This is a genomic window from Mesorhizobium sp. B1-1-5 (assembly GCF_006443065.1).
Taxonomy (GTDB): domain Bacteria; phylum Pseudomonadota; class Alphaproteobacteria; order Rhizobiales; family Rhizobiaceae; genus Mesorhizobium.
This window is the reverse complement of record NZ_VFWS01000002.1, coordinates 57,672-145,059: the sequence shown is the minus strand read 5'-3', so window position 1 is coordinate 145,059 and position 87,388 is coordinate 57,672. Positions and strand designations below refer to the sequence as shown.

The 87,388-nt window shown below is 61.9% G+C and carries 75 protein-coding genes and 6 pseudogenes (1 of these 81 running past the window's edge); 46 read left to right on the top strand and 35 right to left on the bottom strand.

Going from position 1 to position 87,388, the window contains the following annotated elements:
* The 7 genes and pseudogenes from FJ980_RS01750 to FJ980_RS01720 form a co-directional block, all read left to right on the top strand.
* Positions 1-1,336 (top strand): ABC transporter substrate-binding protein (locus tag FJ980_RS01750; RefSeq protein ID WP_140541226.1); only part of this gene is annotated, 1,336 nt, incomplete at its 5' end.
* Positions 1,337-1,414: 78 nt separating this feature from the next.
* Complete coding sequence (locus tag FJ980_RS01745; RefSeq protein WP_140541225.1) at positions 1,415-2,374, top strand: ABC transporter permease; 960 nt, start codon at positions 1,415-1,417, stop codon at positions 2,372-2,374.
* Positions 2,374-3,261 carry an ABC transporter permease gene (locus tag FJ980_RS01740; RefSeq protein WP_246676276.1) on the top strand — a complete coding sequence of 296 codons (888 nt, stop codon included), beginning with the start codon at positions 2,374-2,376 and terminating at the stop codon, positions 3,259-3,261. Before FJ980_RS01745 ends, FJ980_RS01740 begins: the two co-directional genes overlap by 1 nt.
* Positions 3,262-3,271: 10 nt before the next feature.
* Entirely contained in the window at positions 3,272-4,189 is a 918-nt protein-coding gene (locus FJ980_RS01735; RefSeq protein ID WP_140541224.1) for a dihydrodipicolinate synthase family protein, read from the top strand.
* Positions 4,189-5,199 carry an ABC transporter ATP-binding protein gene (locus FJ980_RS01730; protein WP_140541243.1) on the top strand — a complete coding sequence of 337 codons (1,011 nt, stop codon included), beginning with the start codon at positions 4,189-4,191 and terminating at the stop codon, positions 5,197-5,199. The genes FJ980_RS01735 and FJ980_RS01730 overlap by 1 nt, the downstream gene beginning before the upstream one ends.
* Positions 5,196-6,167, top strand: a complete 972-nt coding sequence (locus FJ980_RS01725; protein ID WP_140541223.1) for an ABC transporter ATP-binding protein — start codon at positions 5,196-5,198, stop codon at positions 6,165-6,167. Before FJ980_RS01730 ends, FJ980_RS01725 begins: the two co-directional genes overlap by 4 nt.
* A 216-nt stretch (positions 6,168-6,383) precedes the next feature.
* A pseudogene (locus FJ980_RS01720) lies at positions 6,384-6,545 on the top strand (transposase); the annotation flags it as partial.
* A 413-nt stretch (positions 6,546-6,958) separates the two neighbouring features.
* Here the strand turns inward: FJ980_RS01720 and FJ980_RS01715 are convergent.
* Positions 6,959-7,999 carry an EscU/YscU/HrcU family type III secretion system export apparatus switch protein gene (locus FJ980_RS01715; RefSeq protein WP_140541222.1) on the bottom strand — a complete coding sequence of 347 codons (1,041 nt, stop codon included), beginning with the start codon at positions 7,997-7,999 and terminating at the stop codon, positions 6,959-6,961.
* Between the two features lie 85 nt (positions 8,000-8,084).
* Between FJ980_RS01715 and FJ980_RS01710 the strand changes: the two genes are divergently transcribed.
* A complete protein-coding gene (locus tag FJ980_RS01710) occupies positions 8,085-8,888 on the top strand; it encodes a tetratricopeptide repeat protein (RefSeq protein WP_140541221.1) in 804 nt (267 codons plus the stop codon).
* 185 nt (positions 8,889-9,073) lie between these two features.
* Here the strand turns inward: FJ980_RS01710 and FJ980_RS01705 are convergent, their stop codons facing one another.
* The 6 genes from FJ980_RS01705 to FJ980_RS01675 all read right to left on the bottom strand — a co-directional run bounded on the left by FJ980_RS01705 (position 9,074) and on the right by FJ980_RS01675 (position 15,177).
* Positions 9,074-9,526, bottom strand: a complete 453-nt coding sequence (locus tag FJ980_RS01705) for a hypothetical protein (RefSeq protein WP_140541220.1) — start codon at positions 9,524-9,526, stop codon at positions 9,074-9,076.
* 12 nt (positions 9,527-9,538) lie between these two features.
* Positions 9,539-10,894, bottom strand: coding sequence for a type II and III secretion system protein family protein (locus FJ980_RS01700; RefSeq protein WP_140541219.1), 1,356 nt, complete (start codon positions 10,892-10,894; stop codon positions 9,539-9,541).
* Positions 10,895-10,942: 48 nt separating this feature from the next.
* Positions 10,943-13,105 (bottom strand): type III secretion system export apparatus subunit SctV, encoded by a 2,163-nt coding sequence (sctV, locus tag FJ980_RS01695; protein ID WP_140541218.1) that lies wholly within the window; start codon positions 13,103-13,105, stop codon positions 10,943-10,945.
* A gap of 325 nt (positions 13,106-13,430) precedes the next feature.
* Complete coding sequence (locus tag FJ980_RS01685) at positions 13,431-13,871, bottom strand: hypothetical protein (RefSeq protein ID WP_246676275.1); 441 nt, start codon at positions 13,869-13,871, stop codon at positions 13,431-13,433.
* Complete coding sequence (locus FJ980_RS01680; protein WP_140541217.1) at positions 13,868-14,884, bottom strand: EscD/YscD/HrpQ family type III secretion system periplasmic domain-containing protein; 1,017 nt, start codon at positions 14,882-14,884, stop codon at positions 13,868-13,870. Before FJ980_RS01680 ends, FJ980_RS01685 begins: the two co-directional genes overlap by 4 nt.
* A gap of 107 nt (positions 14,885-14,991) precedes the next feature.
* Positions 14,992-15,177 carry a hypothetical protein gene (locus FJ980_RS01675; RefSeq protein ID WP_140541216.1) on the bottom strand — a complete coding sequence of 62 codons (186 nt, stop codon included), beginning with the start codon at positions 15,175-15,177 and terminating at the stop codon, positions 14,992-14,994.
* A gap of 221 nt (positions 15,178-15,398) precedes the next feature.
* On the opposite strand from FJ980_RS01675, the gene FJ980_RS01670 reads away from it, so the two are divergent.
* Entirely contained in the window at positions 15,399-16,247 is an 849-nt protein-coding gene (locus tag FJ980_RS01670) for a MurR/RpiR family transcriptional regulator (RefSeq protein WP_246676274.1), read from the top strand.
* Between the two features lie 76 nt (positions 16,248-16,323).
* Complete coding sequence (locus FJ980_RS01665; protein WP_140541215.1) at positions 16,324-25,947, top strand: LysM peptidoglycan-binding domain-containing protein; 9,624 nt, start codon at positions 16,324-16,326, stop codon at positions 25,945-25,947.
* 13 nt (positions 25,948-25,960) lie between these two features.
* Here FJ980_RS01665 and FJ980_RS01660 read toward each other — a convergent pair whose 3' ends face one another.
* Both FJ980_RS01660 and FJ980_RS01655 read right to left on the bottom strand, forming a co-directional pair.
* A complete protein-coding gene (locus FJ980_RS01660; RefSeq protein WP_140541214.1) occupies positions 25,961-26,887 on the bottom strand; it encodes a LysR family transcriptional regulator in 927 nt (308 codons plus the stop codon).
* 3 nt (positions 26,888-26,890) lie between these two features.
* A complete protein-coding gene (locus FJ980_RS01655) occupies positions 26,891-27,739 on the bottom strand; it encodes a L,D-transpeptidase (RefSeq protein WP_348640642.1) in 849 nt (282 codons plus the stop codon).
* A 167-nt stretch (positions 27,740-27,906) separates the two neighbouring features.
* On the opposite strand from FJ980_RS01655, the gene FJ980_RS01650 reads away from it, so the two are divergent.
* The 12 genes from FJ980_RS01650 (at position 27,907) to FJ980_RS01595 (ending at position 36,912) form a co-directional block, all read left to right on the top strand.
* Positions 27,907-28,494 carry a type III secretion protein gene (locus tag FJ980_RS01650; protein WP_246676273.1) on the top strand — a complete coding sequence of 196 codons (588 nt, stop codon included), beginning with the start codon at positions 27,907-27,909 and terminating at the stop codon, positions 28,492-28,494.
* Between the two features lie 11 nt (positions 28,495-28,505).
* Positions 28,506-29,126 (top strand): hypothetical protein, encoded by a 621-nt coding sequence (locus FJ980_RS01645; RefSeq protein ID WP_140541213.1) that lies wholly within the window; start codon positions 28,506-28,508, stop codon positions 29,124-29,126.
* Between the two features lie 79 nt (positions 29,127-29,205).
* Positions 29,206-29,973 carry a type III secretion inner membrane ring lipoprotein SctJ gene (sctJ, locus tag FJ980_RS01640; protein WP_246676272.1) on the top strand — a complete coding sequence of 256 codons (768 nt, stop codon included), beginning with the start codon at positions 29,206-29,208 and terminating at the stop codon, positions 29,971-29,973.
* On the top strand, positions 29,970-30,587 hold the full coding sequence (locus FJ980_RS01635) for a SctK family type III secretion system sorting platform protein (protein WP_140541212.1): 618 nt from the start codon (positions 29,970-29,972) through the stop codon (positions 30,585-30,587). Before sctJ ends, FJ980_RS01635 begins: the two co-directional genes overlap by 4 nt.
* 4 nt (positions 30,588-30,591) lie before the next feature.
* Positions 30,592-31,212 (top strand): type III secretion system stator protein SctL, encoded by a 621-nt coding sequence (sctL, locus tag FJ980_RS01630; RefSeq protein WP_140541211.1) that lies wholly within the window; start codon positions 30,592-30,594, stop codon positions 31,210-31,212.
* The gene (locus FJ980_RS01625) at positions 31,209-32,567 is read left to right on the top strand and encodes a FliI/YscN family ATPase (protein WP_140541210.1); all 1,359 of its coding nucleotides are present in this window, start codon (positions 31,209-31,211) and stop codon (positions 32,565-32,567) included. The genes sctL and FJ980_RS01625 overlap by 4 nt, the downstream gene beginning before the upstream one ends.
* A 1-nt stretch (position 32,568) precedes the next feature.
* Entirely contained in the window at positions 32,569-33,042 is a 474-nt protein-coding gene (locus tag FJ980_RS01620; RefSeq protein WP_140541209.1) for a hypothetical protein, read from the top strand.
* A 26-nt stretch (positions 33,043-33,068) separates the two neighbouring features.
* Positions 33,069-34,169 (top strand): type III secretion system cytoplasmic ring protein SctQ, encoded by a 1,101-nt coding sequence (gene sctQ, locus FJ980_RS01615; protein ID WP_181181075.1) that lies wholly within the window; start codon positions 33,069-33,071, stop codon positions 34,167-34,169.
* Positions 34,162-34,815: a type III secretion system export apparatus subunit SctR gene (gene sctR, locus FJ980_RS01610; RefSeq protein ID WP_140541207.1), complete on the top strand. Its 654-nt coding sequence runs from the start codon at positions 34,162-34,164 to the stop codon at positions 34,813-34,815. Before sctQ ends, sctR begins: the two co-directional genes overlap by 8 nt.
* Before the next feature lie 18 nt (positions 34,816-34,833).
* Positions 34,834-35,103 carry a flagellar biosynthetic protein FliQ gene (locus tag FJ980_RS01605; RefSeq protein WP_140541206.1) on the top strand — a complete coding sequence of 90 codons (270 nt, stop codon included), beginning with the start codon at positions 34,834-34,836 and terminating at the stop codon, positions 35,101-35,103.
* 9 nt (positions 35,104-35,112) lie between these two features.
* A complete protein-coding gene (gene sctT / locus FJ980_RS01600) occupies positions 35,113-35,928 on the top strand; it encodes a type III secretion system export apparatus subunit SctT (protein ID WP_140541205.1) in 816 nt (271 codons plus the stop codon).
* Between the two features lie 114 nt (positions 35,929-36,042).
* A complete protein-coding gene (locus FJ980_RS01595) occupies positions 36,043-36,912 on the top strand; it encodes a DUF1445 domain-containing protein (protein ID WP_246676271.1) in 870 nt (289 codons plus the stop codon).
* 344 nt (positions 36,913-37,256) lie between these two features.
* Here FJ980_RS01595 and FJ980_RS01590 read toward each other — a convergent pair whose 3' ends face one another.
* Positions 37,257-37,511 carry a hypothetical protein gene (locus FJ980_RS01590; RefSeq protein WP_140541204.1) on the bottom strand — a complete coding sequence of 85 codons (255 nt, stop codon included), beginning with the start codon at positions 37,509-37,511 and terminating at the stop codon, positions 37,257-37,259.
* A 37-nt stretch (positions 37,512-37,548) separates the two neighbouring features.
* A complete protein-coding gene (locus tag FJ980_RS01585; RefSeq protein ID WP_140541203.1) occupies positions 37,549-37,851 on the bottom strand; it encodes a hypothetical protein in 303 nt (100 codons plus the stop codon).
* 495 nt (positions 37,852-38,346) lie between these two features.
* Here FJ980_RS01585 and FJ980_RS01580 point away from each other — a divergent pair, with 495 nt between their 5' ends.
* Entirely contained in the window at positions 38,347-40,782 is a 2,436-nt protein-coding gene (locus tag FJ980_RS01580) for an EAL domain-containing protein (protein WP_140541202.1), read from the top strand.
* 622 nt (positions 40,783-41,404) lie between these two features.
* On the opposite strand, the gene FJ980_RS35235 is transcribed toward FJ980_RS01580, so the two are convergent.
* From FJ980_RS35235 to FJ980_RS01560, 3 genes are all read right to left on the bottom strand, one after another.
* Positions 41,405-41,734, bottom strand: a complete 330-nt coding sequence (locus FJ980_RS35235) for a hypothetical protein (protein ID WP_246676270.1) — start codon at positions 41,732-41,734, stop codon at positions 41,405-41,407.
* Between the two features lie 333 nt (positions 41,735-42,067).
* Positions 42,068-43,066, bottom strand: coding sequence for a membrane dipeptidase (locus FJ980_RS01565; protein ID WP_210241682.1), 999 nt, complete (start codon positions 43,064-43,066; stop codon positions 42,068-42,070).
* The gene (locus FJ980_RS01560; protein ID WP_140541201.1) at positions 43,063-44,511 is read right to left on the bottom strand and encodes an aldehyde dehydrogenase family protein; all 1,449 of its coding nucleotides are present in this window, start codon (positions 44,509-44,511) and stop codon (positions 43,063-43,065) included. The genes FJ980_RS01565 and FJ980_RS01560 overlap by 4 nt, the downstream gene beginning before the upstream one ends.
* A 100-nt stretch (positions 44,512-44,611) precedes the next feature.
* On the opposite strand from FJ980_RS01560, the gene FJ980_RS01555 reads away from it, so the two are divergent.
* The 5 genes from FJ980_RS01555 to FJ980_RS01535 are packed head-to-tail and all read left to right on the top strand — an operon-like array spanning position 44,612 to position 49,883.
* A complete protein-coding gene (locus FJ980_RS01555; RefSeq protein WP_140541200.1) occupies positions 44,612-45,520 on the top strand; it encodes a LysR family transcriptional regulator in 909 nt (302 codons plus the stop codon).
* Positions 45,521-45,535: 15 nt separating this feature from the next.
* A complete protein-coding gene (locus tag FJ980_RS01550; RefSeq protein WP_140541199.1) occupies positions 45,536-46,540 on the top strand; it encodes an Ldh family oxidoreductase in 1,005 nt (334 codons plus the stop codon).
* On the top strand, positions 46,537-48,186 hold the full coding sequence (locus FJ980_RS01545; protein ID WP_140541198.1) for a hypothetical protein: 1,650 nt from the start codon (positions 46,537-46,539) through the stop codon (positions 48,184-48,186). Before FJ980_RS01550 ends, FJ980_RS01545 begins: the two co-directional genes overlap by 4 nt.
* A complete protein-coding gene (locus FJ980_RS01540; RefSeq protein ID WP_181181074.1) occupies positions 48,183-48,761 on the top strand; it encodes a DUF3726 domain-containing protein in 579 nt (192 codons plus the stop codon). Before FJ980_RS01545 ends, FJ980_RS01540 begins: the two co-directional genes overlap by 4 nt.
* A 15-nt stretch (positions 48,762-48,776) precedes the next feature.
* Positions 48,777-49,883: an SAM-dependent methyltransferase gene (locus FJ980_RS01535; protein ID WP_140541196.1), complete on the top strand. Its 1,107-nt coding sequence runs from the start codon at positions 48,777-48,779 to the stop codon at positions 49,881-49,883.
* 608 nt (positions 49,884-50,491) lie between these two features.
* Here FJ980_RS01535 and FJ980_RS01530 read toward each other — a convergent pair.
* Positions 50,492-50,890 (bottom strand): VOC family protein, encoded by a 399-nt coding sequence (locus FJ980_RS01530; RefSeq protein ID WP_140541195.1) that lies wholly within the window; start codon positions 50,888-50,890, stop codon positions 50,492-50,494.
* A 96-nt stretch (positions 50,891-50,986) separates the two neighbouring features.
* Here FJ980_RS01530 and FJ980_RS01525 point away from each other — a divergent pair.
* The 4 genes and pseudogenes from FJ980_RS01525 to FJ980_RS01510 all read left to right on the top strand — a co-directional run.
* A pseudogene (locus tag FJ980_RS01525) lies at positions 50,987-51,205 on the top strand (HTH domain-containing protein); the annotation flags it as partial.
* A 130-nt stretch (positions 51,206-51,335) separates the two neighbouring features.
* A complete protein-coding gene (locus FJ980_RS01520; RefSeq protein WP_140541193.1) occupies positions 51,336-52,037 on the top strand; it encodes a Crp/Fnr family transcriptional regulator in 702 nt (233 codons plus the stop codon).
* 84 nt (positions 52,038-52,121) lie between these two features.
* Entirely contained in the window at positions 52,122-52,367 is a 246-nt protein-coding gene (locus tag FJ980_RS01515) for a hypothetical protein (RefSeq protein WP_140541192.1), read from the top strand.
* Positions 52,368-52,374: 7 nt separating this feature from the next.
* The gene (locus tag FJ980_RS01510) at positions 52,375-52,602 is read left to right on the top strand and encodes a hypothetical protein (RefSeq protein ID WP_140541191.1); all 228 of its coding nucleotides are present in this window, start codon (positions 52,375-52,377) and stop codon (positions 52,600-52,602) included.
* A gap of 1,199 nt (positions 52,603-53,801) precedes the next feature.
* Here FJ980_RS01510 and FJ980_RS01490 read toward each other — a convergent pair.
* The 16 genes and pseudogenes from FJ980_RS01490 to FJ980_RS35230 form a co-directional block, all read right to left on the bottom strand.
* Positions 53,802-54,629, bottom strand: a pseudogene (locus tag FJ980_RS01490) (IS66 family transposase); the annotation flags it as partial.
* Positions 54,630-54,652: 23 nt separating this feature from the next.
* Positions 54,653-54,826: pseudogene (locus FJ980_RS01485) on the bottom strand (transposase domain-containing protein); the annotation flags it as partial.
* Between the two features lie 77 nt (positions 54,827-54,903).
* Positions 54,904-55,719: an IclR family transcriptional regulator gene (locus FJ980_RS01480; RefSeq protein WP_246676269.1), complete on the bottom strand. Its 816-nt coding sequence runs from the start codon at positions 55,717-55,719 to the stop codon at positions 54,904-54,906.
* A gap of 63 nt (positions 55,720-55,782) precedes the next feature.
* Entirely contained in the window at positions 55,783-56,982 is a 1,200-nt protein-coding gene (locus tag FJ980_RS01475) for an aminotransferase class V-fold PLP-dependent enzyme (RefSeq protein WP_140541189.1), read from the bottom strand.
* 25 nt (positions 56,983-57,007) lie between these two features.
* Entirely contained in the window at positions 57,008-57,499 is a 492-nt protein-coding gene (locus FJ980_RS01470) for a RidA family protein (RefSeq protein WP_140541188.1), read from the bottom strand.
* A gap of 15 nt (positions 57,500-57,514) precedes the next feature.
* A complete protein-coding gene (locus FJ980_RS01465) occupies positions 57,515-58,510 on the bottom strand; it encodes an oligopeptide/dipeptide ABC transporter ATP-binding protein (protein ID WP_140541187.1) in 996 nt (331 codons plus the stop codon).
* On the bottom strand, positions 58,507-59,514 hold the full coding sequence (locus tag FJ980_RS01460; protein WP_210243725.1) for an ABC transporter ATP-binding protein: 1,008 nt from the start codon (positions 59,512-59,514) through the stop codon (positions 58,507-58,509). The genes FJ980_RS01465 and FJ980_RS01460 overlap by 4 nt, the downstream gene beginning before the upstream one ends.
* 8 nt (positions 59,515-59,522) lie before the next feature.
* Positions 59,523-60,740, bottom strand: coding sequence for an amidohydrolase/deacetylase family metallohydrolase (locus tag FJ980_RS01455; RefSeq protein WP_140541186.1), 1,218 nt, complete (start codon positions 60,738-60,740; stop codon positions 59,523-59,525).
* Positions 60,740-61,603, bottom strand: a complete 864-nt coding sequence (locus tag FJ980_RS01450) for an ABC transporter permease (RefSeq protein WP_140541185.1) — start codon at positions 61,601-61,603, stop codon at positions 60,740-60,742. The genes FJ980_RS01455 and FJ980_RS01450 overlap by 1 nt, the downstream gene beginning before the upstream one ends.
* A complete protein-coding gene (locus FJ980_RS01445; RefSeq protein ID WP_181181073.1) occupies positions 61,603-62,544 on the bottom strand; it encodes an ABC transporter permease in 942 nt (313 codons plus the stop codon). Before FJ980_RS01445 ends, FJ980_RS01450 begins: the two co-directional genes overlap by 1 nt.
* 111 nt (positions 62,545-62,655) lie before the next feature.
* Entirely contained in the window at positions 62,656-64,101 is a 1,446-nt protein-coding gene (locus FJ980_RS01440) for an ABC transporter substrate-binding protein (protein ID WP_348640643.1), read from the bottom strand.
* An 843-nt stretch (positions 64,102-64,944) separates the two neighbouring features.
* Positions 64,945-65,121 (bottom strand): hypothetical protein, encoded by a 177-nt coding sequence (locus tag FJ980_RS01435; RefSeq protein WP_181181072.1) that lies wholly within the window; start codon positions 65,119-65,121, stop codon positions 64,945-64,947.
* 269 nt (positions 65,122-65,390) lie between these two features.
* Entirely contained in the window at positions 65,391-65,576 is a 186-nt protein-coding gene (locus FJ980_RS01430) for a hypothetical protein (protein ID WP_181181071.1), read from the bottom strand.
* Between the two features lie 217 nt (positions 65,577-65,793).
* The gene (locus tag FJ980_RS01425) at positions 65,794-67,326 is read right to left on the bottom strand and encodes an IS66 family transposase (protein ID WP_140541181.1); all 1,533 of its coding nucleotides are present in this window, start codon (positions 67,324-67,326) and stop codon (positions 65,794-65,796) included.
* A gap of 69 nt (positions 67,327-67,395) precedes the next feature.
* Complete coding sequence (tnpB, locus tag FJ980_RS01420) at positions 67,396-67,752, bottom strand: IS66 family insertion sequence element accessory protein TnpB (RefSeq protein WP_140541180.1); 357 nt, start codon at positions 67,750-67,752, stop codon at positions 67,396-67,398.
* Positions 67,753-67,984: 232 nt separating this feature from the next.
* Positions 67,985-68,089: pseudogene (locus FJ980_RS35230) on the bottom strand (transposase); the annotation flags it as partial.
* A 1,017-nt stretch (positions 68,090-69,106) separates the two neighbouring features.
* On the opposite strand from FJ980_RS35230, the gene FJ980_RS01405 reads away from it, so the two are divergent.
* The 12 genes and pseudogenes from FJ980_RS01405 to FJ980_RS01350 form a co-directional block, all read left to right on the top strand.
* Positions 69,107-69,538 carry a hypothetical protein gene (locus FJ980_RS01405; protein ID WP_140541179.1) on the top strand — a complete coding sequence of 144 codons (432 nt, stop codon included), beginning with the start codon at positions 69,107-69,109 and terminating at the stop codon, positions 69,536-69,538.
* Positions 69,535-70,755, top strand: coding sequence for a divalent metal cation transporter (locus FJ980_RS01400; protein ID WP_140541178.1), 1,221 nt, complete (start codon positions 69,535-69,537; stop codon positions 70,753-70,755). Before FJ980_RS01405 ends, FJ980_RS01400 begins: the two co-directional genes overlap by 4 nt.
* A complete protein-coding gene (locus FJ980_RS01395; RefSeq protein ID WP_246676268.1) occupies positions 70,752-71,114 on the top strand; it encodes a hypothetical protein in 363 nt (120 codons plus the stop codon). Before FJ980_RS01400 ends, FJ980_RS01395 begins: the two co-directional genes overlap by 4 nt.
* Before the next feature lie 2 nt (positions 71,115-71,116).
* Positions 71,117-71,548, top strand: a complete 432-nt coding sequence (locus tag FJ980_RS01390) for a hypothetical protein (RefSeq protein ID WP_246676267.1) — start codon at positions 71,117-71,119, stop codon at positions 71,546-71,548.
* A 123-nt stretch (positions 71,549-71,671) separates the two neighbouring features.
* Positions 71,672-71,917 (top strand): hypothetical protein, encoded by a 246-nt coding sequence (locus FJ980_RS01385; protein ID WP_095768612.1) that lies wholly within the window; start codon positions 71,672-71,674, stop codon positions 71,915-71,917.
* Between the two features lie 272 nt (positions 71,918-72,189).
* A complete protein-coding gene (locus tag FJ980_RS01380) occupies positions 72,190-72,642 on the top strand; it encodes a c-type cytochrome (RefSeq protein ID WP_140541177.1) in 453 nt (150 codons plus the stop codon).
* A gap of 68 nt (positions 72,643-72,710) precedes the next feature.
* Positions 72,711-73,811 carry a c-type cytochrome gene (locus FJ980_RS01375; protein WP_246676266.1) on the top strand — a complete coding sequence of 367 codons (1,101 nt, stop codon included), beginning with the start codon at positions 72,711-72,713 and terminating at the stop codon, positions 73,809-73,811.
* Between the two features lie 159 nt (positions 73,812-73,970).
* A complete protein-coding gene (gene coxB / locus FJ980_RS01370; RefSeq protein ID WP_181181070.1) occupies positions 73,971-75,044 on the top strand; it encodes a cytochrome c oxidase subunit II in 1,074 nt (357 codons plus the stop codon).
* Complete coding sequence (ctaD, locus tag FJ980_RS01365; protein ID WP_140541174.1) at positions 75,041-76,954, top strand: cytochrome c oxidase subunit I; 1,914 nt, start codon at positions 75,041-75,043, stop codon at positions 76,952-76,954. Before coxB ends, ctaD begins: the two co-directional genes overlap by 4 nt.
* A complete protein-coding gene (locus FJ980_RS01360; RefSeq protein ID WP_140541173.1) occupies positions 76,955-77,551 on the top strand; it encodes a cytochrome c oxidase subunit 3 in 597 nt (198 codons plus the stop codon).
* Positions 77,551-78,495 carry a cytochrome c oxidase assembly protein gene (locus FJ980_RS01355; protein WP_140541172.1) on the top strand — a complete coding sequence of 315 codons (945 nt, stop codon included), beginning with the start codon at positions 77,551-77,553 and terminating at the stop codon, positions 78,493-78,495. The genes FJ980_RS01360 and FJ980_RS01355 overlap by 1 nt, the downstream gene beginning before the upstream one ends.
* A gap of 33 nt (positions 78,496-78,528) precedes the next feature.
* Positions 78,529-78,830, top strand: a pseudogene (locus FJ980_RS01350) (isochorismatase family cysteine hydrolase); the annotation flags it as partial.
* Between the two features lie 2 nt (positions 78,831-78,832).
* Here the strand turns inward: FJ980_RS01350 and FJ980_RS01345 are convergent.
* Positions 78,833-81,133, bottom strand: a complete 2,301-nt coding sequence (locus tag FJ980_RS01345) for an FdhF/YdeP family oxidoreductase (protein WP_140541171.1) — start codon at positions 81,131-81,133, stop codon at positions 78,833-78,835.
* Between the two features lie 229 nt (positions 81,134-81,362).
* Here FJ980_RS01345 and FJ980_RS35225 point away from each other — a divergent pair, with 229 nt between their 5' ends.
* Positions 81,363-81,554: a hypothetical protein gene (locus tag FJ980_RS35225; protein ID WP_246676265.1), complete on the top strand. Its 192-nt coding sequence runs from the start codon at positions 81,363-81,365 to the stop codon at positions 81,552-81,554.
* Between the two features lie 656 nt (positions 81,555-82,210).
* On the opposite strand, the gene FJ980_RS01335 is transcribed toward FJ980_RS35225, so the two are convergent.
* From FJ980_RS01335 to FJ980_RS01325, 3 genes are all read right to left on the bottom strand, one after another.
* A complete protein-coding gene (locus tag FJ980_RS01335) occupies positions 82,211-83,239 on the bottom strand; it encodes a hypothetical protein (RefSeq protein WP_140541169.1) in 1,029 nt (342 codons plus the stop codon).
* A gap of 36 nt (positions 83,240-83,275) precedes the next feature.
* Positions 83,276-83,932, bottom strand: a complete 657-nt coding sequence (locus FJ980_RS01330; RefSeq protein WP_140541168.1) for a hypothetical protein — start codon at positions 83,930-83,932, stop codon at positions 83,276-83,278.
* 2,075 nt (positions 83,933-86,007) lie between these two features.
* The gene (locus FJ980_RS01325; RefSeq protein ID WP_140541167.1) at positions 86,008-87,138 is read right to left on the bottom strand and encodes an FAD-binding oxidoreductase; all 1,131 of its coding nucleotides are present in this window, start codon (positions 87,136-87,138) and stop codon (positions 86,008-86,010) included.
* A 118-nt stretch (positions 87,139-87,256) separates the two neighbouring features.
* Between FJ980_RS01325 and FJ980_RS01320 the strand changes: the two genes are divergently transcribed.
* Positions 87,257-87,388: the beginning of a LysR family transcriptional regulator gene (locus FJ980_RS01320; protein WP_140541166.1), read on the top strand. It continues 774 nt past the right edge of the window; 132 of the gene's 906 nt are visible here — the first part of the coding sequence; its start codon is at positions 87,257-87,259; the stop codon falls past the right edge of the window.

Here is an 87,388-nt window from a genome sequence, read left to right as displayed (position 1 = left end):
CCTTGTGGCGGGCCGGGAGACCCACCTGATCACTGAATGTCCCAGGCCCAAGGAGAGCTGGCACGACGGCAAGCCGTTCACGTCGAAGGACGTGAAATTCACCATCGACCTTGCCAAGAACAAAGCTTCCGGCAGCCTGTTCGCGGCACGCCTGGGCGATATCGCTTCGGTCGAGGCGCCCGATGACAGCACCGTAATCGTCAAGCTGTCGAAGCCGAACGCCTCCTTCCTGTCCATTCTTTCGCAGGTGCTGATCCTGCCGGAACATGCTCTTGCCGGAATGCCGCCGGAGTCGCTGGCAACCAGCACCTGGTGGTCGACCAACCCGGTCGGCACAGGTCCGTTCAAGTTCAAGAAATACGTCACCGACCAATATGTCGAACTGGCCGCGGATGACGATTATCGTGGCGGCAAGCCGAAAGTCGACGTGCTGATTAACCGCTACTTCGAGAGCCCGGCCGCGGCGGTCGCGGCGCTGCGTGCTGGTGAGATCCAATTCACCTATGTCGAGCCTGACGACGCGGCGTCGTTCAAGACCGATTCCAACTTCAAGGTGATCGAAGGCGGCTCCTACGTGGTCAACTATATCGGTCTCAACCAGCAGGTCGACCTGTTCAAGGATCTCAAGGTTCGTCAGGCGATCATGTACGCCATCGACCGTAACGCGATCATAGAGAGCCTCTATGGCGGCGCAGCCAAACCGGCCAACTGCGGCTTTGTGGCGCCGCAACTGGTCCCCGAAGGGCTGGAAACCTACGCCTACGATCCGGCCAAGGCCAAGTCGCTGCTAGCAGAGGTGGGCTGGGACAAGATCAACGGCGACAAGCCCATCACGTTGCTGACCTATTACGGCTCTCCGCAGGCTGCCAATGTCATGGCAGCCATCCAGTCCATGCTGTCACAGGTCGGCATTAACGTCGTGCCGCGTGTCGTCGATACGCCGACCTACAATGGCATCGTCTACAAGGGAGGTACGCCGGACTGGAACGCATTTCCCATGGTCTATGCCGGCCTGCAGAATGGCCCGAACCCGGCTGGCATCAATCCGGGCCTGAACAAGTCGCAGATTCCGCCCGCCGGCTTCAACACCATGCGGATCAAGTTCGACGACCTGAGCGCGGCTTTAGACAAGGCGCTCGGTGAAACCGATGCATCGAAGCTCGATGCCGCTTGGCAGGACGTTTGCAAGGTGATGAACAAGGACCTTCCGTGGGCAACGCTGTGGGAGGCCAATCGCTACGGCGTTGCCTCCAATAAGCTGAAGGATTTCGTCTGGACGCCTGCGCCCGCCGGCGGTCCTTACGCCGCTCATCCCGAGGCCTGGGACATTCAGTGAGCAGGTGGGTCTCCCGGCCCGCCACAAGGGCCGGTTTCCTCTGCGATCCCGCCCACACCATTCACTTGCGGAAAGCCGATGCTGAGCTTCATAGCCCGCCGCTGCGCCACAGGACTGTTGATGCTGGTTGCCTTGAGCCTCCTCATCTTCATCTTGTTGCGCCTGTCGCCTGGCGATCCGATCGACGCATATATCAATCCTTCCGTGCCGATGTCGGCTTCCGATCTCGAGACCCTACGCGACCGCCTCGGTCTCGATCGGCCGCTGCCGCTTCAGTATTTCGGCTGGGTGCGTGCGGCTCTGTCGGGGGATTTCGGCTATTCGATCCAGCGCAGCGGCGTGCGGGTGTTGCCGCTGGTGATGGAGCGCATCGGACCCACGGCTCTCCTGATGGGCGCGGGGCTGGCGATCGCCATTGTCGTCGGTATTACGACCGGTATCTACAGCGCCGTGCGCCGCAACGCCTGGCCCGACATTGCGATGTCCGTGCTGTCGTTCATCGGAATATCGAGTCCGGCCTTCCTGACCGCGCTGCTTGGCCTCTATTTTTTCTCGGTTCTGCTGCGCTGGGCACCGTCAGGCGGCATGCAGACTGCGGGCGCGCCATTCTCGATCTCCGATGTGCTTGCCCATCTAATTCTGCCGGCATGCCTGCTGTCGATCGGCCACGCGGCGCTGATTATGCGTTATATGCGCGCTTCGCTGCTCGAAGTGCTCAACCAGGATTATGTCCGAACCGCCCGGGCCAAAGGCGTGCGAGAGTTCTGGGTGATCATCAAGCACGCCACTCGCAACGCGCTCTTGCCGGTCATCACGCTGATCGGGTCGACCGTTGGCATCGCGATCGGCGGCGCGATCTTCCTGGAGAGCGTCTTCAACTGGCCAGGCATGGGCTTGCTGTTGGTCAACGCCGTCGGCACGCGTGACTATCCCGTCATCATGGGTGCCACGCTGGTGATCGGTGTCTGCGTCATTCTTGTCAACATTCTCACCGATGTTGTCTACGCCTTTGTCGACCCGCGCATCCAGGTGGGGTGATGACGATTGCCGAGATCGAACCACCCATGCAGCGCACCAAAGGTCCATTGCGCCGCGCACTCGGCCGTTTCATCGAGAACCGCGCCGCGCGGGCCGGTCTGGTCATCGTGATCCCCGTGCTGATAGCGGTCATGACCTACCACTGGTGGTGGCCGTACGCTCCTAACGCCATCGACCTGAAGGCCATGAACAAGGGACCGTCCGCCACCCATTGGCTCGGCAGCGACGGTATCGGCCGGGACGTTTTCGCGCGGCTCCTGCAGGGTGGTCGCATCTCGCTGCTGGTTGCCGTCTGCTCGGTCGCGATCTCCACCGTCATTGGCTTCCTCATCGGTGCTATCGCGAGCTTCGGCGGCCGCGTCGTCGATGCAACCGCGATGCGCTTCGTCGATCTCGCCATGACTTTGCCGCCAGTCATCTTCTTGCTCGTTCTTGCCTCGATCGCCGGCACCGGCATCGCGCCGACAATCCTCGTCATCTCGCTGCTATCGTGGCCAGTTCTGTCGCGCATGGTCAGGGCCCGCCTCCTCGAACTGCGCGAACGCGATTTCGTCGTTGCCGCGCGCGGCATGGGGGCAGGGCTGCCGCATCTCCTGTTTCGCCACGGCCTGCCCAATTGCATGGATATCCTCGTCGTCTACGCTACTTTGCAGATCGCCAACGCGATCCTGTTGGAAGCTGGCCTCTCTTTCCTCGGCCTCGGCATCGCACCACCGGAAGCGAGCTGGGGCAATATGCTCAATCTTGCCCGCTCCACCGTCGTCCTCGAACAATACCCCTGGCAGTGGATGTTCCCCGGTGCCGCCCTCGTACTCACGGTCCTCGCCATCAATTTTATTGGCGATGGGCTGCGTGACGCTTTCGACCCCCGATCCGATCTCAACTGAAGGTTTCAAAATGCCACTTTTTACCGGCGTCGTGCCGCCAGTCGTTACGCCCCTCAACAACGACTACAGCATCGACTTTCCGTCACTCACCCGGACGCTGGAGAACCTGCTCGACGGCGGCGTCCACGGACTGTTCGTGCTTGGCTCGACCAGCGAGGTGGTTTTCTACGACGAAGCCGGGCGCAAGGCGATCATCGAGCACGCGGTGAAGGTCAACAACGGCCGCGTTCCGATCTTCGCCGGCGTCATCGATCCGACCACCGACCGTGTCATCAACCATTCGAAGATCGCCAGGTCGGCCGGGGCCGACGCAATCGTCATCACCGCGCCCTTTTACACGCGCACCAGCCAGCCGGAGATCATCGATCATTTCCGCTACATCAAGGATGCGATCGACATCCCGATCATTGCCTATGACATCCCGGTCTGCGTCCATATCAAGCTCGATCGCAAGACGACGGTGACGCTTGCCAAGGAAGGCACCGTGGCCGGCCTGAAAGATTCCAGCGGCGACGATGGCAATCTGCGTTATGTACTGAAAGACATGGCCGGCGACGCCGGCTTCTTCGGCATGACCGGCTCCGAGATCATGGTCGATACTGCTCTCGCCATGGGCGCGCATGGTGTTGTGCCGGGCATCGCCAATGTCGACCCGCACGGCTACGTCAAGATGTGGAACCTGATGCAGGCCGGCAAGCATGCCGAGGCCCGCGTCGAGCAGGAACGCCTGCTGAAGCTGTTCGAGATCGTCTGGATCGCGCTCGGGCGCACCAGCGCCGGTTCAGCCGGCGTCGGCTCCTTCAAGACCGCCATGCGCAGCCTCGGCATCATCGACACCAACAGGATGGCCCGCCCGCAGCGCGATCTCAATGCCGAGGAAACCGCCAAGGTCGACGCGATCCTGCGCGACGTCGGCCTGCTTGGCTGATCATGGAAGCGCCGATCCTCCAGATTGCTGGATTGCGTGCGGTGTTTCGCATTGCGGGGCGCGACATTGCGGCCGTACAGGACGTCGATCTCGAGATCGGCTCCGGCGAGACCGTGGCGCTGGTCGGCGAGTCCGGTTCGGGCAAGTCAGTCACCAGCCTCTCCATCATGGGGCTCCTGGCGCCGAAGATCGGCCATATCGCTCACGGCCATATCTCGATCAGACGACGCGACGGTTCCGTCACCGAGCTGACCGGGCTGGACGCGGAGCAACTGCGCCGCGTGCGCGGCAACGACATCGGCATGGTGTTTCAGGAGCCGATGACCAGCCTGAACCCGGTTTACACTATCGGCGAGCAGATCGCCGAGCCGATGCGCATCCATCTTGGCAAATCGCATCGCGAGGCGGCAGCCGAAGCGGTGCGCTTGCTGATGCAGGTCGGCATCCCGGACCCTGCGCGGCGGGCAAAACAATACCCGCACGAACTCTCGGGCGGCATGCGTCAGCGGGCCACCATTGCCATGGCGCTCGCATGCAACCCGACATTGCTGATTGCCGACGAACCGACGACGGCGCTTGACGTGACGATCCAGGCGCAGATCCTCGATCTGCTTGCCACTCTTCAGGCCGAACGCGGCATGGGCATCCTCTTCGTCACCCACAATCTTGGCGTTGTTGCGGAAATCGCCGACCGCGTGGCCGTCATGTATGCCGGCCGCATCGTCGAGACCGGCCCGGTTGGCGAAGTCTTTGCCCGGCCGCGCCATCCTTACACGACAGGCCTGATGCGATCGGCACCGCGACTTGGCCAAGCAACGGTGCTGAAGGCGGCCGGCACACCGCTGCCGACGATTGCCGGCAATGTCCCCTCGCTGGCCATGCTGCCGGGAGGCTGTTCTTTTGCTCCAAGGTGCCCGATGGCGATCGACTCCTGCCGCGCCGCCGTGCCGCCGCTGTTGCAGGTATCGCCGACACAGACGAGCCGCTGCATCCGCTGGGAGGAGCTATGAGCGCGCCGGCTCCTTATCTGTCCGTTCGCAACCTGACCAAGCATTTCCCGCCGACAGCGTTCTCGCGCGGACCTGTGGTCAAGGCGCTGCAGGATATTTCATTCGACATTCCACGTGGTCAGGTGGTCGGGCTGGTCGGCGAATCCGGTTCCGGCAAGACGACAATTGGCCGTTCCGTGTTGCGGCTGATCGAGCCGACCTCAGGCGAGATACGCTTCGACGGCAAGGACATCGTCAAGCTCGGGGCAAGGGAGCTTCGACGTCAACGCCGCAACATGCAGTATATCTTCCAGGATCCCTTCGCCAGTCTGTCGCCACGCATGACTATCGGCCAGATCCTCACCGAGGGCCTGGATATCCAAGGCATCGGCAATCGGCCCGAGCGCCGCGCCCGCGCCGAAAAGGCGCTCGCCACCGTCGAACTGCCGGTCGACGCCTATGACCGCTACGCGCATGAATTCTCGGGCGGCCAGCGCCAGCGCATCGGCATCGCGCGAGCCCTCATGCTGGAGCCCGAGTTTATCGTCGCAGACGAACCGGTCTCGGCACTCGACGTGTCGATTCAGGCCCAGGTGATCAATCTTCTTCGCGATCTCCAGGTCCGGCTTGGCCTCACCATGCTGTTCATTTCGCATGACCTCGCCGTTGTCGAATATATCTGCGACACGGTCATCGTTCTCTATCTTGGACGCATCATGGAAGTCGCGCCCGCGACCGATCTCTATGTCCGGCCGGGGCATCCCTACACACGGGCATTGCTGTCGGCCGTCCCATCGCCAGATGCGTTCGCCAGGAAGCAACGGCAGATACTGAAAGGCGACATCCCAAGTCCCGCCAACCCGCCGTCGGGATGTGTTTTCAGAACGCGCTGTCCCGCAGCGATGGATGCCTGTGCCGGCGCCGTGCCACGGCTACGGGAGATAGCTCCTGGACGTATGAAGGCATGCATTCGCGACGACATAGGCTGAACATGGCAGCCTAAAAATTGGAGTAGTTCTGATACGTTTTTGGCCCTCAAAGGGTCGGGATCTTATCCCGCCCCCAAGCGCGCCTCATCGATCGGAAGCCGCTCGTGGTGCGGCTTTCGTGCCAGAGGCGCCATTCGGCCTGCCTTTTTTCTCCTCATCTGACCCAGCCCGCAAGCCTGCGATGCGCTACACCAAAATCTCCGCCAGCGTCGCCGTCGACGATGTGCCTCGCGCTGTTTTCCAAACTCACAGAGCTGTCTGCGCCTGGTCAGGGCGCTGGCCGTCGAAACCAACGAAAACTGGATGGAGGCCAACCGCTACATCAAGGTGGTCGACCTGCGCGAGCACAAGAAGCTCGCTCTGCGCCAAGCCGCATGACCAGCAACATGGCCGCCGCTGCTTGACGCACACAACCTTCACGCGGGCCTTCAGCAACCGTTTGATCTACTTGCGGAAACGGTCGCATCCGGAGCCACAATACGCCACCGCTGACAGCATTATCAACAGGGAGTCCAGTTGGCTGGGGTTCTTGGAAGCTTTTCGAACTTTCTGGGTCGCGCCTCAGCCCGAATTGCGGGTGCTTATGGACAAAGTGGGACACTAGATTCGGGTTGGATAGTTTGGCAGGCATCGACTTTCTCGCACAGATGGCTTGCGCGTCCCCGTTAGTCCGTAGCGAGTGGACCCCAGGCGGTCGGCAGAGGCGCCTGCTCAGCGGCGCTGCGTGGCGCGCTGGCTCCGTAGTCAGGTTAAGACTGAGTTGACGGTGAGTGTTGCAGGCGATCTCGGCCTCAAGTGAGGCCATGCCGAACGAGATGGCGAACGACCGGCGGAAACATCTGCTGGCCGATATATGATCCCATGTTCGTGTTCTCGAAGAGTGCTTCGGCAAGGGCATTATCCTCGACCGCCGGAATACCGGCGTGGCGCGCTTGAGCTAATATCTCGTTGGCAGCGCGCCCCTGACCCTTGGAGACAACCGTCGGCACCGGCGTTTCGCCCCTGATGTAACGCAACGCCACGGCCCGGTCGCCGGATATAAAGACGATAACCGCATTTTTCACGCCCAGCTTCGCCGGTCGTATCACCGCTTCGCGCCGCTGCCGCTGCTGTTCATGGCGGATCAATGGGTCGCCTTCGAGATCCTTGTGTTCGCGCTTGTACTCGGTTGTTGTCATGCGCATGTCGCGAAGAAACAGCCAGCGTTGAATGGGGACATCGATCACGCCGATGACGACGAAAGCCAGGCCGGCGGCGATTCCCAGCGGCGTCAGGACTGCTTGGATCACCGGCCCAAGGCATGACGGGCCGCAACCCGGCGCCTCGAATAGCGGCTGCAGCCATATGATCAGCACGAAGACGAAGAGGCATGCCAGCAGCACCAGTTTGATCAGGCCCTTGGCAAACTCGATGACGTTGCGGAGCGACAGGATCTTCTGCAGGCCCTTGGCCGGATTTATGTGGTCGAACTGCGGTTTGAGCGGCTCGAACGAGAGGACCGGCCCGAACGTCCCCAGCATGCCGAAGACCGCGGTGAGAACGACAACGATGCTGACCAGCGGCAGAGTGGCAATCATCAGCAGCGAGAAGAAATGACGGATGGCGCGCAGGCTGACATCGCCGAACGAATCGCCGGTCACGGTCACGGTTTGCACGAGTTCTGAAAGGTGCCTGAAGAGCATCGGCCAGGAAAAATAAAGATATGCGAGCGCTGCGAAGAAAGTGAAGCCGGAGATCAGGTCGCGGCTCTGGGGAACCTGGCCTTTGCGGCGCGCGTCGCGCAGCTTCTTGTCGGAAGCCGGTAGCTTCTTTTCCTCAGCTTCTTCGGCCATGTTGCAATCTTACCGCACTGTTGTGGTTCCGGTCGGCCCGTGCGCTGTGTAAGGTGGCGCCGGGCTTGAATACGGAGAGGTGGATATGCGGTTGCATGTCGTATTCTTGCCTGTGGCCATGGCCCTGGCGCTGTCCGCTTGCCAGACGGCCAAAACAGGCTCGACCGACGCGAGGACCCAAGGCCCGTCCTCTCAGTCGGATCGGTTGATCAAGCTTGCCGACGATATCGATGCGCGCGGGGAAAGCGATACCGCAATAGCGCTCTATCAGCGTGCGGCTACGATGCCGGACGCCAACGCGGGCGCGTTCGTCAAGGCCGGCGACGCCTATATGCGGGCCGGGTATCCGGCCGATGCCGCCAAGGCCTATCAGGCCGCGCTCGCAAAAGCTCCCAACGAGGGGAAAGCGATGCTCGGCCTTGGCTCGGCGATGATAGAGGCGGGCGACATCGATGCCGGCATGCGCGCGCTCGCGCAGGCAGCGCCTCTGGTCAACACCAGCGCCGCCTATAACCGTCTGGGCGTGGCGCAGACATTCGCCGGCCAGACCACCGAAGCGCAGGCCACTTTCGCCCAGGCGTTGAAACTCGCGCCCGGCGATCTCGACGTCGAGACCAACATGGCATTGGCGGCAGCCCTCGAAGACAATTCCGCGGCGGCATTGCCGCTGGTGCAGAAGATTGCCGCCGCACCCAATGCGCAGTTGCACCAGAAGCGCAATGTCGTGATGGTCTACGGACTTATTGGGCAGGTCGATCAGGTCAAGGCCTCGCCGCCTATCGGTCTGACGACCAAGGAGGTGGCCATCTTGCTGGCGCGTGCCAGGACCATCCGTTCGAAGGGCAGCACGCAGGCCAAAGCCAAAGCGCTCGGCTCCATCCTGGGCTAAAGCAGTTCCAGGAAAAGTGCGGAGCGGTTTTCCGTCCGGAATTGCGTTGAAGCAACGAGATGAAGTGGCTCGCCGTTTCCGTGAAACTGTGACCTGTTCCAGCGCGTCGGAGCGCAAGACCTGCGCCGATCTCGCACCAAGCTTGACGCATGGCGCGGTGCTGCGGGCGCGCAGTCGGCATAGGCTCACTCGACTGACTGCGTCGTTTGCGGCATCGCCGGCGCAGTTGTGTTGGCTCCGCCTGTCGGAGCCTCCTCGCCATCGAGGTAACGACGGGCCGCTCGCGCCGTCGGCGCCGCCGGCGCCGCTCCCATGCGCCGGCCTTCGATCAGGTCGCGCTGGCTTTCGGACATGCGCTGCAGATTGTAGGCATTGGCGCAGCCGGACGGCAGGTGGGAGCCGACGCCGGACACGATCGTCAGATCGGTTCTGGCGGCCGGATTGTCATCATCGGCCGGTTCGGCCAGGCATGCGTTGGGAGCCAGAACGGAGCCGCTGACGCCTTTCTCGGAGCCGCCGGTATCGGTCGAAACATAGCTGTAGCCGGGCGAGTAATCCTGCCGCTGTTGCGGGCTGTTCATGCAGCCGGCCAGAAACAACGTCGGAAAAACGGAGCAGAAAGCGATGCGCAATATCATGGTCGTTTCCCGCTATTTGATGATCAGACCGGTCGATGACGCGTCGTTGGCGTGCTTGCGACTGAGGCGCTTGGCAGCCGGACGGTCGAGCGGGGTGGCGAGACTGTCACGCACCGGCGCGACCAGATAGGGCGTGATCAGGATGACCAGTTCGGTCTCTTCGTGCTGGAACCGCTGCGACTGAAAAAGGGGCCCAAGCACGGGCACGTCGCCGAGAACTGGAAATTTCTCCAGGTTGCGTGAGGTGCGCTGCTGGAAGAGGCCGGCAATCGCAAAGGTCTGACCGCTTGCCACCTCCACCGTGGTGTCGGCTCGTCGCACCACAAAGCTTGGCATGGCAAAGCCGTTGGCGCTTACGGAGCCGGAATCCGACAAAGAGCTGACCTCCGGCTGGACGTGCAGCGCGATGCGATTGCGGCCGATGAGCGTTGGGGTGAAACCGAGGGACACGCCGAAAGGTTTGTATTGAATGGTGGTGACGTCGGATCCCTGCGCGATAGGCACGGGGATCTCGCCACCAGCCAGAAAGTTCGCCGTCTGTCCGGTCACCGCGGTCAGGTTCGGCTCGGCTAGTATCTTGACGACGCCATTGCGTTGCAGGGCTTCGATGAGGACATCGAAATTGAGGCCGTGCGCCTGGTTTAGGCCCAGACCAAAGTTCCCACCGCTGCCAGAAGGCACGCCATTGTCCTGGAACATGTTGAATTCGAAGCCGCCGCTCTTGTAGCCGACGGACCAGTCGACGCCGTATGACTGCAACTCCGTGCGCGAGACTTCGGCAAAGCGGACCCGGATGTTGACCTGCTGCGAGCCCTGCACGGTCATATTGTTCAGCGGCGGCTGTTCCGGCGGCGAGAAGGTTCTTGCGACATTTTCCAGATCCTTTGCCTCGTCGACACCTCGTGCTTCGCCCGTGATGGCGATGCGAGTTCCGAAAATGTGCAGATTTGTCGCCGAATTCGGCTGCATTGCGTGCTTGGCCTCGTTGGCGGGTGTGATGTCGGGCGTGACGCGGAATTGAGCGGTTGCCTCGATCCGCTCATCGGCCGTGACCGCAATGAGATTGGTCAGGCCGGGTTTGAGGCCAAAGACATAGACCAAACTTGGCGATACGATCTGCAGGTCCGCGATCGTGGTATCCGCGACCAGCACGGATTCGACCGGCTCATTGAACCGCAGCAAGCGTCCTTGCCCGACCGGAAGATCGAGACTTGGCCTGCTCGGCAGCGGCGACGCGTTCTGCGCCGCCGCGCCTGCGATCGTGAACAACAATGCCAGCAAAACGCCAGTCGTCGCGATCGCGAGCCAGCGCATATCCGTCCGCCCAGCGGCGCGTCGGACGCCTGCCGCGGTATCGTGGATCGTCATGCCGTTCCTCTCCTGATTCCCCAGATGTCCCCATTCGTCCGGCCGCCGTCAGGAGACTGTCTCCCGCGAGGCTTTCGCCGAAGCCGAGGGCAGCGCCTGGGCGCGCCCGCCGGCTCTTCCGCTGCGGCCGGTGATCGTGGCCAGCGGCTGGACGTTGAATTCCTGCGCAAGTTCCTGGAAGGACAGGACCGGAAGCTCGATCGCATTGTGCGAGAGCAGGCTGCGCATGTGACGGCGCACGTCCATCGCTGCAAGGACGACCGGCGAGGCGTCGGTGGCGTTGTGCGACAGGGCTCGCTCGATTTCGCTTACCAAGGCCTGCGCATCGTCGTCCGAGAGGTTCAGGAACGTGCCTGACGATGTGCTTTGCAGAGCGTTTCGCAGGATATCCTCGGCGGAGCGTTGCAGCACGTAGGCTGCGATGATGTTGTTGCGGCCGGCGGAACGGAAGCTGATCTGGCGCTTCAGGGACGTGCGGACATACTCGGTCAACAGGAAAACGTCCTGTTCGCGTTGACCCCATTCGATCAGCGCTTCGAGGATAAGGCGCAGATTGCGGATCGGCACGTTTTCGCCGACAAGCCGGCGAAGCACTTCCGCGATTTTCTGCAGCGGTACGATCTCCTGCGCCTGTCGGACAAGATCCGCATAGTCCGGCTCCATGTCCGACAGAAGCCTGCGCGTCTCCTGGATCCCGACGAAATGTCCCGCATACAGCCGAAGTGCGTTTGCGGTCCATCTGGCCGCCGTCTCGGCCGGCGTGGCGAAGGCGAAGCCGCCGTCTTTCAGTATCGATATTTGGCTCTCATCGACCCACGCGAATCTGCGCTGGCCGGCGATTGAAGAAGCTTTCTCGTAAGTCAGCTCGAGCAGATCGAGATGCGTCGGGTCGGCTTCGACGAGAACACGGCCGTCAGGGATTTCGGCGTCCAGGATGGGCGCGCCTTCCAGATCGATGCGGATGGTTCGCGGCGAGAGCGTCTCGTCGGCCTGCATGCCGATGGCCGGCACGTCGACACCGAGATCGCCGAAGAGTTCGCGGCGAACGCCGTCGGCAAGCGCAGCGAATTCGGGCTCCGGAATTGCCGCCGCGAGTTCGACTCCGAAGCGCACGACGATGCGGTAGGAAGCAGCCAGCGTTCCGGTGGAGATTGCAGAATGCGAAGCCGAACCACCGCGTTGTTCCTGCGCCGCGATCTGGCCGATGTCCCGGGCTTCGGAGTCCCCGGCATCGCGGCGATTGATTGCATAGGCGCCCGCGCCGAAGCAGGCGCCAAGGGCCAGGAACACGACAAAGGGGAAGCCTGGCACCATGGCAAGGCCAACCATGATCACCGCCGCGAGGGCGAGTGCTCGCGAGTCCCTGAAGAGCTGGCTGGTTATCTGCCGGCCAAGGTCGCCCGTTCCGTCCGCGCTGCCGACGCGCGTCACCATCGTGCCGGCGGCGATCGCGACCAGCAGCGCCGGGATCTGGGCCACCAGCCCGTCGCCCACGGTGAGCAACGAATAGGTCGCGGCCGCGTCCCCCAGCGACATGTCGTGCTGCAGCGTGCCGACGGCGAAACCCCCGATCAGATTGACCAGGATGATGACGATGCCGGCGATGACATCGCCCTTGACGAATTTCATGGCGCCATCCATCGCGCCGAACAGTTGGCTCTCGCGCTCCAACTGCTGGCGCAGGCGGCGTGCTTCAGCCTGATCGATATCGCCGTTGCGCAGCTCGGCATCGATGCTCATCTGCTTGCCCGGCAGCGCATCAAGCGTGAAGCGCGCGGCCACCTCGGCGACGCGTTCCGCGCCTCGTGCGACCACGATGAACTGCGCGACGGTAATGATGAGGAAGATGACCAGGCCGACCGCGATGCTGCCGCCGACAACGAAGGTGCCGAAGGCGGTGATGATCTCGCCGGCGTCGGCCTGCAGCAGGATCAGCCGCGTGGTCGTGATCGTGATCGCCAGCCGGAACAAGGTGGCGATGAGGATGACCGACGGCAGCGACGAAAACTGAAGCGGGTGAGAAACGTAAAACGACGCCAGCAGGATGAGCACGCTTATGGCGATATTTGCGGTGATGAGGAAGTCGACGAGAAAGGTCGGCAGGGGAATGAGCATCATCACCACTGCAACCAGCATCAGGACGGCGATGACCAGGTCGCTGCGGCGTGACAGCCTGGCCAGGAGTTGCAGAAGTCGCTCCGACGCGGTCATCAGGCAGCCCGACGCGACAGGAAGCTGAGCAACGCGCTGTGCGCCTCGCTTTTGCGCCCGGCGCCGAGCAGGGCCCGACTCTTCAGCAATGCAAGCACCGGGTGGTCCATTCCTTCCAAAGTCTCCAGCCTGGCAATCGTCGCAAGCGCCTTTTCGGCCTCGCCATCCAGTATGAGCAGGTGCGCCAGCGTCCTGAGAACGCCGGCATTTTCCGGTGAGAGCTGCGCGGCGATAAGCAGGTACGCCGCGCCCCGCTTTGCCTGCCCATGACAACCGTAGAGATAGCCCAGGACATGCAGCAGATGGGCGGTGTCATGCGGGTCGGTCAGATTTCGATTCCTTCCTGCAGGCGGCCAAGCAGGTCGCGATGACGTTCGATTTCATCCTCGATCAGCGTTCTGGCGAGCGTTTTGAGTTGCTCGCCGCCCTCAAGGTCCGGGACCAGGTTCGCTATGAAATGCTGCAAAATAGGCACCGAACGGCGCAGGATGGCCGGCTCCGGAATGGCGGGCATGACGAAGTTGCTGAGTATTTCATCCAGCGATTCGCCGGCGGCCTCTCCAGAGGCTTGGAATTCCGCCCTCTCGGGCCTCTCCGCGGCAGCGGCCGATTTCGTCCCCGCAGCACCCTTCGCGGCTTTGTCGGCGCCATTCATCCGTCGCCGGCTGATCGTTTGACCACGCACGCCTTCGGCCTGATGCACGTCGCGGCCGGCAGTCTCCATCCTCGCCGAATCGAGGCGCGGCCCTTCGAGCCGGCGGCTCACGGATATTTCAGCGCGACCGTGGCGCCGCCCTTGGTCAGCAGAAGTTCCGTCTCACCGATATGCTTGATAGTCCAGCCGTCATCGGTGAATGCGCCTTCGTGATAGCGTGCGCCGTCGGCTGCGATGACGTAGGGCCGGTCGCCATACCAGATCGCCTGCAGCATCAGGCGCGGCGCCTGCTGTGCGTTGCCGGTCATGACGTTGGATACGAGGGTAACTTGACCGCCGAAGGTCTGGTCGAACCAGGATTGCGTCTCGGTCCAGACGCCGCTCTTGTCATCGGGAATCACGCCGGAAACCACGAGGCGCCCGGGCGATCGCTGGACGGCTACGGAGCTTATGCCGGACTGATCAAGACGCTGTTTGAGCTGGCTTTCCGCATCGGCGACGGTTTGAATCTGCGCCGGCGATGAATCGTCCAGCACTTCCTGCCCGCGCTCGCCGGCGAATGCCATTTTGACCGGTTGATCGTCTCGAGACGATGCCTGCGAGCCAATATCTGACTTGGCGAGATCTGATTTGGCGAGCGAGAACCCGTTGGCAGCGACAGAAACGGCAAAAACGGCAAGAAGAACGCTGCCGGCAACCAACATGGAGCGGTTGCCGAGCGACCACTGGCTCGATGGGCGTTGCGGATTGACCAGCCGGATTCGGGCGTCGCCGATAGCGATGACAAACGGCAACCTGCAGCGGCTGCCCTGTCCTTGACGGATGATTTCGCCTGTGGGGAGCGCAACATCGCCGCCGACGGCTTCGATTTCAAACTGGTTGCCCCTGCGCCGCAGCCTGGCGTGGATCGGGGCGATGCCTGCATCCCTGAGGACGATGTCCGATTCGGTGCTGGAGCCGATCGTATACAGGGCCTCAACCAGGCTGAGTTCGGCGCCGGCATGAAAACCGTGGGTTACGCTGAGCGCGATGGACTGTGCGGATGACGGCGACGGGGCGATAATCGATCGCAGCCGACGCGCCGGCACAGCGTCCAAATATCTGCCGACAGGACTACCGGTCATGCCACTTCATCTCCCGCCAATGGCGATTTCAAATGCAGCCGGACTTCCGTCAGGCAAGTGCGCCGCCGGTCGCTGTCGGCGGCGCATAGATTTGAGCATGCTTCGCGTCAGGCCTTCTCAGCCGACTCGCCGAGCGTCTTGGCGGTGCTCATCAGCATGTCATGCTGTGATTTCGCGATATCTTTCGTGATCTCCAGGTTAAACATGCGTTCCTGTTGCTTGATCATCTTGTCCAGGTTTTGTTCCGGTGACCCTGCAGAACCGGACGTAATGGGAGGGGTGGCAGCCATCATTGTCTCCTTGAGGGGCTGTTCAGGTTGCAAGCCCAGGCTCGTGCACGCGGTCCAGGACCTTGCAGTCGCAATCTAGGGCAGGGCGATCGAAAATGAAAGTCCACTTGGAATATATGAGCGAGTTTTGTTCCAACTGTTGCGTTCCGGGCGTTCGCGGAGTAACCTGAGCGACGGGGTGAATGGGGTGATTGGGAATGGAAAAAGGTCCTTTGGCGGAGCTGTTGGCCGAACGGTTTGAGACGATGCCGCCGCAACTGCGGATCGCAGCGCGTTTTGTGCTGGATCATCCTAAGGATGTGGCGCTGATGTCGATGCGCGAGCAGGCCCAGCAGGCCGGCGTTTCGCACAGCACGATGATGCGATTGGCGCGGTGGCTCGGCCTTGAAGGCTATGAGGACATGCGCAGCCTTTATGCGCGCGCGCTGCGCGAGACGACAGGAGGATTGCCGGCACGGCAGGGCATCGAACGGGACGGCGATTTGGGATTCTCGACGGTCGGCGTCGTTGCCGACGCTCTCGCCGCGCAGATCTCAAGTCTTGGCGAATACGGTAGCGCCATGCAATTCAACGCAGCCGCCGACCTCGTTGCCGGATCGCGCAATCTTTTCGGCCTCGGCCTACGCTCGGCTTATCCGGTCGCGAGCCATTTCGTTGACATCATGTCGTTGGCGGCCAGCGGCGACCGCAAGGTGATGCTGGTCGGCGAGATGACCGGTCAAGGTCTGGAGGCCCTTCAGCACGCGGGACGCGGCGACGTGCTCCTTGCCATCGGCATGTCGCCGTACGAGCGCACGACGATAGAGGTGGCGCGCCAGTCGGCCCGGCAGGGCGTCGGCGTGGTGGCGATTACCGACAGCAGCGTGTCCCCGCTGACCCGGATCGCGCGGGAAGCGATCATCGTTACCTCGAATTCGCAATCGTTCTTCCGAAGCATGGCGCCCGCATTCGCCGCCGTCGAAATCCTGGCGGCGCTGACGGCGCCGCGGTCCGGAACGGATGCCGCGGAACGCGTGAAACAGTCGGAAGAACAGCTTGCTGCTTTCGGCATCTATTGGAAGCCCCCTCGATAACCGCGGAAGGCTGCGATCGGGGCGGGTGAAACGGCGGCCGGGCCGCCGGCAACCGTGATTTCCGGAGGTCGTCCAGATGGTTCGCCCGATAACCCTCACCAAGCCGCCCCTCCAGACGCAGAAGGTCAATGCCAACGCGGATGCCGCCCAGGTCGCACGGCTGGAGGCGCAGGCGGCGGCACTGCGGGATCAGATCAGGCTCGCCAACAGAATGGGCGAGCGCGATTGGGCGGCCCAGGCCCACCAGGAGTTGGCGCGTGTAAACACGCAATTGAGTTCCCTTCAGCCGACGCCGGCAGCGGCGACACCGGGCGTCAATGTTGCGAACGCCGGCAATGGCACGACGGTGACGCCGGCACTCTATGTGAACACCGATCTCGCGACGCCTGCCGTGACGCTGGTGGACCTCGATGGCAGTCCGGCCAAGGACAACCCCGCAGCAGGCAACACCGCCCGGGACATCGTCAACGACGTTACCGGCGGCAAAAGCATCGACCAGATTGCGTCCGACCGCCACATGACGCGCGAACAGGTTATCACAGCGCTCAGGTCCGGCGGGATGACAGTGTCGGACAACAGTGCGCCGACCGGCGACACGCAGACGACGAAAATCACCGATGCCAGCGGCCGCACCGTCACGCAGTTTTATGACTATCAGCACGACAGCTACTATGCGACCGTCCAGGAGCAGCCCGGCGGCGCCACGACCACCTCGCCGATCCGGGATGGGCTCGGACGCAAGGAAACCACCACCTACAATTCAGGCACCGGCGCTATAACGACGCGCTACGAGGACGACCTCGGGACCGGAACCGTTACCGAACGGACGTCATTGACCGACGGCGTGTCGGTGGAAACGGTGAGGCCGGGCGCTGGTCCTTCCCTGCCGGTGACCACCGTCACCGGCCCGGACGGCCGCAAAACCATACTGGCGCCCTCCCAGGATCCAGGTGGGTCCACCACGCAGGACATCAAACACGATCTTGCCGATGGAAAAAGCATTGACCAGATCGCCAAGGAAAATGGTCTCACCGACGAGCAGGTGATCGCCGAATTGCAGGCCGCAGGCTATCAGGTCAAGAGCACCAGCAGCAGCGACGCGCAGTCGGTCGAGCTCGTCGACCCGCGCAGCGGCGGCAAGACCGTCTACTCTCACGACTACCAGCACGACGTGCGCACCGTCACGACCACGGCGGATGGCAAGAAAACGTCGCTGTCCGTCGATGGCAACGGAACCGAAACCAAGACGGTCACCGACAAGGACGGTCGGGTGACCACGACCACCACCGAGAAGATCAATGGCGGCAAGCCCGTCGTGTACGAGGTCAAGCCGGACGACAACCTGACCCTCATCGCGCAGCAATATGGCGTGACGCTGGATGATCTCAGGCGCACGAATCCGGAGCTATTCAGCTCGTCCCGCGATCCGGACATCATCGACACCGGAGAAAAGGTCACCATCGAAAACGGTACGCGCACGACCGTGAAGGTCACCTTCAACGGCTATACCCTGACCACCAAGCCCGATGGCAGCTCGACGTTGCACAACACCACCACCGGCACCGACCTTCAGATCGAGGCAGGAAGCACGCAGGAGGCGCTGGCCAAGACACTGCTGGCGGTAAACCCCAACAGCAGCGACCCCAAGGAGGCGAAGGAAGGCGAGGTCGTGAAGACCTTCGTCGAAGGGGTCTTGGCGGGAGAGGCCTTGCCAGGTCTTATCGACGCCGCGGAAAAGGCCGGACAGGACAAACAGGCCCTGATTGACAAATACCACCTGGGTACGCCCGCCAAGCCCAAGCTTGACGGGCAGAACAGGGTTGTCGATCCTTTCGGCGATCCGCCGCAGGGCAACGCGCCCTCCGGGGGAAAGTGGATGCCGATGAAGATCGACGGCGTCTGGACCTGGGTCGATCCCCAGGTCGCTCAGGCCATCATCGACGAGAACATCGCGCTGTCGCGCGTCACCGAGACGCGGGCTCTGGCGGGCCAGGGGCAGGAGCAGCTCAACGTCGATATGCTCGATCCCGCCTACAAGGATGCCGTCGGTGGCGCGCAGACCATCCTGAACAAGGCGTTGGCGCCGCACGGCCTGCAATGGAACGCTCAGAAACCGAAAGGCACGCTTGCCGATGCGCACGAGCGGACGACCAAGGCCAACATCTTGCTGCAGAACGCGCGGGATGCCCGCGGCGAATACGAGAACGCCGGGCACGTCCTCAAGGACGCCATCGCCGGGCAGGGTCCGCTAGCCCCGCTGGGCGATCCGAATGCGCCGGCCGTCAGCGCTCGGGGCACTCCCGACCTTCATCCGCAACGCGATCAAAGCGTCGCCGACCACTCTGCCGTCGACAAGCTGTTTTCCGAGGTCGGTCTGCATCTGAGCAAGGGCGACAAGCTCACCGTCGATTTCCTGGTCGGGCAGGCCGAACTCAACGGCGTTCCCAAGGACTCGAAGGAATACAAGGAACTCACGAGCTTGCAGACGACGGCAGGTAGCCAACTCGAACTGGCTCAAGCCTACCAGAACTATTTCGATGCCCATGCCGATGCCACGCAGGTCAATGCGCGGCAGACGGATCTCGAGCAGAAGCTGTCCAACGAGTATCTTGGCGAGCAGAAGTTTAATTTTGACGAGAAGTACAATCGCATCAACGGCGATTACCTCGGGCACTACAAGAACTCGACGCTGGAGATCCGTGACGGCCAGCTCTGGGTGGTCAACCATTTCGACAAGGGAACCACCGAACAGCAGCTGACCTACAGTCTCACCGACAAGAATGTCAGGGACGAATATCGCGATCGCCAACTCAACAAGGACTGGCAGTCGCTTCTGGCCGGCTACGATGCCAACGCAAAAGCCTGCACGGCAAATGGTCTGCAATCGGTAAAGGCCAGCGAAGAGCAGGCGGCCATGAACCTGAACGACGTTCTCGACAAGCAGCTCGGCAACAGCATTGCCGACCTCAAGACCCAACTGCCGTCGCTGCAGACCAATTTCGACAATGCGCTGACGAACCACAAACCAGGAACGATCGAGGCTCCTGCGGGCACGCTGCCCGATGGCGCGCAGCCGGTCGAGATCGATGTCGGCGGGCAGAAGATCAAGGTGGCGCCGGACGTTGCCCAAAACTACGACAAGACGGGGATCGATGCGCTGACCAAGGGCGGGAAGGCGGTTTGGATCGATCTTGACACGGAAGATGACGATACCAGCGGCCGCTGGGTCGATCCCGAAGTCGCGGTCGCCAAGCTCAAGCTGGGTGCCGTCAGGCTTCAGATATCGCAGGCCGAGGATCTGCGCAGGGTGGTGCAAGGCTTCAGCGACTATCATGAGCTTCGGCTAAGCGAGCCTTCGCTGCTGGCGGATGACAACACCACGGTCGACAAGACCTATCTGGACAAACATGAGCCGCAGGCGCTCGACGGCATGTATCAGCCGAGGTTCCAGCAGCTGCTCGCCAACGGCTACGACAACGAGTTCAGGCAACAGTCGGGCGCGACCCTTGATGAAGCGGTCGGCAAGAAGCTCGGCCTGGACAGTTCGACCGATGATGGGCGCGACGCGATAGATAATGTGACGGACGAGATCCGCGATATCGGCGGTGACAATCCGTATGTGCGCAGCGTGCCGATCTTCTACGTCGACGACCAAGTCGGAACACAGCAGGTTACCCTCTTTGCGGTGCGCGACGGGGACGGCAACACCCGCTATGTCGATGCCACCGGCAAGAAGTTCGATGACCTTGGTGATTTCCAGGACAACAACAGCCAGTTTGGCGAGAACGGCAAGCTTGTCGTTCCCAAAAACCTGGAGATGAAGGCGGGCGCCGACGGCAAGATCGCGCTTGAGGTGGTGAAAGCGCGAAACGTCTCGGTCTGGGATAAGGTTGTCGATCCGCTGGTTGGCATCGGTACCGGCATTGCCACCATCCTGTCATTCACGCCGGCGGCGCCGGTCGCCGCGCCGCTGGCCTATACGGGCGCGGCCTATCTCGGAGCCAGAGCCGTTATAAACGAGGCCAACCATCTGGATCACGGTGGCGAGTGGTACGACACCGAATCGCTGACGAATATCGCAAGCGCGGCGACAACAGTCCTGCCCGTGGCCTCCAGCGGCCTGCGCACCATCGGCATGGCGGCGAAGAGCGAGTCATTCCTGGCAGGCCTTGCCGCCAGTCCCCGTGCCTTCGCCGGAAGCATAGGCGCGACACGGTCGAACTGGGCGTTGGCGTCAGAAACCCGCACCTACATGCAATCGAGCGCCAAACTGAACAAGGCGGCGTGGGGGCTGGACGTCGGCTCGGTGATTGTCGGCACACCTTTGCTGGCGACATCCGCGTACGATCTCGCCGCCAACGGAGACCAGATGAACGGTCTCCAACTTGCCAACGCGCTGACGGGTCTTGGCACAGGCGTCACCGGCACGGGGCTCGGCATTCACGGTCTGCGCACCATGCGGCCAGGAACGGGAACACAGGCAGTCCCCAACGCTCCCGGAGGCAATTCGCCGCCAGGCAACGGCGGTCCGTTTCAGCAGCCGCCCGGCGGCAAGGGACCTCGGCAGTCGCCGCCGGCGCTTGGTCCCGGTCCCTCCGGGCACCCGATGAATGTTTACGAAATTGGCGCTGATGGCGTTTACCGGTCGACGGGCGAGCAGGTCTTCCATGATCCCAGCCACCCGGTGATCCTGGGAGAAGTAATCAAGACCGATGACGCCGGCGGCAATGATCCAACGGCACTGACGGGCCGCGATCCTGATGGCTCGACTGCCCACGACACAACGCATCCCGCCGATGGCGACCCCATCGTCTTGCCGGGTGAGCCGACAGGAACGGAGGCACCGGTACGCCTGGTGTGGGATCCGCAGACGCTCAGCTTTGCCGGCATGCCGGATCGCGACACGAGCGGCTACGTCTACACCAGCGGCAAGGATCCGAAGACGCCATCGGCTTATCTCGACGGCCTGAGCGCCGAGCAGCTCGTGACCCGCTATGAACAGGAGAAAGACTATTATTCCAGCCGCGAGATGGCTGAACGTTATGGTCCGGACGGCGTTCAGATACCGCGCACGCCGCTTCGCGAGACCTTGCCCGACTTCCGCGTCGGCGTCACCTTCCGGGTGAGGCTGAATACGGGCCAGGCGTTCGGCATCGGGTCGCCAACCGTTGCCGCGGTTGGCTTCGGCGTCGGCACCAAAACCGATTTCGGCATGATCGGATGGTCGATCCTCGACAGCGTCGGCCAACGCAGCCTGGCGCCGGTCAAGGACGCGCTCGGCACCCAGGGCGTGGTGTCTTTCCGGGCACGGGAATACAGGAACATCACCAGCCTTCAGGCTGGGGTCTGGCCGGTATCCAATCAGACGGCCTTCCCGGTTCGTAGCAGCGACCTGTCCGCAGCGGCGAGCAAGGCGATATTCCACGATGCCAGCGGCTATGAGGCCAAGCCGGTCGATGCCGCTGTCGTCGGCATGACGCCCGACGGCCAAGGCACCGTGATCGAGATGATCTACACGCCTTCGCTGAGTGGCAAGGAGGTTAGCCTCGCGCCAGGCCAGCATGACTTCTTTGGCGTGCCGGCGGAAAACAGCTCCGGCCATGTCGCACTGCAGGGAACGCTTCCATTCGATCGCGTCATGACCGAGACCAAGGCCGGCATACGCCTGCCGATTGTGGCCAACCATGTCGCGGCTGTCGATCAGATGCCGCGCATCGGCTTCGAGAAGCGTCCCGAACTGCCTGTCACGGACACGCTGCAACCGGGCGACGTTGTGTCGGCACAGGCGTTCGACCAGATCCAGTCGGCCCTTGGCTCGACAAAGCTGAAGATACAGTTCGCCGTCAAGGACCCGGCCAAGGCGTCCGAACTCATCACGGCCATCGGGCAGGGCGATGGCATCCGGTCGATCCGCGACCTCGTCAAATCCGGCCAGATTGACCCGACGAACACCGTTCCCCTGGTCGATGAGCCGACGCTGAGCGGGCTGCGACTTTCAGCCATACCGGGCAAATCGCCTACGGCGGACATTGTCTTGCTGACCGGCGAAAAGGCTCGCGTCGTCAATCCCGAGGCAATGCTGGTCGACGTCATCTTCAATGACGGCAACAGGCTGCCGGGCGTGCTGGGTTTCAATCCGGACCGGATGGTCACGTCCGCGACCTACAAGGTGAAGTCTGCGCTACAGTCCTGGCTTCCGACGGGTTCCCGACGCGAAGGGGCGCCACAGTCCCGCTACATGCCAAGCGCCGGCAACATCTACAGGAATCTCTACGGTTCCGACGGGACTCCGGCGACGCGCTATACGGTTTCGTTCTCCACGCCTCCGCTGCCGGCAGGCGCGGTGGCTTACAGTGCCGAAGTGAGGTTCCAGTACAAGTCGAAGGCGGCCAAGAGCGCTCCTTCGATCGCCAAGGGCGAGAATGCGACACTGACTTTCGATCGGCCCAACGGACAATCGGATCAGTTGACGGTCCCTGCCTGGCTCGCTCGCGCGGTGGAATACTCGCGCGACGGCGCCGCGACCGGCATCCCAAAGGGCGGCAAGACGTCCTTGGATAAGTTCCTGAACGGACTTGAGCAACGGGCCGAGCCTGACCAGCTCGCCGCGATCGAGCAGTTCAAGAGCGATTTCGGCCCGTCGATCGTCGATGGCGGGTTCATGCGCCAGGACGTCGCCGACGGCGTGCTGACGTTCCTTTCCTCGCAAGCAAGGCCACCCGAGGCCGGTGGGGACGGCATTCGGGCTGCGCCCAGGCCAGCGCCGAAAGGACCAGGATTTGCGGCGGATGGGTCAAAAGATCCATCATCCACCAAGCCGCTTGCGCAGGACGAAATCGCGGCCAACCGCCAAGAGGCGGCAAGCCTGCTCGATGACATGCTCCCTCAGAGCCTCGGCATGCCGGAGGTCACCAAAACCAATCTCATCGATCAGATCAGCCGATCTCCGACATTGATGGAGCTCTTGCGCGACGCTCACGCGAAAGAGGTGCGCATCGTAAATCCCGCGCGGCACGATCTCAGGATTTCCGACGCCCAGTCAGGCGACGACCTGACCGCGACCGGGTCGCAGTATGTCGGCGACGTGGAGGTCGTTTTTGTCGACGCCGAGACATTCCGCTCTGACGACGCGGACGGCGACACCGTTCTTGCGGAGTTCGTCGACCTGCTCGGCCACGAATTGTCGCACGTCGGTGACGCTCCAATCGATCTCCATCCTGGGGATTTCCCGGACCGGCAGGCCTACAGGGATGCGGTTGTCTCCGCCTATCTGAACGTCGAGGGCGAAGCAGGATTTGTTCAGTACGCTGTTGCCGACGAGCTTGCAGCCAACGGCGGCAAGCCGGCAGCCATCCTCGGCGCCGACTGGAATTCCGCCCAAGCCGATGTCTTCGCTCGTTACAAGGTTGGCGAGATTGATCGAACACAAGCCGTTGACGAGATGGGGGCGCTATTCGGTGACAAGGAGCCAAGCACTGCGGACGGAACCTACGTGGACTTTTACAGCCGGTACGCCGACGGCGTGTACGACGATTATACCTCTTCTGGTTCCGGTCCCGCCGGCGAAACTGGCCGTCCTGCGCCGGCAAACAAGGCTTCGAACAATGGACCGCTCACGCGAGATGACGTCAGGGCGACCCCGCTCGATCAGGTGCCGGATCTCGTCATGGCCGATTTCCAGCCGAACCAGGTTCCGTGGCTTAAGCGCGAGCAGGCGGCCGAGCTGACCGAGCAGCAGTTCCGCGATATGGATCGGGCCGGCCTGCTGCCCTATCTGACCAAGGGCCAACTGCGCGGTATCCCCAAGGCAAAAATTGGCTTTGTCAACATAGCGGGCCTCGGCGAGAAGCAGATTCCCTGGCTCACCGAGGGCCATATCCGCAACCTGACCGACCAGCAGTTCTCCGAACTCGGCAAAGCCGGTCTGACGCGCCACCTGACGAAACCGCAGGTACAGGCGGTGAAAGGAGACAAAATAGGGCTCCTCGACGCGTCGACATTGGAAGCGCGCCAGGTTCCGTGGCTCAAGCCCGGCCAGGTCTCCAAATTCACGTCGCAGCAGTTCAAGGACCTGGGCGCGACCGGCTTGCTGACCAACTTCACCGAGCGCCAGATTCCAGCTATCCCCGAAACCATGATCGGCTCCGTGGACATGGCGAAGCTCGATCCCAGGCAGGTGCCGTGGCTGACCGAGAGGCAGATCCCCCAGTTGACCCGCGATCAGTGGGGCGCCTTCACGATCCACCACACCGAGGCTCTGACCCAGCCGCAGATCGAAGCGGTGACGCCAAAACAGTTCGAGGAATCGAGCCCCGGCCAGTTCCGAAAATTCACACCCGAGCAGTTCGGGTGGATGAGCGGGGATCAGACGAATGGCCTCTCCGTGCTACAACAGACCACCTTCCGGGCGACCCACAAAAAAACGGTGACGCCGGACCAGGCCGCCGGCGTCGATCTGGCGCTGAGTAATGCAAGGATGCGCGAAAACGCGCAGGCTCTCGCCACCTTTGGCGGCATGTCGACCACATCTTACGTGCTGTGGAGTTCGTTGCCACCGACCTGGACCGCCACCGCCGGAGCGGTTGCGTTTGGCGTGCGGGGCTTCGTGTTCGGCACGCAGGCGATTTTTCCCAATGCGACGGCAAGCCATAAGCCGTTCGGGCGGTTCCTCAATGCGCTCGGCGGCGCCACGTTCATCGCCGCGGCGCCAGGCGCGGCGACCGGAATGATCCAGGGCAAGGACCTTCTCGTCAACAGCACGTTCTCGCTCGGCAATGTCGTCTATGGCACGAAGTCGATGCTGCAGTCGTTCACCGGCAGGCCGGTGATCCGGAACCTGGCCGAGCATCTGGCTGGCCCCGGTTATGTGCTCGGCTGCGCCGGCTACACGCTGCATTCCTGGCCGGCGCCGATCGCCACGGTCGCTGGCTCCATGTTCACGTTCGGCTGCGCGGAGTTCTGGGCGTCGGCGATAAGGACGGACCGGATGAACCGCCGTTCGGTGCCGCGAACCGATGGCGATATCGCGGCCGCTGCGAAGTCCGACAAGAAATGGGCTGCATGGGATCGCTGGACCCTGGGCATCACTTTCGGCATCGGAATGCTTCTCTTCTCACTGGACTCGCTGCTCGCCCAACCTTGGAACCCCAAGGCGGTCGCCCCGCCCGATCCGAACAAGCCGGATGGCGATGCGTCCTCCCAGCAGCCCGACGATCACCCGGATGTTCCAGACGGACCGAAGACCCCGCCCGAACATTTCCCGCAACTCGTGGTGTCGGCGGACGATGGCCTGAATTTGCGAAGCAAGCCCGAGGGCGAGGCCGCCGTGGTGACGGTTCTGCGACCCGGATCATTCGTCGAACAGACCGCGAAGCCTTCGAGCGACCCGTCGGGAAAGACCTGGGTACCCGTCGAAGGTTTCGGACCGGATGGCAAAATGCACAGCGGCTGGGCTTCCGGCGACTATGTCGAGGTTCATCCCGAAGGCAGCAGCAATCCGCAGGGCCGCACGAACCCGACACTGGAGAAGGACGGCTATCAGTGGGTCGAGGTCAGGAACGGCGACAGCATCCGCCTGATCGCCAGGACGCATTCAGCCGATGTTGCCGATACGGTGGTGCTGAACATGGATCATATTCTAAGCCCGGATATGATTTTCTCCGGCGACCGCATCTACCTGCCGATTGCGGCGGTCGGCTGAGACGGCGCGGGTTCTAATCGTCAGGTTGCGCCTTGCCGATTCTTGCGGCGAACGCATGTGCGATGCAGCCGGCCAGTTTTGCCGCACGCTCCGCTATCGGATTGGACGGTTCGGAGGAGTACGAGGCGGTGAACCGCAGGTCGGAGGGATGCCATTCGCAGTCGACGATGCGTAGCGTGCCGCTGGCAGTATGGCCCTGAACGACTTCCCTGGGGAGGGAGGCGATACCGATCCCGTTCAGCGTCATCGTGATGGAGGCGGCCAGCGAATTGGCCGGAAAGATACGCGGCGTCGCTTCAAGCTCGCCGGTCAGCTTGCGGTAGAGTTCACTGTAGGGCCTCGTCGTGCGGGCATAGCTGATGATCGGAAATTGCATCAGGTCGCTCAGCGTCAGCTTGCCTCGATTGGGCAATTTCAAGGACGGTGAACAAACCCATACGAGCGGAAAGGAGGGCAGTTCAATATTCTCGATGCTGTATTCCTGAATGGGGCCCATCAGCACTGCAAGATCAAGCCGGTGGGACATGAGCTCATTGCGAAGGGTCGTCGTCGTGTCGACGACGATATCGGTGTCGACAAGCGGATAGTTGGTCTGCAATTCCTTGAGGAAATCGGGAAGCCAGGTGTGCACGATAGTTTCGGCAACGCCGAGCCTGAGCACTCCCGCGGTCTCTGAAAGGGAGTTTGCCGCCAATTGCAGCTGTTCGGCGACACGCAGAACCCGCTGCGCCGGCGGCAGCAGCCGCTGGCCCTCGGCGGTCAGCCTCACCGTGCTGCTCTGCCTTTCGAACAGCTTGGCGCCGAACGCTTCTTCCAGACTGGCAATCCGGGTCGACACCGCCGGCTGCGTTGTGTTCAAGCGTTCCGCGGCCTTTCGGAAGCTTCCGAAAGTCGCCACCAGGAGGAAGGTTTCGAGCTGCTTGATGTTGAAAGGGATCACGGTTCAATGCCGGACAATAATCTGGGCGCCGATCTTCACTCGGTCGTATAGGTCAATAACGTCTTCATTGGTCATTCGAATGCAACCGGAGGAGTTGGCGTGGCCGACAGTCCATGGCTGATTTGTGCCATGAACACGATAAAGCGTGTTGCCGATATAGAGCGCGCGTGCGCCCAGCGGGTTGTTCGGCCCTCCCGCGACGTGTGCCGGCAGCAAGCGGCCCTTCGATGCTTCCCTGGACCGCATTTCGGCCGGCGGCCGCCAATCCGGCCAGTCCTTCTTGCTCGAAATCGTGTCGCGACCCGACCATTCCAGACCCTCCTTGCCGACACCGACCGCATATCGCAGCGCCTTGCCGTTTCCCAGTATGTAATAGAGGCGCCGCTCCGTGGTGTTGATCACGATTGATCCCTTCGGCTGCGTCTCGCCGAAATCGACGATCTCCCTCGGAATTGGCGACCAGGCCGGCCGCATTTCGCCCTCCGCGACCTGGCCGGGAGCGGATGGCGAGATCAGCACATTTCGGGCTTGATCGTAGCTCCAGCTTCGCGGGTCGTAGCCGCTGTTCGATTGACCATGCGCTGGCGCCATCGCGGCAGTCAACGTGACAGCGACCAGAACCGATTCACCCAAGCCCTTGCCGAGCCAAGACCCGATCAGGGGCCGTCGCCAGGCATTGCCGGCCGGAGCATTCAAGCTCAAGAGCAGGTTCTTGCATGCCGCCACCGGGGCTGATCCCTTCAAATTCGAGCAACAAAACCGGCGACCGCGAGCCTTCGCTGCCCGATTCCAGCCGCACCATATCGCTTTGCTCGCTGATCGCAACATTTGGAACCGAATACGCGAGTTCAATCCAATTGGACTTCCATTTGAGCGACGCACGCGATAGGGTGAGCTTGGCGGGTAACCCATGAGACGGGCGACGCGGGCTAGCGCTCCGCGCGTCCGCGATAGGACCAATTTTGACGGGACGCGGTACCTGCCTCGTGGACCGGTTGTCGGGAGCCAACACTGCCTTCATGGCTGGTGTGATCCTGCTGTTCACGCTTGCTGCTTCGCAGGCCAATGCCGCCGAGCCACGCTGGCCCGCGGGTCCCTACAAATACATCGCAATCGACCAGTCGGTGACGGATGCGCTCGCCGAGCTTGGCCGCAACATGCGGGTGCCGATGCGCGTCAGCAAGCTCGTTAAGGGACGGTTGAGCGCCGGTATGCCAGTTGGAACGGCGCGCGAATTTCTGGAAGAGATTTGCAATCGATACGGTCTGGTCTGGCATTTCGACGGTGTCGTCATGAACGTCGCCGCCGAAGCTGAGGTCCAGACCGAGCTGATTCCGCTCGATGCCAACACGGCCGCCGGTGCGCAAGATCGACTCTCGCGGCTGGGCGTCATCGATCCGAAGTTTCCAGTCAGGGTTTCCAGGCAGGACGACGTCGTCTCGGTATCGGGGCCGCCGTCCTACATCGAACTCATCAGGAAGACACTCGGAGTCCCCGCCGCGCAGGGCAACAAACAGGAGCCCGGCAAGGTCGTCTCGGTCCGCGTTTTTCGCGGAAGGCAGGCGCAGGCGCAAAGCGTTCCCTCCGGAAAACTGACGAAGGAATAGGAGGCAGGTTCATGCAGATCGCGCCGATTGGAGCCTTGGAGGGCTCGCTGGCAAGCTTGACCACCAGCATAGGCTCGCAACAGCAGATCACCGCCGGCGCGGCCGCGCAGCCGGGCAATCCGATGGTGGTCGCCAAGCAGGAAAAGCACGATGCGGCGAAGCCCAACGCGCCCGAGCGCGGCGATGTCGCCACCGGTGCAGGCCGACAGGTGGCGCAGGCATCGTCCGGAGCCAATCCGGCAATGGCGGGTCAATCTTCGAGATCGGAGCGGGCGGAGCCGATCGTCGAGCGCAAACTCTTCGACTATCTGGCCGAGGTGGAGAAGACCGGAGGGGGCGCGGCCACGGATCCCTCGGCCCTGTTCGGTTCCGCTGTCCAGTCGCTGGAAGGGACAATGCAGCAGGTCCAAAAGGCTCTCGGCAAGGCGAACACGCCAGCGCCGGCGGAAACAGCTGCCACCCAGGATGCCGCCCCGTTAGGCAAGGAAGCCGAAAATGCGCCGGCAAACAATGCCCAGCAACTGCTCGAGCGATCCATTTCAGTGATGTGGGCAGCAGCCAATCTGGAAGTCGTGACCAGCAGCGTGAAGGCCGTGACGTCGTCAACCAGCACGCTGATCAAGCAACAGTAGGTGCCGCGGAGTGCTCGTGCCCGAATTGTTCCAGTTGCGGCGGTCGGCGCTGTTCAATCGATGTGCCGCAGGGTGCCGCGTGGCGTTTGTCGTCGCCGGGATGCTGATGCTCCAGGCCTGTTCGGTGGAACTCTATTCCAACCTCGATCAGCGGCAGGCCAACGAAATCGTGGCCACGCTGATGCGTCACGGGATTCCGGCCCAGCGCGAGGCCGGCAAGGACGGCAAGATGACGGTTTCGGTGCAGAAGGGCCGCTTTGCCGAGGCGATGGCCCTTCTCGACGAAAGCGGCCTGCCCAAACAGGAATTCCAGACCCTCGGCGACGTCTTCAAGAGGGGCGGGCTCGTATCCTCGCCGGTGGAAGAGCGGGCAACGATGATCTATGGCCTGAGCCAGGAACTCTCGCAGACAATCTCCGAAATCGATGGCGTGCTTTCCGCGCGGGTTCACCTTGTCCTGCCCGAGAATGATCCGCTGAGGCAGCAGTTGGTGCCGTCGTCCGCGTCGGTATTCATCAGGCATCGCGCATCCGTGCCGATGAACGAGCTGATCCCGCAGGTCAAGATGCTGGTGGCCAAGGGCATCGCCGGACTGACCTACGACAATGTCTCCGTCACGCTCATTCCGGTCGCCGCGACCACCCCGGAGCAGGAATCCGAGCCAGGGTTCATAACCTTCCTTGGTCTGTGGCTGCATCCGGACAGCGTGGCGGCGGCGATGTGGCTGTTCTACGGCATGGCGGCCGCGATACTCGCGCTGGCCGCGCGGTTGGCGTACCTGCAGTGGTACCGACGGCCTAATGTCTACGCCCTCGAAGCTTCCGCAATCCCCGCGAGGAAGGCATGACTGGGGCCGGCTCGGAGCAAGCCGCCAGCCCGGAATGGCAGGAGTTCATCTCCAGCCTCGCATCCTATGCGGACGCGGCCCGACTCGCCGAATGCTTTGACGGTGCGATCAGCGAAGCTGCGTGCCAGCGCATGCTGCAGTCGCACCGCCTGCATGAGCGGTTGTCGAAGCTTCTGCTCGAGCATTACCGGCTCTCTTGCACGGTCGATGAACCGCCGGACGACGTGGATCGGGCGATTGCCTTGTCGTCGGGCGAGGAATTGGAGGACCTCGCTCTTCGCTCGGGCGCCATCTACTGGGCCGGCAATCTTGCCGCCGTCATTGACGGGCGCGAAGCCGATGCGTTGCAGGCGGCACTGGGCGCGGACCTCTGCACCTTTGCGGTTGCCAATCGCGATCTGGCCGGCCCAACACGGCCGCTGCAGCCGCTTGAGGATATCCGCGGTCGTGTCTATGCCGATGGTTTGAGCTGCCTTGGCGGATGGTGCCAGGCGATGCCTGGCGAGACAGGTGCGCGCGTCCGCATCAAGCTCATGCCGCACGAATTCGTCGACCGGACGGCCAAGCCGTTCATCGAGGTCGGTCCGGCAATTGTGCGGCGAGCGATGGGTTAGGGTGATGGCCGAAGTGGACACCGCGACCGTTGAAGTGCCAAGGCGCCCCCATGCACGCATCCTGCGCGCCGCTGAGGCGCGGGCCTGGCAGGATGGATATGCCTTTCTCGATGCCGCGAGGCGTGATGCCCAGCAAATGCGCGAAGCCGCCCGGCGCGCCTACGCGGCCGAATATGCGCAAGGTTATGAGGACGGCAAGGCGCAAGGCGACGCGGATGCCAGCCGGCTGATAAGCGAAACGGCAGTCAAGGTGGATCGCTATCTCGGCGGGCTCGAAGCCGAAGTCACCGGGCTCGCCCTCGAGATCGTCAGGCGAATTCTGGGGGAGTTCGACGTTGCAATGCTTGTCGCTAGAGCCGCCGCACAGGCCGTGAGCGAAATTCGCCGTGCCAGGTATCTGAAAATCCGTGTCCATCCCGCTTCCGTGGAGCGGGTCCGCGAGGAACTGGACGCGGTCTTGCGCCACAGCGATCTGGGCATGATGATTGAAATCGATGCGGATGATGCGCTCGCGCCGTCAGCCTGCATCCTCTCGACCGACATCGCCGTCATTGACGCCAGCATCGACGCGCAGCTCGATGCCGTCGCCGCCGCAATCCGATCGAGGGCCGAGGCGCCGGCATGACAGGTCCCGCCATCGACATCGAAAGCCGTTTGGCGTCCATCATTCCAAATCTCCGTGCTGGCCTTCGCGACGATTCGAGCCGCCCCCGCAAAGGACGTGTGCGGCGGGTCACCGGAACGGTCATTCATGCGACCGTCGAAGAAGCGAGGATCGGTGAGATATGCGAGCTGGTCGACCCCAGAACGGGCAGGACGACCAAGGCTGAAGTCGTGGGTCTCATGGATGAGATGGCGGTCCTTGTTCCGCTTGGCGATCTGACCGGTCTTTCGAGCCTGACGGAAGTCGTTGCGACCGGCAAGGACCAGCTGGTGCCCATCGGACCCGGCCTTCTGGGCCGGGTGATCAGCGCGTTCGGCGAGCCTTTGGATGGCAAGCCGCTTTCGCCGGACGGCATTGTCGGCAGCTATCCGGTCAATGCCTACCCGCCATCCCCGCTGGAGCGCAGTCTGATTTCCGAGCCGATCCAGCTCGGAATCCGCGCTCTCGACGGGCTGCTCACCTGCGCATGCGGGCAGCGCGTCGGTATCTTCGGCGAGCCAGGTGTCGGCAAGTCCATCTTGCTTTCCGATATCGTCAGCGGCACCGACGCCGATGTCGCGGTGGTCGCCCTGGTTGGCGAGCGCGGGCGCGAGGTGCGCGAATTCCTCGAACACCAGCTTGGATCGGAAGGGCGCGAGCGAACGATCGTGGTCGTCGCGACTTCGGACCGGCCCGCCATCGAACGCGTCAAGGCCGCCTATGTGGCGACAAGCATAGCCGAATTTTTTCGGGACCAGGGCAAGCATGTGCTGCTTGCGATGGACAATATAACGCGGTTTGCGCGTGCGCAGCGCGAGATCGGTCTGGCCTCGGGCGAGCCGCCGACGCGTCGTGGTTTCCCGTCTTCGCTGTTTGCGGTCCTGCCGCGTCTGCTCGAGCGCTCGGGACCCGGTCGAGTCGGGTCCATCACCGGCCTCTACAGCGTTCTCCTGGAAGGCGACGGGACGCTGGATCCGGTCGCCGAGGAAATCCAGGCGCTGCTCGACGGCCACGTCTTCCTGTCGAACGAGCTTGCGCAACGCAACCATTTTCCCGCCATCGACATCCTGCGCAGCCGAAGCCGGCTGATGGATGCCGTCGTGCCGCCGGCACATCGGGCTGACGCTGGCCGCTTGCGCGAACTGCTCGCCCGCTATGCCGACATCGAACTGCTCCTGCGCGTCGGCGACTACGAAAAGGGCAGCGATGCCGTGGCGGACGAGGCGGTAGCGAAGATCGATGCCATCAACGCCTTCCTGCGCCAGCCATCCGCAACATACGAGAGCATCGACCGGACACGCCAGCGCATGCGGGAGATTGTCAATGAAGGAGCGTGACATGATCGCTCGACTGCGCGACCTCAGACGCCGCCGCGAGGAGCGCGCACAGGAAGAGGTGACCGTAAGGCGCGCCGCCGCCAACCAGGCCGCGAGGGAAGTTCAGCAGGCGGCTGCCGCCGTCACCGAACACCTCCAGCGCACGGTCAACGCCGAGGATGCGGCGTTCAATGCGCTGGTCGGGCAGCCGGTGAATGCCGCCAGCCTCCACCGGCTGCAGGGACGGTTCGAGGCCGCCGCCAGGAAAACCGGGCAGTTGCGGGAAGGCGAGAAAATGGCCGGCGACCTCGAGAAGCGACGGAACGTCGAGCTGTCGGCAGTCCGCAACGAGCACCGTGCGAGCATCAAGGCTGTGACCAAGCTGGACAGGCTATCGGAGCAATTGGCCAAACGCGACGCGCGTCGGCGCCAGGCCCTTGCCGAGCTTTCCGAGGAAGAGGAGCGCAGCCAGCCGCGCTCGTCCACAGAACGATAGCCCAATCAGTGATCGATATGGATGTGATGCCTCAGGACTTCGCGCCGGCAAGAACGAAAGCGCGGGCAAAACCGGCGAAACGCGCGGCCGCACAGTCGAGCATCGGCGAGCCGCTGACTTTGGCAACGGTAGCAGCCGCGGATGTCTGGGCGTTGAACGCCTTCTACCGTCGCCGCAATACCGCGCAGATCACGATTGCCGGGAAGGCCATGGCGATCGCGGCCGCTTGGCCGGGGCTGAATTCCGCTAACCAGCCGCTATGCGCTGTTGGCTTCACCGTCGGGGACATGGCCGGGCAATTGCGCCTGCCGCTTTCTGTCGTCGAGCGAGGTCTCGCCAGGGCCGACGGAGCGGTCGATATGAAACGGCTTGCGCCGGCCCACGCCGCGCTCCTGTTGGAGGCCACGTTCGAACACGATCTCGAATGGATCGAGGAGAGGCTGGGCGAGAAGATCGCGATTACCTCGCTGGCACCGGCAGATGCCGTTTCAGGGGAAACTCCATTCGCTTTCGCCCTGGCCGACAAGGATGAAACGATAGGTTGCGTCCTGACGGCGAATGACACCGGTCTGCCGGTACGGATCGGCCGCCTTCTCGACGAGCTCGGCAAACCAAGGCCGCCGGTCCCGGCCGAACTTCCGCTGTCCGTCCATCTTCGGCGCGGTCCGCTTGCGATCACCATTGGCGAGCTTCAAAGCCTGCAGGCTGACGATGTGGTGCTGTTCGACGATACGGCGGAAGAGGGCGTGGCGACGCTCATCATTGCCGAGCGCCTATTCGCGCCGGTGGGGCTGACCGCCGGCGGGCCGCAATTGCTTGCCGCGCCGACCGCAATCACTGGATCGAACTGGGAGTGGGCCATGAACCAGAACACGCCGCCGCCGGACACCTTGGAAGAATCGACTTTGGACGAATTGCCGGTCGTCCTTGCCTTCGAGGTCGGCCGCACGGCAATGCCTCTTGGAGAAGTAAGGCAGCTTGCGCCCGGCGCCATCATTCCGCTCGCCGATGTAGCCGACGCGACTGTCGACATCATTGCCAACGGCAGGCGTGTCGGTCGCGGCGAGATCGTGCGGATCGGAGAAAGCCTGGGCGTGCGGGTCCTGCGCATGTTCGACAATGCTTGACAACTCGCCCAACCTGCTTGGAATCCTGATCGCCGTCGGTGTGGTCGGGTTGCTGCCGCTGGCAGTGGTCACGATGACGGGCTTTCTGAAGATCTCGGTCGTGTTGTTTCTGATCCGCAACGCACTCGGCGTTCAGCAGATGCCGCCCAATTTGGTGCTCTATGGCATAGCGCTCGTGCTGACCGTCTATGTCACCACGCCATTGCTGAGCGAGATGTCGAGCCGGCTTCAGGAAGGGCAGGTCCAGTTCCAGACAACCGACGATCTCGCCAGGGCGGCGCAACTGGTCCGGGAACCATTGCAGCGCCACCTCATGAAATTCACCCAGCCGCAAGAGCGTCAGTTTTTTCTCGATGGAACGGCCCGCCTGTGGCCGGAACAGGCCCGGCAGAATCTCAAGGACGACGATCTGTCCATTCTGGTTCCTGCCTTTGTCGCCTCCGAGCTTACCCGTGCCTTCGAGATCGGCTTCCTGCTTTATCTGCCTTTCCTCATCATCGACATCGTTGTCGCGAACGTGCTGATGACGCTCGGCATGATCATGGTTTCGCCGGTCCTTATTTCGATCCCGCTGAAACTGTTCCTTTTCGTCGCCATAGACGGCTGGTCGCGGCTTATGCATGGCCTAATCCTGAGCTACTCGTGACGCTGCCGGGGGTTTCATATGAGCAATGATTTCATCCTGGCGAAGGTCCAAGGCGCGCTTCTCACCGTTTTGCTGGCCTCCGGCCCGGCCATCATCACCGCACTGGCCGTCGGCGTGCTCGTCGGCCTTGCCCAGGCGCTGACACAGATTCAGGACCAGTCGCTGCCGCAGACGATAAAGCTCGTCGCCATCCTTCTGGTTATCATCGTCTTTGGTCCATTGCTCGCTCAGCAGATTGCGCAGCAGGCGTCGACGGCGCTGGACGAGTTTCCCGTCGTCACCCGTTGAGACACACGGATGCCGGTCGAACCGCTCTTCACCTCGGTCAAAGAGCTTCAATTCTATCTCCTGGCAGGCGCTTTCGCGCTCGCGCGCATGACCGGGTTCATGCTGCTCATGCCGCTTTTTTCGCGCGTGCCGCTGTCAGGGCTTCTGCGCAGCGGTGTGGCGTTGGCGCTGGTGGTTCCGGTCTTTCCGATCATCGTGAACAAGTTGACGACCACCGATCTGCCGACGACGATGATCGTGTTGTACATGCTCAAGGAGGTCGTGGTCGGGGTAACACTCGGGCTGGCGATGGGCATACCGTTCTGGGCCGCGGAAGCGGCGGGCGATATACTGGATCTGCAGCGCGGCTCCTCGATGGGTGCGCTGATCGATCCGATGATGACCCATGAGACGGGGGCCACCGGCACCTTGCTCGCCATCATCATGGTCACGATCTACCTCGCAGCCGGAGGCCTGCAGCTTTCGTTGACCGGTCTCTACGACAGCTATGGCCTTTGGCCGATCGATCATCTCCTGCCTGTGTTCAGCAAGGACGCTGCTGGAATCTTCCTCGGTCTGCTGAACCGCGTCGTGGTTATGGCGCTGACTCTCGTTTTCCCGCTCATCATCAGCATGCTCTTGTCCGACATCGTGCTGGCCTTCCTGGCGCGAGCCTCGCCGCACCTGAACGTTTTTGCGCTTTCGCTGGTCGTCAAGACACTGGTCTTCAGCCTCGTCTTCGTCCTCTACGCAGCTTTCCTGCTCTCCTACATGAACCGTGACCTGGGCTTTCTGCGCGAGGCAGGTCGCCAGATAGAAGCGATCGGCTGCCGAGATTGTCAGTGAGAGTCAGTATGTCTATGCTAAAGTTCTAATAATTTAGAGTTTGCCATCTAATTAATAAATACAATTTATCGAAGAGGAAAGATTCTGATAATTTGACAATCCGCTGGCTTGCCGATGATCTTACGCGATTTCGTGAATCGTCCATTTTTCCGGAAGCCCATGCCTCGCCAAGTCACTTCATTGTTCTATGACAATTTGCGAGTGATCGATGCAGATAAACTGCGGAGGCTCGTTAGAGCGGGGGCCTACGAAGGCCGGACAGGAGGGCTTGCGAGGGGCAAGCTCCAAGCCAACGTCGTGATTGTTCCCCGTCGCTTTGCCGGCGATTTCCATCAGTTTTGCGTCCGCAATCCCAAGCCCTGTCCGTTAGTGGGCGTGAGCCGTGCGGGCAGTCCATTTCTTCCAGCGCTAGGCGACATCGATATCCGCACCGATGCTCCGCAATACAATATCTACCACTTTGGGGAGGTGACCCATCAGAGGACAGATATCATCGACCTCTGGCGGGACGATTTTGCCGCCTTCGCGCTCGGTAGTTCGCTTACCGTCGAAGTGGCCCTCCTGGAAAAGGGCATCAAACTGGGCAGCACCGGCTGCGGCAAAGTCCTCCCAAAGTTTCGGACCAAAATCAAGACGCGCGGCGCAGGACCTTTTGAAGGCGAGATGGTTGTCTCCATGCGTCCCATAAGACGAGGTGATGTCGACAAGGTTCGCGCCCTTACCGCACGCTTCCCGCTTGCCCATGGTTCTCCTGTCCATGTCGGAGACCCATCGATTATCGGAGTAGGAGATCTGATGGCTCCCGACTGGGGTGACGCGGTCGAGATCATGGAAGGGGAGGTCCCAGTGTTCTGGGCAAGCAGCCTGACCGCGCAAGATGCTCTTGCTCGCGCCGAACTCGCGGTCTCGATCACGGTATCGCCAGGGCATATGTTGATCACCGACGTCGATGCAAAAGCGGATGCGGGCACTTTCAAGGTTTGATAGTCGATTCCAAATCTCAGGAACCGAGGACCTGAAAAGGTGGCAGAAAGGACATTCACAGTCAGCGCGCAGTTGAGCGGGGAGGTGTCCGTTTCTGTACCCGGAATGGGGCGGAGGAGGTTGGAAATATAGGGGATAAGCCCGGCCAGAGATTCCGCAACTTCATGGTCAGGTTGATCGAGGACGCCGCAAGGGGCGCATAACGAGCCTGCTGCTGTCCATGACGAAATGAGCGGGCCGGCACGAAGAGCCGGTCGTCGCGCCCACTCAGTCGCAGGCGGGAGCAAAAAAGGCCATCCCGGTAAATGCGGAGGTGGACGGCCTTCTTTGCAATACTTCAAACCTTAATAGGACTTCTTCGCGGCGCTCCTCTTGTGCTTCACCGGGCACTTGTGCTTCTTGGTCGCCTTGCAGGCCTTCGTTACGTGCTTCTTAGCCTTCTTCATGGTCATAGCATCCGAGGCGGGTGCAGAGCCAGTTGCGGCCGTCGCTGCTGGCGCTGGCTTCGTAGCCGCGGCGGCGTCGTTAGGGCCGAGAACTGGCATCGAGACGGCGAGCGCGAATGCAAGACCGACGGCAGACAGAAGAGACTTTTTCATGTGTCTATTCCTTGTTTGGCAAGTCGGGGGTTGAGCGTCACCGATCAGGATCGATGGGTGTCACTCCAAGCAGCTTCAAAGCTTTCGCGAGCATCCGGATTCCCTGCGCCTCCTTCTTCTTGGCGCAGTACCGGTTTCCCTTTCTCTGAAGAGCCTTCGCCGCGGTGACCTGCGTTGCCGCGGCATGCGTTTTGAGGGCTTCGTCGACTTGACGGCTGAGAATGGTGCAACGCTCGGTCCGGGTGAGCGGCGCCGCCTTTGAGGTGGAGGCTCCGGTCGCTGCCGTAGCGAGCGACAAGCTGAGCAACGCACCCATCAAGTTGATCGAGATTCTGTGCATCGCTTGTCGCAAACCCGAGCAAGTGCAGCACTGCTGCAGCCGATGAACTGATCCCTCAAGAGCATGATACGCTTGAATGATTTCTGCAGTTTTTCCTGAATGTTTCTGGATTGTGTCTGCCCTCGTGCGGAAGGTTCGCTGCCGCAAATGCCGGAGGAGCATGCGCGACGTCAAAACTTGGTGGTGGCATGACACGGCTCATTCACGCCTGCGGTGGTGGCAATCGAGCTGTCGGGCAGGAAATCAATAGAGTTAGAGCCGGCGGTCTGTTTCGTTCGATAGCCTCCGACAGTGCGGCGAGCGGGCGGAGGGAGTTAGCCCGCCTTTAAAGATAAGCGTTTCTATTTGCAGCCGTTACAGCCGTTAGCATTCAGTGGCTGCGGCGAGTAAGGGTCCTATTTTTTTGCTAGATTAGAAATCCATAATCTGGGTGGATCATTAGCGGTTCCTAAACCGGACAACACTAACCTCTGCCGATTGGTAGGGGGGCCCCGGATGAATGCCTTCAGGCGAACAATAGGCTTCGGCCTAATCATGTTGATTAGCGTTGTCACCCTGGTGGGGTTGCGTATTGACGCGAGCAGGGAATTTGCGCTTGCCAAGGAACGATATCTGGAAAATTCACGGGCAACTTCGAGGGCGACTGCAAAGACCGTCGAAGACGCTCTGAACGCCATCTATCAGAATGTCCGAACCCTGACGTTCCTGCCGAGCGTCCGGGCCCTTGACCGACACGGCACCAACCTCGGCGACGAAGGGCGAGCAACGATCCAGCAGATTTACAACAACCTCGCCGACAACGTCTCGATCTCGGAGGTCTACTTCCTGCCTCTGGATTTCGATCCCGATCGGTTCGACGCCGTGACCGGCAAGCTGGAGGAGCCAATTCTTCAGTTCGACCAGCTAATCGTCAATGCCAAGGCGAGATCCGAAGCTGCGGCAGCGCCCAAATCCAGGAAGCTGGACGAGAATGCGCTGACTCGCCCGCCCGAGGAGGTCGAGACCTATGAATACCACGAGCTGGCAAAACAGCTTGCCTGGCTGAAGGCAAACTACCCCAACTCAAGCACCCTTGACGGGCTAAACGTGCCGATCATCGGGACCAAAGAGCTGATCACCTGCGACAACACGAATTTCATTCGCACCGGCGATGATGCCGACCGGTCTGGCTTCATTCTTTCGGTTCCGGTCTTTGGACAGGACGGAACCCTGCGCGGCTCCGTTTCGGCGATCATGCTCACCTCGGCGCTGCGAAAGCTGCTGCCTGGCAGTGGCTATGTGATCGTCAATGCCGGATATGGCTTCGAGTCCGACCAGCACCGGATGTCAGAATCGCTGGTGACCAATACGAGATCTTTCACGGGACCTGATCCCAGGCTGATCTATTCCGAGGTCATCCCGCTGTCGCTCAACGATCCGAGAAGCGCCTGGCGCCTTTGGGCTGGCTTTCCCGACACGCAATTCACGAGCAATGTCGATGTTCGATCGGTGCGGGAGTTCGAACTGGCTGGGTATGTGGCCGTCGGTATTGTCACCTTGCTGGCGTTGATTTGTTGGTACTCCATCGGTCGCACCATGATCATGCAAGCGCAGGCGGCTGAGACGCTTGAACAGAGGGTAGAAGAACGCACCGCCCAGATCCAGCATCTGGCAACACACGACATTCTGACCGGACTTCCCAACCGCGGTCTACTGGCCGACACGATGGACGAAGCCCTACGCAGCCTCAGGCAAGGCGAGAAGCTTGCCGTCCACTGCATCGATCTTGATCGCTTCAAACCGGTCAACGACACCTTAGGCCACCCCATCGGCGACGAGTTGCTGAGAGCTGTCGCGGACCGGCTGAGGCATCATGTAGGCGAGACCGCCATGGCCGCCAGGGTGGGCGGCGACGAGTTCGTTCTCGTTCAGCTTCTGCTTAATGGCAACGATCAGGCCGGGGCGCTTGCCGGCCGGGTCATTCATGCTTTGTCCGCTTCATTCTCCATCCAGGGCCACAATATCAACATCGGTTGCAGTGTCGGCATTGCCGTTTTCCCGAACGACGGACAAAGCCCGGAAACGTTAATCCGCAACGCCGACCTCGCCCTATACAAGGCCAAAACCGAGGGCCGTGGCACATGCAGGTCGTTTGAACCTGGAATGGACGCACGGCTGCAGGAGCAGCGCCAATTCGAAGCCGAGTTGGCGCAGGCAGTGTCGAAAGACCAGTTCGTGCTCCACTACCAGCCTCTGCATGATACGAGGACCTCGAAGCTCACCGGTTTCGAGGCGCTGGTTAGATGGAACCACCCGGTGCGTGGACTTCTGCCGCCTGCAGAGTTCATCCACCTCGCCGAGGAGTCAGGGGTTATCGACGGTCTGGGGGAATGGATCCTAAAACAGGCCTGTAATGACGCGTCGAGATGGCCTTCCCACGTCAAGGTTGCCATAAACCTCTCGCCTGCGCAGTTCATGCAGCCGGGGCTGGCGCTTCAAGTAGCCTCGGCATTGGGCGCGTCAGGCTTGTTGGCGTCACGGCTCGAGCTTGAAATCACCGAGTCGGTGCTATTGGCGCACAATGAAAATACGCTCCAGACATTGCACAGCCTACGCGATCTCGGAATCAGCATCGCGATGGACGATTTCGGAACCGGCTACTCATCGCTCAGCTATCTGCGCTCTTTCCCTTTCGACCGCATCAAGATCGATCGTAGCTTTGTCAGCCTGATATGTGAAAGCAGCGAAAGCCGGGCGATCGTCAAGGCCGTCGCCGAACTTGGGGCCACTCTCGGTATGACCACGACAGCCGAGGGCGTCGAAACTGAGGAACAGTATCAGTTGATCAGGGAGCATGGCTGTACCGACGTACAGGGTTGGCTGTTCGGTCGCCCCCTACCTCAGTCTAAGGTCTTTGCCCTATTCGAAGAAGCAGCCCATTTGAGAGCTTGATAATCGATCAATGGACCAAGATTGGCGTGCGATGCGATCCATACAGGTCGTACGGCTAGCCACGGCTTGGTTCAGGCAGGCGGGTTCGCCGGTTCGTGAGGTCCCCCGGTCAGACGCTTGTGCTTCTCGAACAGGTGCAGCTTTTCGGGGTATCCAAGCCTCAGCGCCGCGTCGCAGGACGGGCATTTGAATGAGGATATGGTTTTAAACCATGTGCCTTTTCGAACGATGGGACGTTCGCACCGTGGGCACTCAAAGGTGAGATATTCGTCGTCAAGCTCTTGAGGAATCGGCAATCCGGCACCTTTAGGCTGATGGATGCCCACCATCATCGCAGGTAATGGTGGGCATGCATGAACTGGCGATGAAGGGACTATGCTCGCCAGCACTCCCAAATGAAGATCTGCGGAATATGTTGCGTCGTCTGGACTTATGAGTTGGCGGATAAGACGTCTGTCCGACGCGTGTTACGACTGACGGGCATGACACAGGTGTCGGGGGAACAACTCGGGCATTTGCGCTGTTCCCGAGTAGCCTGCCGCGCACGTTGCCACTTCGCGCCCTCAGGCTACTCCAGTACTGCCCGGTGGCTCTGGCCGGCGGCTTTTTGTCGGACGGCGGCCTAGCCGTGCACAGCCTCCGTTTGCGGTATATAGAGCGTCCCTGATGGGACTTTCGCCGCGACCTGAAGCGTGAACAGGAGATGATTTTCATCGTCCGTCACTTTCATGGCTTCATATACTTCCAGAAAAAAGCGCTTGCTCTCGTCCAACTTGGTCCAAGGGGAAAAGTTCCTCGGCACTCCAAAACGTAAAACCCCGGTATAAACGATGGCGTCGCCCTCGTGCGTATGGGCCTTCTCGCGCACCGGCAAGACGTCCTGTTCGACCTGGAACGTATTCCGATCGACGATTTTGGGCGCTGCCATATTCTCGCTTGTAACCTCGGTCATCAACTTCTTCTCATCGCGCGGGGTACCGTTCAATCACCTCAGCCACACCGTCCGGATTGTCGGCCACTGCATAATGGCTGGCGCCTGGGACTACGTCGCTTTCCACATGCGTCATGCCCTTCGCGCGATAGCCGTCCACCAGGCCAAAAGCCGACTTTCTGCTCGCGGCCCCAAGGTTGGCGGGCCGCGATGCGCTTCAAATCGGCCGTAGAAACAGGCTTGCCGCTCGACGGAAGCAGACGTTGGCGGCGACCAGAGTGGCCGCGGTGCTAACGGGATCTGGCGTGGTATTAACCTGAGACCGTGCTTGGTGTGTACGCATGCGGGGCAAATCTACCTACTGGTGGCTTGCGAATCCCGGGTCGAAGGCAGATTGGTCTCGAGGAAGCGATGCCAGGCGCCGCCGAGCAAGAGCGACGTTTGCGCCTTGTCAAAGCCCGCCGAGAGAAGGCCCTCCGAAAGCGTTGCAAAATCGAGGTTCGACCTGAACCAGGATGGTTGCTGCGGGAAACTTGCCGCCGCCTGTGTCTCGCGGGTCCAGCGGCCTTCGCGCATCCAGCGCACCACGCTGTCGGGCTGGTCCTGGCAGAGATCCGAGCCGATGCCGAGATGGTCAGGTCCCATGATCCCGGCCGCTTCCGCAGCCATTTTCCCGAACTGCTCCAGCGTCGTGTCCGATCCGTTCGGAAGGTGCAGCGGATACAGCGACAGGCCGAGCAGCCCCTCCTTTGCGCGCAATGCCTGCAAGAGGGCCTTGGAGACATTGCGGTTGCTGTCGCGCAGCCAGCGTGGATTGGCGTGGCTGACGACCACCGGCCGCTCGGAGAGCGCGATCGCTTCCAGTGCGGTCCGCTCGCCGGCGTGGGACAGATCGATGATCATGCCGAGCCGGTTCATCTCGGCGATCACCTCGCGCCCCATCCGTGTCAGGCCGCTGTCCTCCTTTTCCATCCAGCCGCAGCCGAGCAGCGACTGGTTGTTGTAGGTGAGCTGCATGAAGCGGATGCCGAGATCGAAAAGCATCTCGATCAGGCCGATGTCGTCCTCGATCGGCATCGGGTTCTGCAGGCCAAGCAGGATCGCCGTCCGGTTTGAGGCCCGCGCCCGCTCGATGTCGCCCGCATCGCGCGCCAGGAGGATCAGGTCCTCATTGTCGCGAAGCCAAGTGCGCCAATCGACGAGATGGCGCACCGTCTCGCGGAAACCTTCGTGATAGCCGACCGTGGCATGGACCGCGGTCAGCCCGCCCCGGCGCATCTCCTCGAAAATTGCGCGCGACCAGTTGCAGTATTGCAGCCCATCGATGAGCATCTGCGGCGCGTCGCTGGTCATTCGGGCGCGCCCGCGTGGATGTAGGAGGTCTTGACCTGGGTGTAGAACTCGACCGCGGCGCGGCCTTGCTCGCGCGGACCGTAGCTCGAGGCGCGGACGCCGCCGAACGGCACGTGATAATCGGTGCCGGCGGTCGCCAGGTTGACCATGACGCAGCCGGAGCGCGAGGCGTGGCGGAACTTCGTGGCGCGCGCCAGCGAGCGCGTAGCGATGCCGGCCGTCAGCCCATAGGGCGTATCGTTGGCAAGGAAAATCGCCTCGTCGAGATCGTCGGCAGCCATCACGCAGGTTATCGGCGCAAACATCTCCTCCTGGTTGATGCGCATGCGCGAGCGGCCGTTGAGGAATACGGCCGGCGCCATGTAGTGGCCGCGATGCGCCAGATCGAGCGCCTCGCCGCCGGTCGCAAGCTCGGCGCCTTCGCTGATGCCAAGCGTCACATAATCGAGATTGGCCGAGAGCTGCTCGGCGCTGACGACCGGCCCCATCTGGACGCCGTCTTCGAGCGCATGGCCGACCTTCAGGGCCTTTGTTTTCGCCAGCAGCTTCTCGACGAAGGCGTCATGCACCTGCCGGTGGACGATCAGGCGGGACGAGGCCGTGCACTTCTGGCCGGTGCCGCCGAAGGCGCCGTTCACGGCAAGGTCGACGGCGCGATCGAGGTCTGCATCGTCCATGATCACAAATGGATTCTTCGACCCCATTTCGAGCTGCAGCTTCACGAAGCGCGCGGCGGCGAGCGCCGCGATGCCGGAGCCGATGGCGCCGGAGCCGGTGAAGCTCAGCCCTTGTATGTCGGCATTGACGGCAAGCTCGCGGCCGATCGTCGATCCTGAACCCATCACCAGGTTGAAAAGGCCCTTCGGGATCGCCTGCCGGCTGATGATCTCGGTGAGCGCCCAGGCGCTGGCCGGCGTGACGCTGGCCGGCTTCCAGATAACGGCATTGCCGAAGGCAAGCGCCGGCGCGATCTTCCAGGACGCGGTAGCGATGGGGAAATTCCAGGGCGAAATGATCGCGACGACCCCAAGCGGCTCGCGCTCGATAAGCACATCGACGCCGGCCCTGACGGAATCGGACGAGGAGCCCAGATTGCGCAAGGCCTCCGCGGCGAAATAGGTGAAGAACTGGCCGGCGCGATAGACCTCGCCGACGCCCTCGGGAAGGGTCTTGCCCTCCTCGCGCGACAGCAGCTCGCCAAGCTCCTTCGAACGCGCCATCAACTCGCGTCCGATGGCGTCCAGAACGGCGGCTCGCGCTTCCAGCCCGGCCGCCGCCCATTCCGGTTGCGCGCCTTGCGCCGCCGCGACGGCGTCATGGATGTCGGACGGCCGCGCCTGCGCGAAACGCCCGACAACATCGGTCACGTCGGACGGATTGATATCCTCGACCCAGTCGGCACCGTCGTGCCACTCGCCTGCAACGAAGTTCTGACCGCTCAGCATCCTGTTCCACCTGCATCAATTCGGTTGACAACGACCTAACCAATGCTGTGAACTTCAATCAAGCTCAATTTTTGACAGAGATGTTCAGGCAAGCTTAACAGTGACCAAAACCATCAGCCTGACCGGCATGCGCAGCTTCGTCGCGGTCTGCGAGACCGGCGGCGTGCGCGCCGCCGCCGACCAGATCGGCCGCACGCCGTCCGCCGTGTCGATGACCTTGAAGCAACTGGAAGACGATATCGGGGCGCCGCTGTTCGAGAGCGAGCGCAAGGGCGCGCTTTCGCCGGTCGGCCGTATCGTGCTCGACGAGGCGCGCGCCATGATCGCGCATTACGATCGCGCCTGCCTGGCGATCACCAGCTACGCGGCGGACCGGCGGGGGCGCTGCGACGTGGCCAGCGTGCCTTCGGTCGCGGTGACCTTGCTGCCGCGCGCCATCGCCAAGCTTCGCGCCGAAGGCAGCCGGTTCGACATCCACGTCCGCGACAGCGATTCCAGCGCCATCGTCGAGGCGGTCGAGAATGGCATGGTGGAGGTGGGCCTCTGCGTGCTCGCTGGCAGGCGGACGCAGCTTAGCTTCGAGCCGCTGTTCCATGAGCCGCTCGATTTCGTCTGCCCGGTCGACCATCCCTTGGCAAGATCGAAGCGCCCGTTGAAATGGGCTGAGCTCGACGGCGAGAGCTTCATCCGCAATGGCGCGGCCGCGGCACTCGGGCTTGCCGAGACCGAAGCGCTCGCCGCCGGCTCCAAGCTAACCGCGACCAATGTGAGCTCCAATTTGGCGATGGTGGAGGCCGGGCTCGGCGTCACCATACTGCCCCGGCTCTGCCGCTGGAAATCGAGCCACGACGTGCGCTTCGTGCCGCTTGCCGATCCGCGTTCGAGCCGCACCGTCGGCTGGATCGCCAAGGAGGGCCGCAACCTGCAGCCGGCGTCGCTGCGCTTCATCGAATGCATCCGCCTGCAGACGCGGGCGAGCGAAGGGGAGTTCGGCTATGCGGCGGCATGATCATTGGGTGAGGGGATGACACGCCTGACCCAAGCCCGCATCGAAACGCTCGCCCGCGCCGCGCTGATGCGCCATGGCGCAAGCGAGCGGCAGGCCGAGGCCTTGGCCGCGGGCATCGCGGCGGCGGAACGCGACGGGTTGAAGTCGCACGGCTTGATGTATCTGTCGACCTATTGCGAGCATCTGACCTGCGGCAAGGTGCTGGGGCAGACCGAGCCGCGCCTGACGCGGCCGGCTCCGGCGGTCGTCGCGGTCGACGCCGCCAACGGCTTCGCGCATGCGGCCATCGCCCTCGGCCTGACGGCGCTCATCGAGGCGGCACGCACGCAGGGCGTGGCGGCGCTCGCCATCCGCAACTCCTATAATTGCGGCGCGCTCGGCTATCACACCGAGCGGATCGCCCAGGCCGGCTTGGTCGGGCTAGGCTTCACCAATGCGCCGGCCTCGATCGCGCCCTGGGGCGGCCGCGAGGCGGCGCTGGGCACCAATCCCTGGTCGCTGGCCGTCCCGGACGGGCAGGCCGGCGCGCGCTTCGTCATCGACCAGAGCGCCAGCGTCGTCGCCAAGAGTGAGGTCATCAAGCGCGCCCGCGCCGGCGAGCCGATCCCACCCGGCTGGGCTTTCGACGCAAGCGGCGAGACAACCACCGATGCCGGCGAAGCGTTGAAGGGCACGATGGCGCCGGCGGGCGGCTACAAGGGCGTCGGCTCGGCGCTCTTGGTGGAGATCTTCGCCGCATGCCTGACGGGAGCCAACCCGGGGCTTGTCGCCAGCCCCTTCTCCGGCACGGCCGGTGGCCCGCCTGGAACCGGCCAGTTCTTCCTGGCAATCTCGCCCGATGCGACCTCGGCCGGGGCATTCGCGGGGAATCTGGAAACCGTCACCGGCGCCTTTGTCGGTGAAGCGAGGCTTCCGGGCACGAGGCGCTTTGACGCGCGAGAGCGGAATGCAACCGAAGGCATCGCGGTGGCCGCCGAAACGCTCGCCACGCTCGAAAAGCTGGCCGGGACCGCCGCATGACGGCGATCGCGCTGCGCCCGCCGGAGGTCGTCATGCGCCTTAAGCGGCTGGGCGCGGCGCATCCGACGCGGCTCAGCTTCCTGCGCCAGCTGATCCGCCGCGCCACCAGGGAGAAATGGCGTGTCCGCAAGCACCTGTTCGACCTCAACGACAACGGGTTCGGGCGTGCGGTCTATGCGGTCGAGACGCCGGCCAGAACCTACAGCCTGGTCGCCTTCTCGACGCCGCTCGACGATGAGAAGCGATCCGACCGGGTGATCGCGCAGGCCTGGGACACGAGCTACGTGCTTTACGACGGATTGCCGGGTCAAGCCGAAATCGCGCGACTGGAAGCAAATGCGCCGCTGCAGGAGGCGGGCCGCTACACCAGAAGCGAGTTGGTGCTGGCGCGCGCGAACAAGAGCGTGCGGCTGTTCGAGGACGTGGCGTCGGCGCTGGTGCGGGGACAACAGCCGGACGCGGAGCAACTTCTCGGCGTCGGCTATCTGCTGCGCACCACGGCCGTTTACGGCAACGGCAAGTTCGGCATTGCCGACCGCGACGAGATCGCCGCGCGCCCGGAGCTTGCCGGGTCTTTCCAGGCCGAGATGCTCACCGTCTGGCTGATCCGATCCTTCACGCTCGACTTGGTCGACCACATCGCGGGTCGCCGCAATCCGGCCGGCGCGGCGAGGCTGGCGCCGGACTTGCGCCGGGCGCTCGGCGTGGGTAACGCCACGGGGCTCGGCATGGCGCCCTTCCTCGTGCGCCATCCGCTGCTGACGCATAGCTGGTTCCTCGCCCGCGAAACCGCGCTGGCGCGGGTGCGCGCCGAGCCGCAGGCAGGCGAGGCGGAACGGAAAATCTTTGCACAGGCGCTCGCCGATCTGGCCCAACGCGTCGCCCGCTGGCACAGCGACGATGACCGACAGGCCGCCGCGACACGATCCCTGGCCGCCGATCTCGATAGGCTGGCCGAAAACCTCGACCGGCTTCTGGCGAACCCGCAGCCCTGGGACGTGCTCTACCGCTTCGCGGAAGAGCACTTCTCCCTGGAAGGGCAGGAGGCCTGCGTCTCCCTGATCCTCGAGCCGCACGGGGCGCTGGTCGACGAGCTCGGCGACACGATGAAAGCCGACGAGACGCTCGGCCATGCCATCGACGGCGGCATGGACTGCGGCTCGCTGCGCCAGGCGCTTCTCGACTGCTATTCATGGGCGAGGGCAATCGACTTTGCTCAGCCGGCTGCCAATGCGCGCTTCTGGTATGTATCGGCGGAGAAGCTCGAGCCCCGGCTCGGCGAGCGGTTCGAGGAGGACGGCGCCGAGCTCGAACAACCTTTGGCCACCGCGCGCGATGCCCTCAGCCTGGCGGCCGCGTTGGCGCAGGAGCCGGCCTCGGCCAGTGTCGCGGACTTCCTGCTGCGCCGGCCTGAATGGCGCCATGCGGTGCGGCGCGCCCAGATCGTCGCGAAATTCCCCTATGCCGAGATCCACGACAATCTGATCGGCGCCGAGTTGCGGCCCGTCGACATATTGCGTGCCAAGCTGGCCTTCTTCGGCGCGCGCAGCTTCGATCCACGGTCTGACCGCTGGTTGCGCATCGCGCTGTTCAGCGGCGAGCCGCTGATCGAGGATGTCGCCGCGCAGGCAGGAGAAGCCGCGTGATCGACCTGTCGCTCAACGAGGTGGAAACGCTGAGCGCCAAGGCGGCGCGGGGCGTCGGGTTTTCATGGGGACTAGCCGACGATATCGGCCGCGCCGCACGCCGGATCGCCGTCGAGGACGACAATTGGGGCATGGCCATGCTAAGCCTTGCCGAAAACGCGCAATCCCTCACGGCGCCCGATCCTGCTCGCGCGGCGCGCTGGCGAAAAGGCGAGGCCGACAAGCCTGCCCAAACGCCGCTCTGTCCGATCCGAACCGCGGCTTTGCTGCTCGACGCTCCGCCTCCGGCGAGCGCGCTGCCGCTGGCGATCATTGGTGTCGGTCTGCCGGTCTGGCTCGACGCCATGCTGCGCCGCTCGGCCATGCGCGTCGCGCGACCTGCGGGGCTGGCGAAGCGCGCCGGTGTCGTCATCGAACATCGCGCCGAAATCGAGCAGCCGGCCACAGGCCGGCGCGGCGCGATAGACGAGCAAACCCTTGCGGCGCTCAGTTCCTTCGCCGCCAGAACCTATGTGCCGGAAAGCGAGCGATCGCGCATGCGCGGCGCGGGCGGCGGCCGGGTGGACGATGAATAAAAAAGGGAGAAGAAAATGAGCGCAGCCGATGGCCAGAAGATCGCCATGCGTGGGGCGGGCTACTACTCGGCAAACACCGTCGGCGCCAAATACGTTATCGATAAGGTCGGCGATCTCGTCGTCAAGGCAGTCGCCGGGATGCCTCGGCTGGCCGATGGCCAGCCATTCGCCGTCGCCGATTTCGGCGCCGCTGACGGCGGCACCTCGATGGACATGATGCGGCGGCTGGTCTCCGCCGTTCGGGAGAGGGAACCGGACCGGGCGATATCGATCACCTACACCGACCTGCCCCATAATGATTTCTCGACCCTGTTCCGGCTGAGCCAGGGACTGCTGGGAACCTCCGCCGAGGTTCCGCTGGCCGAGACGCCCGGCCTCTACATCTTCGGCAGCGGCACCAGCTTCTATCGCCAGATCCTGCCGGACAATTCGCTGTCCTTCGGCTTTTCCGCCACGGCGATGCACTGGATCAGCAAGCGGCCCTGCATGATCGCCGACCATGTCCAGGCGGTCGGCGCCACCGAGGCCGAGCGGGCGCAGTTTCGCGCCCAGGGGCTGCGCGACTGGGAGACGATCCTATTGGCGAGGGCCCGTGAGCTCAGGTCCGGCGGCAGGCTGGCGCTGGCCAATTTCTGCGTCGACGAGGAAGGCCGCTATCTCGGACATACGACCGGGGTCGACATGTTCGACACCTTCGCGCGCCATTGGCGCGATTTGGTTGCGGCGGGGCGGATCAGCGAGGCGGAATATGTCAACGCGACGTTCCAGCAATTCTACAAGACGCCGGACGAGTTCGCAGCACCCTTTCGCGATCCCGTTTCGCCGGTGTCGCAGGCCGGGCTGAGGCTGGAAAACATCTTCACCATGCTGACGCCGTGCCCCTATGCCGAGGCCTTCCGGGTCCATGGCAACGCGCAGGATTTCGCCAGGGCCTATGTGCCGACGCTCCGCTCCTGGTCGGAAACCGTTTTTGCGAACGCGCTCGATCCCTCGCGTCCCGCCAATGACCGTGCCGCAATCGTCGACGATCTTTACGGCGCTTATGAAGCCGAGGTCGCACACGCTCCCGAAGGTCACCGCATGGACTACGTCCACTGCGTGGCGGAGATCGTCAAATCGTAAGGGGTGCCGAGAGTTTGCGCGCCGCTTCCTGAAAACGTTCAGATGACGATCATCCGGGCCAAACTGGACGTCCATTCTTGAAGTTTCACGGCCTCCGCCCCCGAACCGCCTCTGTGCCACAAGAAACATCGAAGCCGATGGCCGCTGGAGCGCGTCTATAGTAAGTGATGTGCCGCTCACGCGTGGGCGGCGTACGGTTGGATCAGGTGCGACGCGTAACCTGAACCTTAAAACGGGTTCTTATCTGGATTGATCGCCTGAGGAAGCAGCAATGCTGCTTGAGTCCTAGCCGCCGCACAGACTTCGGATGTCGGCTGGCTAAGAGCCAGATTCAGCCCGTACTGACCATACTGCCAATTTTGGTCCTTGGCAGCCTGATCCAAGTCTGGCTTGTTAGAAATCGCCTTCACGGCTTTCCGCATATTTTCGACGTCAGTCTCACTGAAAGAGAGATCATTATGGCGATAGCAGGTAACCGTCCGGTGAAGCACGCACATCTGCATTAAAGTATCGACTTTTACCGTCGTAGGGAGCTTTTCCGCCTGGGGGCGTGGTCTACAGGCTGGCGCGTCTGGATGTCGCAGCCAGGCTTGGACTTTCACCGTGGTCTATCGCGACCCGAAGCGCAGCTTGGCCGCATCGGTCACGGGCGTGAACAGGCTAACCAGCGTACCTTCCGGATCGCGGAATTGGGCGGCACGGTTGCCCCAAGGCATGTCCTTAGGCTCCTGAACGACTTCTACGATTTCCTTCAGACGAGCAAATTCGGCATCGACGTCCGCGACCAAAAATTCGAGAATGGCCGTGCGATTAGAGGCAGGTTGCGCGCTGCCTTCACGGAAAAGAGCGACCGTTCCCGCCCCGCCGATCGCGATAACCCCGCCAGCCACGACAATTTCGGCAAAGACCGGGGCGAGCCAGTCGGCTGTTGTCCCGGTGAGCGTTTCGTAGAAGCGCACGACGGCAGCGATGTCGGCGGCGATCAAACGGGTCGAAGCAAATTTCATGACGGATCCTCGCGGGTTGGCCACGGCGAATGCGGTGGCCTGCGTGTGCCTTGTGGCATAGGGCTGCTGCCAGCATGATGGCAGCAGGTGACAGCAGTGCGCCGCGCCGATCGCCTTTTCCAGATCATCCAGATCCTGCGCCGCTCCAGCCGGCCCGTGACGGCGGCAGCGCTGGGCGCCGAACTTGAGATGTCGAAACGCACGGTCTATCGCGGCGTGGCTGACCTGATCGGCCAGCGTGTTCCGATCGCAGGGGAAGCTGGCTTTGGTTGCGTTCTGGCCGATCGCTATGACACGCCGCCACTAATGCTGACTTGGCAATGCGCGCACGCCGTCATATTGCTAGTCGGCCGCCCGAGGCTTATGCTCCTGGATATCGGCCGCCAGATGTTCGGATGCAGCCGACAGTGAGAGGTACGTGCTCTTGCCCGTTAGGGAGAGAGCGATGCCTCAACTCAATCTTCGCAACTACATTTTGAAATCTATTGCTGCAGAGGATTTTGCGCTTTTGCAGCCGTCCATGCATCGTGTCGAACTCGCTATCAACGCCCGGCTGGAAGAACCCTATCACTCGATCGAGCATATCTATTTTCCAGAGACGGGTATCGCATCGGTGGTTGCCACCATGACCGGAGGACGACAGAGCGAAGTCGGTATCATCGGTCGCGACGGCATGACAGGGGTTACGATAATTCTCGGTCAGGACAGTTCTCCCAACGCAACCTATATTCAAGTCGCCAGCAATGGCTGGTGCCTGCCTGTTGAAAATCTTCGCGCTGCGATTGCAGAAAGCCGGACCCTTCGCGAGTCGCTGCTTCGCTACGCCCACGCATTCCTAGTTCAGTCATCCCGAACGGCACTGGTCAACGGTCACTCTAAGATCGAAGAACGACTGGGCCGATGGTTGCTCATGGTCCATGACCGCGTGGGGGGAAGCAAGATCAACCTGACGCACGAATTTCTCGCGACTATGCTCGGCTCTCGGCGCACCGGCGTTACTGCGGCCCTCCAAATGCTCGAATATAGGGGACTGGTCCATGCCAGGCGCGGCGAGATCACAATCGTCGACCGCGCCGGAATGATAAAGCTCACGAGAGGCGCCTATGGGGAGGAGGAGCAACGCCACTTCGGCATTGCCCCCGGCTGAATTGTCCGGAATCGGACATAAGCTTGTAGACGGCCGAATATTGGCCGTAAATCGTGCTGGTTTGGGTTCAGGGAGGAACTCGCAATGACCAACACTTTTCAAAGCGTTACGGTTGAAAAGGCGACCGAAGCTTATGTCCTTTCCAGAGGCCGGGCTTGCTTCCTTTCCATCGCACAGGCAATCCGCGCAATCCGAACACTGATGCCGGCCTGCAGAGCCACCGACCACGAACTGGAGGAGATGTTGGCGGCCGCCTGCATCGTTCATGGTGTGCCCGTCGCCTTCGACGTGACAACGGCCGCCAGCGCGGAAACGCGGCTCCACTCGTAGGACAGCGATGCCCGCGCTTGCGCAGACGCTCACTGCATCGGACGTTCGCCAAGCGATTATCTGTTACCTGATTGATAAGGTCGACAATTCGAGCGTTTCGATATCCGAGGTCATCCGGGGCCTTAGAGAAATGTTCCCGCTTTGCGAAATGACGGATTGGGAACTGGCCGACTACATTGCACGAAGCGCGATCGACGCTGGGTTTGCGATTGAATTCGACGCGGGGGTTCCCTGATCGTCGTCATCTTGCCGGTCAGCGGTAGTGGCGGCCCATTCGTCCCGATATGGAACATTTCCCTCGCTAAGATTGTTACGGTAGGCGGTCGATTCCTCAGGGATGCAGCCGCCTCCAATAAGTCCCCTCATGAAAAAGCCCGTTGTCCTGTCCCCCTGGCAGCGGGCTTTTTGGGGACGAGATGCAGATCGAACTAGAGAAGCAGCGGCAATGTTGGGTTTTCGTCCCAACAGAGCCGTATCGAACGGATCGACTTTAGGCGGGGTCTTCTCGAAAATCCTGCAACGACGCGTGGCGCAAGTCATCCTCGCCCGTGCAGACGCTTCACACAGCCAATCAGCCCCAGTTTGATCCACTGCCTCGCCGGCCGCTTCCACGGAGGAGGAGGCGCTTGCCAAGGCGATCATTGCGACAGTTGAAAGGCTCACCAGCAAACCAGAATGAAACCCGTGTCTTTAGCCCGCTTACAATGGCCTCGCGTTAATTGCGGTATTAAACCTTGAATTCGCTGCGATTCGTCGCTTATCGATTGCAGCGGCGTCTGTTCGGGTATTTTCTGCTCTTTCCCGCCATATTTGCCCGGCTCCGCCGCCGTGACCCACGTTCCGTCAAGCTGGCACTCGTTCTTAGTAACCTTGTCGTCCTCTTCGGCCCCCGTTACGCAGGTTGGCGCCCTGGATTCGCAGACTGACGACGTTGGCGCCCATCGCTTGATAGCGCCTACAGTCCTCGTGAACGGCGGATCGCTGAAGCCGTTCTAATGGCAGGCTCCCGGCTATTTCCTTCAGGTCATCAAGGACCGAAGCAATATGGGGCCAAGGAAAGTCCGTCGGGTCGTAACCCTCCGGCAAAGGCCGCGGTGGCGCCGATATTGGACGAAGGCCGTTAGTGGTTGCCGAACTCAGGTCGGGCACTCACCAGAAGTTTGGCGACCCGCTTCTCTCAGCTAGCTGTCCGCGGTCCGTTAGTCCCATATGCTCGGTAGCTACGGCGAATAGATAGGCTGCGATGTCACTCGCGGTGGCGCTTTCGTCCATCAACATCACGTAGACCGTGTCGGCGTAGGCGTCATATTCGCCGGTGGCATCTGGTATGCCGGAGACGCCGATAGGATCCCAATCGTGCAGCAAAATCTCCCGAACCCGAGCCCGGTTTTCTCGTGACTGATACTTGTTTCGCCCGTGAGCCATTCTCTTGTCCTATGCAGCGATGGCCTTCGATGATCGACGTTTCCAGTTCCACGGCAGGAGTTCGTTCAGCCGGCCTTGCGGCGTGTCGGCGATGCGGGCGAGCACGTCGCTCAGCCAGGCCTGTGGATCGACGTCATTAAGCTTCGCCGTGCCGATCAGCGTATACATGATGGCAGCGCGGTCGGCGCCACGGTCTGAACCCGCGAAGAGCCACGACTTTCTGCCGAGAGCCAGACCACGCAGCGCCCGTTCGGCAGCATTGTTCGTGAGACAGATGCGCCCGTCTTCGAGGAAACGGGTGAAGCCTGCCCAGCGCTTGAGCATGTAGTCGATCGCCTGGGCAACCGGCGCGTGGCGCGAGAGCTTGGCCCGCTCGCCACGCAGCCACTCTTCCAGGTCAGCGACGAGTGGCGCAGCCCGTTCCGACCTGACGGCGAGGCGCTGCTCGGCAGCCATTCCATTTATGTCGCGCTCGACGTCGAACAGGAGATCGATGCGTTTGACGGTCTCGAAGGCGATCGGCGAGATCGGCGGCGCCGTCTTCCCTCGACGCGCACTGGCGGCGATGTCGGCAAGGACGAAGAACTTGCGCCGCGCATGGCTCCAGCACAGCGCTTCCGTGACCGGTCCGGGTCTCCGGTCGGGGAGATAAAGCCCGTTGTAGCCGGCATGGGCATCGGCCTGCAGAATGCCGGTGAACTGCCTTAAGTGCCGCTCGGGATGATCGCCCGACCGGTCGCGCGAGGCATAGAACAGCGCTGCCGGCGGTGCGGTCCCAACAAAGGGCCGGTCATCGCGGACATAGACCCAGGCTCGGCCGGTATCGGTCTTGCTGCGGCCTTAACCTTCTGATTGGCGATGTAGGCCCAGGGTAGGAGATCGTCGATCTGGCTGTTTGGGTGGCCATTGACGATCCGTGCGAGCACTTCGGCGAGGTAGCCGAGCGGCTCGACGTCGTTCAGCTTGCAGGTCTCGATCAGCGAAGCGACGACGGCCCAGTGCTCGGCGCCGCCGGCTGCAGCGCTATCTTGGCGTCTAGCTAGTCCAGGTCGAGGCGCGGTTGCCAGTAATGACGGACGCGCGTGGGATGCCGATCGGTCGCCGTTGTTAGTCACCTTACACTGCGCCAGCCCAACCGGGATTCGATACGCCTGGCGCTAGCTTTGACCAGATGGATCAGATCCGGGTTCTTCTGTTTCAGCTTGATATCGGGAACCACGATTGAGATCGTCGCCCTGCAAGCCCCCTCGCCGTCGCATATGGGGGCGGCGATGCAGGCCACAGAGAAGTCGGATTCACCGGCCTGGATCGAGAGGCGTTGTTCGAGCGCCGCGGCGGCCGTGCTCGCCAGCACCTTCTCATCCGTTTCGGCTCGGCCGGTCGGGGAAGCCGTTGCGGAGCGCGCAAAAATGGCGCGGCGTTCCTCTTCCGGCAAGTGGCCGACCAGCATGCGGCCGGAGGCGGTCCAGTTGAGGGGGCTGCGAGTGCCTACGCGCGAGGTCACCTGGAAGTGGTCCTTGCCCTCCTTCATGGCGAGCACCACCATGTGATCGCCATCGCGCCCGCAAATCTGGATGGTCTCGCCCGAGCTCTGGGCGAGCTCGTGCATCTCCTGGATCGCGACGTTGAGAAGATCAAGGGTGCGCGCATAGGTCAAACCATAGTGATAGAGGCGAGGCCCGAGCCACAGGAGGCCGTTGTCCTGCCGGTCAAGCAACTCCTTCTCCACAAGATCGTCAACGATCACATAGATGGTCGACAGCGGCGCGCCTATGTCGCGGGCGATCTCGTAGGCGGTCGCCGGCCGCTCCACCTTCTGCAGATAATCGAGGATCTGCAGCGCCCGGTCGATGCCGCTGGTGCGCGAGCGGCGCGGCTCAGGCGCCGCAATTGGCGCCGCTTCGATTTGGGCCACTATCCTGGTCATTGGTTCGGACATCTTTCTCAAGGCGAGTGTAGAACGGTATGGCTGTTTCCGATACGTGATATATCAATCCGGCCATTTCAGGATCGCCGCTTCCCGTGCGCGCAGGCGCTCCTCAAAGGACGTGGCGGCCATCACGTTCGACTTGCGCGCCTGATCCAGTTCCACGGCCAGTCGCTTTGCCACGACAAGCTCCTCACCCGGATGCAGATTGCAGGGGTCGAGGAAGAAATAGCCGTGCTCGACCTCATGGTCGCGCACGACGACCGGAGGGTCGCCGGCAGCCAGGCGGTCGGCCAGATCCCAGGCGGCAACGCGGGCTTCAGCAGGGTTGACCGAAACTTTCAGGCGATCGAGCGGATTTTTGGTCGGATCCGGGGCGATCTCGGCGATTATACCCGGTCGGCCATCGAGCGCCTCGACCCAGCAGTCGAGCGCCTTGCGTTCGCGGGCGCGGATGCCGTCATGGTCACGTGTTTTCCATGCCTGAAGTGCCGCCACAGCGCCGACGATGCCTTCCTTGCCCACCTTCATGCCGCGGCCAATGCCGCGATTTTGCAGATAGACGTCGCGCACCCTTGCCTTGGATCCTGCAACGACGCCCGAGGTCGGGCCGCCGAGAAACTTGTGACCGGAATAAAGAACCAGGTCGGCTCCATCGGCCAGGAAACCCTTCAGGTCGTATTCCGACGCCGCATCGACGATCACCGGTACGTTGCGCGCGTGGGCCACTTCGGCGAAAATCTTCAAGGGGATTTGCGCGTAGCCCACCACGTGGTGTGACACGACGTAGACGGCGGCCGCGGTGTTTTCGGTAAGGGCGCCGGCGAGTTGGTAGGCCGCGGCACTTGTCGCCTGGCCGACCGGCACGACCTTGGCTCCGGCAATACGGATCGCCTGCTCGATGGGCGCGCCGTAGCTCACCATATGTCCAGACTGGATGACCACCTCGTCCCTCAGCCCGGCCGTGTCGGGCAGGCGTTCGATCGCGACCAGATCAGGTCCGGTCATGCAGGCTGCCACCGCCAGGCTGATCGCCGCCGAGCAGGACGCCGTGACAAAGCCGGCTTCGGCGCCGGTCAGGTCGGCGATCACGGCGCTGGCGCGACGTTGTAAGTCACTCATTTCGACGAATTCGGTCAGGATCGCCGCCACTGCTTCGACGGCATCCGGCACCACGATGGAGGCGCCGAGCCCAGTCATCGTGCCGGAAACATTGATGACCGGTCTCAAGCCAAGGCGGCGACGAATGTCTTCAATCGGCATGGCGGTGGTGCTCCTTAGTGGGAACTCAATCGATGGCGATGATGGCTTCGATCTCGACGGTGATTTGGCCAGGCAGCGAACCGTGCCCGACGGCCGAGCGCGCGTGAATTCCGGCCGGACCGAAGACGTCGATGAACAGATCCGAGCAGCCATTGATGACGGCAGGATGGTCGGCGAAATCGGGCACGGCATTGACCATGCCGAGCAGTTTCACCACACGCCGCACACGGCTCAAGTCGTGGAGCGCAGATCGCATCACGGCAAGCAGGTTGATGCCGGTCAGCCGTGCATGTGCATAGGCCTGCTCCACCGTCACGTTGCCGCCGACCTTGCCGGTGTGCTGCATGCCGTCAGCCTCGGTCGGCCCCTGACCGGACAGGAACAGAAGCTTGCCTTCCTGAACGTGGGTGACAAAATTGGCGATTGGAGGTGGTGCCTGGGGCAGGGTGATGCCCAGCGCCTTCAGGCGGTCATTGGGCGAGTTTTCCGATCGCTTCATCGGCTCGGAAAAAGTCATGTAAGCGAACTCCAGTCAGTCATTTCTTTGGTCGTGGCGAATGCAGGCCACATGATGTCCGCCGCCGATAGGCGAAACCGGCGGGATCACCGCGGCGCAGGCTTTGATCGCTTCCGGACAGCGAGTGCGAAAGACACAGCCCGATGGCGGATCAATCGGGCTGGGAATATCGCCCAGGAGCGGGACCCGAACGCGCACGCGCGTTGGATCCGGCACCGGTGCAGTTGCCAGTAACGCCCTGGTGTAGGGATGCCGTGGCGCCGCATAGACCAGCCTGCTTGGACCACGCTCCATCACCCGGCCGAGATACATGACGACGACCTCGTCGCACAAATATTCAACCACCGACAGGTCATGCGCGATGAACAGCAGCGTCAGGCCAAGCCGCTTTTGCAGATCGCCAATCAGGTTGAGCACTTGGGCCTGCACCGAGACGTCGAGCGCCGAAACCGGCTCGTCGGCAACAATGAATTCTGGTTCCACCGCAAGTGCCCGGGCAATGCCGATCCGTTGGCGCTGGCCACCTGAAAATTCATGCGGGTAGCGAGAGGCATGATCGGGTGAGAGGCCGACAAGGGCAAGAAGCTCGGCAATGCGGTCCTGCCGCGCCTTGCCACGCAAATAGCCGCGCGCGTCGAGAGCTTCGCCGAGTATCGCGCTGACACGCAGGCGCGGATTGAGGCTGGAGAAAGGGTCCTGAAAGACGATCTGCAGCTTTTGCCGATAGGCGCGCATCTCGCGTGCCGACAGCGAGAAGAGATCGACGCCATTGAACAGGGCTTTGCCGCTGGTCGGCTCGATCAGACGCAAAATGGCGCGACCGGCGGTGGTCTTGCCGGATCCGGATTCACCGACCAGACCGACCGTCGAGCCGCGCTTGACCTCGAAACTGACGTCCTCCACGGCGTGCACGACACGGCCGTCGTGGGCAGGAAACCGCTTTGTCAGTGCCTGGACGCTGAGCAGGGGGGCTGCTTGTGTGGTGTCGTTGGTTTCAGCGTCGGCAATCATAGTTCGGCGCTCCGGATGCAGCGGGAGAACCCTGCCGAGCCCGCCGGCATCAACGGTGGCGGGACGGCCCGGCACGGGGCGATTGCGTAATCGCAGCGCGGCTCGAAGGCGCAGCCGGGCGGCAGGGCGGTGATCGCCGGCACGGTGCCGGGGATGGAATAGAGTATTTTGCGCTCGCCGGCCGCATCGACGTCGCGCGCCGCATTGGGAGTGCAGGCAAGCAGGCCGCGCGTATAGGGATGGCGCTGATGCGCGAACAAATCGTTGACAGGCGCCTGCTCGACGACGCGGCCGGCATACATGACAACGACATTGTGCGCGATCTCGGCGACGACACCGAGATTGTGAGTGATGAACAGGATCGACATGCCGAACTGCTGCTGCAGCCGTCGCAAGAGATCAAGAATTTGAGCCTGGATCGTCACGTCGAGAGCCGTCGTCGGCTCATCGGCGATCAGCAGCGAAGGATTGCAGGCAAGCGCCATCGCGATCATCACGCGCTGGCGCATGCCGCCTGACATCTGGTGCGGATAATCATCGAGACGCGATGCGGCATCGGGAATTTCCACATGCCGCAGCATCTCCAGCGCCCGCTTGCGGGCCTCCTGCCGGCCGACCGGTTCGTGCAGCGCAATCATCTCGCCGATCTGGTCTCCGATGCAATATAGCGGATTAAGGCTTGTCATCGGCTCCTGGAAGATCATCGCGACCTCCTTGCCGCGGATCCGGCGGAAATCCTTCGCAGCGAAGCTTGCCAGATCGTCCACCCGGCCGGACCGATTGCGGAACAGGATCTTGCCTCCCACGATCTGGCCCGGCTTCGACAGAAGGCCCATGATCGATAGGCTGGTGACCGATTTTCCCGAACCGGATTCGCCGACCACGGCCAGCGTCTCGCCGCGCTTTAGCTCGAAGGTGACGCCGTCGACCGCCTTGGCGGTGACGCGCCGGGTCACGAACCAGGCCTTGAGGTCCTGGACCGACAGGATCGTGTTCTGGGCCAGCGCCTCGCTCAAGCTTTCCATCCGCAATGAGGACAAGCGCCGTCGCCGGCATGCGTCGATGGCACGTGCCGGTGGGCTTCTATCGCATTCGCTCCCAGGATCGCGTAGCGCGGTTCGAACAACTGGTTGAGCACGCTCGTCGCACCCTGGGAGTCTTTCACCGTCAGTTCGGCATCGACCAGTTCGAACAATGTGAATTCCGCCGGCTTGCCCTTTTCCAGCAAGCTGTCGGCTGGCAGTCGGATGGCCCGGCGTGGTGCCACAGTCGACGCTGTCACTACGTCCTCGAACGCCATGCCCAGCGACAGAAGCTTCGACATGGTCGTCGCCATGTCCCACACGGAACCGTCGAGCGAGCGGTTGTGCAGATCGGTCGAGATCGTCTTCGGCGGCAGGCCGCGTTCCAGAGCGGCCTTGGCGACATCAAACGAGAAGGATGCCCCGCCATGGCCGACATCAAGCACGATGCCGCGCGACGCCGCGTCCTCTGCCAGACCGTAGAGGTCGTCGTCCTCGATGATCGAGCCGCCGGCCTTGCCGTTGAAGAAATGGGTAACGATGTCGCCCTCGGTCAGCAGGCCGAGAATGTCGTCATAGAGCGGCGGCGGCTCTCCGACGTGCACCATCACCGGCAGCTTGACGATGCGGCCGAGCTTCTTGGCCAGCTTGACCGGCGTCAGATCCCAACCGCCGGTGATGACGTGGCTTGCCCGCACCTTCAACCCGACGATGACGTCGCGGTTGGCTTCGATGGTGGCGATCGTGCGGTCGATGTCGATCGAGCGCATGTCGATCAGCTCGCTCACTCGGTTGCAGGCAACGAGCCCGATCGAGCCGATGTTCAAGAATGCGTAGATGTTCTCCTGTGCCGGCTCGACGATGAATTCGCGAAAGCCGTGGAAATTCGCCTCGCCGGCAGAGCCCGCGTCAACCATGGTGGTGACGCCGCGAGCAGCGCCGCACTGCTGCGGCCGTATCGAGATGTCGGTGCCGCCATACCAGACATGGACATGTAGATCGGTCCAGCCGGGCGACAGGAAGGCGCCGTTCGCCTCCACCACCTTGACGTCGTCGCCGGCGCCAATCATCGAGCCAATCTCCGCGATGCGCCCGCCCTTGTCGACGAGCACGTCGATGGCGGGACCAGGACCATTGCCGAAGGCCACCGGCCTGGCGCCCTTGATCAGCAATGGCTGTTTGGCTGCGGGAAAATTGTTGCCGAACATCAGATGTCCTTTGCCAGACGGGGATCGAGAAGGTCGCGCAGGCCGTCGCCAACCAGTTGCAGGGCCAGCACGGTGATGACGATGGCAGCGCCCGGGAACATCATGATCCAGCCGGCCTGGTCCATGTACTGACGGCCGACCGCAATCATCGTGCCCCATGTCGGGATGTCAGGAGAGATGCCGACACCGAGAAACGATAGCCCGGCTTCGGCCAGGATGGCGTTGGCGAAGATGAAGGTTCCCTGCACCAGGATGGGGGAGGCGACGTTGCGCAGCACGTGGCGCACCAGGATGACGGGCGTCGGCACGCCGAGCGCGCGCGCCGCCTCGACATAGGGCAGTTCGCGGATCACCAGCGTTGAGGCGCGCACCACCCGCGCCAGCCTCGGCGCGTAGACGATGCCGAGCGCGACGACGACGTTGACTGCCGTGGCGCCGAGTGCCGCCACAAGGGCAATTGCAAGCAGAATATCGGGGAAGGCCATCATGGCGTCGATCAGCCGCGAAAGCGGAGTGTCGAGCTTCCTGAAGAAGCCGGCCATCAGACCAAGGACGATGCCGATCACCGAGGAGAAGACGACCACCGCGAAGCCAACCGACAGCGAGGTGCGCGCCGCATAGAGCATGCGCGTGAACACGTCGCGGCCGAGATCGTCGGTGCCGAACAGATGCTCGAGGCTTGGCGGATGCAGCCGGCTGGCGATCGAAAGCTTGGTCGGCGCATAGGGCGCGATGGTCGGCGCCAGGATCGCCGCCAATGCGATGACGACCAGCAGGGCCAGCCCCACCGCCGCCGTCGGGCGGCCGAGCAACCGTGACAGAAGGTTGGGCTCCTGCTGCAGCGGGGTTGCGATCGCGGCCATCAGTAGCGCACCCGCGGATCGATGAGGATGTAGAGCATGTCGATGACGAAATTGACCAGCACGTAAAGGCCAGCGATGACCAGCAGCGCGCCCTGGATGACCGGATAGTCGCGCCGCAGCACCGCCGAGACGATGAGGCTGCCGACCCCCGGCAGGCCGAACACGGTCTCGGTGACGACGGCTCCCGAAATCAGCAGCGCCGCCGTCAGGCCGATCACGGTGAGGATAGGGATAAGCGCATTCTTCAGCGCGTGTTTCAGCACCACGCGCCACTCGCTCATGCCCTTGGAGCGCGCAGTGCGGACGTAATCGTCGTTGAGGACATCGAGCATCGAGGCGCGCGTGAAACGCGTGATCAGGGCCGAGCTGACCAGGCCGAGCGCCAGCGCCGGCAGCACGAGATGAGCGATGCGATCGCCGAACGAGGCGCCGGGTCCGCCATATCCCGACGTGTCGAACCAGCCGAGCCTGACGGCAAAGAACTGGATGAACAGCAGGCCGAGCCAGAAGCTCGGCACGCTTGCCGCGAACATGGCGATGGTCGTCGCCGCCTGGTCGAAAAGCGAGCCGCGCCTATAGGCAGAAAGGATGCCGACGGGCAGGGCGATCACAGTCGCGATCATGAGCGAGAACACGGTCAGAAAGAAAGTTGGTTCGGCGCGCTGGAGGAGTGCCGTGGTGACCGGCTCGTTGAGGAAGATTGACTGGCCGAAATCGCCTTGCAGGACGCCGGCGATGTAGCGCCAGAACTGTTCCGGGATCGAGCCGTCAAGCCCGAGCCTGGTGCGAAGTGCTGCGATATCGGCGGCGGTGGCGTCGGGACCGAGCATGATCGCGGCCGGGTCGCCCGGCGTCACCCGCACGATGACGAAGACGATGGTGGCGACCAGGGCCATCACCACGACCATGCCGAGGAGCCTGTTGAGAACCGAGCGCAGCATCCGCGTTGATATCTCCGGGGCCGGTTTTGCGGGAAGTGCCGCCGGACCGCGGCGCCTCCCGGATCATGCCAGGCTGCCTTCCCGCGACGGAGCGGGAAGGCAGGGGATTGGCTATTTGCCTTCGAGGTAAGCGTTCCAGAAATAGGGCCAGGGCGCCGGCGTGACACCCTTGAGGTTCGGCGCCTCGGCGGCAAGCGCGTTGAAATCGCCGACCTTGTAAACCGCCGCTTCGTCGTAGATCACCTTCTGCACGTCTTCGTAGAGCTTGGCGCGCTTGGCCGGGTCGGTCTCGGAGTTGAAGGCATCGAGCACCTTGTGCTTGGCATCGCTCGACCACCAGCCTGGCGTATTGTCGGACATGAAGCCGTTGAGCGACGGTTCGGCGAGAAAGGGACTGTGGGTGATGTAGATGTCCCACAGCGCCGGATCGGTGCGGTTCTTGGTCAGTGTCGCCCATTCGACGACATCGAGCTCGACCTTGAAGCCGGCCTGCTCCAGATAGGCCTGAGCCACTTGTGCCATCTTGTAGTGGAACTCGTACTGGCGGCTGGTCAGGATGCGCAGCGGCTTGCCGTCATAGCCGGCGTCCTTGAGCAGTGCGGCGGCTTTCTCGGTGTCGCCCTGGGGCTTGTAGGCCTCGGTACCTGTGTCCGAGTGCCAGGCGAAGCCTTCCGGATACATGGCACCATCGACTGCATAGAAATCCTTGGACCCGAAGGCGGCGAGCAGCATATCCTCAGGCGCCAGCGCTGCTTGGATGGCCTTGCGGATACGGACGTCGGAATTCAGCCCCTGTTTGGTGTTCATCACGAACACGGGCCAGCCGAACGGCTTCAGGATAAGCGGCTTTGTCTTGCCGCCGGAAATCTTGTCGTAGGATTCGACAGGAAGAGAATCGGCATAGGCGAACTGGCCGGCGACGGCGCCCTCGACGCGCGTATTGGGATCCGGAACCGGCACGAAGCGAATTTCGTCCAGATATTGTTTCCTTGCCCCACCATAGCCGTCCGGCTCTCCGTCGCGGGACCTGTAGCCATCGAAGCGGACGAGTTGGATGAACTGATCCGGCTTACGGTCCTTGAGCATGTAAGGCCCGGTTCCGATGAACTTTGTCAGCGGGTCTTCGTCGGCATTCTCAGAGGGGATGATGATGGCCGCCGCATTGTTCAACGACAGCAGCGACAGCAGGGGCGCATAGGGTTTCTTCAGTGTAATTTTGACCGTCTTCTCGTCGAGGGCGTCGAGCGAGCTTATGACGTCCGCCGCCTGCTTGCCGCGCGTCGCCACCTTCATCCAGCGTTTCAGCGAGGCCATGACATCGGCCGATGTCATATCCGAACCGTCGTGGAACTTGACGCCCGTCCTTAGCGGGATCGTGTAAGTCAGGCCGTCCGGCGATATCGTCGGCATGTCGGCGGCCAGGAGCGGCGTGATGCCCCACTTGTTGTCGAACGTATAGAGCGTCTCGTAAATGTGCTGGGTGATGATGCCGACCAGATCGGCGGTCGATGCCATTGGATCCAATGTCGGAGGCTCGCCGACCGTGGCGACGTCAATTACCCCCCCTTCTGCGGTTCAGCCCATGCCAGCGCCGGCAGCAATGCGGCGAACGACGCGACGACTTGCAGTACGCGCTTCATTCGTTCTCCTCCAGGTTCCATTTTTATGGAATATATAGTTTAGTTACGCACTAAGCTTACGCCGATGGCTCGTCGCGTCAAGCGGCGAAGCCCGAACTGGGCTTGATTGCGGATCCCGTCCGTGCGCGAACGGTCATGAGACAACTTCTTCAGATCTCGCCGCACTGGCCGAACCCGGGTTTCCGGATAGCGTTGGGCTTCGTGGCGCTGCCTTGTGCTGTTGGCGCGTTCTTCCGACGGAAGACATGCCAGTGCTTGGATGCTCAGGATTGCGGCTGAGGCGGACTGAGCTTGCCCCCAGGTTCTATCCAGTTTTGAGTTCGTTTCCGGCGTGGGTTTGTGCCGGCCGAGTGCAGAATTGGAAGGCGAAGCTCATTGTCAACCGGGACATACGCGGCGAAGGTAGCACCCAGCGTTGCCATACCTCATCCTTGGCCAAGAGAGCCTATAAGGGTCCTGATATCGAAGGGGCTTCCCGGCGAGCCACGCCGTGCAGTAGAGGTTGTGCTATTCAGTGGTTGGGAGGCTCAGACTATGAAACTACTCGGCGTCTTTTTGCTGCTCATATCCGTCATTCCTGCTGGAGCGGATGACCGGTCCGACCTACGAGACAGACTTCTGAAGTGCGTGAGGTTCCCCGCCTCGTCAGTTGACCTGCGCCTCAAAGCAAGTTTCAAGGCGAATTTGGATAAACGAGGCAAACTTGCGTCGATCAGCATTCCTACGCTCCGCAAACAAACGCAGCTTCGATCAGCGCGACTCAGCTTGCCGCCGAGGTAAAGAGGTGCTGGCCAACTGGCGCTGATGTGGTCAACATCGATTTGACCAGCGCTTTTCCCTGAAGCCCTTTGCCGAGCTGCCCGAAGCCTTCAATTGGCTGCAGCAGCATCTGCTCGGCGACCGGGAGATGGTCGAGATCCTGGCCCTTGGCGTGCACATGACAACAGGCCGTGCTGGAAGGCGGGATGGCCTTGCGGGCCCGGGGGGCCGACCAAGGTCCACATCCTTCAATCACCTGCATAGGGGTCGACGGTACTCGCGGCACCACTTGTGGATGCACCGCACAGGATGAGTCTGGCCAAGGAGCCGGTGGCTAGTGTCGAGCGCTACGATGCGCTGCGCCAAGCTCCGGAGGTGCACCACGCGTCATGATTCCGTCATAGGCTCTGAGGCGACGGGTTGCGGTTCAGTTTGAAATGAGCGAGCCTATTTAGCCTTCGCATCATCCTTGCGGACTATCGACAGCTTAGGCCCATTCGCCTCACGAATGATCTTCGCGGCTTCGTCTATGGTGATGCCGCACTTGCGGGCATAGTAGGTTGCTTCTGCCGCCAGTTCGCCTTCTATCGGCGCTTCAACGACATGCGGCCTAAGCTTTGCCTTCTTTCCCATCGGCCGAATCATAGCACAAACTCCATGCTCTGATAAGGAAAGCCCTGTCGCGCCCGCGCCCGTCGTGTCAGATAATGGCGCAAGCCGCGCCGAGGGCGGCGGGGATGTCGTTGTCGCGTTACAGTAATGTCTACTGGCCAGGTGAGCTGGACATGCTCCAGCGGGTATTTGACCGCTTGTGCGACGAGCGTTGCCTAGTCTAGCGTAAGCAATGTTCTCAGGCCACGGCCCTGAGTTCAGAGGCGCGGATGTAAGCCCAGGGCAGGAGATCGTCGATCTGGCTGTTTGGGTGGTCGTTGACGATTCTGGTGAGGATGTCGGCGAGGTAGCCGAGGGGCTCGACGCCGTTGAGCTTGCAGATTTCGATCAGGGAGGCGATGACGGCCCAATGCTCGGCGCCGCCATCCGAGCCGGCGAAGAGCGCGTTCTTGCGGTTGAGCGCGATCGGACGGATTGAACGTTCGACCGTGTTGCTGTCGATCTCGATGCGTCCGTCGTCGAGGAAGCGCGAGAGGCCTTCCCAGCGCGAGAGCGTGTAGCGGATCGCCTCGGCGAGCTTTGTCTTCTGACTGATCAAGCCGAGCTTTTCGCGCAACCAAGGTTCGAGGTCGGCAATAAGTGAAGCGCTCCTCTCCTGACGCATCGCACGGCGCTTGTCGGCCGATAGGCCGCGGATGGCGTCTTCGATCTTGTAGAGCTCGGCGATCCGTCTTAGCGCCTCGCTGGCGATCGGCGCGGGACCGGCAGCTGCCAGTTCATAAAAGCGCCGACGGACATGGGCCCAGCAAAAGGCGAGCGTCACGCCGCTCTTTTCGGCCAGCGCGCGATAGCCACCATAGCCGTCGACATGAAGGATTCCGGTGAAGCCTGCGAGATGCGCGATCGGACGCTCGGCCTTCCGGTCCGGCGCATAGACATAGGCCACGCTTGGCGGGTCGCTCCCCTCCCACGGTCGGTCATCGCGGGCATAGGCCCAAAGTTGCCCCGTCTTCGTCTTGCCGCGGCCGGGGTCGAGCACCGGCGCTGTCGTCTCATCGGCGAAGAGTTTTGGTGAGGACCTCAGCTTTCCAAGCAGCCGCTCGTGCACCGGACGCAGATGCCAGGCGGCACGGCCGACCCAGTCGGCGAGCGTCGAGCGATCGAGATTGATGCCCTGCCGAGCGTAGATCTGCGCCTGACGATAGAGCGGCAGATGATCGGCATGTTTGGAGACCAGCACCTGGGCGACCGTCGCCTCGGTCGGCAGCCCGCCTTCGATCAGCCGGGCGGGCGCCGGAGCCTGAACGACAACGTCCTCACAAGCGCGACAGGCATATTTGGGCCGACGCACCACGATCACACGCAGCTGCGCCGGCACGATATCGAGCCGCTCGCTCGCGTCTTCGCCTATCCGATGCAGGCCACTGCGGCAGCACGGGCGGGCATGGTCCTCGATGTCGACGACCTTCTCCACGCGAGGAAGGTGTGCCGGCAGCGAGCCACGGTTGGCCCGACGCTTGGTAGTCCTTGCCAGACGTTCCGTGGCAGCAGCCTGCTCGTTCTCTTCCTCGCCGGCCGCCTCGATCTGCTCGGCCTCTTCGAGCCCCAGCAGCAGCTGATCCTCGGGGAGCGTCTCTGCGCGACGGCCGAAGCGATGGCGCTGCAATTCCTTGATGATCTGGATCAGCCGGGCATTCTCGACGTCGCGCGCCAGGACCATCGCCTTCAGCACATCCGGATCATCGGGAAGCTGGTAAGCCGTCATCGCCATGAGCCGATCAGACCATATTCGCCAACGGCTCGCGACAGCGGAATCGATGCTGATTCACTTCGTCGCGGGTCAGCCCGCCTGGGCTGGAATGCGGGTCCGGCGCGCTTCGTGGACGCGCCGCCAATCGAGCCCTTCGAGCAGCGCCGAGAGCTGTGCAGCCGTCAACCTCATCACGCCGTCATGCACTTTCGGCCAACGGAACTCGCCATCCTCCAGACGCTTGGCATAAAGGCAGACGCCGGTGCCGTCCCAGAAGATCAGCTTGATCCGGTCGGTGCGCTTGGCGCGGAAGACATAGACCGCGCCGCTGAACGGATCGGCGCCCATCGTCTCGCGCACCAGCGCGGCCAAGCCCTCAGCACCCTTACGGAAGTCCACCGGCTTCGTCGCCACCATGACCTTGACCGCACCCGTCGGCCCGATCACGACGTAGCCTTCAACGCGCGGATCACCGCCGCAACAGTCCTGGCGTCAGCGCCACGGCCGACCCGCATGGTGACGCCGTCGATCTCCAGTTCGATCATGCCGGCATCGCGGGCGGCGTTCCGTTTGCGTTGTGGCTGCCGTTTCCCCGTCGGTTCCGACTCCGGCGCCGCCACCACTGCCGGCACAACGGTTCCGGTGCCAGCGTTTCCGCCAACCGCGCACGAGCGGCGCAACGCCAGGCAAACAGCTGCTGCGGGGACAATGCATATCGCCGGGCCACCGCACTCACAGTCTCGCCGGCATCGTAGCTTTCCGCCACGATCCGCGCCTTCTCCTCCGGCAGCCATTCCCGCCGACGACCGGAACCGGAGAACACCTCGAACCGGCGCGCCGGCTCGGGATCGCTGGATTTAAGCGTAAGCTCTGAAATCGTCATGTGTCGAAGCCCTGAAAGCTCCAACATCCTCGCTCAGGCCGACCTCCGAAAGGTGCCGCCGGAACAGCGCTTACAGTCTAGCCAAGAGAGACCGTGATCAGCGCGAATATCTGGCTATGGAACTCTTCCAAGTTTTCGATGACGGGACGCGCGACGAAGCGGAGCTTTGGCGGACGCTACACTGAAGAACCCACTGCATTTAGGCGGCCGCTATAAACATTGCGTACGATAGGGTTTGAAGTGATCGCGGGAGACCGTTACATCCCAAAACCCACTATTGAGGAAGCAGTCTTTTCCTATCGGCGACGGTCAAAAAAATTGACAAGTGCTAGCATGACGCTGCCCATTTGGAAGCTGTAGTCAGCAAGCGAGGCGAGGGTCATCTCCGAGCTATGCGGGCAAAACTGATAGACATTGCTAGTCCGTGATTTGAACCTATGGGCCAACTCTTGAGGCCGAGGCGATAGAGACTTTCGGTAAGTAGCTCGCTGGTTGCTCGCGGAAGCATACGGAACGATAGGGGAAGCTTCGTGATTTTGGCCCTCGAAAAACGCAATGAAATCAGTGCCACAACCATGCCCTCCGGGCTCACCATAACCTTTGATTTCATTGACGAAAACTGCCGTTGGCTCAAAACGTTTTGGGCCTATTGAGGACCCATACATTCTTCTGTTGGGTCGCACTGTCAAAGTCGAGCCACCCCATCGTGTCCTCAAGCCGTCTCGCTGCATGAGAAAAGGTCTTCGCCAGCGCTCGAGCTGGCAGGTCGATGACTACCGCTTTCGAAGCGAAGTTGAGCAACTCATCAGTAGACGAGTTGCCGGAACTGCGCCAACGGACTCTGCCGTCCAAGTGAGTGGAACCTTCCGATCGACGCTGCCTTATCTTCATGTTTGAAAAAGTAGCGAGAGGAAGCAATTGAGCAGCATTGCCTGGCGGAGTCTGCTTTTACTGCAGGTGCTTGCACTGGCGCTTGCCTCCTGCTCCTCATCTGAAACCGTCGAACAGCAATCGAAGCTTGCCGCCTCGACGGCTGAGGCGGCGGTATTGGTGACCGATGCCTGGCTTTCCGGCGCCGCACCGCCGCACTATGCATCTGCGGCCCTACAATCCTTTGCCGGCACGCTTGGTGACGCCGACCGGCAAGTTCAATCGGCCCCCTCATCCGATATCGCAAGGCGGGACGCGCTGAAGTCGGCGGTCGGCCGGCTGACGATCGCAGCAGCCGCGGCCGAGCGCGCCGTTAAGGCTGAACAGCAGATCCAGGCCAGACAGGCGCGGCAGGATCTTCGCGCCGCGCAAGCGGATCTCACCGCAGCCTATCGCCAATATTTTGCGCAGCAGCAATGAAGAAGCTGCTCGAAATTTCACTCGGTGTCGTGACCAGCGTCGGCGGCTTCCTGGAGGTCGGCTCGATGGCGACGGCGGCGCAGGCCGGTGCATTGTTCGACTACCAGCTCATCTGGGCCATTGTACTTGGCACCGTCTGCATAGCCTTCCTGGTCGAGATGGCTGGCCGGTTCGCCGCCGTGAGCCATCACACCATTGTCGACGGTATTCGCGAACGTTTCGGCTTTCATGCTTTCATTTGGCCGCTGCTTGCGGTCTTGTTGGTCAACTTCCTGGTGCTTTCCGCCGAGATAGGCGGCGTTGCCATTGCCGCCGAGCTTGCCACCGGAATCAGCTTTCAATGGTGCGCGTTGCCGGTGGCTTTCCTTGCCTGGCTGCTGCTGTGGAAAGGCACGTTTGGGCTCATCGAGAAAGGGGTATCGATGCTTGGCCTGGTCACGCTCTGCTTCGTCGTCGCAGCCGTGATGCTCCGCCCCGACTGGAAAGAGGTGGCGGTCGGGGCCGTGCCCAGCCTGCCGCAGCAGGACACAGCAAAATACTGGTTCATGGCCGTCAGCATTCTCGGCGCATCGATCTCGCCTTATCTTTTCATGTTCTATTCGTCGGGCGCGATCGAGGACCAATGGGACAAGAGTTACCTCGGCGCCAATCGGGCGATTGCCGGCCTTGGCATGGGCTTCGGAGGGACGATCTCGGTCGCCGTGCTGATTGTGGCCGCGCTCGTGCTCGGCGCCCATGGCGTGAACCAGGTGGATGACTATAACCAGCTTCCGCTGATGCTGATCCCGATCTTCGGCTTCTGGGGCTTCGTCCTTTTCGTTGCTTCGCTAGGCATTGCCTGTTTCGGAGCCGCTCTCGAAGTGGGTTTGCAGCAGGCCTATCTCGTCGCGCAGGGATTCGGCTGGACATGGGGTGAGGATCTGAAGCCGCGCGATGATCCCGGATTCAGCCTCGTCTACACATTGACGCTCTTCCTCGCCGCCGTCCCGATAGCGTTCGGTCTGGACCCGTTGAAGCTCACCATCTTCTCGATGGCGCTGACCGCGGCCAGCCTGCCGCTGACGGTCGTTCCGTTCCTTTTCCTGCTGAACGACGACCGCTATGTCGGCAAGCATCGCAATGGTGTCATTTCGAACGCGGCCGTGATCTTCGTCATCGCGCTCGGCTTCGTGCTGGCGGTGGTGACCATTCCGCTGCAGATATTCGGAGGCACATGATGCAGCTGCTGCGCGATATACTGGACAAGCAGGTCGTCGATCGCGAGCAGGTCAAGATCGGCAAGGTTGACGGTCTAGTCGCCGAGCTGAGGCAAGGCAAGCCGCCCAGGCTCGTTGCCGTCGAACTTGGCTCGATCGCATTGGCGCGCAGGCTTGGCGCACGGCTTGGGCGGTGGACGGCGCGCCTCGCGGCAAAGCTTGGCGGCAAGCGCCAGGCAAGGCCGCATCGGATCGCATGGAACAAGGTGCGCGACATCGGCGTCGACATCGAATTCGATATCGACGTTCGCAGGACGAAGATCTTTGCCTGGCAGCACTGGTTGCGCGATCACGTCGTCGGCCGGATCCCGGGAGCCTGACGATGGCGAATGTGAACCTCGAGCATCTGGCCGGCCGGCGCGTGTGCTCAGAAAGCGGCAAGAGCATCGGCTACATCGAGGAGATCATCGCCGAGCAGGATGGTGACGATCTCGTCGTCATCGAATTCCATATCGGCATCTTCGCGGCGTTCGAACGTCTGTCCGCGTCGACGGTCGGCACCGCATTGCTCGATTTCTTCAGGCTGCGTCGCAGGCCGGGCCTCTATCGCATACCTTGGGACAAGCTCGACATTACCGATCCGGCGCACCCGCGGCTGCTCTGCTCGGATGACGAGCTCTCGGGATTCGAAGATATTGGCAATTCTCGAACAAATCCCGCTCCCCTCCATCAGCGCGACAGTTTGAGGCGGCGGTCTTCCGATGCTGTCCGAGACGCTTTGCACCGACCGCGGGCGCGCCGTCTGTCCAGATGAGCCCGGACTTGCCGACGGCAAGGCCGCCACTCTTGCCATATTGCATTTTTGCCCAAGGAAACTCCTCGTATGCGGAACGATCGAGTCCAACTGCCGTTACCGTCAAAAAGGCAGGAGCGAGCAATGACTGGACGCACCACCCACGATCAGCAGATACGTGTCATCGAGAAGCGTGAGAATACGAAGAACGCGCCCAAGGAATTCGAGGCCAAAGCGGAGCTGAAGCGGTCGGCGGCGGAGCGCGAGGCACGGCGGAAGGGGTCTAGCCTCAGGGGCGATACGCCTGACCTGGTTGATCCAGACGATCGCAATATCCTTCGCGGTAAAAATCAAGAAAGTGCCCATAACAAGAATCGAGGTTCCAAGTAGGACCGCGCTCTGCGGCACCCGGTGGAGGCCCCGGCAGCAATCGGTGCTTTCTCGATAATCTGTGGCAGCAGTCTTTTGCGCAACTTGCGCGGGTTCTTAGAAGGATTCTCGACGAATAACTATGATCGGCTTCGACGTGTTCGACTGGAAAAGGTCTCCAGGCTGAATCACCGCCTTCGCTAGCGGTTAGCTACCAAAAGACCGCAGCCCCGGTCGCCCGCGAGAATGGAACCTCGCCCATCCTGCAAAGTTAAAGCGCGGGAGCGATTGTCATGTCAGCAAACGCTGGCCTTCTGGCAGGCTGCGCATTTTGGTTCCTTGCCTATGCCAGCAGCGGGGTCGCAGCCGAGGAACTCGGGCATCGACAAGCGAAGGTCGTCGAACCCCCGATCGAGCCCGTTACTTCGGCTGCGCCGCAATCCTCGAACCCAACCGCATCCCAGGAACCGCCGGGCATCGGGCTGTCGCTGTTCCTGAGCAACGGTTGTGGTGCATGCCATACCATAAAAGGCACCGAGGCCCGCGGGACGATTGGCCCGGACCTTTCCCATGTCGGATCGCGATCAGCGATCGGCGCCGGGGTCCTGCCGAACACCGAGGAAGCCTTTGCACGTTTCGTCGCTCGCCCTGATCTGTTCAAGCCAGGCGTGAAAATGCCGGCGTTCGACATGCTGCCGCAAACCGAAATCCAGACGATCGCGCGATATTTGAAAGCCTTGCAATGACGCCTGGTTCTCGTACCGAATCCGGGACAGCGTCGTCCAATGCTACTGCCGAAGAAGACGTCGTTCGCGTGGCGAACCAGCCGATGATGATCCGCGTGAAGCATGTCGTATTCGGCGCCGTCGGTTTGCCTGTCGTCCTGTTGCTTGGGGCATGGATCGGCTTTTTCAACGTCGGCGCCAGCAGCGGCCATTGGAAGGTGACGGCCTGGTTCCTTCAACTCGCCATGCGCTCGGCCGTACGCACTTATGCATTGGCCGTGGACGCGCCGAAAACGCTCGACCGGCGGGGGCTCCCGGCGGCAGCCGGACATTTTGCGCGAGGCTGCGCGATCTGCCACGGCGCGCCTGGCGAGCTCCGCTCGCCGGCGGTGCTGCGGATGCTTCCGCAACCGCCGGATCTTGCGCGCACGGTCGGAGATTGGACTGACGCCCAGCTTTTTCGGATCGTCAAGCATGGAATACGGTTCACCGGCATGCCCGCCTGGCCGGCCCGCGACCGCGATGACGAGGTCTGGGCAATGGTTGCTTTCCTGCGGGAACTGCCAAAGCTCAATCCGAATGAATTTCGGGCGCTTGCCTTCAATGGCAGCGATGCTACCGGCAGCGATCGGCAACCCGCCACCCCGGATGTTCTCTCCGACTGCATGCGCTGCCACGGAGGCGACGGCGAGGGCAGGAGTGAGGCCGTGCCCGCGCTGGCCGGGCAGAAGGAAGCTTACCTGCTCGCCAGTCTTCAGGCTTATGCCAAAGGAGACCGCACGAGCGGCTTCATGGCTCTGCCGGTGACCGGCATAGCTCCTGACGAAATGGCCGCGCTTGCCCGGTATTTTGCGATGCTGCCACCGGCCTCGGGGGAACACGATCAAATCCCGGCAGCGGTGATCAACAGCGGACGGCAAATCGCAGAAGCCGGAATTCCGGAGCGGAACGTGCCTGCCTGTGACGGCTGTCACATCGGCTCCGACAAGAACCCGATCTATCCGCGCCTCGACGGTCAGCACGCCGCTTACCTCGAACAACAATTGAAGCTGTTCCGGTCCGAGAGCCGAGGCGGCACGCCATTCTGGCGTATCATGGCGACTGCCGCCCAACGCCTCACGGACGGCGATATACGGGCGGTATCGGCCTACTTTTCCAAACCGGCGGAAGATGCTCAGCAACCACCATAGTACGTCGCCCGGAAACATTGCAGGGCCGAGAGCGCCTGCCAAGCAGGGCGCCTCGAAATCGGTTCAAGGAACTTTATGCCATCCTGCCAGTTCCAACAGCGCACAGACGGCCTGAGCGGACAGCCGGCTGAAGCATCCTTTGCGGGTGAACTAGGCTGAATGCACTTCCGGCGGCCCCACGAGACATGGAATTTCGGGACTGCAGCCTGTCCCGGCCCCCTGTCGCAGCTATGGCGCGTAGATGCCGCAAAACAGAAGAACGCCGCCGATCAGGCAGAAGGCGAGGAGTGTCGCAACGTAGAAGCCTGGTTCGCGGAAAATCCTGATATCGCGTTTCAGACTCACGGCTCGGCCCCTTCGGTACTCTACGAAGCCCTCAACACGGAACGGGACCGGCGAGTTCCGGATCTTGTGTTTCGTCTGTTTCGGAGAGCCCCCAATTGGGGGGCGTTGGCCAGCCTTCCGGCTGCCGCCGGCGCTCTCGTCTCTGGCTGCACCGGTATGCAATCGGCCCTCGATCCGCACGGCGAGCGGGCCGACGCTCTGGCTGTTCTGTTCTGGATCTTCACGGCCGTGCTCGGACTTGTCTGGCTGGTCACCATGGCCGGGTTGTTCTTCGCGCTGACACGCCGGCGAGACAGTCGCGGCGAACCGGCGCAAGCGCGTCCAGCCGTCAAACGGCCGATGCGTATCGCCTTTGCTGCGATGCTGACATCGACCGTCATCATTCTCTCCGGCCTGGCCGTGCTCAGCTTCGACGGACAAAGGGCGGTTTACGGAGACGGGGCCGGGGCGGCCATAACAATATCCGTCATAGGGCACCAATGGTGGTGGCAGGTCCGCTATGAAGGAAACAACGGTTTCGAAACGGCGAACGAGATTCGCATTCCGGTAGGCAGCGCGGTCGACATCAAGCTCACCACGGCTGACGTGATCCACTCGTTCTGGATACCAAGCCTCGCCGGCAAGCTCGATCTCATTCCAGGCAAAAGCAATGAGCTCCATATCCAAGCGGATAAGCCCGGCGTGTACCGCGGCCAATGTGCCGAATTCTGCGGCCAGCAGCATGCGCATATGGCGATCTTCGTGGAGGCGCTGGAGCCGAGCGAATTCGAACGCTGGCGCGCAAAGCAAGCCGCGCCGGCAAGGACGATGGCTCATCTTGCGAAGCAAAGTGTCGTTGCTTCCGCGGCATCGTCTCCATTCGCCGCCCTTTCGGAGCGTTCGCGATGAGCCAGGCGGTCGACGAACGTCACGAGACCCGTGACACCGATCTGGATGACGAGGAACTGCGCGCGAGGCTGAGCAAGACCTGGGGCACGGCGCGTGGTCTGATAGGCATTCTCTCGACAGTCGATCACAAGATCATCGGCATTCGCTATATCGTCACCGCCTTCGTCTTCCTGTTGGCCGGCGGCATCATGGCGATCATCATGCGGCTGCAACTCGCACGACCGGACAGCCACTTCGTCGACGCCGAGCTCTACAACCAGCTTTTCACCATGCATGGCACAACGATGATGTTCCTGTTTGGGGTGCCGGTCGGCGAGGCGTTCGCCGTCTATCTGGTGCCGCTCATGGTCGGCACCCGCAACATCGCCTTTCCGCGCCTGAATGCCTTTTCCTACTACGTCTATCTGTTCGGCGGCCTGATGTTGTGGGGCGCTTTCGCGTTGAGCATCCGCCCTGATGTCGGCTGGTTCTCCTATGTGCCCCTCGCAAATCTGAATTTCACCCCAGGCAAGGGGCCGGACTACTGGGCGCAGATGATCACCTTTACCGAAGTCGCGGCGCTCGCAGTCTCGGTCGAGATCGTCGTCACAGTCCTGAAGCAGCGCGCGCCGGGCATGACGCTTGACCGCATTCCACTCTTCGTGTGGACGATGCTTGTCCATTCCTTCATCATCATCTTCGCCATGCCGGCGATCATGCTCGCCTCGTCTATGCTGATCATGGAGCGGCTGGTCGGCACGCAGTTTTTCAATCCGGACGCGGGCGGCGATCCGCTGCTTTGGCAGCACCTTTTCTGGTTCTTTGGTCACCCCGAAGTCTACATCATCTTCCTGCCTGGAACCGCTTTCGTGTCGGCGATCGTGGCGACATTCTCCCGGCGGCCGGTCTTCGGCTGTTTGCCGATGGTGCTGTCGCTGATCGCGATCGGCTTTTTGTCCTTTGGCTTGTGGGTCCACCACATGTTCGTGACGGGCCTGCCTGAAATCGGCGCCGCATTCTTCACCGCCTCCAGCATGGCAATCGCCATTCCGAACGGGGTCCAGATATTCTGCTGGATCGCGACGCTATGGGACGGCAAGCCGGTGCTCAAGACGCCGTTGATCTTCGTGCTCGGTTTCTTCTTCATCTTTGTCGCCGGCGGCCTCTCGGGCGTGATGCTGGCGTCGGTGCCGATCGATACGCAGGTGCACGACACCTATTTCGTCGTCGCCCATTTCCACTACGTGCTTATAGGCGGTACCGTCTTTCCGCTTGTCGCGGCCGTCTATTACTGGTTTCCGAAAGTGACGGGCCGGCTGATGGATGAGCGGCTCGGCAAATGGCAGTTCGTCCTCGCCTTCAGCGGTTTCAACATCACGTTTTTTCCGATGCACCTGCTCGGCCTGCGTGGCATGCCGCGCAGGGTCTACACCTATCCCGCGGAGATGGGCTGGGGCGCGCTCAACCTGCTCGCCAGCGCCGGCGCGCTGCTGTTCTTCGCAAGCTTTCTGCTCATGCTCTACAACATGATGGCCAGCGCCCGCTCGGGCGCCCTTGCCGGCGACAATCCCTGGGGCGCCGACACGTTGGAGTGGGCGGCCAGCTCGCCGCCCCGGCCGCAGAACTTCGATCGCATTCCGTGCGTCACCAGCGGCTCGCCGCTATGGGATCAGGGCGACGACAGGGCGGTGGTCGGCGGCCTCAAGGTTGATGAGCGCGAGCTGGTCGTGACGAGCATCAGCGAGGCCCGGCCCGACATTCGCGAGGAATCGCCCGCGCCCTCGATCTGGCCCTTTCTGGCGGCGCTTGTCACAGCCCTCGCGTTCATCGGCTCGATCTACACGCCCTGGGCGATTACTTGGGGTTCGCCCGTCGTCGCCATCGTGCTGGTCGCCTGGTTCTGGCCGAAAACGATCGAGGAGAATGTTTAGATGGCCCGCAGCGTCATCGATGTCTCAGGTTTGCCGACCTATGCCTTCGGTTCGCGTGTCACCCCCTGGTGGGGGACCTTCTCGTTCTGCCTGCTGGAGGGAACTGGCTTCGCCCTCGGCATCGGCGGTTATCTCTACCTGGCCGTCACCAACAAGGATTGGGCGAAGGACGCGGTGCCCTTGAGCCTGCTCTGGTCGGCGCTCTTCACGCTCGTCCTTGTCGTCAGCGCGCTGCCGAATTTCCTGATCAAGCGAGCAGCGATGCGGGAGAGCTTGCGCTCGGTCCGTCTGCTGCTGCTGATCATGAGCGCGATTGGGCTGGTGCTTATCGGGCTGCGCATCATGGAATTCTCGGCCTTGCCGGTACGCTGGAGCGACAATGCCTATGGCTCCTTTGTCTGGCTCCTTCTCGGCCTTCATGGCGTGCATGTGCTGACCGACGTCGCCGACACGCTGGTCCTGACCGTGCTGATGTTCACGCGGCATGGAACGGGCAAACGCTTCAGCGATGCCGAGGATAATGCGTTCTACTGGTATTTCGTCGTGCTCTCATGGCTGCCCCTTTACGCCGTGCTCTATTGGCTGCCGAGGTTGTGATGCGGATCGCCCGCTCCGCCGGCGAGGCATCTTTGCTCGCAGCATTTGTTTCGGCGCTGTGCATCATGCCGGCGCCCGCCGCATTCGCACATGGTGCAGGCCAAGGAACCGGCCCCTGGCCCGTCGCCGGCTTGACTGTTGTTCCGCTTGGCGTCGTGCTGCTTCTCTACAGCGGCGGCGTCGCACGGCTGTGGCGGCGGGCGGGAGCGGGGCGCGGCGTCGCATGGTGGCAACTGGCCTGCTTCGCGACAGGCTGGTCAGCGCTTGCCGCGGCCCTGATGTCGCCGCTGCATGAATTGGGCGAGCGGCTCTTTACGGCGCATATGCTCGAGCATGAGGTCCTGATGGTGGTCGCTGCCCCTGCGCTTGTCCTGTCGCGACCGCTCGGCGCCATGTTGTGGGCGTTCCCGCCCGTCATACGACGACGCCTGGCGCGCGCGGCGCGATGGCAGGTCGTGCGAATAACATGGCGTGGCCTCACCGAGCCTGCCTCCGCAACGATCCTGCACGGCCTTGCCATCTGGTCATGGCACATGCCGGTTCTCTTCGACGCTGCACTCGCAAGCGAGCCGGTGCACTGGCTGCAGCATTTCAGCTTCTTGGCAAGCGCGCTGCTCTTCTGGTGGGCTTTGCTCAATGGCCGGGCGCGCCGGAGAGGCTACGGCGCGTCGGTGTTCTATCTGTTCTTCACCTCGATGCATTGCGGGCTGCTCGGCGCGATCCTGGCCCTGTCAAAAAATAAGCTATTCGTTCCGAGGAACTCAGTGGCGTCACAATGGAATCTGACCGTTCTCGAAGACCAGCAACTTGGTGGCTTGATCATGTGGGTGGGGGCCTCCGCCTTCTACTTGGCGGCCGCATTGATCCTGGCGGCTTTTTGGATCGGAAGCGGATCGTCCGCCATGAAGAAGGTCGCCGGTACTGCGAGTTCCATGCGAGACTAAACCGTTAGCACTTCTGCCGCCGCTGCCATCGTTTGTCCACCGGCACAGGTGATCGACAAGCCCATCTATTCGCCTTGGCCGGAGGGTAAGCTGCAGGCTGTGCTTGCGGCACGCCGAATCGACACGCTGGTGGTCACCGGCGGTGAAACCGATGTTTGCGTCCTCGCAACCGTTCTTGGCGCCATCGACATCGGCTATCGCGTCGTGCTGGTCATCGATGCGCTTTGCAGTTCCTCCGACGCCACGCACGACGCCTGACGACCGTCTACCTCCAGCGCTTCGCGCAACAAGTCGAGACCGTCGACATGGAGACGATTCTCTCTGGCTGGACCTGAAGCTATGCGACGATCCTCACCGGCACCGACTTCGCCGCCGGGACGTGCGCTTTATGAGCCCTGTGCCACAGCGGAATCAAAGGATTGAGTTCGGGATAATAGCCGGCGCAGTTGCCGCTTGGTATGGAGTAAGGCGTGACCCGCAGGCCTCCCACCCGCCGCTCGACGCCATCATCGGCATGCGCCTCGAGAGCGACTTCCTGCCCGGCGCTGAGCCCCATCCGTCGGATGTCTTCCTCGTTCATCAGCAAGACCATTCGCGTTCCGATGATGCCGCGCAACCGATCGCGATAACCATACACGGTCGTGTTGAACTGGTCGTTCGACCGTACTGTGATCAGCGTCAGTACGTCCTCGCCCGACACATCGATGTCGGGGTCGGTTTCCAGCGTGGTGGGCAGCTTGAAATTCGCCTTTTTGTTCGGCGTCTGCCAGACGCGCTTCGACGCCTTGATGTCGCGATGGAATCCACCTGGCGTGAGGAAGCGTTTGTTAAAATCCTTGAAATGTGCCGGGAAGCAGCGCTCAATCTCGTCGCGGATGCGGGAATAGTCAGCGACCCAGTCGTCCCAGGGAATCGAACTCATGCCGGCGACGGTCGCCTTGGCGAGTTCCGCGACAATGCTTGGTTCGGACATGAGATGCTCGCTCGGTTTTGGCCGCGACCCGAAGGAGCCGTGAATGCAGGCGGTCGAATCCTCCATCGAGACCCATTGCGGCCCGCTGGCCTGAATGTCCTTCTCCAGCCGAGACAGGCATGGCAGCAGATACGTGACTTTCCCGGCGATCAAATGGCTGCGGTTGAGCTTGGTCGCGATCTCGACATGCAGGTCGAGGTTCCGCCAGGCCTTCTCGACCAGTCCGGTTTCCGGAACGGCCCGCACGAAATTACCGCCGAGTCCGACGAAACCGCGAACCCGCCCGTCGATCACGCCCTCGCACGTCTCGACGGTATCGAGCCCCTTATCCCGCGGCGGCTCGAAGCCGTAGAAGTCGCGAAATTTGTCGAGCGGGACGAGCTCCGGCTTTTCGGAAATGCCGACCGTTCGCTGTCCCTGCACGTTGGAGTGTCCGCGCAACGGCGATATGCCGGCTCCGGGCTTGCCGATATTGCCGCGCATGAGCAGCAGGTTACACAGCATCTGCACATTCTCGGTGCCGTGGCGATGCTGAGTGAGCCCCATGCCGTAATTGCCGATGACCGCATTGGCCGAACTGTATACTTCAGCGACATGTTCGAGATCAGCCCGCGAGATGCCGGAACGTCGAACGATGTCTTCCCAATCGGTCGCGCGCAGATAGGCTTCGAAGTCGGCAAAGCCGCATGTATGCTCCTCGATGAAAGCGGTATCGAGGACGCGTTTTCCGCCTCGCTCTCGGGCTGCGTCATCGAGCGCCAGCACAGCCTTGGCGATACCATTCATGGCCGCAATATCCCCGCCCGCCCGGATCTGGAAGAAATCGCTCGACATTTTCGTTCCTGGCCCTGGCGACAGCATCTCGACCGGGTTCTGCGGGTTCTTGAATCTCACCAAGCCCCGCTCCCGCAGAGGGTTGAAGGTGATCACCGGGACACCGCGCTGGCGAGCGTCCTCGATGGGGTGTAACAGGCGCGGCGCGGTGACACCGGTATTGTGGCCGAAGAAGAACATCATGTCGGATTTGGCGAAGTCCTCCAATTGCACCGTTCCGACAGGAGAGCCGATCGATTCCGGTAGGCCGACCGACGTCGACTCGTGACACATGTTCGAGGAATCGGGCAGGTTCGAAGAGCCGTAGATGCGGGCGAAGAGCTGATACATGAACGAGGCCTCGAGTGAGGCGCGTCCGGACGTGTAGAAGACCACGGACTTCGGGTCGAGGCGCCTGAGTTGAGCGCCCATATCGCCGAACGCGTCCGGCCACGCCACAGGCTCGTATTTGTCGGTGGCGCGGTTATAGCGCATCGGCTCCGTCAGGCGTCCCTGTTTCTCAAGATCGTGATCCGGCCAATCCAGGAGTTCGGTCACGCTATGGGTGGCAAAGAAGGACGGCTCGCAGCGCCTGCTGGTCTGCTCCCACATCGTCGCCTTGGCGCCGTTCTCGCAGAACTCGAAAGGCCGCGGCTCGGCCGGCTTCGCCCATGAGCAGGAGACGCACATGTAGCCGTCCGCCTTGTTCTGCTTCAGCAACGTGCTCCATATGTCGGACAGCAGCAGCCCCTGGTCCCGCGCGTTGCGGATCAGAGACTTGAGCGAGCCCCATCCGCCGGTCGGATGATTGTATTTCTTGATCTCGACGCGATCGGTGACAGCAGGTTCCATGTGAGTCGTCCAAAAAAGAGGAAAGCAAAGGGAAAACCAAAGCGGGCCTCAGTTGTTCCAGCTTGCCTCGTCAGTGACTCATCGTAGGCCGCCAGTGCTCGGGCTCGCGAACGGTAGCGCACGGTCGTGTCGGATGGCTCAATTGTGTCCAAAGAGGCGCTGCCGATCTCCATCAAGAGTGCCGAAGGACGGTGCCGGACAGCCTTCAACCTAGCGGACGATTGAGGTGGTGCCCGTCTGTCATCAGCTTCGCGCTGCCCAGGGCCAGCGTGCCGCCGGTGCCGGTGAGGGTGGTCAGCGTCTGGTCGAAGCTGTTGAGGTCCAGCGTGCCGCCATTGACCTGGAAGGCCTTCGAGCCGATGACGGCCTGGCCGATCCCGTGCGCAAGGGTCCGCTGTCGACGATGGTCTGGCCGGTATAGGTATTCGCGCCCGAAACGACCAGGTTCCGGCTCCGGCGCTGCGCAGATTGCCGGCGCCCGAGATCACGCCCGAAACCCAAATTGTGGCAAGCGCTGCGGCGGCTTTCGGGTTGATGATGAGGCCGCGGCATTGGCGCAGCAGGGCACTTCCACACTGCCGGGCGGAGCAAGCTCGCTGCGGGAGCGCTATGAAGATGGAGCCTGACCTGCCAAAAATGACTGACGTCCGGCCGCCGCTGCGCTGCGCTCGTCGATCGGAGAGATCGTGCTCACGGCCGGCGACAAGCGCGGCGAGGTCCATGCCGAGCTACGCGGCGAGCTGCATCGGATGTTGGGTCGAGTTTAGAATATAGCTCTCTTAGCGCGCGAACTATAGCCTAACGCCGTATTGATGGTAGCGGTAGAGCGCTACCGCCTTCCCGCCGCTCGGAGAGCATGCGATATTTTCTACAGTATCGGGCGTGATGGGCCTGTCTCGGGTTGCAAAGACCGGTGGGGACGGGAAAGTCTGACCCGAATGCTATCCACGACGCGAACGGCAGTTTTGCGCCCCCATGTCTGCCGTTGAAGCAATAGGCGTCATCGCCTGAGAGCAGCCGCTTTGTTTCCTTTCAGGAAAGCGCCAATTGCGGAGATACGGAAGCCGACAAGCACCACTACATGCGCCGGATCAGGTTCTTTATCCAGCTCATACTGAACTCGATTGCCCATTCTGTTTGTGGTCTCGTCAGCGACGGCATGGTTGAGCTACCGGCCCCATGCCCGAATGGATTTCGAACGTGGGTGAAGAAGTCTTTGATCGAGGCGCCTTCCCAAGGGGCTATGAAGGCATTTGTCTTAGAGCAGAGGTTATCAATGTAATTGTGGGCACCCCTCTCTTTTCCGTGCGTCCATCCTTTGGTGTCGGAGATGATTTTGATGGTGCTTTCCAACGCTCGTGCCGCATAAAAAGCAGGGTCCCTGCCGTCACTGTCGCGGAGGTCGAGCGCCTCTTTCATGTCGATGTCAACGTTTTGCCATTGTCGGGCTGCCAGGCGAGACCAAAAGGGGGTCTCAATCTCGATCTGCACCAGATCGTCGGTCACTATCTGAATGAAGCCGTTATGGTAATTCAAAGGATATCTGGCTTGGCGGAAGCGAGTGTTCAATTCGTCTACAGCGGTCTGAAATGCCTTCGTTCGCATAGCGCGTCGAGCGCGGGCGCCGTCTTCTGGATTTCCAGGCACTCTCAGTCCCGGGCGGGTGAGCGAGGCAAGTAGCTTCTCGCCATCCGATATATCCCTCGCATTCATTGCTGCAATTTCGGTTTCCTTGGCGCGGAAGCCAAGTTCGATGAGGCTCAAGCGCTCTTTTAAGTGGGTATCTGGTGAACCGGCAGGGGGCTGGGTCAGCCACTTCTCGCAGACCGAAAGCAGGGTATTTTTGAACGTCTGAAGTCGCCCGTTGGTGGTATAGGACGACCAGTGTTGGGAAAGCTCTTTCATGCCAAATTCGCGTGACAGGCTGCTTTCAAGCGTCGTCCAGAAAGTGACGGATGCAGGGTTCTCCTGGCCATCCAGGTAATAAGGCGCCAGGTCCTCCGCCAGGATACGGAACGATTGGACAAGCAGGCGACTGTCCCGCTCCTCAAACGCTGCACGAAGCTGAACTCCTTCGTATCGGCGAGCAAAGATATCGACAAGCATGGTGTTTATCCGTCAGGGGACCGGGCGTTTCGGTCGTCAGCCTCGATCTTTTTTCAGTTTGATGTCCAGGAGATTGCTCGCTCTCGCTTCAAGTAGGCGCTCAGCGACCAATTTGCGCCGGTCTCCAGTAGACGGAATTCCCCAGGCTCGACTGCCCGCATAACAATCCACGATGCGCCCAGTGAAACCGGTCATCGTCCGTGGTTGGATTCCGGTGAGAGAGTTTTGCTTCATCTGACTCACCTGGTGCGATGACAGCACTTTGACGCCATCAGGTTCATACACCCAGACGTAAACGCCTTGGCGTTCTGCTATTGCCTCCATACGGCGGCAAGCATCTTTCAGTTCGGTGCGGTTGATGTTGCGGTCATACTTCGCCTGGATAAAAATGCCTTTGTCAAAGCCGTCAGCCCCATCGAGCGAGATCGACAGGAAAAGGTCCGCGCCGAAAAGCTTTTCCATCGAGTTTGGGCCACGATCCGGCAATGACTGGGCTATTACTCGAAAGACATATTCTCCTGCCGGCGAGTTATCCAGCCTGTCTTCCAGGCGCTGGCACAATCGCGACGTGATCTCGGCTTCCTGCACCACACTGACACCGCCTGCGGTGTCTGAGTACAAGTCCGCTACGAGATCATCCACCGCCCCGCCAAGCCGATCCATTATGAGGCGGCGGTTTTCGTCGTCCAACATCTTACCCCCATCGATGCGATGCAGTCTTGCCGAGCATTACAGAAAATTGTGCCTAATCACACCGGCTCCTAAGCTGAGCTAACATGAAAGTGTTGACTTTAAGCGGCAGATGCGCAGTCACGTCTGCAGTTGACCGAAGCGTGTCACAACTAAATGGGAGCGGAGACGCCCAAGGAGAACGCAGCATGTCATTAGAAGCGAACATGCCGCTCTCGGCTCCAACTGTGCCAGAGGCGAAGTCAAGACGATTGGCAGCTTTCAGCGACTGCTCACGAGCAGCTGAACGACCGACATGGGGTCGTCAGTCGAATGACCGCTTTACCGGATTCCTCGGCCAAAACCGGACTGTCGGCAAGCGGCCCCAAAGCAGTCGAAAGATCGCGCTAAAATCGCTAGTGACTAAGATTCGCGTGGGGTTCCTGGAAGCTTTTCGAACTTTCTGGGTCGCGCCTCAGTCCGAATTGCGCGTGCTCATGGACAAGGTAGGACACCAGATTCGGTTTTCGGACAATTTGGGAGACTCCGACCCTTTTGCGCGTGTGCATTCCTGATAGCGCGCGTCAGCATGCCTCCAAGTGTGCACAGCACCTTTGCGCCTCCAACCGGACGCTCAGGCAAATTTAAGCACGCATGCCGAATCTTTCGGATGCGCTTGGCGCCTAGGGCTAGAACCTGACCCATCATGCAGCCCAGCAATCGTGGCCCGCCGACCGCGGCTGGGTGCTTCAGCGATTCTAGAGGGATTCTCCGGATTCCTTTTGGAATGTTGCCTTGATGTTGCTGAGCTTGCCATCTGGACCGGGCACGGTCATGAGCATCAAGAGCCTATTATTGACTATCCCGAGATTGAGATAAAATTCCTTCCCTCCGTAGGAGCCTCCCGAATTTGGCTCCCAACTCCCTTTCCCGGCCGCGTAGGGCTTCCCTTGAAAACTCGGACGTACAACAGCCGCCCAGCCATTACTGGCCTTAACTGAAAAATTTTCACCGGCCATTCTAACTATGATGCGGCAATTGGCACATTTGCCGGCATTGGAAGCGATCTGGTGCCACTCACCTGACAAGGATTGCAACGCGTCGGGTTCAGCCCACGCCGGAAAAATCCAGGTTAATGCGACAACGGAAAGGAAAAAAGAAACTAGGCAACGCACAGGAGCACCCCATCGATTCAGCATGCCTGCCGAGTAAGCTATATCTAGATAAGACTTTCGCATTCACCTAATTTTACGAAAGCTTCCGACTATGAACGGTTAAGCCTATCCGTAGCCTTGTCACTAATGGGTCGATTTCTGCCATTTGCCTGCCACAAGCATCCCGAGACCTGCGGTTTTGTCCCCTGGATTATTTCCGGTTGCAGCAAGGTATCGAAGATGCAGTGACGGCCTCAGAAGAGGGCGGGTGCCGAACGACAGCTGTTGTTTCATAGGCAAATCGAACCTGACAGTTGAGACTCGATCCGAACGACCGAGCAGCGCCCTTTTGCGCCTCGGTTCCGTTGGATGGATCAACCAAGTGTGCGGCGTAAGAGCGCGAATTATCCCGCCTTTAAGGGTAAGTGCTTGTTTTGTTGCAGGCCGTTATCGGTCGTTTGCATTCATGAGTGGTGGCCAAGGCAGGCGTGCGGTCTCTCGCATCGCCATTCAATGGCGGTGCCGAACTCTGCGAGGTCGCAGCTTCAAAGCCGGTCCTTGCTTTCAGCTGGAGCTTCGATCTAACTCGACATCGACTATTTACGCCGTGGTAGCGTCAGGCCCGGAGGCAGCACTCGCACATTTTCTAGGTCTGGGTTGCTTCACTGCGTTTGCGCGCTGGTATCAACGGGCTTCTCATAAACCCTCACAGGCAAGAAAGGCGGATGTCCGCGAACCGTTCAGCAACGTCGCGGCGTCGGTCGTCATTGCGCTTGAACTGGACCACGCCGAGATCCTGGCGCTCGCAGGCGAGATGGTTGCTAAGAACCTGCCAGCTACGCGCCCCTCGCAAGCAACGGTGGATAGGACCTGGGTAGGCACTACCGTTCGTTTCCGCCCTTTTTCGGAGAGGGCGCGTGGGTGCGTCGCTCGTTTGCTGCGACCTCAGTGGCTTGGCCAGGTTGCGCCGGCGAAGCGATCGATCCTGAAATCGTCGAGTGGCGTTTCGCAGCGGCCGGTCGTGATCAGTTCGGCCATGGCCTCGCCGACGCCCGGGCCGAGTTGAAAACCGTGCCCGCAGAAACCGAAGGCATGGAACAAGCCCGGCGTCGTTGCCGACTGCCCCATGACCGGCAGCATGTCGCTCGTATAGCCCTCGCATCCGGACCATGTGCGGATGACCGCGACCTTTGCGATCGCCGGAAGCAGCCGCGCGACGGCGCGCAACTGTAACGGCAGGCGCCTGGGGTCGGCTCTTGCGTGGCCGGGTTCGAGATCCACCGGCACCCTTTCGGCCGCGCCGCCGAAGACGATGTTGCCCCGCTCGACCTGACGCAGGTAGGCCCCATAATCCTTGTCGCGTGTCCATATGCCGACCACCGGCAGGATCCGGTGCGGCAACGGCTCTGTCACGCCCATCTGCGGGCCGCGCGCTTCCAGTGGAACTTCTTCTCCGAATTGCGCAGCGACGCGGGCGCCCCAAGCGCCGGCGGTGTTGAGCAGGTACTCGGCGGCGAATGCGCCTTTTGAGCTAGCGATACGGAATCCGGCGTCGGTGTGGCTGATCTTATCGACCTTGGCATCCTCGACGATCTCGACCCCCAGCTTGTGGGCAGCCTCGGCAAAGGCCGGTGCGATGAGCCGGGGATTGCCGCTGCCGTCATGCGGCGAGAATGACGCAGAGATCGCCTCGGGACCGAGGCCGCGAAACCGGGAGCGGATTTCGCGCGGGCCAAGTTCCTCCAGCTCCAGTCCCCAGGGTCGCGCCGCCTGAGCATAGGCCCGCATGTCGGCAAGACTTCCCTCATCGAAAATCAGTCGGATGTGGCCGGTGGCGCGAAATTCGACGTCGCGGCCAAGCATTTTTTCGGCGTCGCCCCAGAGCTTGAGCGAGCGATGGGCAAGCGGCAACTGGGATAAATGGCGGCCCGTGCGCCTGATGTTACCGAACGAAGCGACGGTCGCCCCGGAGCCGATCCGGCGGCGCTCGATCAGCGTCACGCGCGCGCCGCGCCTGGCGAGAAAATAGGCCGAAGCCGTCCCCATCAGTCCGCCGCCCAGCACGATCACATCCATAGTCATTCCTTAGCGAAGAGCAGCAGATCCTTGGATGCATCCATCTTGTCGGCGCCGCGGCATTGCGTCAAAGATGGGTTTGGACGGAAGTCATAAGCTCGACCTATGGAGTTGGGATTTGCGGGCCCGGCAGCTCGAAGTGTTCATCGCCGTCATGCGCGCAAGCACCGTGACCGCCGCGGCGCGGATGCTGAACATCTCGCAGCCCGCGCTCAGCCAGATACTGCTTCATACCGAGGACGAGCTTGGC

Excerpts from the sequence above, each read along its gene's own strand:
- FJ980_RS01745 (WP_140541225.1), top strand. The coding sequence starts at position 1,415 with ATGCTGAGCTTCATAGCCCGCCGCTGCGCCACAGGACTGTTGATGCTG.
- FJ980_RS01740 (WP_246676276.1), top strand. The coding sequence starts at position 2,374 with ATGACGATTGCCGAGATCGAACCACCCATGCAGCGCACCAAAGGTCCA.
- FJ980_RS01735 (WP_140541224.1), top strand. The coding sequence starts at position 3,272 with ATGCCACTTTTTACCGGCGTCGTGCCGCCAGTCGTTACGCCCCTCAAC.
- FJ980_RS01725 (WP_140541223.1), top strand. The coding sequence starts at position 5,196 with ATGAGCGCGCCGGCTCCTTATCTGTCCGTTCGCAACCTGACCAAGCAT.
- FJ980_RS01715 (WP_140541222.1), bottom strand. The coding sequence starts at position 7,999 with ATGGCCGAAGAAGCTGAGGAAAAGAAGCTACCGGCTTCCGACAAGAAG.
- FJ980_RS01710 (WP_140541221.1), top strand. The coding sequence starts at position 8,085 with ATGCGGTTGCATGTCGTATTCTTGCCTGTGGCCATGGCCCTGGCGCTG.
- FJ980_RS01705 (WP_140541220.1), bottom strand. The coding sequence starts at position 9,526 with ATGATATTGCGCATCGCTTTCTGCTCCGTTTTTCCGACGTTGTTTCTG.
- FJ980_RS01700 (WP_140541219.1), bottom strand. The coding sequence starts at position 10,894 with ATGACGATCCACGATACCGCGGCAGGCGTCCGACGCGCCGCTGGGCGG.
- sctV (WP_140541218.1), bottom strand. The coding sequence starts at position 13,105 with ATGACCGCGTCGGAGCGACTTCTGCAACTCCTGGCCAGGCTGTCACGC.
- FJ980_RS01680 (WP_140541217.1), bottom strand. The coding sequence starts at position 14,884 with ATGACCGGTAGTCCTGTCGGCAGATATTTGGACGCTGTGCCGGCGCGT.
- FJ980_RS01675 (WP_140541216.1), bottom strand. The coding sequence starts at position 15,177 with ATGATGGCTGCCACCCCTCCCATTACGTCCGGTTCTGCAGGGTCACCG.
- FJ980_RS01665 (WP_140541215.1), top strand. The coding sequence starts at position 16,324 with ATGGTTCGCCCGATAACCCTCACCAAGCCGCCCCTCCAGACGCAGAAG.
- FJ980_RS01650 (WP_246676273.1), top strand. The coding sequence starts at position 27,907 with ATGGCTGGTGTGATCCTGCTGTTCACGCTTGCTGCTTCGCAGGCCAAT.
- FJ980_RS01645 (WP_140541213.1), top strand. The coding sequence starts at position 28,506 with ATGCAGATCGCGCCGATTGGAGCCTTGGAGGGCTCGCTGGCAAGCTTG.
- FJ980_RS01635 (WP_140541212.1), top strand. The coding sequence starts at position 29,970 with ATGACTGGGGCCGGCTCGGAGCAAGCCGCCAGCCCGGAATGGCAGGAG.
- sctL (WP_140541211.1), top strand. The coding sequence starts at position 30,592 with ATGGCCGAAGTGGACACCGCGACCGTTGAAGTGCCAAGGCGCCCCCAT.
- FJ980_RS01625 (WP_140541210.1), top strand. The coding sequence starts at position 31,209 with ATGACAGGTCCCGCCATCGACATCGAAAGCCGTTTGGCGTCCATCATT.
- FJ980_RS01620 (WP_140541209.1), top strand. The coding sequence starts at position 32,569 with ATGATCGCTCGACTGCGCGACCTCAGACGCCGCCGCGAGGAGCGCGCA.
- sctQ (WP_181181075.1), top strand. The coding sequence starts at position 33,069 with ATGCCTCAGGACTTCGCGCCGGCAAGAACGAAAGCGCGGGCAAAACCG.
- sctR (WP_140541207.1), top strand. The coding sequence starts at position 34,162 with ATGCTTGACAACTCGCCCAACCTGCTTGGAATCCTGATCGCCGTCGGT.
- FJ980_RS01605 (WP_140541206.1), top strand. The coding sequence starts at position 34,834 with ATGAGCAATGATTTCATCCTGGCGAAGGTCCAAGGCGCGCTTCTCACC.
- sctT (WP_140541205.1), top strand. The coding sequence starts at position 35,113 with ATGCCGGTCGAACCGCTCTTCACCTCGGTCAAAGAGCTTCAATTCTAT.
- FJ980_RS01595 (WP_246676271.1), top strand. The coding sequence starts at position 36,043 with ATGATCTTACGCGATTTCGTGAATCGTCCATTTTTCCGGAAGCCCATG.
- FJ980_RS01590 (WP_140541204.1), bottom strand. The coding sequence starts at position 37,511 with ATGAAAAAGTCTCTTCTGTCTGCCGTCGGTCTTGCATTCGCGCTCGCC.
- FJ980_RS01585 (WP_140541203.1), bottom strand. The coding sequence starts at position 37,851 with ATGCACAGAATCTCGATCAACTTGATGGGTGCGTTGCTCAGCTTGTCG.
- FJ980_RS01580 (WP_140541202.1), top strand. The coding sequence starts at position 38,347 with ATGAATGCCTTCAGGCGAACAATAGGCTTCGGCCTAATCATGTTGATT.
- FJ980_RS35235 (WP_246676270.1), bottom strand. The coding sequence starts at position 41,734 with ATGACCGAGGTTACAAGCGAGAATATGGCAGCGCCCAAAATCGTCGAT.
- FJ980_RS01565 (WP_210241682.1), bottom strand. The coding sequence starts at position 43,066 with ATGACCAGCGACGCGCCGCAGATGCTCATCGATGGGCTGCAATACTGC.
- FJ980_RS01560 (WP_140541201.1), bottom strand. The coding sequence starts at position 44,511 with ATGCTGAGCGGTCAGAACTTCGTTGCAGGCGAGTGGCACGACGGTGCC.
- FJ980_RS01550 (WP_140541199.1), top strand. The coding sequence starts at position 45,536 with ATGACACGCCTGACCCAAGCCCGCATCGAAACGCTCGCCCGCGCCGCG.
- FJ980_RS01545 (WP_140541198.1), top strand. The coding sequence starts at position 46,537 with ATGACGGCGATCGCGCTGCGCCCGCCGGAGGTCGTCATGCGCCTTAAG.
- FJ980_RS01535 (WP_140541196.1), top strand. The coding sequence starts at position 48,777 with ATGAGCGCAGCCGATGGCCAGAAGATCGCCATGCGTGGGGCGGGCTAC.
- FJ980_RS01530 (WP_140541195.1), bottom strand. The coding sequence starts at position 50,890 with ATGAAATTTGCTTCGACCCGTTTGATCGCCGCCGACATCGCTGCCGTC.
- FJ980_RS01520 (WP_140541193.1), top strand. The coding sequence starts at position 51,336 with ATGCCTCAACTCAATCTTCGCAACTACATTTTGAAATCTATTGCTGCA.
- FJ980_RS01515 (WP_140541192.1), top strand. The coding sequence starts at position 52,122 with ATGACCAACACTTTTCAAAGCGTTACGGTTGAAAAGGCGACCGAAGCT.
- FJ980_RS01510 (WP_140541191.1), top strand. The coding sequence starts at position 52,375 with ATGCCCGCGCTTGCGCAGACGCTCACTGCATCGGACGTTCGCCAAGCG.
- FJ980_RS01480 (WP_246676269.1), bottom strand. The coding sequence starts at position 55,719 with ATGACCAGGATAGTGGCCCAAATCGAAGCGGCGCCAATTGCGGCGCCT.
- FJ980_RS01475 (WP_140541189.1), bottom strand. The coding sequence starts at position 56,982 with ATGCCGATTGAAGACATTCGTCGCCGCCTTGGCTTGAGACCGGTCATC.
- FJ980_RS01470 (WP_140541188.1), bottom strand. The coding sequence starts at position 57,499 with ATGACTTTTTCCGAGCCGATGAAGCGATCGGAAAACTCGCCCAATGAC.
- FJ980_RS01465 (WP_140541187.1), bottom strand. The coding sequence starts at position 58,510 with ATGATTGCCGACGCTGAAACCAACGACACCACACAAGCAGCCCCCCTG.
- FJ980_RS01455 (WP_140541186.1), bottom strand. The coding sequence starts at position 60,740 with ATGTTCGGCAACAATTTTCCCGCAGCCAAACAGCCATTGCTGATCAAG.
- FJ980_RS01450 (WP_140541185.1), bottom strand. The coding sequence starts at position 61,603 with ATGGCCGCGATCGCAACCCCGCTGCAGCAGGAGCCCAACCTTCTGTCA.
- FJ980_RS01445 (WP_181181073.1), bottom strand. The coding sequence starts at position 62,544 with ATGCTGCGCTCGGTTCTCAACAGGCTCCTCGGCATGGTCGTGGTGATG.
- FJ980_RS01430 (WP_181181071.1), bottom strand. The coding sequence starts at position 65,576 with ATGGGAAAGAAGGCAAAGCTTAGGCCGCATGTCGTTGAAGCGCCGATA.
- FJ980_RS01425 (WP_140541181.1), bottom strand. The coding sequence starts at position 67,326 with ATGGCGATGACGGCTTACCAGCTTCCCGATGATCCGGATGTGCTGAAG.
- FJ980_RS01400 (WP_140541178.1), top strand. The coding sequence starts at position 69,535 with ATGAAGAAGCTGCTCGAAATTTCACTCGGTGTCGTGACCAGCGTCGGC.
- FJ980_RS01395 (WP_246676268.1), top strand. The coding sequence starts at position 70,752 with ATGATGCAGCTGCTGCGCGATATACTGGACAAGCAGGTCGTCGATCGC.
- FJ980_RS01390 (WP_246676267.1), top strand. The coding sequence starts at position 71,117 with ATGGCGAATGTGAACCTCGAGCATCTGGCCGGCCGGCGCGTGTGCTCA.
- FJ980_RS01385 (WP_095768612.1), top strand. The coding sequence starts at position 71,672 with ATGACTGGACGCACCACCCACGATCAGCAGATACGTGTCATCGAGAAG.
- FJ980_RS01380 (WP_140541177.1), top strand. The coding sequence starts at position 72,190 with ATGTCAGCAAACGCTGGCCTTCTGGCAGGCTGCGCATTTTGGTTCCTT.
- coxB (WP_181181070.1), top strand. The coding sequence starts at position 73,971 with ATGCACTTCCGGCGGCCCCACGAGACATGGAATTTCGGGACTGCAGCC.
- ctaD (WP_140541174.1), top strand. The coding sequence starts at position 75,041 with ATGAGCCAGGCGGTCGACGAACGTCACGAGACCCGTGACACCGATCTG.
- FJ980_RS01360 (WP_140541173.1), top strand. The coding sequence starts at position 76,955 with ATGGCCCGCAGCGTCATCGATGTCTCAGGTTTGCCGACCTATGCCTTC.
- FJ980_RS01355 (WP_140541172.1), top strand. The coding sequence starts at position 77,551 with ATGCGGATCGCCCGCTCCGCCGGCGAGGCATCTTTGCTCGCAGCATTT.
- FJ980_RS01345 (WP_140541171.1), bottom strand. The coding sequence starts at position 81,133 with ATGGAACCTGCTGTCACCGATCGCGTCGAGATCAAGAAATACAATCAT.
- FJ980_RS01335 (WP_140541169.1), bottom strand. The coding sequence starts at position 83,239 with ATGCTTGTCGATATCTTTGCTCGCCGATACGAAGGAGTTCAGCTTCGT.
- FJ980_RS01330 (WP_140541168.1), bottom strand. The coding sequence starts at position 83,932 with ATGTTGGACGACGAAAACCGCCGCCTCATAATGGATCGGCTTGGCGGG.
- FJ980_RS01325 (WP_140541167.1), bottom strand. The coding sequence starts at position 87,138 with ATGGATGTGATCGTGCTGGGCGGCGGACTGATGGGGACGGCTTCGGCC.